Annotated in this window: 103 protein-coding genes and 1 tRNA gene (1 of these 104 only partly in view); 58 read left to right on the top strand and 46 right to left on the bottom strand. The window is 63.0% G+C overall.

Translation table 11 applies throughout. The features are described from left to right. The 4 genes from AC1D1N_RS03925 to AC1D1N_RS03910 all read right to left on the bottom strand — a co-directional run. A protein-coding gene (locus AC1D1N_RS03925) for a pyridoxal-phosphate dependent enzyme (protein WP_436262191.1) crosses the window boundary here: on the bottom strand, nucleotides 1-247 show its 5' end (the start). The gene continues 1187 nt to the left of window position 1, outside the view; the window shows 247 of its 1434 coding nt (coding positions 1-247); its start codon is at nucleotides 245-247; its stop codon lies off the left edge, out of view. A 639-nt stretch (nucleotides 248-886) separates the two neighbouring features. Next, a complete protein-coding gene (locus AC1D1N_RS03920; protein WP_436262190.1) occupies nucleotides 887-2239 on the bottom strand; it encodes an FAD/NAD(P)-binding protein in 1353 nt (450 codons plus the stop codon). Between the two features lie 16 nt (nucleotides 2240-2255). Further along, the gene (locus tag AC1D1N_RS03915) at nucleotides 2256-2732 is read right to left on the bottom strand and encodes an RrF2 family transcriptional regulator (protein ID WP_352557898.1); all 477 of its coding nucleotides are present in this window, start codon (nucleotides 2730-2732) and stop codon (nucleotides 2256-2258) included. Nucleotides 2733-3169: 437 nt separating this feature from the next. Continuing rightward, complete coding sequence (locus tag AC1D1N_RS03910; RefSeq protein WP_477346722.1) at nucleotides 3170-3778, bottom strand: histidine phosphatase family protein; 609 nt, start codon at nucleotides 3776-3778, stop codon at nucleotides 3170-3172. A 219-nt stretch (nucleotides 3779-3997) separates the two neighbouring features. On the opposite strand from AC1D1N_RS03910, the gene AC1D1N_RS03905 reads away from it, so the two are divergent. Beyond that, nucleotides 3998-4171 carry a hypothetical protein gene (locus AC1D1N_RS03905; protein WP_477346720.1) on the top strand — a complete coding sequence of 58 codons (174 nt, stop codon included), beginning with the start codon at nucleotides 3998-4000 and terminating at the stop codon, nucleotides 4169-4171. Between the two features lie 160 nt (nucleotides 4172-4331). On the opposite strand, the gene AC1D1N_RS03900 is transcribed toward AC1D1N_RS03905, so the two are convergent. Then, nucleotides 4332-4517 (bottom strand): hypothetical protein, encoded by a 186-nt coding sequence (locus AC1D1N_RS03900; RefSeq protein WP_162711955.1) that lies wholly within the window; start codon nucleotides 4515-4517, stop codon nucleotides 4332-4334. A gap of 354 nt (nucleotides 4518-4871) precedes the next feature. Here AC1D1N_RS03900 and AC1D1N_RS03895 point away from each other — a divergent pair, with 354 nt between their 5' ends. From AC1D1N_RS03895 to AC1D1N_RS03880, 4 genes are all read left to right on the top strand, one after another. After that, complete coding sequence (locus tag AC1D1N_RS03895; protein WP_477347369.1) at nucleotides 4872-5177, top strand: septal ring lytic transglycosylase RlpA family protein; 306 nt, start codon at nucleotides 4872-4874, stop codon at nucleotides 5175-5177. 251 nt (nucleotides 5178-5428) lie between these two features. After that, nucleotides 5429-6706, top strand: coding sequence for a polyhydroxyalkanoate depolymerase (locus AC1D1N_RS03890; protein ID WP_477346718.1), 1278 nt, complete (start codon nucleotides 5429-5431; stop codon nucleotides 6704-6706). A 192-nt stretch (nucleotides 6707-6898) separates the two neighbouring features. Continuing rightward, nucleotides 6899-7516, top strand: a complete 618-nt coding sequence (locus tag AC1D1N_RS03885) for a transglutaminase-like cysteine peptidase (protein WP_477346716.1) — start codon at nucleotides 6899-6901, stop codon at nucleotides 7514-7516. Between the two features lie 368 nt (nucleotides 7517-7884). Continuing rightward, nucleotides 7885-8109 (top strand): hypothetical protein, encoded by a 225-nt coding sequence (locus tag AC1D1N_RS03880; RefSeq protein WP_477346715.1) that lies wholly within the window; start codon nucleotides 7885-7887, stop codon nucleotides 8107-8109. A 65-nt stretch (nucleotides 8110-8174) separates the two neighbouring features. On the opposite strand, the gene AC1D1N_RS03875 is transcribed toward AC1D1N_RS03880, so the two are convergent. The 4 genes from AC1D1N_RS03875 to AC1D1N_RS03860 are packed head-to-tail and all read right to left on the bottom strand — an operon-like array spanning nucleotide 8175 to nucleotide 10901. Further along, entirely contained in the window at nucleotides 8175-8543 is a 369-nt protein-coding gene (locus AC1D1N_RS03875; protein ID WP_352583126.1) for a helix-turn-helix domain-containing protein, read from the bottom strand. 13 nt (nucleotides 8544-8556) lie between these two features. After that, entirely contained in the window at nucleotides 8557-9075 is a 519-nt protein-coding gene (locus AC1D1N_RS03870) for a Smr/MutS family protein (RefSeq protein WP_477346712.1), read from the bottom strand. After that, nucleotides 9072-10172 carry a murein transglycosylase A gene (gene mltA / locus AC1D1N_RS03865; RefSeq protein WP_477346710.1) on the bottom strand — a complete coding sequence of 367 codons (1101 nt, stop codon included), beginning with the start codon at nucleotides 10170-10172 and terminating at the stop codon, nucleotides 9072-9074. Before mltA ends, AC1D1N_RS03870 begins: the two co-directional genes overlap by 4 nt. Before the next feature lie 24 nt (nucleotides 10173-10196). Then, nucleotides 10197-10901 (bottom strand): Tim44/TimA family putative adaptor protein, encoded by a 705-nt coding sequence (locus tag AC1D1N_RS03860; RefSeq protein WP_436262182.1) that lies wholly within the window; start codon nucleotides 10899-10901, stop codon nucleotides 10197-10199. A 198-nt stretch (nucleotides 10902-11099) separates the two neighbouring features. Between AC1D1N_RS03860 and AC1D1N_RS03855 the strand changes: the two genes are divergently transcribed. Both AC1D1N_RS03855 and secB read left to right on the top strand, forming a co-directional pair. Continuing rightward, nucleotides 11100-11600: an FxsA family protein gene (locus AC1D1N_RS03855; protein WP_112560247.1), complete on the top strand. Its 501-nt coding sequence runs from the start codon at nucleotides 11100-11102 to the stop codon at nucleotides 11598-11600. 325 nt (nucleotides 11601-11925) lie between these two features. Continuing rightward, on the top strand, nucleotides 11926-12429 hold the full coding sequence (gene secB, locus AC1D1N_RS03850; RefSeq protein WP_112393905.1) for a protein-export chaperone SecB: 504 nt from the start codon (nucleotides 11926-11928) through the stop codon (nucleotides 12427-12429). 211 nt (nucleotides 12430-12640) lie between these two features. On the opposite strand, the gene AC1D1N_RS03845 is transcribed toward secB, so the two are convergent. From AC1D1N_RS03845 to AC1D1N_RS03820, 6 genes are all read right to left on the bottom strand, one after another. Further along, nucleotides 12641-12928, bottom strand: a complete 288-nt coding sequence (locus AC1D1N_RS03845; protein ID WP_477347367.1) for a GIY-YIG nuclease family protein — start codon at nucleotides 12926-12928, stop codon at nucleotides 12641-12643. A 186-nt stretch (nucleotides 12929-13114) separates the two neighbouring features. Next, nucleotides 13115-13819 (bottom strand): DNA polymerase III subunit epsilon, encoded by a 705-nt coding sequence (gene dnaQ, locus AC1D1N_RS03840; protein ID WP_203277373.1) that lies wholly within the window; start codon nucleotides 13817-13819, stop codon nucleotides 13115-13117. 128 nt (nucleotides 13820-13947) lie between these two features. Beyond that, nucleotides 13948-14532 (bottom strand): dephospho-CoA kinase, encoded by a 585-nt coding sequence (gene coaE, locus AC1D1N_RS03835; protein ID WP_477346707.1) that lies wholly within the window; start codon nucleotides 14530-14532, stop codon nucleotides 13948-13950. Nucleotides 14533-14545: 13 nt separating this feature from the next. Next, nucleotides 14546-15373, bottom strand: coding sequence for a shikimate dehydrogenase (locus AC1D1N_RS03830; RefSeq protein WP_477346705.1), 828 nt, complete (start codon nucleotides 15371-15373; stop codon nucleotides 14546-14548). After that, complete coding sequence (locus AC1D1N_RS03825; RefSeq protein WP_477346703.1) at nucleotides 15366-15965, bottom strand: Maf-like protein; 600 nt, start codon at nucleotides 15963-15965, stop codon at nucleotides 15366-15368. Before AC1D1N_RS03825 ends, AC1D1N_RS03830 begins: the two co-directional genes overlap by 8 nt. 282 nt (nucleotides 15966-16247) lie before the next feature. Then, nucleotides 16248-17069: a pyruvate, water dikinase regulatory protein gene (locus AC1D1N_RS03820; protein WP_477346701.1), complete on the bottom strand. Its 822-nt coding sequence runs from the start codon at nucleotides 17067-17069 to the stop codon at nucleotides 16248-16250. Nucleotides 17070-17470: 401 nt separating this feature from the next. Here AC1D1N_RS03820 and hemE point away from each other — a divergent pair, with 401 nt between their 5' ends. The 3 genes from hemE (at nucleotide 17471) to rho (ending at nucleotide 20534) form a co-directional block, all read left to right on the top strand. Next, nucleotides 17471-18502: a uroporphyrinogen decarboxylase gene (gene hemE / locus AC1D1N_RS03815; RefSeq protein WP_477346699.1), complete on the top strand. Its 1032-nt coding sequence runs from the start codon at nucleotides 17471-17473 to the stop codon at nucleotides 18500-18502. Continuing rightward, a complete protein-coding gene (gene hemJ / locus AC1D1N_RS03810; protein ID WP_436262176.1) occupies nucleotides 18502-19050 on the top strand; it encodes a protoporphyrinogen oxidase HemJ in 549 nt (182 codons plus the stop codon). Before hemE ends, hemJ begins: the two co-directional genes overlap by 1 nt. Before the next feature lie 218 nt (nucleotides 19051-19268). Next, a complete protein-coding gene (gene rho, locus AC1D1N_RS03805; protein WP_112560220.1) occupies nucleotides 19269-20534 on the top strand; it encodes a transcription termination factor Rho in 1266 nt (421 codons plus the stop codon). A 149-nt stretch (nucleotides 20535-20683) separates the two neighbouring features. On the opposite strand, the gene AC1D1N_RS03800 is transcribed toward rho, so the two are convergent. Beyond that, nucleotides 20684-22702: a thioredoxin domain-containing protein gene (locus AC1D1N_RS03800; protein WP_477346697.1), complete on the bottom strand. Its 2019-nt coding sequence runs from the start codon at nucleotides 22700-22702 to the stop codon at nucleotides 20684-20686. Between the two features lie 70 nt (nucleotides 22703-22772). On the opposite strand from AC1D1N_RS03800, the gene mnmE reads away from it, so the two are divergent. From mnmE to AC1D1N_RS03760, 8 genes are all read left to right on the top strand, one after another. Then, nucleotides 22773-24095 (top strand): tRNA uridine-5-carboxymethylaminomethyl(34) synthesis GTPase MnmE, encoded by a 1323-nt coding sequence (mnmE, locus tag AC1D1N_RS03795; RefSeq protein ID WP_477346695.1) that lies wholly within the window; start codon nucleotides 22773-22775, stop codon nucleotides 24093-24095. Between the two features lie 426 nt (nucleotides 24096-24521). Beyond that, nucleotides 24522-26396 carry a tRNA uridine-5-carboxymethylaminomethyl(34) synthesis enzyme MnmG gene (mnmG, locus tag AC1D1N_RS03790; RefSeq protein ID WP_477346693.1) on the top strand — a complete coding sequence of 625 codons (1875 nt, stop codon included), beginning with the start codon at nucleotides 24522-24524 and terminating at the stop codon, nucleotides 26394-26396. Beyond that, a complete protein-coding gene (rsmG, locus tag AC1D1N_RS03785; RefSeq protein WP_112560216.1) occupies nucleotides 26393-27025 on the top strand; it encodes a 16S rRNA (guanine(527)-N(7))-methyltransferase RsmG in 633 nt (210 codons plus the stop codon). Before mnmG ends, rsmG begins: the two co-directional genes overlap by 4 nt. 68 nt (nucleotides 27026-27093) lie before the next feature. Continuing rightward, a complete protein-coding gene (locus AC1D1N_RS03780) occupies nucleotides 27094-27891 on the top strand; it encodes a ParA family protein (protein ID WP_112560215.1) in 798 nt (265 codons plus the stop codon). Nucleotides 27892-27954: 63 nt separating this feature from the next. Continuing rightward, nucleotides 27955-28842 carry a ParB/RepB/Spo0J family partition protein gene (locus AC1D1N_RS03775; RefSeq protein ID WP_477346691.1) on the top strand — a complete coding sequence of 296 codons (888 nt, stop codon included), beginning with the start codon at nucleotides 27955-27957 and terminating at the stop codon, nucleotides 28840-28842. Between the two features lie 500 nt (nucleotides 28843-29342). Then, nucleotides 29343-30002 (top strand): DUF1326 domain-containing protein, encoded by a 660-nt coding sequence (locus AC1D1N_RS03770; RefSeq protein WP_477346689.1) that lies wholly within the window; start codon nucleotides 29343-29345, stop codon nucleotides 30000-30002. Beyond that, nucleotides 29993-30403: a copper chaperone gene (locus AC1D1N_RS03765; RefSeq protein WP_477346687.1), complete on the top strand. Its 411-nt coding sequence runs from the start codon at nucleotides 29993-29995 to the stop codon at nucleotides 30401-30403. Before AC1D1N_RS03770 ends, AC1D1N_RS03765 begins: the two co-directional genes overlap by 10 nt. After that, nucleotides 30358-30771 (top strand): DUF2182 domain-containing protein, encoded by a 414-nt coding sequence (locus AC1D1N_RS03760; RefSeq protein ID WP_477346685.1) that lies wholly within the window; start codon nucleotides 30358-30360, stop codon nucleotides 30769-30771. The genes AC1D1N_RS03765 and AC1D1N_RS03760 overlap by 46 nt, the downstream gene beginning before the upstream one ends. Before the next feature lie 176 nt (nucleotides 30772-30947). On the opposite strand, the gene holA is transcribed toward AC1D1N_RS03760, so the two are convergent. Then, a complete protein-coding gene (holA, locus tag AC1D1N_RS03755; RefSeq protein WP_477346683.1) occupies nucleotides 30948-31994 on the bottom strand; it encodes a DNA polymerase III subunit delta in 1047 nt (348 codons plus the stop codon). 532 nt (nucleotides 31995-32526) lie between these two features. On the opposite strand from holA, the gene AC1D1N_RS03750 reads away from it, so the two are divergent. The 5 genes from AC1D1N_RS03750 to AC1D1N_RS03730 all read left to right on the top strand — a co-directional run bounded on the left by AC1D1N_RS03750 (nucleotide 32527) and on the right by AC1D1N_RS03730 (nucleotide 38656). Beyond that, on the top strand, nucleotides 32527-33759 hold the full coding sequence (locus AC1D1N_RS03750; RefSeq protein WP_477346682.1) for a thiamine pyrophosphate-dependent enzyme: 1233 nt from the start codon (nucleotides 32527-32529) through the stop codon (nucleotides 33757-33759). 2 nt (nucleotides 33760-33761) lie between these two features. Then, nucleotides 33762-34775: an alpha-ketoacid dehydrogenase subunit beta gene (locus AC1D1N_RS03745; RefSeq protein ID WP_352583160.1), complete on the top strand. Its 1014-nt coding sequence runs from the start codon at nucleotides 33762-33764 to the stop codon at nucleotides 34773-34775. Between the two features lies 1 nt (nucleotide 34776). Further along, complete coding sequence (locus tag AC1D1N_RS03740; RefSeq protein WP_477346680.1) at nucleotides 34777-36072, top strand: dihydrolipoamide acetyltransferase family protein; 1296 nt, start codon at nucleotides 34777-34779, stop codon at nucleotides 36070-36072. Between the two features lie 231 nt (nucleotides 36073-36303). Further along, nucleotides 36304-37692 carry a dihydrolipoyl dehydrogenase gene (gene lpdA / locus AC1D1N_RS03735; protein ID WP_477346678.1) on the top strand — a complete coding sequence of 463 codons (1389 nt, stop codon included), beginning with the start codon at nucleotides 36304-36306 and terminating at the stop codon, nucleotides 37690-37692. Nucleotides 37693-37792: 100 nt separating this feature from the next. Then, nucleotides 37793-38656, top strand: coding sequence for a glycosyltransferase (locus AC1D1N_RS03730; protein ID WP_436262167.1), 864 nt, complete (start codon nucleotides 37793-37795; stop codon nucleotides 38654-38656). A gap of 211 nt (nucleotides 38657-38867) precedes the next feature. Here AC1D1N_RS03730 and AC1D1N_RS03725 read toward each other — a convergent pair whose 3' ends face one another. Further along, nucleotides 38868-39971, bottom strand: a complete 1104-nt coding sequence (locus AC1D1N_RS03725; protein WP_477346675.1) for a saccharopine dehydrogenase family protein — start codon at nucleotides 39969-39971, stop codon at nucleotides 38868-38870. 149 nt (nucleotides 39972-40120) lie between these two features. On the opposite strand from AC1D1N_RS03725, the gene AC1D1N_RS03720 reads away from it, so the two are divergent. Next, nucleotides 40121-40549, top strand: coding sequence for an Lrp/AsnC family transcriptional regulator (locus tag AC1D1N_RS03720; protein WP_112560245.1), 429 nt, complete (start codon nucleotides 40121-40123; stop codon nucleotides 40547-40549). Nucleotides 40550-40765: 216 nt separating this feature from the next. On the opposite strand, the gene AC1D1N_RS03715 is transcribed toward AC1D1N_RS03720, so the two are convergent. The 5 genes from AC1D1N_RS03715 to AC1D1N_RS03695 all read right to left on the bottom strand — a co-directional run bounded on the left by AC1D1N_RS03715 (nucleotide 40766) and on the right by AC1D1N_RS03695 (nucleotide 47205). Next, nucleotides 40766-42796, bottom strand: a complete 2031-nt coding sequence (locus tag AC1D1N_RS03715) for an aldo/keto reductase (RefSeq protein WP_477346673.1) — start codon at nucleotides 42794-42796, stop codon at nucleotides 40766-40768. Between the two features lie 30 nt (nucleotides 42797-42826). Next, nucleotides 42827-43906, bottom strand: coding sequence for an ABC transporter ATP-binding protein (locus tag AC1D1N_RS03710; RefSeq protein ID WP_477346671.1), 1080 nt, complete (start codon nucleotides 43904-43906; stop codon nucleotides 42827-42829). A gap of 13 nt (nucleotides 43907-43919) precedes the next feature. After that, nucleotides 43920-44756, bottom strand: a complete 837-nt coding sequence (locus AC1D1N_RS03705; protein WP_112560204.1) for a carbohydrate ABC transporter permease — start codon at nucleotides 44754-44756, stop codon at nucleotides 43920-43922. Between the two features lie 13 nt (nucleotides 44757-44769). Next, entirely contained in the window at nucleotides 44770-45630 is an 861-nt protein-coding gene (locus tag AC1D1N_RS03700) for a carbohydrate ABC transporter permease (RefSeq protein ID WP_112560203.1), read from the bottom strand. Between the two features lie 306 nt (nucleotides 45631-45936). Continuing rightward, nucleotides 45937-47205, bottom strand: coding sequence for an ABC transporter substrate-binding protein (locus AC1D1N_RS03695; RefSeq protein ID WP_436262162.1), 1269 nt, complete (start codon nucleotides 47203-47205; stop codon nucleotides 45937-45939). Nucleotides 47206-47311: 106 nt separating this feature from the next. On the opposite strand from AC1D1N_RS03695, the gene AC1D1N_RS03690 reads away from it, so the two are divergent. After that, nucleotides 47312-48175: a helix-turn-helix domain-containing protein gene (locus tag AC1D1N_RS03690; protein ID WP_436262161.1), complete on the top strand. Its 864-nt coding sequence runs from the start codon at nucleotides 47312-47314 to the stop codon at nucleotides 48173-48175. Nucleotides 48176-48191: 16 nt separating this feature from the next. Here the strand turns inward: AC1D1N_RS03690 and AC1D1N_RS03685 are convergent, their stop codons facing one another. Beyond that, entirely contained in the window at nucleotides 48192-49094 is a 903-nt protein-coding gene (locus tag AC1D1N_RS03685) for a LysR family transcriptional regulator (RefSeq protein ID WP_436262160.1), read from the bottom strand. Nucleotides 49095-49279: 185 nt separating this feature from the next. On the opposite strand from AC1D1N_RS03685, the gene AC1D1N_RS03680 reads away from it, so the two are divergent. Beyond that, nucleotides 49280-50560, top strand: a complete 1281-nt coding sequence (locus AC1D1N_RS03680; protein ID WP_477346668.1) for a serine hydrolase domain-containing protein — start codon at nucleotides 49280-49282, stop codon at nucleotides 50558-50560. Nucleotides 50561-50596: 36 nt separating this feature from the next. Continuing rightward, nucleotides 50597-51478 (top strand): NmrA family NAD(P)-binding protein, encoded by an 882-nt coding sequence (locus AC1D1N_RS03675; protein WP_436262158.1) that lies wholly within the window; start codon nucleotides 50597-50599, stop codon nucleotides 51476-51478. A gap of 120 nt (nucleotides 51479-51598) precedes the next feature. Here the strand turns inward: AC1D1N_RS03675 and AC1D1N_RS03670 are convergent, their stop codons facing one another. The 3 genes from AC1D1N_RS03670 to AC1D1N_RS03660 are packed head-to-tail and all read right to left on the bottom strand — an operon-like array spanning nucleotide 51599 to nucleotide 54107. Continuing rightward, on the bottom strand, nucleotides 51599-52990 hold the full coding sequence (locus tag AC1D1N_RS03670) for a sensor histidine kinase (protein WP_477346666.1): 1392 nt from the start codon (nucleotides 52988-52990) through the stop codon (nucleotides 51599-51601). A gap of 4 nt (nucleotides 52991-52994) precedes the next feature. Next, on the bottom strand, nucleotides 52995-53372 hold the full coding sequence (locus AC1D1N_RS03665; RefSeq protein WP_477346664.1) for a YkvA family protein: 378 nt from the start codon (nucleotides 53370-53372) through the stop codon (nucleotides 52995-52997). Nucleotides 53373-53429: 57 nt separating this feature from the next. Then, nucleotides 53430-54107, bottom strand: coding sequence for a winged helix-turn-helix domain-containing protein (locus AC1D1N_RS03660; RefSeq protein WP_112560199.1), 678 nt, complete (start codon nucleotides 54105-54107; stop codon nucleotides 53430-53432). Between the two features lie 2 nt (nucleotides 54108-54109). Here AC1D1N_RS03660 and AC1D1N_RS03655 point away from each other — a divergent pair, with 2 nt between their 5' ends. Next, nucleotides 54110-54367, top strand: a complete 258-nt coding sequence (locus AC1D1N_RS03655) for a hypothetical protein (RefSeq protein ID WP_477346661.1) — start codon at nucleotides 54110-54112, stop codon at nucleotides 54365-54367. 51 nt (nucleotides 54368-54418) lie between these two features. Then, nucleotides 54419-55051, top strand: coding sequence for a methyltransferase family protein (locus tag AC1D1N_RS03650; protein ID WP_112560198.1), 633 nt, complete (start codon nucleotides 54419-54421; stop codon nucleotides 55049-55051). Here AC1D1N_RS03650 and AC1D1N_RS03645 read toward each other — a convergent pair. Both AC1D1N_RS03645 and AC1D1N_RS03640 read right to left on the bottom strand, forming a co-directional pair. Beyond that, on the bottom strand, nucleotides 55045-55260 hold the full coding sequence (locus AC1D1N_RS03645; RefSeq protein WP_112560197.1) for a hypothetical protein: 216 nt from the start codon (nucleotides 55258-55260) through the stop codon (nucleotides 55045-55047). The genes AC1D1N_RS03650 and AC1D1N_RS03645 overlap by 7 nt on opposite strands. Continuing rightward, complete coding sequence (locus AC1D1N_RS03640) at nucleotides 55257-56006, bottom strand: COG4280 domain-containing protein (RefSeq protein WP_436262156.1); 750 nt, start codon at nucleotides 56004-56006, stop codon at nucleotides 55257-55259. Before AC1D1N_RS03640 ends, AC1D1N_RS03645 begins: the two co-directional genes overlap by 4 nt. 329 nt (nucleotides 56007-56335) lie before the next feature. Between AC1D1N_RS03640 and AC1D1N_RS03635 the strand changes: the two genes are divergently transcribed. The 4 genes from AC1D1N_RS03635 (at nucleotide 56336) to AC1D1N_RS03620 (ending at nucleotide 60906) form a co-directional block, all read left to right on the top strand. Then, on the top strand, nucleotides 56336-57244 hold the full coding sequence (locus AC1D1N_RS03635; RefSeq protein ID WP_477347365.1) for a substrate-binding domain-containing protein: 909 nt from the start codon (nucleotides 56336-56338) through the stop codon (nucleotides 57242-57244). Nucleotides 57245-57380: 136 nt separating this feature from the next. After that, nucleotides 57381-58880 carry a sugar ABC transporter ATP-binding protein gene (locus AC1D1N_RS03630; protein WP_112560194.1) on the top strand — a complete coding sequence of 500 codons (1500 nt, stop codon included), beginning with the start codon at nucleotides 57381-57383 and terminating at the stop codon, nucleotides 58878-58880. Next, nucleotides 58877-59893 (top strand): ABC transporter permease, encoded by a 1017-nt coding sequence (locus tag AC1D1N_RS03625; protein WP_112560193.1) that lies wholly within the window; start codon nucleotides 58877-58879, stop codon nucleotides 59891-59893. Before AC1D1N_RS03630 ends, AC1D1N_RS03625 begins: the two co-directional genes overlap by 4 nt. Before the next feature lie 11 nt (nucleotides 59894-59904). Further along, the gene (locus tag AC1D1N_RS03620) at nucleotides 59905-60906 is read left to right on the top strand and encodes a LacI family DNA-binding transcriptional regulator (protein ID WP_112560192.1); all 1002 of its coding nucleotides are present in this window, start codon (nucleotides 59905-59907) and stop codon (nucleotides 60904-60906) included. Here the strand turns inward: AC1D1N_RS03620 and AC1D1N_RS03615 are convergent, their stop codons facing one another. The 3 genes from AC1D1N_RS03615 to rocF form a co-directional block, all read right to left on the bottom strand. Next, a complete protein-coding gene (locus AC1D1N_RS03615) occupies nucleotides 60907-61257 on the bottom strand; it encodes a hypothetical protein (RefSeq protein WP_477346658.1) in 351 nt (116 codons plus the stop codon). Nucleotides 61258-61424: 167 nt separating this feature from the next. Further along, complete coding sequence (locus AC1D1N_RS03610) at nucleotides 61425-62483, bottom strand: ornithine cyclodeaminase (RefSeq protein WP_112560190.1); 1059 nt, start codon at nucleotides 62481-62483, stop codon at nucleotides 61425-61427. Next, entirely contained in the window at nucleotides 62480-63415 is a 936-nt protein-coding gene (gene rocF, locus AC1D1N_RS03605; RefSeq protein WP_112560189.1) for an arginase, read from the bottom strand. The genes AC1D1N_RS03610 and rocF overlap by 4 nt, the downstream gene beginning before the upstream one ends. A 146-nt stretch (nucleotides 63416-63561) precedes the next feature. On the opposite strand from rocF, the gene AC1D1N_RS03600 reads away from it, so the two are divergent. Then, nucleotides 63562-64002 carry an Lrp/AsnC family transcriptional regulator gene (locus AC1D1N_RS03600; protein ID WP_112560188.1) on the top strand — a complete coding sequence of 147 codons (441 nt, stop codon included), beginning with the start codon at nucleotides 63562-63564 and terminating at the stop codon, nucleotides 64000-64002. Between the two features lie 326 nt (nucleotides 64003-64328). Here AC1D1N_RS03600 and AC1D1N_RS03595 read toward each other — a convergent pair whose 3' ends face one another. Together AC1D1N_RS03595 and AC1D1N_RS03590 are read right to left on the bottom strand one after the other, a co-directional pair. Then, complete coding sequence (locus AC1D1N_RS03595) at nucleotides 64329-65615, bottom strand: M15 family metallopeptidase (RefSeq protein WP_477346655.1); 1287 nt, start codon at nucleotides 65613-65615, stop codon at nucleotides 64329-64331. A 275-nt stretch (nucleotides 65616-65890) separates the two neighbouring features. Further along, nucleotides 65891-66691 (bottom strand): NYN domain-containing protein, encoded by an 801-nt coding sequence (locus AC1D1N_RS03590; protein ID WP_477346653.1) that lies wholly within the window; start codon nucleotides 66689-66691, stop codon nucleotides 65891-65893. Nucleotides 66692-67222: 531 nt separating this feature from the next. On the opposite strand from AC1D1N_RS03590, the gene AC1D1N_RS03585 reads away from it, so the two are divergent. The 3 genes from AC1D1N_RS03585 to AC1D1N_RS03575 are packed head-to-tail and all read left to right on the top strand — an operon-like array spanning nucleotide 67223 to nucleotide 70831. After that, the gene (locus AC1D1N_RS03585) at nucleotides 67223-68437 is read left to right on the top strand and encodes a glycosyltransferase family protein (RefSeq protein WP_477346652.1); all 1215 of its coding nucleotides are present in this window, start codon (nucleotides 67223-67225) and stop codon (nucleotides 68435-68437) included. Between the two features lies 1 nt (nucleotide 68438). After that, the gene (locus AC1D1N_RS03580) at nucleotides 68439-69683 is read left to right on the top strand and encodes a glycosyltransferase family 4 protein (protein ID WP_477346650.1); all 1245 of its coding nucleotides are present in this window, start codon (nucleotides 68439-68441) and stop codon (nucleotides 69681-69683) included. Beyond that, nucleotides 69680-70831: a glycosyltransferase family protein gene (locus AC1D1N_RS03575; protein ID WP_477346648.1), complete on the top strand. Its 1152-nt coding sequence runs from the start codon at nucleotides 69680-69682 to the stop codon at nucleotides 70829-70831. Before AC1D1N_RS03580 ends, AC1D1N_RS03575 begins: the two co-directional genes overlap by 4 nt. Before the next feature lie 37 nt (nucleotides 70832-70868). On the opposite strand, the gene AC1D1N_RS03570 is transcribed toward AC1D1N_RS03575, so the two are convergent. After that, complete coding sequence (locus AC1D1N_RS03570) at nucleotides 70869-71543, bottom strand: class I SAM-dependent methyltransferase (protein ID WP_477346646.1); 675 nt, start codon at nucleotides 71541-71543, stop codon at nucleotides 70869-70871. 274 nt (nucleotides 71544-71817) lie between these two features. Between AC1D1N_RS03570 and AC1D1N_RS03565 the strand changes: the two genes are divergently transcribed. From AC1D1N_RS03565 to AC1D1N_RS03555, 3 genes are read left to right on the top strand one after another with little or no spacing between them, the layout of a single operon-like run. Beyond that, a complete protein-coding gene (locus tag AC1D1N_RS03565; RefSeq protein WP_112560183.1) occupies nucleotides 71818-74532 on the top strand; it encodes an ABC transporter transmembrane domain-containing protein in 2715 nt (904 codons plus the stop codon). Between the two features lie 34 nt (nucleotides 74533-74566). Continuing rightward, nucleotides 74567-75013 carry a cyclic nucleotide-binding domain-containing protein gene (locus AC1D1N_RS03560; protein WP_112560182.1) on the top strand — a complete coding sequence of 149 codons (447 nt, stop codon included), beginning with the start codon at nucleotides 74567-74569 and terminating at the stop codon, nucleotides 75011-75013. Between the two features lie 23 nt (nucleotides 75014-75036). Continuing rightward, a complete protein-coding gene (locus tag AC1D1N_RS03555) occupies nucleotides 75037-75891 on the top strand; it encodes an MBL fold metallo-hydrolase (protein WP_477346644.1) in 855 nt (284 codons plus the stop codon). 84 nt (nucleotides 75892-75975) lie between these two features. Here AC1D1N_RS03555 and AC1D1N_RS03550 read toward each other — a convergent pair whose 3' ends face one another. Both AC1D1N_RS03550 and AC1D1N_RS03545 read right to left on the bottom strand, forming a co-directional pair. Next, nucleotides 75976-76737 (bottom strand): polysaccharide deacetylase family protein, encoded by a 762-nt coding sequence (locus AC1D1N_RS03550; RefSeq protein ID WP_436262146.1) that lies wholly within the window; start codon nucleotides 76735-76737, stop codon nucleotides 75976-75978. Next, entirely contained in the window at nucleotides 76734-77822 is a 1089-nt protein-coding gene (locus AC1D1N_RS03545) for a glycosyltransferase family 4 protein (protein ID WP_436262145.1), read from the bottom strand. The genes AC1D1N_RS03550 and AC1D1N_RS03545 overlap by 4 nt, the downstream gene beginning before the upstream one ends. A 74-nt stretch (nucleotides 77823-77896) precedes the next feature. Here AC1D1N_RS03545 and AC1D1N_RS03540 point away from each other — a divergent pair, with 74 nt between their 5' ends. The 8 genes from AC1D1N_RS03540 to AC1D1N_RS03505 all read left to right on the top strand — a co-directional run bounded on the left by AC1D1N_RS03540 (nucleotide 77897) and on the right by AC1D1N_RS03505 (nucleotide 88853). After that, on the top strand, nucleotides 77897-79075 hold the full coding sequence (locus AC1D1N_RS03540; RefSeq protein WP_477346641.1) for a DUF3095 domain-containing protein: 1179 nt from the start codon (nucleotides 77897-77899) through the stop codon (nucleotides 79073-79075). 113 nt (nucleotides 79076-79188) lie between these two features. Next, nucleotides 79189-80532, top strand: a complete 1344-nt coding sequence (locus tag AC1D1N_RS03535) for a nucleotide sugar dehydrogenase (protein WP_477346639.1) — start codon at nucleotides 79189-79191, stop codon at nucleotides 80530-80532. Between the two features lie 234 nt (nucleotides 80533-80766). After that, entirely contained in the window at nucleotides 80767-82107 is a 1341-nt protein-coding gene (locus AC1D1N_RS03530) for an adenylate/guanylate cyclase domain-containing protein (protein WP_352556883.1), read from the top strand. 152 nt (nucleotides 82108-82259) lie between these two features. Beyond that, on the top strand, nucleotides 82260-84155 hold the full coding sequence (locus AC1D1N_RS03525) for an ABC transporter ATP-binding protein (protein WP_477346637.1): 1896 nt from the start codon (nucleotides 82260-82262) through the stop codon (nucleotides 84153-84155). Next, nucleotides 84152-86050 (top strand): ABC transporter substrate-binding protein, encoded by a 1899-nt coding sequence (locus AC1D1N_RS03520; RefSeq protein WP_477346635.1) that lies wholly within the window; start codon nucleotides 84152-84154, stop codon nucleotides 86048-86050. The genes AC1D1N_RS03525 and AC1D1N_RS03520 overlap by 4 nt, the downstream gene beginning before the upstream one ends. Nucleotides 86051-86052: 2 nt before the next feature. Beyond that, nucleotides 86053-87051, top strand: a complete 999-nt coding sequence (locus AC1D1N_RS03515) for an ABC transporter permease (RefSeq protein WP_112560173.1) — start codon at nucleotides 86053-86055, stop codon at nucleotides 87049-87051. After that, the gene (locus tag AC1D1N_RS03510) at nucleotides 87048-88229 is read left to right on the top strand and encodes an ABC transporter permease (RefSeq protein ID WP_192258787.1); all 1182 of its coding nucleotides are present in this window, start codon (nucleotides 87048-87050) and stop codon (nucleotides 88227-88229) included. The genes AC1D1N_RS03515 and AC1D1N_RS03510 overlap by 4 nt, the downstream gene beginning before the upstream one ends. A 144-nt stretch (nucleotides 88230-88373) precedes the next feature. Further along, the gene (locus AC1D1N_RS03505) at nucleotides 88374-88853 is read left to right on the top strand and encodes a class I SAM-dependent methyltransferase (protein WP_192258786.1); all 480 of its coding nucleotides are present in this window, start codon (nucleotides 88374-88376) and stop codon (nucleotides 88851-88853) included. Nucleotides 88854-88987: 134 nt separating this feature from the next. Here the strand turns inward: AC1D1N_RS03505 and AC1D1N_RS03500 are convergent, their stop codons facing one another. Further along, nucleotides 88988-90403: a DUF5939 domain-containing protein gene (locus tag AC1D1N_RS03500; RefSeq protein WP_477346632.1), complete on the bottom strand. Its 1416-nt coding sequence runs from the start codon at nucleotides 90401-90403 to the stop codon at nucleotides 88988-88990. Nucleotide 90404: 1 nt separating this feature from the next. On the opposite strand from AC1D1N_RS03500, the gene AC1D1N_RS03495 reads away from it, so the two are divergent. From AC1D1N_RS03495 to AC1D1N_RS03485, 3 genes are all read left to right on the top strand, one after another. After that, entirely contained in the window at nucleotides 90405-91430 is a 1026-nt protein-coding gene (locus AC1D1N_RS03495) for a hypothetical protein (protein WP_477346630.1), read from the top strand. A 74-nt stretch (nucleotides 91431-91504) separates the two neighbouring features. Continuing rightward, nucleotides 91505-92020, top strand: a complete 516-nt coding sequence (locus AC1D1N_RS03490; RefSeq protein WP_477346628.1) for a GNAT family N-acetyltransferase — start codon at nucleotides 91505-91507, stop codon at nucleotides 92018-92020. Beyond that, a complete protein-coding gene (locus AC1D1N_RS03485) occupies nucleotides 92020-93399 on the top strand; it encodes a hypothetical protein (RefSeq protein ID WP_477346627.1) in 1380 nt (459 codons plus the stop codon). The genes AC1D1N_RS03490 and AC1D1N_RS03485 overlap by 1 nt, the downstream gene beginning before the upstream one ends. Nucleotides 93400-93415: 16 nt before the next feature. On the opposite strand, the gene AC1D1N_RS03480 is transcribed toward AC1D1N_RS03485, so the two are convergent. Beyond that, nucleotides 93416-95179, bottom strand: coding sequence for an adenylate/guanylate cyclase domain-containing protein (locus tag AC1D1N_RS03480; protein ID WP_477346625.1), 1764 nt, complete (start codon nucleotides 95177-95179; stop codon nucleotides 93416-93418). A gap of 281 nt (nucleotides 95180-95460) precedes the next feature. On the opposite strand from AC1D1N_RS03480, the gene AC1D1N_RS03475 reads away from it, so the two are divergent. Beyond that, a complete protein-coding gene (locus AC1D1N_RS03475; protein WP_477346623.1) occupies nucleotides 95461-98709 on the top strand; it encodes an adenylate/guanylate cyclase domain-containing protein in 3249 nt (1082 codons plus the stop codon). 19 nt (nucleotides 98710-98728) lie between these two features. Next, nucleotides 98729-99409 carry a redoxin domain-containing protein gene (locus AC1D1N_RS03470; RefSeq protein ID WP_477346621.1) on the top strand — a complete coding sequence of 227 codons (681 nt, stop codon included), beginning with the start codon at nucleotides 98729-98731 and terminating at the stop codon, nucleotides 99407-99409. Nucleotides 99410-99429: 20 nt separating this feature from the next. Here AC1D1N_RS03470 and AC1D1N_RS03465 read toward each other — a convergent pair whose 3' ends face one another. Both AC1D1N_RS03465 and AC1D1N_RS03460 read right to left on the bottom strand, forming a co-directional pair. Beyond that, complete coding sequence (locus AC1D1N_RS03465; RefSeq protein ID WP_477346619.1) at nucleotides 99430-101598, bottom strand: SAM-dependent methyltransferase; 2169 nt, start codon at nucleotides 101596-101598, stop codon at nucleotides 99430-99432. A gap of 146 nt (nucleotides 101599-101744) precedes the next feature. Beyond that, nucleotides 101745-101819, bottom strand: a tRNA-Gly gene (locus AC1D1N_RS03460). A gap of 226 nt (nucleotides 101820-102045) precedes the next feature. On the opposite strand from AC1D1N_RS03460, the gene AC1D1N_RS03455 reads away from it, so the two are divergent. The 4 genes from AC1D1N_RS03455 to AC1D1N_RS03440 all read left to right on the top strand — a co-directional run bounded on the left by AC1D1N_RS03455 (nucleotide 102046) and on the right by AC1D1N_RS03440 (nucleotide 104709). Continuing rightward, on the top strand, nucleotides 102046-102543 hold the full coding sequence (locus AC1D1N_RS03455) for a prolyl-tRNA synthetase associated domain-containing protein (protein ID WP_477346617.1): 498 nt from the start codon (nucleotides 102046-102048) through the stop codon (nucleotides 102541-102543). 86 nt (nucleotides 102544-102629) lie between these two features. After that, the gene (gene trxA, locus AC1D1N_RS03450; RefSeq protein ID WP_477346615.1) at nucleotides 102630-103625 is read left to right on the top strand and encodes a thioredoxin; all 996 of its coding nucleotides are present in this window, start codon (nucleotides 102630-102632) and stop codon (nucleotides 103623-103625) included. Between the two features lie 110 nt (nucleotides 103626-103735). After that, on the top strand, nucleotides 103736-104407 hold the full coding sequence (locus AC1D1N_RS03445) for an LON peptidase substrate-binding domain-containing protein (RefSeq protein ID WP_477346613.1): 672 nt from the start codon (nucleotides 103736-103738) through the stop codon (nucleotides 104405-104407). Between the two features lie 47 nt (nucleotides 104408-104454). Further along, nucleotides 104455-104709, top strand: coding sequence for a Trm112 family protein (locus AC1D1N_RS03440; RefSeq protein ID WP_436262130.1), 255 nt, complete (start codon nucleotides 104455-104457; stop codon nucleotides 104707-104709). Between the two features lie 282 nt (nucleotides 104710-104991). Here AC1D1N_RS03440 and AC1D1N_RS03435 read toward each other — a convergent pair whose 3' ends face one another. From AC1D1N_RS03435 to AC1D1N_RS03425, 3 genes are read right to left on the bottom strand one after another with little or no spacing between them, the layout of a single operon-like run. After that, nucleotides 104992-108270, bottom strand: coding sequence for an error-prone DNA polymerase (locus AC1D1N_RS03435; RefSeq protein ID WP_477346611.1), 3279 nt, complete (start codon nucleotides 108268-108270; stop codon nucleotides 104992-104994). Next, nucleotides 108267-109739, bottom strand: coding sequence for a DUF6504 family protein (locus AC1D1N_RS03430; RefSeq protein ID WP_436262128.1), 1473 nt, complete (start codon nucleotides 109737-109739; stop codon nucleotides 108267-108269). The genes AC1D1N_RS03435 and AC1D1N_RS03430 overlap by 4 nt, the downstream gene beginning before the upstream one ends. After that, nucleotides 109681-110715: an ImuA family protein gene (locus AC1D1N_RS03425; RefSeq protein WP_477346609.1), complete on the bottom strand. Its 1035-nt coding sequence runs from the start codon at nucleotides 110713-110715 to the stop codon at nucleotides 109681-109683. The genes AC1D1N_RS03430 and AC1D1N_RS03425 overlap by 59 nt, the downstream gene beginning before the upstream one ends. A 178-nt stretch (nucleotides 110716-110893) precedes the next feature. Here AC1D1N_RS03425 and AC1D1N_RS03420 point away from each other — a divergent pair, with 178 nt between their 5' ends. Beyond that, nucleotides 110894-111316 (top strand): metallopeptidase family protein, encoded by a 423-nt coding sequence (locus AC1D1N_RS03420; RefSeq protein WP_112560156.1) that lies wholly within the window; start codon nucleotides 110894-110896, stop codon nucleotides 111314-111316. A 281-nt stretch (nucleotides 111317-111597) separates the two neighbouring features. Here the strand turns inward: AC1D1N_RS03420 and AC1D1N_RS03415 are convergent, their stop codons facing one another. Both AC1D1N_RS03415 and AC1D1N_RS03410 read right to left on the bottom strand, forming a co-directional pair. Next, nucleotides 111598-111804, bottom strand: coding sequence for a DUF1737 domain-containing protein (locus AC1D1N_RS03415; protein WP_023699283.1), 207 nt, complete (start codon nucleotides 111802-111804; stop codon nucleotides 111598-111600). Nucleotides 111805-111866: 62 nt separating this feature from the next. Next, nucleotides 111867-112742: an HpcH/HpaI aldolase/citrate lyase family protein gene (locus AC1D1N_RS03410; RefSeq protein WP_477346607.1), complete on the bottom strand. Its 876-nt coding sequence runs from the start codon at nucleotides 112740-112742 to the stop codon at nucleotides 111867-111869. Nucleotides 112743-112883: the final 141 nt, after the last annotated feature.

Here is a 112883-nt window from a genome sequence, read left to right as displayed (position 1 = left end):
CTCCGCGCTTTAGCTTGCCCTGTTTCTCAGCCGCCGCGATCATCGACAGCGCGATGCGGTCCTTGATCGAGCCGCCGGGATTCTGACTTTCGAGCTTGATGAACAGCCGGCATTTTCCGGTGTCGAACTTGGTCAGCTCGACCACCGGCGTCTGGCCGATGAGGTCGAGCACCGATGCGTAGGGCGGACGCAGGCGGGATAACGCGCCGTCCGAACTGCCTGGCGCAGCTTTCCTGTGCTCGCTCATCTCTTAGCTCCCTGATCCAAGCGACCGCCTCGAGCGGTTTTCGGACGACATCATGCTCTATATTTGATTTAGAGCCGGATTCAGATTTAGGTCGATCCGACCTGAAATCATCCGGCTCTGGGCGGCAGCGTAGCTTCTTTTCCAGCCGTTTGCAGGCAGAAAGAAGGTAGATCGTGCCAATCAACTGGCGAGAGGGGGAATGGAATTCCACGAGCGGTCGCCCGGCGTCGCGGTCGACTTGCAGTCACCGCGCGCCTGGTGTGCGAGGCATTGGGCGGCTGAACCTGCGCTCTCTCTTTGATTTTTGACGCACTTCCCTGGGTAAGCGCTAACGCGCTTTGGCCGGGGAAAGCGCTCACACTTTTCCCAGAAATGGTGTCCAGACGTCCCATTACGGCAGGGACTTCAGTCTTAATTGAGATACAGCTAATATATATGTAGCTTTGCCAGTGCGGGGCGACGATCCCAAAATCCAAGCCTAATCCCGCAATGGCCGGTGCGGCACGCTTTCAACCCAAGCATCCTCCGCACCGGCCATTCTTTTGCCTGCCGCCGGGTAACCATGGCGCGATCGCGGAAGGCGCTCTCGGGTCGAGCCGAATACGGATCTGTCAGATTTATAGTCTTTCCGGAATCACCCTAGCCCAGCAATTGCTTGCTCAGCCGCGCGCACTGGACGCGAATATCCGGGATGGCATCGATCTCGAAGAAGGTTCCCCGGGTCAGCGGTCCGACGGCGAGGATCTTGGCTGAAACCGAACCGTCGCCGGCGATGATTTCGCATTTGGCTGAGACATCGAGGCCGAGCCGCAGCGGGTCCGGCCGCGCCAGGCCGCGGTCGACCAGCGAGCGCACGACGCTGTTCGAGGTGGTCGAGATGTCCCTCGCGATGCCAGTGCAGTCATAGATGCGGGCGACCTGGAGCGTCTCCAGCGCCTGCGTGTGGCGCGACTGGATGTCGATGGTGAAGCCATCGCCCGCCTCGATGCCGACGACACGGCCGGCGACGGGCCGGATGCGGCCAGTGCGCACCGCCTCGGTGACGCGGGCATGGACCTCGGGCGCCAGGCGATGGCGGTGGATATCCCACCAGGCCTTGGTGTGCTCGACGAAACGGCGCTTGGCCGAGGATGGCCAGTTCTGCCAGATCTTCTGGTTGAAGGGCCGCAGACCATCGACGACGTCGCGCCAGTCGATGCCGGCTTTCTGGTTTTCGCGGATCAGGTCGCGGAACCAGCTAACGAAATAGGACAATTGGGTGCCGAGCGGAATGTCGGCGACGTCCAGCTTGATCGGGTTGCCCTTGCGGTGCGGCGACGGCAGCAGGCCGCGCCGCGACACGGCGACGATCTCGCCGCGATGGCCGCGCTGCTCGAGCGACAGGAAGGCGTCGACCATACTCAGCCCGGTGCCCAGCACCAGCACTTTGGCGTCGGGATCGAGCGCGGTATCGGCCTCGGTGCCCATGCGGATGGCATGGCCCTGGCCGGCGCCCGGCTGTTCGTCATGGCCGGTGGCGAGCACCGCCAGATGCGCGACAACGCTGGTGCCGTTGGCCAGCGTCACTTCGACGCCAGACGATGTCGGCGAGATCGACAGGCTTTCCTCGCGGATCAGCCTGAGACGGCCGCTTTCCTTTTCCCGGGCTTCGAGTTCGTCGAGCAGTTCCTTGAGATAGCGGGCATAGACGCTGCGCGGCGCGTAGAATGGTGTCTGCGGCGTCTGCTCCTGGCTCACCAGGCCGCGCGCCTGCAGCCAGCGCCAGAAATTGCCGGGATCGTCGGCATAGGCGCTCATCCCGGCGGCGCTGACATTGAGCACATGCGCCGACAAGAGCGTCGAATAGGCGATGCCCTGGCCGAAATGCGGACGTTTTTCGATCAGGGTGACGCGCAGATCGGGGTGGGGCGATTTGAGGAGATGCGCGGCAAGCACGACGCCGCTGGCGCCGCCGCCGACAACAATGATCGAATTGGTGCGCCCGACACTCATGCGCGCACGCTCAGGATCAGGCGAGGACCTTCTGCGTCAGCGGCAGGCCGTCTATGCCCCTCGCGACCGCAAGGTCGTCGAGGACGATGTCGCGCATCTCGGCCAGCGAGCGCTGGTCGAGCACCTCGGCGATGGCCTGCCGGACCTCGAGCATCAGATGTCGGACTTGGCATGTCGCCTCATTGCAGTCTTCACAGCGCTGATACTGGGTGCGGCTGGCGCACGGGATGGGTGCCAGTGGTCCGTCGAGCACGCGCACCACATGGCCGACCTTGATCTCGTCGGCCGGGCGCGCCAGACGGTAGCCGCCTTCCTTGCCCTTGCGGCTCTGGACGAAGCCGGCATTGCGCAATTCGCCGAGAATGGCGTCGAGGAATTTCTTCGGGATGTTGTTGCCGCTGGCGATGTCGCCGACGAAGGCGAGCTGCCCGACCGGCAATTGCGCCAGGTGGACCAGCGCCTTGAGGCCGTACTTGCCTTTTTTGGTGAGCATAGAGCGAACGTTTCCCTGTCGGGCGATGGCTCGAAACCATCGGTTGCGAAACGCCTGACGTGCCTCCCCGCCGCGTGCAAGCTGCTTCGACAGATAAATTCTAGTGACATGATGTACAAGCGGAGAAACCTTGATTTTGCTTCGTTTTCACGCCGCAGGGGCGACTTTAGCGGGGCTTTGTGCCGTTAAGGTCACAGGCTGTGCCGCAAAGGCAGGCGGATGCCGCGAGCGATCGTGGTGGCAGGGTGGCCGCGCATCGTCTCCTCCATTCCTCAATGTCGATAAGATTACTATACTTACCCTCGAACCGGCTGAACGTGTTTTCAAATTGGCGGCTATTTACAGCATGGATTTGCTCAGCCAAGGCGCTGCGCGCAATCTCGTTCGCTGTCGGCTACCAAGATCGGTATGGGCGGGACGAATGCCCAATCCTCCGCTCAGGACTGGGCGCCGTCGCCTTGCAACTGGTCAGACTTGGCGGGTTTGGCCACCGGCACCCCGCTCGAGCGCAACATCCAGCGATGGCCGTCGCTGCGGAAATCGGTGACGCTCAGCGGCTCGACATCGATCCTGCGGCAGGCCGAAAGCGGCGCGCCGAGGACATGGACGATTGCTGCGCGGATGACGCTGGCATGGGTGACGGCGATGGTGTGGCCGCTCGTCCGAATCAGGTCGTCTAAGAAGCTCGCGGTGCGGCGCGCCACATCGGCCAGCGACTCGCCGCCATGCGGAGCGGCCTCGGCATCGCCGAGCCAGGCGGCGACGCCGTTGGGATCAAGCGCCTGCACCTCCGCGAAACCCTTGCCGGCCCAGCGGCCAAAATCCTGCTCGGCCAGCAGCGGCTCGACGGAGGCCTGCAGCCCCATCGCCTCGGCGGTCTGCCGGGCGCGCGGCGCCGGGCTGGTCCAGACCCGGTCGGCACGGCGCAGGGTCATCGTTGCCGCCAGCGCCAGGGATCGCGGCTCCAGCGCCTCGTCGACGGGGAACGACCCCTTGCGCGTGGCGGGCGTTGCGCCGCTGCAGATCAGGGTCAGGCGTACCAGCATGAAAAGCTGCCTCTTTCCGGCCAGCCGGGCCGGCGGATCGATGGTTTGCGCCGGCTCTACACGGTCGCGTGTAGAGTATCACGGTTCATCGACGGGTACCTGCCGGTGGCTTTTTTCTAACAAGCCCGTCTTGCTTGGAAGGATTCAACTCTACAGAACGATAGAATTAGCTGACTACGAACAGGCATTCGGTTTTTCTCATTTCATGGAGCTTCATCTATGTCTCGCAAGCGCTGGCCGGCGAGCCCGGTCGCAGCCGCGCAGACCGAGGATGGCGAATGGACACTCTCCTTCCATGCCCATCCGCTCGGCATCATCGACACCAGGCGTATGAAGCTTGTCCGCCGCAGCGCCGCGCCAACCAAACCGCTTGGCGCTGCGCCGGACGCATAGGGGAGAAGTGTTACCTATGTATCCGGTCCATTCTGTTACCCATCTATCGGCTGGACACGCCAAGGTCGGCGAACTCGCACCCTTCCTCTCCCCCCCGTCGAGCGGGGGAGAGGTGTCGAGCGAAGCTCGACGGAGTGGGGGTCGACCCTTTCGTCGCAGCTCAGCCGCGCGAGCGGCTCGCCCAGCCGAGGCCGAGCAGGCCGACCAGCATGGTGACGATGCCGATATAAAGCCATTGCGACTGGCCGGTCATGAAGCTGCCGCCGACCACGCCGAGGCCTTGCAGCGACCACAGCGCGCCGATGGCCAATACAATCAGGGCCAGCAGATATCTGAACAGTCTCATCGCCGAGATTCCTTTCCCAAGTCGATTGTCAACTGCGCCATGGCCGTGATGAAAGAGCGAAAGGAAGAGGTCCAGTCGCGCGTGTTTTTACTTGTATAATAACGCCTTATCTTGCTGAAGGTATCTGCAAATCGCCCCGAAAGCCGCCTGAAATACCCCGGCGCATCGCGAAAAACCCCTGACAAACTGTTTCCCAGTGACTCCAAACGTGTGCCAGCGCCACGGAACCGCCAGATGCTTGCCGCATTTCCTGCCTTATTCAGCACTTACCGGCTGAGGTCTGTAAAAGGAGCCTCCCAAGTGAACAAGAAGAACCAGACCGCGCTTGTCGCGGTAACGATAGCGGCTGGCCTGATGGTCGGCGCAACCGCCTCCTCCGCCGCCGGCCAATGCGGCCGTGCTTCCTGGTACGCGCTGCACTCCAGGACCGCCAATGGCGAGCGCATGAACCCGTCGGCAATGACCGCCGCGCATCGCAGCCTGCCCTTCGGCACCAGGCTGAAGGTGACCAACCAGAACAATGGCCGCAGCGTCATCGTGCGCATCAACGACCGCGGCCCGTTCATCAAGGGCCGCATGCTCGACCTGTCGAAGGGCGCCGCCGGCCAGCTCGGCTTCATCGGCTCCGGCCATACCTCCGTCTGCGTGGCGCGCGTCTGATCTGTCCAAGTCCGGCCCATTCGGGCCGGACGCATCTGCTCTCTAAATCCGACGGCCGCGCTTTCGCAGCTGCACATTGAGCCGGCTGGTTCCGTTCGAAGCGGATTCTCAAGGCCTTGGACCAAAGAATGGGATATGTCACGCCACGTGACGTATTGCATCGCAGCAATATCTTGTTAACCTCCGCGCGAAACATTCAAGGCTCGGCGCTGCTCGTCGTCCCTTCGATCACGGCAGCTGCGGAGTACCTGATGTTCTACCAGCTCTACGAAATGAACCATGCCGCCATTCAGCCCGCGCGGCTTTATGCCGATGCGGTGCGGCTGTTCTACACCAACCCGCTCAACCCGTTTTCGCACACGCACTGGGGCCGCTCGGTGGCTGCAACCGCCGAACTCTTCGAGCGCACGACGCGCCGCTACAGCAAGCCGCATTTCGACCTGACCAAGACCGTGGTCGACTGGAAAAGCGTCGAGGTCAGCGAAAAGACGGTGTGGTCGCGGCCGTTCTGCAACCTCACCCGCTTCGAACGATCGGTGCCTGCCGGGCGCAAGGCCGACCCCAAGCTTCTGATCGTGGCGCCGATGTCGGGCCATTATGCGACGCTGCTGCGCGGCACGGTCGAGGCGATGCTGCCCTATGCCGACGTTCACATCACCGACTGGGTCGATGCCCGCATGGTGCCGCTGACCGACGGACATTTCGACCTCGACGATTACATCGACTACATCATCGACATGCTGCATGCGCTGGGGCCCGACACCCATGTCATGGCGGTTTGCCAGCCTTCGGTGCCGGTGCTGGCGGCGGTGGCGCTGATGGAAAAGCGCGGCGATCCCTTCGTGCCCTCGACCATGACACTGATGGGCGGGCCGATCGATACCCGCCGCAACCCGACCGCGGTCAACCTCCTGGCCAAGGAAAAGGGCATCGACTGGTTCCGCGACAATGTCATCATGAACGCGCCCTGGCCGGTGCCGGGCTTCGGCCGCGAGGTCTATCCGGGCTTCCTGCAGCTGTCGGGCTTCATGAGCATGAACCTCGACCGCCACATCATCGCCCACAAGGACTTCTTCATGCACCTGGTCAAGCATGACGGCGACAATGCCGAGAAGCACCGCGACTTCTACGACGAATATCTGGCGGTGATGGACCTGACGGCGGAGTTTTATCTGCAGACCGTCGACACGGTGTTCGTGCGCCATGCTCTGCCCAAGGGCGAGATGATGCATCGCGGCGAGGTTATCGACACCAAGGCGATCAGCAACGTCGCGCTGTTCACGGTCGAGGGCGAGAACGACGACATTTCCGGGCTCGGCCAGACGCAGGCCGCGCACGACCTCTGCCCCAACATCCCGGCCGACCGGCATGCCCATTACATGCAGCCGGCCGTTGGCCATTACGGCGTCTTCAACGGCTCGCGTTTCCGCTCCGAAATCGTGCCGCGCATCGTCGATTTCATCACCAGCTACGGCCGCCAGAACCGCGTTGCGGTCAAACCGAGGCTGGTCCGCTCCGCAAGAGGTTGAGGCTCGATACAGCTGTGGCGTGCATTGCCTGCAGAAGCGGGGCGACTTTGCACGCCAGAGGCGTTCTGTTGCACAATAGACGCTGTCGGGCGGGCGCGGGTAACCATGCCGGAGAATCTAGCTCCCCCCATAATTGACACGGACTGTAAATCCCCTTTAACCTTTCGTTAACAACAAGGGCGAACGGGGACAATGACTTCCTCAGCGATGGCACGGACGCTGCGCTTGTGTGCGGCAACAGGGCTGGCGGTTTTGGGATGCTGGGTGGCGCCGGCTTCGGCGGGCGGCGCCATGGCGACCGGCGGCATGACCTCGCAGCCGATCGGCCATTATGATTTCTGCAAGTCCAATCCGGGCGAATGCTCGATCCGGCCAAGCAATCTCAACCCGGCTGCGATGACCGACGCCTTCATGCGCAAGCTGATCAGCGTGACATCCAGGGTCAACGCCACCGTCAAGCCGATGAGCGATTACGACATTTACGGCAAGGACGAAGTCTGGGCCTATCCGGACAAGGGCGTCGGCGATTGCGAGGACTATGTGCTGGAAAAGCGCCGCCAGCTCTCCCGCTCGGGCGTGTCGCTGGCCGATCTCCTGATCACCGTCGTGCGCAAGCCGGACGGCGAAGGCCATGCGGTGCTGACGGTGCGCACCGACAAGGGCGACTACGTCCTCGACAATCTCACCGACAAGGTGAAGATCTGGGACGCCACCGGCTACCGCTTCCTCAAGCGGCAGGCGATCGACAACACCGGCCGCTGGGTCTCGATCCGCGGTGGCCAGCAGGTGTTGGTCGGCGCGGTCCAGTAAGTAGGGACACGGCGGTTTTTCGAACGGTCCGCTGCGGGCCGATCCATATCGGCGCCCTGGTCATTTTCACAAGATAGGTCGGCGCCGCCCCTCATTGCCGGGCATTTCTCCCCGTATAGTGACGGGGAGAAAGAACGCTGTCGCCTACGATTTCGCCAACCGTCGAGCGCGCCGAGACTACCGCCAGTCCTCCCGTCACCATACGGGGAGAAGGTGCCGGCAGGCGGATGAGGGGCGGCGCCGCCTCGACGAGATTTGCTGCTGCACTCCGAACCGCCTCCCAAAAAATAATTCGCAGTCTCCGTGAACCAAACGGTCTGTGCCGGCGACACATAGCCGTAACCAGAACCCAATCACGGAGACTTCCAATGACTTCTTTCCTGCGTACTGCTTTCCTTGCCGCCGTCGCGGTGTCGTCCCTGGCCGGGTCGGCCTTGGCCGATCAGACCATCACCTGCTCGGACACCAAGAGCAACGACTGGTGGGCTGGCCGTTGCTGCAGCGCCGGCACTGCAGATTGCCTTGGCCACGAGGGCCATGGCCGCGACCATCACGACAATGGCGGCCGGGGTAGCACCGCCGGCAAGAAGTGATGCAATGCCTCGCCGGCGATCGCCTCTGCAATTGAGGCGAACGCCGGCAAGCGCCTCATGCCATCCTATCCGGCACGTCCAAGTGCCCCCCGGATCGACGCAGTGATGCGGCGAAGCTCGGCTTCGTCCAGCTTCTCGATGTTTTCGGCCAGCAGATTGGCAAGTTCGGTCGCGGCGGGACTTAGCCCGGACGTGTCGAGCTTTACGCGCGGATGCGAGGCTTCGGCCAGCCGCGCCAGCTCTTCGGCATCGTCCCAGATGACGTTGAAATAGCCGATGATCTTCTGGATCAGCGTCCAAGTCGGCGCGCCGCGGCGGCCATGTTCCAGTGCCGACAGATAGGCGGCGCTGACGCCGATCGCCTGCGCCATGTCTTTCTGGCGGACGCCGCGCTCGGCTCGAAGCGCCCGCAGTTTTTCGCCGAATGGCGTCATCGGACCGCCCCCATCAGCGCAGCCGCCTGAGCCGAGCATAGAGCGCGCCCGAACCGCCATGGTTGCGGGCGGCATGGTCGTGGCTGGAAACCAGCGGCCGGAAGGCGGGCGTCGACAGCCAGGCCGGCACGGCACGTCGCAAGACGCCGTCGCCGCCCGATGACGAACCTTTTCCCGTAATGATCAGGACATAGCGGATGCCGCCGGCATGCGCCCGGTGCAGGAACGAGAACAACAGCGAATAGGCCTCGTCCTGGGTCATGCCATGCAGGTCGACGCGGCCTTCGATCGGCAGCCGGCCCTTCTTCAGCTTGTCCAGCGTCGGCTCGTCCAGCGCATGCGAAACCTGTTGCGCTTTCGGTTTGGAGGCAACGATCGGGCCGACAGCGACCGGAGTCTGTGACGGCTTGGGGTCGACGACGATGTCTGGAATGTCGACCGCCATCCTTCCCTTCAATGGTCGCGCCGTGCGCGCCACCAGGTTCCACAACACCCGGTCGTCCTCGCTGAGCCTATCGGGGCGCTTGCTCATCGATTCGTCTCCGAAACGAGAGCTCTTGGAACCAGCGCATAGAAATCCGCCTCGTTGCGCACGACCCCAGCGATCTCGCCGGCGGCATCGCCTGAACCAGCAAAGAGATCGCCGCGCGCCGGTCCGGTGATGGCCGAGCCGGTGTCCTGCGCGATCATCAACCGCCGGAAAGGCATTTTGTCGAACGCTGTCAGCCTCGGTGCATCGATATAAAAGGGCGTGCCGAATGTGTGCAGCAGCCGGTCGACGGCGAGCGAGCGGCCCGGCGTCAGCGGCACCTTGGCGGCGGCGATCGGACCGAGTGCTGCATCGTCGACATCCGCTTCTCGAAAGAAGATGTAGGAGCGGTTCTGCCAGAGGATATCGTCGAGGCGATCGGGATGCGCCCTGAACCAGGCGCGGATCGACTGCATGGTCACTTTTTCGAGCGGGATCTCGCCGAGTTCGGCGAGGATCTTGCCTGGTCCCGTAAAACGCTGGCCGGATTTGGCGGCATAGGTGACGCGGCAAAGCCGGCCGTCGGTCATCTTCAGTCTGGCGGCGCCCTGCACATGGATGAAGAACGCATCGACTTTTTCTGCAAGCCAGGCGATTTCCAGGCCTTTGCCGGCCAGCGCGCCGCGCTCGATCTGGCCACGGTCGAAATACTCTACCGGCCCCTGCGGCGTCTCACGGGCGAAGACCAGATACTCGTCCATGCCCTCGGGACGGTTGGCACCGTCGATGTCGATGAGATCGCGCGGCCGCGCCAAAAGCGGTACCGGGAATTCTTCCGTGCGCGCCGGCGAGGCCTCGACCTCCGGTTCGTAGAAGCCGGTGACCAGACCCGCATTTTCGGCCTGAACCTTGGCTGGAACGAAATGACGCTCGAAGAAATCCTTGGCGGCCGACCGATTCGCCGGCGAAACGGAACGCGCCTCGTCATAGGCGCCGGCAAAGGCGTCGAACCGGACACCGAGCGAACCGGTGCGATAAGGCTTGTTCAGGACATGACAGGCCGAACGGCGGAAGGCTTCGAAGGCGGCAAGGTGATCGTCCGCAGCCCAGCCGGGAAGATCACCAAAGGATTTCTCGACGAAAAGGGACGATAGCGACACCGTGGCCCCGCCAATGTCCGGGATTCAGTCTTCTTCCTCGGTGGCGACCAGCTTCCAGTTCGGATCGCGCGAACGTGTGTCGCGGGCAAAGGTCCAGACATCCTTGACCTCGGCCACCGTCTCGGGATCGCCATCGATGACAGCACCCGCCTTGTCGCGGGTCGCCGAAATCAGCTCGCTGACGATGCGCAGCGTGATGTGGGCCTCGCCACCCTTCATCTCGGCCGAGACGATGTCGGCCTTGTCGATCCCGACGAAGGAGGACTGGATCTTTTCAGCTTTCGCCTCGCGGTCGCCTATTGCGGCGACGAAACCATCAAAAACCTCACGCGACAAAAGGTTCTTCAGCGTTTTGCGGTCGCCATCGGCATAGGCCATGACGATCATCTCATAGGCCATCTTGGCGCCGTCGACGAAACCCTTCGGGTCGAAGGACGGATCATTGTCCTTGATCGTGCGCAGGCCTCTGTTCAGATCGGTGTCGGGCTTGGCGAAAGCGTCGATGGCCGCATAGGTCTCGGCAGCCGTCTCGCCCGGCAGGCGCTTGCGCGGCAGTGAAACCACATTTTCGGGCTTTTGGGTCGCGTCCTTGTCGTTGCGGCTGGCCGTGTAAGGATCGAAGGGCGGGCGTTCGCTGCCCGTGCGGCGGCCGAGCACGTTGCGCAGCTGGAAAAAGATCACCACTGCGGCAATCAGAAAGAAAATGGTGCCGAAGTCGAAGAATCCCATATCTTTCGCCAATCAATCCCTGACCTGGCCGGGACCGCCGGCCAATCCGGGCCGCGGTCGCATAGCGTTCAACATGCAAAGCATATAGAACGCATGGCGCAATCATTCAAATCAAAGGCAGGCATACCTATCTAACGGCCTCAGTGCCAGCGGCGATTGTACGCCGCCCGGCAAAACATGGAAACGATCGGTCAAGACTTGCGCATTTCCTTCCTCCCCTTGTTCCTGCTTGCTCTGCCGCTGCTGGAAATCGCCGGTTTCGTCATTGTCGGCCGCGAGGTCGGGGCGCTGGCGACGGTCGGCTTAGTGCTGGCTTCCAGCCTTGCCGGCGTGCTTCTGCTCAGGCACCAGGGTTTTGGCGTCATGGCGCGGGTGCGCGCCGAGATGGCCGGCGGCGGCGACCCCAGCCGCCAGCTCGCGCACGGGGCCATGATCGTGGTCGCCGCGATCCTTTTGATCATTCCCGGCTTCATCACCGACATTATCGGCCTGCTTCTGTTCCTGCCGCCGGTGCGTGACCTTGCCTGGAGCAGGCTCAAGGGCCGCATCGTCGTCGCCACCGATTTCACTACCGGTGGTTTCCGCGGCAGGTCGCGCGACAAGGTCATCGATCTCGACGACGGCGACTATTCGCGCGAGGACGATTTCAAGCGCGGCCCCGACCATAACTCGCCCTGGCGGCGGCTGAAGGACGACTGAGGCTGCGCTTCGTCATCCTGGGGCGGAGCAAGGAGCGAAGCGACGCGCGCAGACCCCAGGATCCATGCCGCGACCTTCGAGCGCTGCAACGGCACAGAACTTGGGGCGTCAACGAGACGATGGCCATTCTGAACCGCCGCGCCCTTCGACCAACGTCACGGCATGGATCCCAGGGTCTCCGCGACGCCGCTGCGCGGCTGCTTCGCCCTGGGATGACGAACTGAGAAGCAAGGCGGCAAACCTTGTCTTGTCATGCCGACCATGCTAGCCAACGCCCGATTTCAATTCGGTCAGCGCTGCTGCCCAGGCAAAAGGATCAAGGCTCATGGCCAGCAAAGATGACGCGCCGGTCGGCGCCGCCAACGGCAACAACGGCGAAACGGCGCAGCCGTCGCTCAACGTGCTCGCCCAGTATGTGAAGGACCTGTCCTTCGAAAGCCCCGGCGCGCCGAACTCGCTGCGCGGCCGCGACAAGGCCCCCGGTATCGCCATCAACGTCAATGTCAACGCCAACCCGCTCTCCGACAAGCAGTTCGACGTCAATCTGACGTTGAACGCCAAGGCGTCCTTCGACCAGGAAGTGCTGTTCAACGTCGAGCTGGTCTATGGCGGCGTCTTCGCTATCTCAGGCTTCCCGCAGGAACACATGCTGCCGATCCTGTTCATCGAATGCCCGCGGCTCCTGTTCCCCTTCGCCCGCCAGATCATCGCCGAAGCCACCCGCAATGGCGGCTTCCCGCCGCTGATGCTCGACCCGATCGATTTCGCGCAGATGTTCCAGCAGAAGCTGGCCGAGGACCAGGCGGCCTCGAAGGTCAAGGTGAGCTGAGAAGGCTCTACGCTAGTGTTTGAAAAGCCCGGCCTTGTGCCGGGCTTTTTGTTGGAGACGTTGGTGGGACAGCGCTCCTTCGAGGTTGGCCGCAAATCCTCGCGTCTTCGTCATCCTAGGGCGGAGCAAGGAGCGAAGCGACGCGGCGCAGACCCTAGGATCCATGCCGTGACGGTGGTGCAGTGCTTCGACGGTGCAAGAAATCGGGTGCCTACCACCCGGTTCCGCGAAAGAGCTCGAACCACTCCGGATTGGCCTTCTCGATCAATTCGATTTTCCATTGTCGCGGCCATCGCTTCAGCGACTTCTCGCGCTGGATCGCATCTGTAATGTCGAAATATTCCTCGTACCAGACCAGCCGTTGCACGCCGTAGCGGCTGGTGAAGCCCGCGCCTTGTCCGGATTTGTGTTCCGGCATTCGGCGGCCGAGGTCATTGGTGACGCCGATGTAGATCGTGCCACGCTTCTGGCTTGCAGTCATGTAGACATAGCCGGTCATGGTTTCAGGGTAGCGGGCGCCGGTTCGCGAACAAGCGTCATTCCGATGCGCCGGCATCCTACGATCAACGTCACGGCATGGATCCTAGGGTCTGCGCTGCGTCGCTTCGCTCCTTGCTTCGCCCTAGGATGACGAAGACGCGAGGAGTCTCAGCTAACCCTCAAGGTTCGAGCAGGTTCGTCAAAATCACCCCGCCGCCACCTTCAGCCACAGCGCCTTTTCACCCAACGTCGCCACCAACCCGGCATGCGCTGCGCGCTCGCCCTCGGTCAGTCGTGGCGGCAGGGCGATCGGCCGGGCGGCGATCGAGATGTCGATGTCGGCGACGTCACCGTTGCTATTGACCTGCACCGCCACCGTTTCGAGGATGAGCGCCGCCTGCTTGCCGCCGATGAGTTCGATGTAGACTTCGGCCAGCAGTTCGGAATCGAGCAGTGCGCCGTGCTTGGTGCGGTGGCCGTTGTCGATGCCGTAGCGGCGGCAGAGCGCATCGAGCGAATTGGGACCCATCGGGTGCTTGCGTCGCGCCAGCGCCAGCGTGTCGACGACGCGCCCCGTATCGATGACCGGCTGGCCGAGCCGGCCGAACTCGGTGTTGAGGAAGCCGATATCGAAATTGGCGTTGTGGGCGACAAGCTTGGCGCCGTCGGTAAAGGACAGCCATTCCTCAGCGATTTCGGCAAAGGTCGGCTTGCCGACCAGGTCGGCGGCGCTGATGCCGTGCACGGCCTGCGCCTCGTGATGAACGGCGCGCCCTTGCGGGTTGATGAATTTGTGGAAGGTGCGCCCGGTCGGGAAGCGGTTGACCAGTTCGACCCCGCCAAGCTCGATGATGCGGTCGTCGCGCATGTCGAGGCCGGTGGTTTCGGTATCGAAGATGATCTCACGCATCGAATCAGCTCACTCCTAAGCAAGCAGAATCATACACCGGAACAAAATGGCAATGGGCTATGCCTGACAGCCTGCCGTCAGGAGGCTGGCCCGATCGACTTATCCCCCGGGAGTTCTGCCCGAGGAGTTCATCGCGCGGAGAGTTCGGCAATGATGGCGTCGACAGCGGCGCGGGCCGCGTCCATCCCTTCGCCGGTGTCGATGACGAAATCGGCCAGCCGGCGTTTTTCGGCGTCGGGCACCTGCTTGGCCAGGATCGCCGCCAGCTTTTCCTCGCTCATGCCGGGCCGCGCCAGCACACGAGCGCGCTGAACCTCCGCCGGCGCGGTGACGACGACGACCTTGTCGACGCCGTTGCGGCCACCGGTTTCGAACAATAGCGGAATGTCGAGCACGACAAGCGGCACGCCGGCGGCGCGGTGTCTTGCCAGAAAGGCATCGGCGTCGGCGCGGACCAGCGGGTGTATGATTGTCTCCAATGTCTTCAGCGCGGCGGCGTCACCCAGCACCCTCGCGCCTAATTTCGCACGGTCTACGACGCCGGACACTGTGGTGCCGGGAAAGGCTGCTTCGACCAAGGGCGCGGCCTTGCCGGAATAAAGCCGGTGCACGGTCTCGTCGGAATCATGCACTGGCACGCCGGCGTCGGCGAACATCTTCGCCGTCGTCGACTTGCCCATGCCGATCGATCCGGTAAGGCCGAGCACGATCATGTCTTGGCGTCCATCATTTGCCGACGATGTCGGCGACGATCATCTGCCGCAATTCGGCAGTGACCTCCGGCTTCTGGCCGAACCAGCGCTCGAAGCCGGGCACGGCCTGGTGCAGCAGCATGCCGAGCCCGTCGACCGTCTTCAGATTTCTCGCGCGGGCGGCGGCGAGAAGCGGCGTCTCCAGCGGCACATAGACAATGTCGGCGACAATGGCGTGGTCAGGCAGGCCTGCCGGATCGGCGGCGAGCGTGGCATCGCCATGCATGCCGAGCGCCGTGGTGTTGACGAGCAGACCGGCATCGGCAAGCAGGTCTCCGACCGCGCCATGCGCCGAAACGCCGGCGCCGAAGCGGTCTGCCAGTTCCTGCGCCCGCGCTAAAGTGCGATTGACGATGCGAATATCCCTGACGCCACGCACCTTCAGCGCGTGGATGACCGCGCGCGAGGCGCCGCCGGCGCCGAGCACCACGGCCGGGCCATTCTTGTCCCAGCCCGGCGCGTGCTCGTCGAGATTGCCGGCAAAGCCGATCCAGTCCGAATTGCCGCCCCACAACACGCCGTCTTCCAGCCACAGCATGTTGACGGCGCCGATCATGTCAGCCGCTTCGTCGCGGCGCTCGACCCGGGCGAAGGCGACTTCCTTGTGCGGGATGGTGACGTTGCCGCCCTGGTAGCCGTTGGCCTGCAGCGATGTGAGGAATGCGGGAAAATCGGCCGGCGCGACATCGATGGCGCGGTAGCTGCCGTCGATGCCGTATGTCTTCAGCCAGTAGCCGTGAATCTTCGGCGAACGCGAATGCGCGATTGGGTGGCCGGTGACGAAAGCTTTTCTCTCAACCATCGATGGCTCCGAGCGCGCGCAATTCCTTGAGCACCGGCAAGAGCGGTAGGCCGACAATGGTGAAATAGTCGCCTTCGATCTTTTCGAACAGCTGGATGCCTTCGCCCTCGATCTGGTAGGCGCCGACGCTAGAGAGCGCCTTGGCGCCGACGCGGGCCAAATGCCGGCCGATGAAAGCAGGATCGAGCTTGCGCATGGTCAGGCTGGCTATGCCGACATGGCGCCACAGCACCCTGCCGTCGCGGCACAGCACCACGGCGCTGTTCAGTTGATGGGTCTTGCCGGACAGCGCCAAAAGATGGCGGCGGGCGCCTTCCATGTCGGCCGGCTTGTGGAACACTTCATCTCCCAGTGACAAAGTCTGGTCGCAGCCGAGCACCAGCGCCCCCGGTCTGCGCTCGCTGACTTCGGTGGCCTTGGCCTCGGCGAGGATCAGGGCGACATCCTCCGGCGACACGCCGCTGTCCTGCAACGGCGCCTCGAGCGCGCGTTCATCGACATCGGCCGGGACGGCTTCGATGTCGAGCCCGGCATTGACGAGCATTGCTTTGCGGAACGGACTGCCGGAAGCGAGGATGATTTTTTCGGTCATTTTAGCACTCGGCGCAGATACAGGGACGGTTGGAGTATCGGGCGTTAATCCGCAACGTTGACGCCGCCCCTCATTGTCCTGCCGGACATTTCTCCCCGTATAGTGACGGGGAGAAAGGGCAGCTTCGGTCCACGCGCCACCTCTTGCCACGCTGGTGATTGGCGAAACCATCGAAGGCGGCGCCCCTCTCCCCGTCACTATACGGGGAGAGGATGCCGGCAGGCAGGTGAGGGGCAGCGCCGAACCTCCATCAGGAAGAGCGGCAAAGTCATCTCCGCTCAATTACCTATTCTTCCCCCGCAGGGCAACGATCGCTGCCGCGGTCTCTTCGATCGAGCGGCGGCTGACGTCGATCATCGGCCAGTTGTGGCGGGTGCAGATCTGGCGAGCATAGGCGAGTTCCTCGGTGATAGCTGCACGGTCGACATAGTCAGTCGCTTCGTAAGTACTGCTGTTGCCGAGCACGCGGTTCTGGCGGACATGCGAGATGCGTTCGGCGGTGGCGATCAGGCCGACGATCAGCGGCTTGCTGGCGGCGACCAGGCTTTCCGGCACCGGCACGCCGAGCACGATCGGGATGTTGGCGGTCTTGATGCCGCGGTTGGCGAGATAGATGCTGGTCGGCGTCTTCGATGTCCTGGAAATGCCGATCAGCACGATGTCGGCATCGTCCATATTGGCCGGCAGTTGGCCGTCATCATGCTCCATGGTGAAGTTGAGCGCATCGATGCGGCGGAAATAGTCGGCGTCGAGCACATGCTGGGCGCCGACGCGGCGGCCAGCCGGGGTGCCGAGATAGGACTGGAAGACGGTCAGCACCGGCTCCAGCACCGAGACGCAGGGCAGGCCCATCGCGGCGCAACGCTCGTCAATGCCGCGCGCCAGCTTCTGGTCGACGACCGTATAAAGGATGATGCCCGGTTCCTCCTCAATGTCCTCGAACACTTTCGCCACCTGCTTTTCGGTGCGGATGAGCGGGTAGATGTGCTCAATGGCGCGCGCATCCTTGTATTGCGCCGAGGCTGCCCGGCCGGCCGCCAGCAGCGTTTCGCCGGTGGCGTCGGAAATCAGGTGCAGGTGGAAGAAGCTCTGGGGTTTGTTCACAGGGGGCACCTGGGGCTGTGGGCTGGTGTGGATAAACAGGGACCGGAAAGGCGACCGGCTGGAGGCGACTGTATCAGAAGGCAGGTTGTCCACAATTCGATGCGCTGTCGGCTTCGTCGGGCGGTTGGGGACAAATCTGGGGACGGGGATTCTTGCCAGCGCTTCGTCCACAGAGCCCGTTTTGCACGGCTGGCGTCAAGCCCTTGACTCCAGTGATGGAATCCCGGTCATCCACACTCTCCGCCAATCCCTGGGAAGAAGCACGCGACAATATGCTGGCTGGCCTTTTCCAGGGCGAAGCGGGACAGGTGACAACCACCACAACCAACAGACTCTTAGAATCAGAAGATTCTAGAAATAGACTATTTAATTATAGAGAAGGCAGGGGAAGAGAGCGCTCAATGCCCGAGAACCGCATCATGCTGGACGTGCTGAGAGGCAAGGCAGCGTTTCCGCCGCCGCTCTGGATGATGCGTCAGGCCGGGCGTTATCTGCCGGAATATCGCGAGACCAGAAAGCGTGCCGGATCCTTCCTCGATCTCTGCTACAATCCAGACCTTGCCGTTGAAGTGACGCTACAGCCGATCGAACGCTTTGGCTTCGATGGCTCGATCCTGTTCTCGGATATCTTGGTGGTGCCGCATGCGCTGGGCCGCGATGTGCGCTTCGAAGAAGGCCGCGGACCGCTACTGACGCCGATCAATGCGGCCGAGATTTCTCAGCTCAACAGCGAAACGTTTCACGTGAATCTCGAACCGGTCTACGAGACGGTTCGCCGATTGCGGGCAAAACTGCCTGACGAGACGACATTGATCGGCTTCTGCGGCGCACCGTGGACAGTGGCGACCTATATGATCGCCGGCCATGGCACGCCTGACCAGGCGCCGGCCAGGCTGTTTGCCTATCGCGAGCCGGTCGCGTTCCAACAGCTCCTGAAAGTTTTGGCTGATCATTCGGCGGCCTATCTGATCCGCCAGATCGAGGCCGGTGCCGACGTGGTGCAGATTTTCGATTCCTGGTCCGGCGTGCTCGACGATGCGTCATTCGACCTCTTTTGCGTTGCGCCGGTGGCTGAGATCGTCCGCCAGGTAAAGGCAGTCCATCCGGACGTCCCGATCATCGGTTTTCCCAAAGGCGCCGGTGCTCGCTACCAGAGCTATCGACAGAAGACTGGCGTAACGGGGCTGGGGATCGACTGGACCGTACCCCTGGCAGCAGCGAAGGCATTGCAGGCCGGTGGCGCCGTGCAAGGCAATCTCGATCCCTTGCGGCTCGTGGCTGGCGGCAAAGCCCTGTCCGACGGCGTCGATGCGATCCTGAAGACGCTGGGCGACGGACCGTTGATCTTCAATCTCGGCCACGGCATCACGCCGGAGACGCCGGTGGCGCATGTCGAGGTAATGGTGAAGCAGGTGCGGAGCGCGACACGCTGATGGCTCAGTCGAACGATAAGGGCAACGCAGCCAGCAGCACGGGTCAGGCAATGGTGCGCATGACCGTTGGCATCGGAGTGCTGGTAGCTCTCACCGCACTTTTGTTTTTCTTCGCGCCCGAGGGTTTTTATCCCTGGGCGAAGGCGATCCATATCCTCGCCGTCATCTCCTGGATGGCGGGCATGCTCTATCTGCCGCGGCTGCTGGTCTATCACGCCGATGCCGAGAAAGGTTCGGTTCAGTCTGAAACCTTCAAGGTGATGGAGCGGCGCCTGCTGCGCGGCATCATCAATCCGGCCATGGTCATCACCTGGGTGTTCGGCCTGTGGATGGCCTGGAAGATATTTGGTTTCCATGGCGGTTGGCTGCACGCCAAGATCGGTTTGGTGCTTCTGTTGTCCGGCGTGCATGGGTATCTGGCTGGCGCTGTCCGCAAATTTGCTGAGGATCGCAACGAAAAACCGGCAAGGCACTGGCGGATCGTCAACGAGATCCCCACATTGCTGATGATCGCCATTGTGATCCTGGTTGTCGTCAAGCCGTTTTAGGCGTTTGTTTGACGCAATTCCGGACGGGAAGCCGCCAACACTTTTCCCGGAATTGCTTTTATCGGCGCCACAAAACGCAGCTTGCTCTTTCAAACGACCGACGATACAAGACGGGTCTTCCTTCCCGTCATGCGCCGCCCATTTCGATTTCCGGCCGCGCCCGGCATTTGTCGCATCCAGCCGATATTTCCCTCAAAAAGCCTACTCAGAGTCCGTCTATGCAAGAAATGAAACTCGCAGAGTTCAAGAACAAGAAACCGCCAGAGCTGATCGCTTATGCCGAATCGCTCGAGGTGGAAAACGCCAGCGTCATGCGCAAGCAGGAGCTGATGTTCGCCATCCTGAAGAAACTGGCCGCCCAGGAAATCGAGATCATCGGTGACGGTGTGGTCGAGGTGCTGCAGGACGGTTTCGGTTTCCTGCGCTCCGCCAACGCCAACTACCTGCCCGGTCCCGACGATATCTACATCTCGCCCTCGCAGATCCGCCGCTTCTCGCTGAAGACCGGCGACACCGTCGAAGGGCCGATCCGCAGCCCGAAAGAGGGCGAGCGCTATTTCGCCCTGCTCAAGGTCAACACCATCAATTTCGACGATCCCGAAAAGATCCGCCACAAGATCCATTTCGACAATCTGACGCCGCTCTACCCGACCAAGCGGCTGAAGATGGAGATCGACAATCCGACCAGCAAAGACATCTCGCCACGCGTCATCGACCTGGTGGCGCCGATCGGCAAGGGACAGCGCGCTCTGATCAACGCGCAGCCGCGCACCGGTAAAACCGTGCTGATGCAGAACATCGCGCATTCGATCACCGCCAACCATCCGGAATGCTATCTGATCGTGCTTCTGATCGACGAGCGGCCCGAGGAAGTGACCGACATGCAGCGCTCGGTGAAGGGCGAGGTGATCTCCTCGACCTTCGACGAGCCGGCGGTGCGTCACGTCCAGGTCGCCGAAATGGTCATCGAGAAGGCCAAGCGCCTGGTCGAGCATGGCCGCGACGTCGTCATCCTACTCGATTCGATCACCCGCCTCGGCCGCGCCTACAACACCGTGGTGCCGTCATCCGGCAAGGTGCTGACGGGCGGTGTCGACGCCAATGCGCTGCAGCGGCCGAAGCGCTTCTTCGGCGCCGCCCGCAACATCGAGGAAGGCGGCTCGCTGACCATCATCGCCACCGCCCTGATCGACACCGGCAGCCGTATGGACGAAGTCATCTTCGAAGAGTTCAAGGGCACCGGCAACTGCGAAATCCAGCTCGACCGCAAGGTCGCCGACAAGCGCATCTACCCGGCCATGGACATCTTGAAGTCCGGCACCCGCAAGGAGGACCTGCTGGTCTCCAAGCAGGATCTGCAGAAGATCTTCGTTCTGCGCCGCATCCTGGCGCCGATGGGCACCACCGACGCGATCGAGTTCCTCATCGACAAGCTGAAGCAGACCAAGACGAATGCGGATTTCTTCGATTCGATGAATACGTAAGCTTACCCTCCCCCTTGTGGGGAGGGTCGCGAACGAAGTGAGCGGGTCCGCGCGACGAAAGCGCTTTACGAGTGCCCCACCCCGTCTCACGATCTACGCTTCGCTACGATCATGAGCCAACCCTCCCACCAGGGGGAGGGCAAGACGCGCTACTTCCGCCGCAACAGCCGCTCCAACTCCCCAGCATCCGTAACCACCGGTAGGCACACCTGCCCTGTGCAGAACCATGCGCCCGGTCTATCCGTCGGCGGCAGGATGCCGCCCGGCAAGGACGGTCGATTCGCTTCCGTTCCGATCGCCACGACAATATCGACGCGGCGCGGATCGGGATTCCGATTCGTAACCGGAACGAAGCTTGGACTCTCTGGTGAGTCGACCAGAATTAGCTTCAGCGGCTCAAGCGCCAGTGCACAGGCGTTAACGATGCCTGCCTGACCATAGGACTGATGCCCTGCCCGCCCCATGGCATGCTCAGCGACCCGCCAGGATTTGTCCTGCAGATCGACATCGCCGGTGACTGAAGCCAGTTGCACCAACGCCTCGATAATCTGGCTGGTGGCAGAAGAAATGGCCTCGTCGACATCGCCGCGGATGCGGATCGGCACATCGGTGCTGTCGGACGCCGTCAGGTAGTAACCGGTCCCGTCGCTGTCCCGGTGCCAGCGATCCAGCTGGTCGATGAACAGCCTTGCCCGATCGACATAGGTCGAATCGCCTGTCGCTTCGAACAGAGCGATCGCCGCATTGGTCATCGCGGCATAGTCGCTGGACAGTGCGGGGAACAGTTTCTTGGCGCCGAGCATGGAGTGAGGCAGGCGGCCGTTCTGGCTGGCTTGGGCAATGTGATCGAATGCCTTTAGGGCCGCGTCGATCCAGTCGCGCCGGTCCAGCGAGCGGCCGGCTTCGGCGAGCGCGGTAATCATCAGGCCATTCCAGTCGGTCAGCGCCTTGCCGTCCCTGCCCGGCCGGATGCGCTGCTCCCGCGCAGCCAACAACCTTGCCTTCAACGGGATGAGCAGCTCCCGGTCAGGCACACTCTGGCTTTGTTGAGCGCCCGTCTGATGGACAATCGGTTTGCCCTCCCAGCCATGCGGTGCGGAGAGCGTGAAGTATTTGAAAAACAAGGCTGAATCGTCGCCGAGCACGGTTTCGAGCTCATCCTTGCTCCAGGTATAGAAAAGCCCCTCCTCGCCGTCGCTGTCGGCATCGAGGCTGGCGGCGAAGGCGCCGCCGTCGACGCGCATTTCGCGCAGCAGCCAGGCGACCGTGTCTTCGATTCGTATCCGGAACAAATCGTTGCCGGTCGCGGCATAGGCCCAGTTGCACAGGCGGATCAACTGCGCGTTGTCGTAGAGCATCTTCTCGAAATGCGGCACCAGCCACTCGGCATCGGTGGAATAGCGGCTCAGCCCGCCGCCGACATGATCGTAAATGCCGCCGGCCAGCATCTTTTCCAGGCTGATGAGAACGGCGTCGCGATGCGATGCGACGCCGTCGCGCAGCCAGGACAGCCACAGCGTGTGCATGAACGGCGCGTTGGGAAACTTTGGCGCGCCGCTTAAGCCGCCGAGATCGCGGTCGATCATGCCGTCGATGCGGCCGGCGAGATCGCTGAGCGTCGCTTTGTCGAGCAGGGCCTTGGCGTGAACGCCGGCCAGGCGCGCCTCGACGTGGCCGGTCAGGCCGTCGGCGCTCTGGTCCAGGCTTTGCCGCTTCTCGCGCCAGGCCTTGTCGACTGCTTCCATCACCTGGATGAAGCCCGGGCGGCCATAACGCGACTCGCGCGGGAAATAAGTGCCGCCCCAGAACGGCTTGCCGTCGGGGTTGAGGAACATTGTCAGCGGCCAGCCGCCCGGCTCGCCCATCGACGACAGAGCGGCCATATAGATCTGGTCGATGTCCGGCCGCTCCTCGCGATCGACCTTGATATTGACGAACAGCCGGTTCATGACGGCGGCGACTTGCTCGTTTTCGAAACTTTCATGCGCCATGACATGGCACCAGTGGCAGGCGGCGTAGCCGATCGAGAGCAGGATTGGCCGCTGCAAAGCCTTGGCTTCGGCCAGTGCCGCCGGCGACCAGGCCCGCCAATGCACGGGATTGCCGCTGTGCTGCTGCAGATAGGGGCTGGCTTCTTCGGCAAGCAGGTTTTGCGCAGGCAAGGTCACGGGGCGGGCAAGCTCGGTTTGGCGGTGTCGGGATGGGTTTCAAGCTAGGGCGATTGGCTAGAGCGGGCAAATGATTTCAGACGATTCGATAGTTGCGCTGTCCAGCGGCCGCCTCCCCGCCGGCATCGCTGTCATTCGCATTTCCGGGCCGAAGACTCGATTCGTTGTCGAAACGATTGCCGGCGGCATGGTTAGGGACCGTGTTGCTACCCTGCGCAAGCTCCGGGCGGACGACGGATCGCTTATCGACAACGGCCTGGTACTGTTCTTTCCTGGGCCGGCCAGTTTTACCGGCGAAGATGTCGCCGAATTCCACGTCCATGGCGGCCGCGCCGTCGCCGGCAGGATACTGGAGACGATCGCCGGCTTTGACGGTGTGCGTCATGCCGAACCGGGCGAATTCACGCGCCGTGCCTTTCTCAACGGCAAACTCGATCTGGTCGAGACCGAGGCGCTCGCCGATCTGGTCAACGCCGAAACCGAAGCGCAGCGCCGCTTGGCGGTGCAGAATGCCGAGGGCGCGCAAAGCGCGCTCTATCTCGGGTGGCGCCGGCGGCTAATTCATGCACGGGCAATGATTGAGGCCGAGATCGACTTCTCTGACGAGGAGGACGTCCCCGGGTCCGTTTCGGATACGGTCTGGTCGAATGTCCGGGCTATGATTGATGAGATCAGCCGCCATATCGACGGTTTCCATGCCGCGGAAATCATTCGCGACGGGTTCGAGGTCGTCATCCTCGGCGCGCCGAATGCCGGTAAGTCCAGTCTGTTCAACGCGCTGGCCCGGCGTGAGGCCGCGATCGTCACCGATGAACCGGGCACGACGCGGGATTTGCTTGAGGTGGTGCTGGACCTCAACGGCGTGCGGGTAAGGGTGACCGACACGGCGGGCCTGCGCGAAGCGCCTGGCAAGGTCGAAGCCATCGGCATTGAGAAGGCACGGGCCAAGGCGCACACAGCTGATCTCGTGTTGCTGCTGGAGGATCTGACTAACCCTGTGGCTGTTGGAGCGACGCCGGTCAACGTCCCAGTTCTGAAGATTGGCTCTAAGGTTGATCTGCTGAAAGGTGACCCTACGGCTGGTGCCTATGACGCGACGATCTCGACCGTGGAAGGCACTGGGTTAGCCGAACTGCTGGCGGAGATCGGAGCGCGCGCCGCCGCCGCGATCGGCGATGCCGGTGACATCCTGCCGTCACGGTTGCGGCATGTGGAGTTGCTCAGCGAGACCAGGCGCTTTCTGACCTCGGCTTTGTCGGGGCAAGAGCGCGGCCAGGAACTGCGGGCGGAAGAGTTACGCCTTGCCGCGGACCGACTAGGTCGCATCGTCGGTGCGGTCGATGTCGAGGATTTGCTCGACGTAATCTTCTCGCAGTTCTGCATTGGAAAGTGACTCACGTGAAACAAGTGCGGCGCTGCGCATGGGGTGATTCAGGTGAAACGTGGCTGCCGGGTCGTTTCACGTGAAACAAGCACTCTCCCTCTTCGGAAGTAAGCGCCGCCCCTCATTGTCCTGCCAGACATTTCTCCCCGTATAGGGACGGGGAGAAAGATGATGTCATCGACGGTTTCGCTATCTGCCAACGTGGAGGTTTGGCGCCGACGCGGAAGCCATCCTTCTCCCGTTATTATACGGGGGGAGGTGCCGGCAGGCGGCAGCGCTGTCCAAAAGTGATTATCCACCAAGGCTTTGACTCACGTGAAACACCGCGAGCGTAGGACTTTCGTGCGATCTCACGTCAAACGGTAGCCCTGCCATCCTTGACAGCGCCGCCTCGCAGGGACATGTGTCGGGCAATCTCTGAATCTGGAACGGAAAATGATCGATCACTATGATGTGGTTGTGGTGGGCGGCGGCCATGCCGGGTGCGAGGCGGCCAGTGCTTCGGCGCGCGCCGGCGCCAGGACGGCGCTGGTCACGCTGCGCTTCGATACGATCGGCGTCATGTCCTGCAATCCGGCCATCGGTGGGCTCGGCAAGGGCCATCTGGTGCGCGAGATTGACGCCATGGACGGGCTGATGGGGCGGGTCGCCGACGCGGCCGGCATCCAGTTTCGGCTGCTCAACCGGCGCAAAGGCCCTGCCGTCCGCGGGCCGCGCACCCAGGCCGATCGCAAGCTTTATCGGCTGGCCATGCAGGAAGCGATTCGGCAGCAGAACGATCTCGACGTCGTCGAGGGCGAGGTTCTGGATTTTGAGATCGAAGAAGGACGTATCGCCGCCGTGCTGCTGGCCGACGGGCGGCGACTGGTCTGTGGCGCCGTCGTGCTGACCACCGGGACCTTCCTGCGCGGCCTTATCCATATTGGTGAGAAGAAAATCGTCGCCGGTCGCATGAACGAGCAGGCGAGCCTTGGCCTGTCGGCAACGATGAGCCGCGCGGGATTTGCGCTCGGCCGACTGAAGACCGGCACACCGCCGCGGCTCGATGGCCGCACCATTGACTGGGAGTCGCTGGAAAGCCAGGCGGCGGATGAGCATCCCTCGCCGTTCTCGCTGCTGACCGATACGATCAAGAATCCGCAGATCCATTGCGGCATCACCCGCACGACGCCGGCCACCCACGACCTCATCCGCGCCAATCTCGGCCGCTCGGCCATGTATTCTGGCTCGATCGAAGGGGTCGGTCCGCGTTATTGCCCGTCGATCGAGGACAAGATCGTCAAGTTCGGCGATCGCGAAGGCCATCAGATTTTTCTCGAGCCGGAAGGGCTCGACGACGACACCGTCTACCCCAATGGCATTTCGACTTCCTTGCCCGAGGATGTGCAGCTCGACATTCTGAAGACCATCCCCGGCCTGGAGCGGGCGACCATGTTGCAGCCGGGCTATGCCATCGAATATGATCATGTCGATCCGCGCGAGCTCGAGCCAACGCTGGAGACCAAACGCATTGCCGGCCTGTTCCTCGCCGGGCAGATCAACGGCACCACTGGTTATGAAGAAGCCGGCGCGCAAGGCTTGCTCGCCGGGCTGAATGCCGCGCGCAAGGCGTCGGCCGGTGACCAGATCGTGCTCAGCAGGACCGAGGCCTATATCGGCGTGATGGTCGACGATTTGACCAGCCGCGGCATTGCCGAACCCTACCGCATGTTTACGTCGCGGGCTGAGTTCCGGCTGTCGCTGCGCGCCGATAATGCTGACGAGCGCCTGACGCCGCTGGCGACGAAGCTTGGAATTGTATCGCAGGAGCGAACGCAGCGGTTCAACCAGGTCACCGTTGACCTTGAGAAGGCGCGCGAACTGGCGGTTGCTACGACGATGACGCCCAATGAAGCGGCGCGTCACGGGCTGGAGGTCAACAGAGACGGTGTGCGCCGCTCCGCCTATGAGTTGCTGGCCTATCCAGGTGTGGATGTTGCCTGGTTGACCCGCGTCGCGCCGGCATTCGGCGCCGTCGACGCCAAGACCGCAGAGCGGCTCGAAACGGAAGCGAAATATTCGGTTTATCTCGATCGTCAGCAGGCTGATGTCGCGCAGATCCGGCACGAGGAAAGCCGGCTGATCCCTACCTCTGTCGATTTTGCAGATGTTCCAGGACTTTCCAATGAGCTGAAGCAGAAGATGCGGACGCGGCAGCCGCGCTCGATTGCGGATGCGCAGCGCATGGAGGGCATGACGCCGGCGGCGCTGGCGATCATCGTCGCGCATGTCCGCAATGCCGAATCGGCTGCGCAAAGGGCCGTTGCGTGAGCGCTGCCTCATGGACGAGCCTGCAGGAAGCAGCGGGACCGGTTTCACGTGAAACATTCGAACGTCTGGCGGCGTTCCAACAGCTGTTCCTGAAATGGAACCGCAGCATCAACCTTGCCGCGCCATCGACGCTGGACGATGTCTGGGGCCGCCATATCCTGGACAGCGCGCAGCTGGCGCGAATCGCACCTGAGGCAAAACGCTGGGCCGATCTCGGTTCGGGCGGCGGTTTTCCGGGCCTGGTGCTGGCTTTCCTGTTGGTCGAGCGGGACGGGGCGTCGATCGATCTGGTCGAGAGCAACCGCAAGAAGGCATCGTTCCTGCAGGCGGTGATCGGCCAGTTCGGTTTGCCGGCTCGGGTCGTCGCCCGGCGCATCGACGACAGCTATGCTCTTGTTTCCACGCCGGAAATTGTGACAGCACGGGCGCTTGCCGCCCTACCCGCGCTGCTCGATCTGTCGGCGCCATGGCTGACCAAGGGGTCGAAGGCGCTGTTCCACAAAGGCCGGGATTACCGCGCCGAAGTGGAAGAAAGCACTCACCGCTGGGCCTTCGATCTGGTAGAACATCCGAGCATGACCGACGCCCATGGCGTCATCCTCGAAGTGACCGATCTGCGGGCTGCGTAGGCTTCCCTTCGCAACCGCTTTGACGACCCTTTTGGTGACCCCGCGAAATGAATATTTGGCATAGACCCATGAAAACTGGCCCCCGCATCATCACCGTCGCCAACCAGAAGGGCGGCGTCGGCAAGACCACCACCGCCATCAATCTGGCCACGGCGCTGGCCGCCATCGGCGAAAAGGTGCTGATTGTCGATCTTGACCCGCAAGGCAATGCCTCGACGGGTCTCGGTATCGACCGCAAGGACCGCACGGTGTCGTCCTATGACGTACTGACCGGCGAGCTTGACCTGGAAGCCGCAGCGATCCCGACGGCGGTGCCTGGCCTGTCGATCGTGCCGTCGACGCTCGACCTGCTCGGCATCGAGATGGAAATCGCCTCGGCGCCCGACCGGGTGCTGAAGCTGCGCAATGCGCTGCGTGCCGCGTCCGAGCGTGGCGCGCCATTCGGCTATGTGCTGATCGACTGCCCGCCATCGCTCAACCTTTTGACTTTGAATTCAATGGCGGCAGCCGATTCTGTTCTTGTGCCGCTGCAATGCGAATTCTTCGCGCTGGAGGGTCTCAGCCAACTGCTCGAAACGGTCGAGCAGGTGCGCCGCACGATCAATCCGGATCTGATCATTCAGGGCATCGTGCTGACCATGTATGACGGCCGTAACAACCTCGCCAACCAGGTGGTGCAGGATGTCCGCGCGCATATGGGCGACAAGGTTTACGAGACCATCATTCCGCGCAATGTGCGGGTGTCGGAGGCGCCGTCCTACGGCAAGCCGGCGATTCTCTATGATTTGAAGTGCTCGGGCAGCCAGGCCTATCTGCAGCTGGCCTCCGAAGTGATCCGCCGCGAGCGTAAATTGCGCGCCGCTTAATTAGGGTTGGTTCATAAACCAAGCCGATTCGATACCGAAACGATTTGAAGACCTGGAACAGAGATGAGCGAAGACCTTTCGAGAAAAAGACTGGGGCGCGGACTGGCGGCTCTGATCGGCGAGATCGATCGTCCGGCCGTGGCTGAAAAGCCGGCTGCGAGCGCCGACGGCAAGGTGCCGATCGAATTCCTGAGCCCGAATCCGAGAAACCCGCGCCGGCATTTTGGCGACGCCGATCTGACCGACCTGGCGCAATCGATCCGCGAGCATGGCGTGGTGCAGCCGGTGGTGGCCCGGCCGTCGCCGACGCAGGCCGGCCGCTACGAGATCATCGCCGGCGAACGGCGCTGGCGTGCCGCTCAGCGCGCCGGGCTGACAGAGATCCCGATCATCGTGCGCGACGTCAACGACCGCACGGCGCTTGAGCTGGCGATCATCGAAAATGTCCAGCGCACCGACCTCAACCCGGTCGAGGAAGCGATGGGCTACCAGCAACTGATCGACGACCACGGCTACACCCAGGCCGATCTCGGCAATGTCATCGGCAAAAGTCGCAGCCATGTCGCCAACACGCTGCGTCTGTTGAAGCTGCCCGACGTTATCAGAGACATGCTGGTCGACGGCGCGCTGTCGGCAGGCCATGCCCGCACGCTGGTGACGGCGCAGGATCCGGCTGGGCTCGCCAAGCAGATTGTCGAGGAAGGGCTTTCGGTGCGCCAGGCCGAGGCGCTGGCGCAGATGCCGGCAGGCGGCACGCCGCCCAAGGCCAAGCCGGCGCAGGGTGCATCGGACAAGGACGCCGATACGCTGGCGCTGGAAAAGCTGATGACCGACACGATCGGCATGATCGTGACCATCGAGCACAAGGGCAAGGGCGGCGCGATCCGCGTGAATTACCGCAGCCTGGAGCAGCTCGACGAGTTGTGCCGGCGGTTGAAGGACGAGCGCTAGGCGATTGAGGCGCCACGGTATTTAGCCGGCGAACGAAGTTTTGGCTTAAGCTTAGGTTTTAGCGCTGATATATTGGTGATATTCACCAAAAAGCACGCCCGCTATGGGGGCCGAAGGAAACGCAAGCGTCCGTACCTGCGAGGCTACAGTCCGCCAAGGATTTATCCTGCGATGGGCTGTCGGCGGGACAGCGCGCCCCCTCTGGCTTGCCAGCCGGTCGTCGCTCGAAAAGCCAAGCAATTGGCTTTCCGTCCGCTGCGCGGACCACTCCTCAACGGGGAGATCGAAACGTTGCCGCTGCTTTCGCCAATCGCCAGTATTGGCGTTGCGTCTGGACAGTGCCGGGCAACGGCGTAGCCTAAATTAGATATGGCTTAAATTATCTGCCCTAGCGTGCCGATCAGTCGCGGCGAGGCCAATTGCCGTTACTGCACCATTTGTGAACGGCACCACCTCGCCCATGCGATGCCGACGTGCCCGAAGCAAGTGGGGAGGTGCAAATGGCGGTCAGTTGGCAACTGTCTGGAAGTTACTTCGAAAATTGCAACTGCGATGTCGTGTGTCCTTGCCTGCTGTCGACCAACGCGCAGCTGACATCGAAGCCGACGCAAGGCGTTTGCGACGTTGGCCTGGTCTTTCGTATCGATACCGGCAAATACGGTGACGTTCGGCTGGATGGCCTCAATGTTGCGATGGTTGCTCACGCGCCGGGTCCGATGGCGGACGGAAATTGGACGGCTGCCGCGTATATCGACGAACAGGCCGACGATAAGCAAACAGAAGCGCTGGGCGCGATCTTCACCGGCGCTGCAGGCGGTCCGATGGCGGTGCTGGCACCCATGATCGGCACGAACCTCGGAGCCAAGAAGGTACCGATAAGCTACCGGATCGACGGCAAGAAGCGGTCGGCGCAGATTGCGGGCATCATGCAGATGGCGGTCGAACAGTTGCCGACAATGCGCGAGGACGGGCAGATGTGGGCGGCCACCGGCCATCTGGTCAACCCCGACTGGCTCGCTCTGGCGATGGGGGCGGAAGGCACATTCAGCGACCACGACATGAGCTGGGATAATTCCCGCCGAAACGGGCACCTATGCCCCGATCAATTGGTCCGGCCAGCAGTAGTTCCCGGCCGCAACGGACTTAGCCCATGGCGCTGATCTTGCAGCGAAACGTCATTCTCGCGCTGCTGATTGTTGTCGCCGCGGCAGCGTGGACCGTGCTTGTCTGGCAGTGGATCGGCATGGACGCGGACATGCGCATGTACTCACCCACCATGGGGATGAAGGCGCCGCTGTTTCTTGCCGTCTGGATGATCATGATGATTGCCATGATGTTCCCTACCGCCGCGGCCATGGTGCTGACGTTTCATCGCGTTCAGGCCGGCAAACGGGGGCGCGGCGAGACTTTTGTCTCGACCTGGTTTTTCGTGGCTGCATGCTGCTTTGGGGCGCGATGGGTGCGCTCGCCTTTGCCGGTGCGGCGGGCGGAGAGCTCATTGCAGCGCATGCGGGAATGTCCGCCGCCACGGCCGCGCGCATCGGCGGCGCGCTGCTGTTGATGGCAGGCGCCTATCAACTTTCTCCGCTGAAGGATCTGTGCCTGGCCAAATGCCGCACGCCCATTGGTTTCATCCTGACCTCATGGCGCGATGGTCAGTGGGGCGCGGTACGCATGGGCCTGGAGCATGGGCTTTTTTGCCTGGGCTGCTGCTGGCTTTTGTTCCTCGCTCTTTTTCCTCTCGGGATCGTGAACATCGCCGCGATGGCTGTGGTCACCTTGCTGATCTTTGCAGAAAAGACCCTGCCGTCAGGGGAGAGGATCGCAAAGCTGTCGGGTGTCGCTCTGCTCCTTTATGGCGCAGCGGTGTTGGTCTTTCCGCAGGCGCTGCCAACCTTCCAGCCCATGGAAGCCATGATCATGGATTGACGGATGGCGGCAGCGGTGGAGCTGCTTATCTCCCCCCTCGAGGGGGAGATGGCCGGCAGGCCAGAAAGGGTCGCATCGCGTGAAGCGCGACCCCTTTTTCATCAAGGATGAGGTCGAGGCAGCTGAGACGACCCCCTCTGTCGCCTTCGGCGACATCTCCCCCTCGAGGGGGAAGATCAGCCGCGCTGCCCCAATCTCGCACTCTCCACCGCAATGCCGAGCAGCGCCTGGCGCGCCAACGCTTCGGACAGGTCCGGCCTGCGCCTGGTCTGTAGCACGGCCGATTGCAGCCGGTTCAGCGCACGGCTGAGCGCATCGACGCTCCAGCGCTCCAGCGCCTTTTCCACCAGCTTGCGCCTGGAGAAAAAGACCGGAGGCCTTGCGCCCGCAACCGCGGAGCCAGCGTTGCGGCCGGCGGAGTCCATCTGTCCACGCATGACCTGAAGCTGCTGGAACTGCCGCATCGCCGAGGACAGCACAAGAAAAGGCTGGCCGCCGGACAGGCAGTGGCGGGTGAAGGCGGTGTCGAAGTCACTGACTTTGCCTTCCAGCACCGCATCGACGGCATCGTCGAAGGAGGCGCCGGAGACGTCGCCGGACATCGCCCTAACGTCGTCGAGGCCTATTTCCCTCTGGCCGTGCGCGTAAAGCACCAGCTTTTCGATCTCGCCGCGTGAGGCCAGCCGGTCGCCGCCGAGATTGCGGCGCAGCGCCTGGCGGGCGTCGAGCGCCATCGACATGCCAGCTTTGCGCAGCTCGTCGTCGATGACGGCGTCGATGTCGCGGGCCTCGTCGGCATAGCAAGGCAGCGCCATGGCGGTGTCGGCCGCCTCGACGATGGCGCGCAGGCCGACACCCTTCTTGAGATCGCCAGCCTCGATCAGAATGATGGCGTCGCGCGCGGGCTCTACCGTCAGCGCCTTGACGTCCTCGGCCAGCGGCCTCTGGCCACTGGCGTTGCGCACCCATAAAAGCCGTCGGTCGGAAAACATCGGCACCGTACGGGCCTCGTCGAGCAGCCGGCCCTGGTCGCGATCGACCTCCGCGCCGTCGAGCCGAACCACCGAGAAAGGGTCGTCGAGCGGCAGGCCGGTCTTTTCGGCAAAGGCTTTGGCGCGTTCGGCAACGAGGCCGCGGTCGGGACCGTAAAGCAGGACGATCGAGATGCGCGCGTCCGGCTTCGCCAGCCACGAATCGACCTCGTATCCTTTCTTCTGCGCCATGGTGGGTGGTTAGCATGATGCGGGCGCGGAGTGAACGGGAGCCAGTGAAGTGTGACTGTTTCTATGCGGCTGCAGTGACGGGTGCCTCATATCCAGGCGACAGCGCTGCCCCTCACCTGCCTGCCGGCATCCTCTCCCCGTATAGTGACGGGGAGAGGGGTCGCTCTCGTCGCTGGCTTCGCTAATCGCCACCGCTGCAAGAATGGCGCCCGGCTGCGGCAAGCCCCTTTCTCCCCGTCACTATACGGGGAGAAATGCCCGGCAGGGCAATGAGGGGCAGCGCTGACATGGCAGAATTGTCTGCTGTTGCGCCGGACCCATCATGTCCATTCGCCTAATTGCGCGCAGCCTGAAAACATCGACAAGAAATTTCGCCGCTATATCTGCATCTTGTCGCCGCGTGCCGCATCGGCCCTGAACAGGCCGATGACCGGGAGGATGGGTGCGCGTTCTGGCCCTCACGAAATCGCACTGGTCTGGCGGCGCAGATGTGTTGATATACGTGACCAGGCAACATTGGAGGATGAAGGTCATGGCCGATGCTGGGATGTTGCGGTTTCATGTGCCGGAGCCGGAGGTGCGGCCGGGCGGGACGCCTGACTTTTCCAACGTGCCTATCCCCAAGGCCGGCTCGGCGCCGCGGCCGGAGATCGATGTCGATCCGCGCACCATCCGCGACATGGCGTTTTCGATCATCCGGGTGCTGAACCGCGACGGCGAGGCGGTCGGGCCATGGGCCGGGCTGCTTACCGACGAGGAACTGCTCGAGGGCCTGCGCAATATGATGACACTGCGCAGCTTCGACGCCCGCATGCAGATGGCGCAGCGCCAGGGCAAGACCTCGTTCTACATGCAGCATCTCGGCGAAGAGGCGGTGAGCTGCGCCTTCCGCAAGGCGCTGGCGCCCGGCGACATGAATTTCCCGACCTATCGGCAAGCCGGCCTGCTCATCGCCGACGGCTATCCGATGGTCACGATGATGAACCAGATCTACTCCAACGAGGCCGATCCGCTCAAAGGGCGGCAGCTGCCGATCATGTATTCGTCGAAGGAGCACGGCTTCTTCTCGATCTCCGGCAATCTGGCGACGCAGTACATCCAGGCGGTCGGCTGGGCGATGGCCTCGGCGATTTCCAACGATTCGAAAATCGCGGCGGCCTGGATCGGCGACGGCTCGACCGCCGAATCGGATTTCCATTCCGCGCTGGTGTTCGCTTCGACCTACAAGGCGCCGGTCATCCTCAACGTCGTCAACAATCAGTGGGCGATCTCGACATTCCAAGGCATTGCCCGCGGAGGCTCCGGTACGTTTGCCGCGCGCGGCCTTGGCTTCGGCATTCCGTCGCTGCGCGTCGACGGCAATGACTATCTCGCCGTGCACGCGGTGGCCAAATGGGCGGCGGAGCGGGCGCGGCAGAACCTTGGGCCGACGCTGATCGAATATGTCACCTACCGCGCCGGCGCGCATTCGAGTTCGGACGATCCGTCGGCCTACCGGCCGAAGACCGAATCCGACGCCTGGCCGCTCGGCGATCCGGTCGTGCGGCTGAAAAACCATCTCATCCACAAGGGCGTCTGGTCGGACGAGCGTCATGCGCAGGCCGAAGCGGAAATCCTCGAAACGGTGATCGCGGCGCAGAAGGAAGCCGAGAGCCACGGCACGCTGCATGCCGGCGGCAAGCCGTCGACCCGCGACATGTTCGAAGGGCTCTATGCCGAGATGCCGCCGCATCTGAGGCGGCAGCGCCAGCAGGCGGGGGTCTGACCATGCCAAGACGCACCATGATCGAGGCCATTCGTGATGCCATGGACGTGTCGATGGCGCGCGACGAACGCGTCATCGTCTATGGCGAGGATGTCGGCTTTTTCGGCGGTGTCTTCCGCTGCACGCAAGGCCTGCAGGCCAAATACGGCAAGAGCCGCTGCTTCGACGCGCCGATCAACGAATCCGGCATTGTCGGCTCGGCCATCGGCATGGCCGCCTATGGGTTGAAGCCCTGCGTCGAGATTCAGTTTGCCGACTACATGTACCCGGCCTACGACCAGCTGACACAGGAAGCAGCCCGCCTGCGCTACCGCTCGAACGGCGATTTCACCTGTCCGATCGTGGTGCGCATGCCGACCGGCGGCGGCATCTTTGGCGGCCAGACGCACAGCCAGAGTCCCGAAGCCTTGTTCACTCATGTGTCGGGTCTGAAGACGGTGGTGCCGTCCAACCCGCATGACGCCAAGGGGCTGCTGATTGCGGCCATCGAGGATCCCGATCCGGTGATCTTCCTTGAGCCGAAGCGGCTCTATAACGGCCCGTTTGACGGCCATCACGACCGGCCGGTAACGCCATGGTCGAAGCATGAGCTGGGCGAAGTCGCCGATGGGCACTACACGGTACCGCTCGGCAAGGCGGCAATCCGCCGAGCAGGCTCGGCTGTCACCGTTCTGGCCTACGGCACCATGGTCTATGTCGCGCAGGCTGCTGTCGAGGAGACCGGCATCGATGCCGAGATCATCGATCTAAGAACGCTGCTGCCGCTCGACCTCGACACGATCGTCGCCTCGGTGAAGAAGACCGGGCGCTGCGTCGTCGTGCACGAAGCGACGCTGACCTCGGGCTTCGGCGCCGAGCTTTCGGCGCTGGTGCAGGAGAATTGTTTCTATCACCTCGAAGCGCCGGTGGCCCGCGTCACCGGTTGGGACACGCCCTATCCGCATGCACAGGAATGGGAGTATTTCCCGGGCCCCGCCCGTGTCGGACGCGCACTCATTGAAACCATGGGAGCTTAAGATGGGCGAACACATCATCAAGCTGCCCGATGTCGGCGAAGGCGTCGCCGAGGCGGAACTTGTGGAATGGCACGTCAAGGTCGGCGATCTCGTGCGCGAGGATTCCGTGCTTGCCGCCGTGATGACCGACAAGGCGACGGTGGAAATCCCCTCGCCGGTCGATGGCGAGATCCTGTGGCTGGGTGCCGAGATCGGCGACACGGTGGCGATAGGCTCGCCGATCGTGCGGCTGAAAGTGGCGGGTGAGGGCAATGTGAAGCCGGATGCGGCCGGGCAGACGGCGAAGGCCGAAGAGCCGGCGAAGGCCAAGCCCGAAGCTGCTCCGGCACCAAAACCGAAGCCAGCTGAGCCGGCAGCGCAAGCCGCGCCGGCGCCCGCGCCAAAAGCCGCAGAGCGGGTTTCCGGCGCGCCGCGCCCGGAGGGCGAAAAGCCCTTGGCATCGCCAGCCATTCGGCTGCGGGCCAAAGAGGCAGGTATCGATCTGCGCCAGGTATCGGGAACCGGCCCGGCCGGCCGCATCAGCCATGAAGACATCGAGGCTTTTCTGGCGCGCGGGCCGCAGGTGGCGAAAGCATCGGGCCTCGCCCGCAATGACAGCGTCGAGGACATCAAGGTCATCGGGCTCCGACGCAAGATCGCCGAGAAAATGTCGCTGGCGAAGTCACGCATTCCGCACATCACCTATGTCGAGGAGATCGACGTCACCGCGCTCGAGGAATTGCGCGCCGCGCTCAACAAGGAAAAGCGCAAGGGTTTCGAAAGGCCGAAGCTGACGCTGCTGCCGTTCCTGATGCGGGCGATGGTCAAGGCGATCGCCGACCAGCCCAACATCAACGCGCTGTTCGACGACGAGGCCGGCATCATCCATCAGCATGGCGGCGTCCACATCGGCATCGCCGCACAGACGCCGTCGGGCCTGGTGGTGCCGGTGGTCAAGCATGCCGAGGCGCGCGACCTCTGGGATTGCGCAGCCGAACTCAACCGCCTGGCCGAGGCGGCGAAGTCGGGCACGGCCAGCCGCGACGAACTGTCGGGATCGACCATCACCATCACCTCGCTCGGCGCCATGGGCGGCGTGGCGACGACGCCGGTGATCAACCACCCGGAAGTGGCGATCGTCGGCGTCAACAAGATGATGGTGCGGCCGGTCTGGGACGGCACCCAGTTCATCCCGCGCAAGATGATGAACCTGTCGTCGAGCTTCGACCATCGGGTGGTCGACGGCTGGGACGCGGCGGTGTTCATCCAGCGGATCAAGGCGCTGCTGGAAACGCCGGCGCTGATATTTGTGGATTGAGGGGATGGAGTTGATCGCAAGGCGCGAGCCGCAGGGTTCTAGGCTCCCCCTTCTCCCCTTGTGGGAGAAGGTGTCACCGAAGGCGACGGATGAGGGGTGTTCCAGCGGAGTGAGGCGTTGGCTTTCCATGGAACACCCCTCATCCGTCTCGGCGCTATCGCGCCGATCCACCTTCTCCCACAAGGGGAGAAGGCAAGGCGCGCGGCGGCCGTCGCCGAAAGGACAGCCATCATGAAAGAAATCTCCTGCAAGCTGCTCGTCATCGGCGCCGGGCCCGGCGGTTATGTATGCGCCATCCGCGCCGGCCAGCTCGGCGTCGATACGGTGATCGTCGAAGCCGGCAAACCGGGCGGCACCTGCCTCAATGTCGGCTGCATCCCGTCCAAGGCACTGATCCATGCGGCGGAAGAGTTCGAGGCGGTCTCGCATATGGCCGGCGGCAGCAGCCCGCTCGGCATTTCGGTTGCGGCGCCCGTGCTCGATCTGTCGAAGACCGTCGCCTGGAAAGACGGCATTGTGAGCCGGCTGACCAGTGGTGTCGCCGGGCTGCTGAAGAAGGCCAAGGTGAAAACCGTCTATGGCTGGGCGACGTTCCGCGACGGCAAGACCGTCGCGGTCGAGACGGAGACCGGCACCCAGATCATCCGCGCCGAGACCGTGGTGATCGCCACCGGTTCGGCGTCGATCGAGCTGCCGTTCCTGCCATTTGGCGGGCCGGTGATTTCATCGACGGAAGCGCTCGCTCTCAGCGAAGTGCCGAAGAAGCTCGCGGTGGTCGGCGGCGGCTATATCGGGCTCGAGCTCGGCATGGCCTTTGCCAAGATGGGGGCGGAAGTGACCGTGGTTGAGGCCTTGCCGCGCGTGCTGGCGCAGTATGATGCCGAACTGACCCGGCCCGTGGTGAAGCGGCTGACCCAGCTCGGCGTCGAGGTCATGACTGGCGCCAAGGCGAAGGGGATCAAGGGCGACGCGTTGCTCGTCGAGACCTCGGATGGGAAGAGCGCCAAATTCGCCGCCGACAAGATCCTGGTCACCGTCGGCCGCAAGCCGGTGACCGAAGGCTGGGGCCTCGACCAGATCGATCTCGACATGGCGGGCAAGTTCATCAAGATCGACGACCAGTGCCGCACCTCGATGCGCGGCATCTATGCGATTGGCGACGTCACCGGCGAGCCGATGCTGGCGCACCGGGCGATGGCGCAAGGCGAAATGGTGGCCGAGATCGTCGCCGGCCACAAGCGCAGCTGGGACAAGCGCTCGATCCCGGCCGTCTGCTTCACCGATCCGGAACTGGTCACGGCCGGGCTGACGCCTGAAGAGGCGAAGGCGCTAGGCGAGATCAAGATCGGCCAGTTCCCCTTCGCCGCCAATGGCCGGGCGATGACCAAACTCGGCGAGGACGGGTTCGTGCGCGTCGTGGCGCGTGCGGACAATCATCTGGTGCTCGGCATCCAGGCGGTCGGGCAAGGCGTGTCGGAATTGGCGGCGGCTTTTGGCCTGGCGCTGGAGATGGGCGCGCGGCTGGAGGATATCGCCGGCACGATCCATGCACATCCGACGCAAGGCGAAGGATTCCAGGAAGCGGCGCTGAAGGCGCTGGGGCATGCGCTGCATATTTGAGGGGTTGCTTACCCTCCCCCTTGTGGGGAGGGTGAAGAAGCTCACCCCGCCAAACGAGCCGTCGATGTCGCAAATTGCCGAAATATATTAGTGCTTGTCCATGGGCACTGCACTGAAGAAATATACCGCGATTCGCTACAACACGGCCACTGGCTTCAACCCGAGCCAATGGGACGGACAAGGGCGGGCAAATCTCGACCCGGTCTGGCTTGTCGAGCGACTGGCGTTGTTCGACACCTATTGCGCGCCTTCGCTTGAAAGCCAGACCCTAAAAGATTTTTGCGTGCTCATCGCCTTCGATGCCGACACGCACGAGAACTACATCCGGACCGTCTGCGATTGCGTGAAGGGAGTTGAAACCAAGCCGGTCCTCATTGACGCCGGTGCCAACTACAATGATCGCTTCAATGCGTTCGTCCAGGACGATACGGACGCCGAATTCGTCGCGCTCACCCGGCTCGACAGCGACGATGCGCTGGCGCCAGACTTCATGGAGCGCGTCGACCACTATGCGCGCCGGGAGATCGAAAAGGGACTGGAGGAGCCACTCTACATCGCCTTTCCCCATGGCCAGAATTTCGACACCGCGACCAGACGCTACACCCGGCATGAATATGCGGCGTCGGCTTTCGGCACCCTGGTCGAAAGAAGAGCGCCTGCCATGAAGGGCGTCTACAGCGAAGGCCATACCAAGATCGCGACCCGCTACAACACCGTGGTGGCAGCATCAAAGAGCGCGCAATGGTGCATCGTCATCCACGACAACAATGCCGCCAATGTCCTGAGGGGCAAACCGGTCGTGGAGCCGTCCTTCACGGTGGGCCGGCCGGGTGTGGACATCCAAAGGCCCAATCGAAAAGAGAGCAAGCCAAAACAGGTCGCGCAGGGTTTGACCATAGCCCCGCGCACGGCCGGAAATGCCATCCGGTTTTTGCTCGGACGACCGATGCAGCTGCGGAAGTAGAGGCGACACTGAAGGCGCTGAGCCAGGCGCTGCATATTTGAGGGTGCGTGATCTCCCCCCTTGAGGGGGAGATGGCCGGCAGGCCAGAGGGGGTCGGTTCGACTGGATGCGACCTTCCCTTGCGACAGATGGAAGTTAGCGCTTCACGCGCGGCGACCCCCTCTTTCTCCTTCGGCGACATCTCCCCCCTCAAGGGGGGAGATTAGGCTCCTCAGCTTGCGAGCCGGCTTACCATCTCGTGCTGGGCGTAGGCGCGGCCGAAGCGGTTGGCCAGAAATGCGTCCAGCGCGATGTCTTCCTGCTTGACGAAACCGGTGGCCGGCAGGCTGCCGTCGGCCAGCATGTCGAGCACGGCGCAGATGCCGGAGGCGGTGGTGATCTGGATGGCGCTGCGGACCTGGTCGCCGACGCGCTGCGAATAGATCTTGTTGGCGTAGGTCTCCTGCAGCAGGCGGCCGTTGCGACGGCCCGACACGGTGACGAAGACGATGACCACGTCCTGCAGCGTTGCCGGCAAAGCGCTCTCGAAAATGTCCTTCAGCACATCGCGGCGGTGGCGCAGGCCAAGGTCGTTGAGCAGCGCCTTCATGATCGCGGCATGGCCGGGATAGCGGATGGTGCGGTAGTTCAGCGTGCGCACCTTGCCCTTCAGCGTCTCGGCCAAGGTGCCGAGCCCGCCCGAGGTGTTGAAGGCCTCATAGGTGACGCCGTCGAGCGAGAACTCCTCGCGCTCTTCCAGCGGCGGCACTTCGATCAGCTCGGCCTCGACGATCGCCTCACAGGGCTCGCAATATTCATTGATGACGCCGTCGGTGCTCCAGGTCAGATTGTAGTTCAGCGCGTTGGACGGGTATTGCGGCAGCGCGCCGACGCGCATGCGCACGCTTTCCAGCGTATCGAAGCGGCTGGCGAGATCATTAGCGACGATGGAGATGAAGCCCGGCGCCAGGCCGCATTGCGGAATGAAGGCGCTCTTGCCCGACTTGGCCAGTTCCTTGACGCGGCGGGTCGAGACGACATCCTCGGTCAAATCGAGATAGTGGACGCCGGTTGCGGCGGCCGCCTCGGCGATGCGGGTGGTGAGATGGAAAGGCGCGGCGCTCAGCACGGCGAAGGCGCCGGCAAGGGCTGCTTCCAATGCACCGGGAACGGTGATGTCGAGCTCCAGCCCCTCGACACCGGCGGGGAGTTCGGCCGCGGCAAGCTGTGTGGCCGCGCGGTCGACAACGGTGACGTTGTAGTCGCCGGTGTCGGCGAGCATGCCTGCAATGGTGGAGCCGATCTTGCCGGCGCCGACGACGATGATTTTCTTCATGATTCGATCCCTCACAAAAGCCTTTGGCCCGAACCGCTGCGGGGTGGGCGACATGACCTTGAGAATCGCAGCTTGCCTGGCGAAAGTAAGCGTGGAATTGTTCGAAACGAACCCACTCTTTGGACGATAAGACGACAAGGATCGTCGAAATGCTCAGCGACGCCGAACAAAAGCTGCTTTCCCTGCTGCGCGCCAATGCGCGAGCCTCGACCGCCGAGCTGGCACGCCAGCTCGGGGTGTCGCGCACCACAGTGCAAAGCCGGATCGAGCGGCTGGAACAGCGCGGCATCATCACCGGCTATGGTGTGCGGCTGGCGCCCGACTATGAGCAGGGTCTGGTGCGGGCGCATGTGCTGCTCACCGTCACGCCGAAACTCGCCGACAAGGTGGTGCGCGCGCTGCAGGCGTTGCCGCCGGTGAGGACGCTGCATTCGGTGAGTGGCAATTTCGACATGATCGTCATCGTCGACGCGCCGTCGATAAGGGATCTCGACGCGCTGCTGGACGAGATCGGGGCGATGGACGGGGTGGAGCGGACGTCGTCGTCGATTATTCTGTCGACAAGGATTGATCGGTGAGTGGGACGCATGACCTGCTGATCTCCCCCCTTGCGGGGGAGATGGCCTTCAGGCCAGAGAGTGGTGTGAACGATCGCCATCCTAGCCTTCTTGTTTGGCGCGAACCAATTCAATAGGTTGGCGGGACAGCGCCCCCCTCTGCCTTGCCAGGCATCTCCCCCGCAAGGGGGGAGATCAGCTGTCGCCTCAGCTTCCGCCAATCTCCAAACTGGCTCCCTAGGCCCTCCGCCTTTCCGGCCCATTATCCAGCCACGCCACATCCTCCGCCGACAGTCTGATATCCAGCGCCTTCAAACTGTCCTCCAGCTCGTCCAGCGTGCGTGGGCCAATCAGCGGCACGGACGGGAAGGGCTGCGCCAGCACATAAGCCAGCGCGACATGGATCGGGCTTTTGCCCAGCCGTTGCGCCAGCTCGATCGCGCGGTCGCGGCGGGCGAAGTTTTTCTCGGAATACCAGACCCGCACCAGTTCCTCATTGTCCTGCTTGTCGCGGCCGGCGCGGTCGGTAAAGAAGCCGCGGCCCTGGCTAGACCAGGCGAAGTTCGGCATCTGCCTTTTCGTCAGCCAGGCCTTCCAGTCGTCGGTGGATGAGGTGATGCAGCCGGCCCAGATCGGCTCCAGCATCTCGGCCAGCGAGAAATTGTTGGAAAGGGCGCCAGGCTTCTGTTTGCCGGTCCTCTCAGCATAAGCGATCGCCTCGTCCATGCGCGCCATCGTCCAGTTGGAGCCGCCGAACGGACCGCGGATGCGGCCGGCTTTCGCCTCGGCATCCATGGCATCGACGAACTCGCCGACCGGCACATCGGGATTGTCGCGGTGCATGAAATAGATGTCGACATGGTCGGTCTGCAGCCGGTCCAGCGACTGGGCGAGCTGCTTGCCGATGACATCGGGATAGCAGAGCGGCGAGTGTGCGCCCTTGGCGATGATCACCGACTGTTCGCGCACGCCACGGTTTTTCAGCCACTGGCCAAGCAGCGTCTCGGTGTAGCCGGCGCCGTAGACATAGCCGGTGTCGAACAGATTGCCGCCGACCTCGAAGAAGGCGTCGAGCAGGATCGAGCCGGAGGAGAAGGTGCGGAAATCCTCGAAGCCGAGCGCCACCACGGAGGCCGGTTTCGAGAGGCCTGGTATCTTGCGCTTGCCGATGGCGGTGCCGTCGGTGCGCAGCGGCCGACCGGCAATGGTGTTGATGCGCTTAGCCGGCTTTTCGATCTCGTATTCCAGGCCGACAGCAGTGCGCCATCTGTCCAGCACGCGCAGCGTTCCCAAGCTGTCGGCCCAATCCATGCCTGGCCAGGCAAATTCCCGCTTACCGGCGAGGATGGCGTCACCGGCGGCGTCGACCTCGAAGGAATAGAGATGGTGGGTCTCGTTGACGCTGATGGTTTCGCGCCTGCCGTCGGCGTGGATCACGTCGATCTTGCCCCGACCGACATCACGGTTGCCACCGGCGAACCAGAAATCCGGCACCTCGATGCGGCCTTTCGTGCCGAGGATGCGCAACACATTCTCCTGGTTGAGCGAGATGCTGCAGGACAGCTCGGCGACGATGCCGCCGGGAAAATGCAGCAGCGCCGAAGCCCATTCGTCGACGCCGGACTGGCCGAGATGGGCGACGCCTGTGACCTTGTCGGGTTCGGCGAAGGGTTTGCCCGTGGCGGCACCGGCGATCAGCCGAGCCATCGAGACGGGATAGCCGCCGACGTCGAGAATGCCGCCGCCGGCGAGGTCGTTGGCGTAAAGCCGATGCTCCGGCATGAAGCCCGGCATGGCGAAGCCGAAGCTCGACTTGATCATCCTGACCTCGCCGATGACGCCGGACTTGATCAGCTCGACCAGCTTCAGCGTCTGCGGGTGCAGCCGGTACATGAAGGCCTCGCCAAGAAAGGTGCCGGCCTTGCGCGCGGCATGGATCATGGCCTCGGCCTCGAAGGCGGTCAGCGCCAGCGGCTTTTCGCACAGAACGTGTTTGCCAGCTTCCGCCGCCTTGATCGCCCATTCGGCGTGGCCGGGATGCGGGATGGCGATGTAGACGGCGTCGATATCGGGGTCGTCGAGCAGCGCCTGATAGCCGTCGAGGATGCGGGCGCCGGGAAATGTCTGGGCTAAGCCCTCCTTGCCGGGGTTGCGGGCGCCGAGCGCTGCCAGCGTGCCGGTGCGTGATCCGGCCACGCCGCCGGCAAAGGCTTTGGCGATGTCGCCCGGCCCAAGGATTCCCCAACGGATGGGCGCGGTTGAAGTCATGGTCATTCTCCTTGGAAAGGCTTGAAGGGCTCAGCGCAGACGCTGGCCGTTTTCATCGAACAGATAGGATTTGCGGATGGACACGGTGATCTCGGAGGTTTCGGGGACCTTCGCCGCGTCGCGCTGGATCACCAGGTCCTCGCCATGGGCGGTCCTGGCGTAGATGAAGCTGGTGCCGCCGAGATGCTCGACCACGTCGATGCCGACGGTGAGGTCGGCGTCGCCTTCGCCGGCATTGCCGAAATGTTCGGGCCGCACGCCGACGATGACCTTGGCTCCGGTTTCCGGCACGCCGCCGGCCAGCGGCTGCATGATACGGGCCTTTTCCTCACCCACCAGCTCGACGGTGACGCTTCCCGTGTTGCGGCCGACGACGCGACCCTTGATGAAATTCATCTTCGGCGAACCGACAAAGCCGGCGACAAACTGGTTGTCGGGATTGTCGTAGAGATCGAGCGGCCGGCCGATCTGCTCGACATGGCCGCCGCGCAGCACCACGATCCGGTCGGCCAGCGTCATCGCTTCGGTCTGATCGTGGGTGACGTAGATCATCGTCGTGCCAAGCTCCTTGTGCAGGCGCGAGATCTCGACCCGCATCTGGACCCTGAGCTCGGCGTCGAGATTGCTCAGCGGCTCGTCGAACAGGAACACTTGCGGTTCGCGCACAATGGCGCGGCCGATGGCGACACGCTGGCGCTGGCCGCCGGAGAGTTGCTTGGGCCGCCGCGCCATCAGCTCGCTGATGCGCAGGATCTCGGAGGCCCGTTTCACCCGCCGATCGGTGTCCTCCTTCGGGTTGCCGGTCATTCTGAGGCCAAAGCTCAGATTCTGCCCCACCGTCATGTGCGGGTAGAGCGCGTAGGACTGGAACACCATGGCGATGCCGCGGTCGGCCGGCTCGACATCGTTCATCACCTTGCCGCCAATGGCGATCTCGCCGCCGCTGATGTCCTCCAGCCCGGCGATCATCCTGAGCAAGGTCGACTTGCCGCAGCCGGACGGGCCGACAAAGACGACGAACTCGCCGTCGGCGATATCGATGTTGGCGCCATGGATGATCTCATAGACGCCGAAGCGCTTGATGACGTTGGTGAGGGTGACTGCCGCCATATCGCTGTTGTCCCTATTTCACGGCGCCGGCGGCAATGCCGGCGATGAAGTGGCGCTGCAGCAGCACGAAGACGACGAGCATCGGCACGGTCAGCATGACGGCGCCGACCATCAGGCCGCCCCAGGAGACCTTGGTCAGGCCGATCAGCGTGCCGAGCGCCACCGGTGCTGTCATCGCGCCGGGCTGGCTGTTGATCAGCAGCGGCCAAAGGTAATTGTTCCAAGAGGCGAGGAACAGAATGATGGCCAGTGCCGCCAGCATCGGCCGCGCCAAAGGCAGTGCGACGAACAGGAAGATGCGCCATTCCTTGACGCCTTCCACGCGGGCGGCGTCGAACAGATCGTGCGGCATCATCGAGAAGGCCTGGCGCATGAACAGAACGCCGAGCGAATTGAACAAAGGCGGCACGATCAGCGCCACCCAGGTGTTGGCGAGCTGGAAGTCGCGCGCCACCATGATGAATTGCGGGATCAGCACCACCGCGTAAGGCAGCGTGATGGTGCCGAGAATGATGGCGACGACAAAACCTTTGCCGACGAAATGGTAGCGCGCCAGCGCCCAGCCAGCCATCGAGGTCAGCAGCACCGACAGCACGGTGTAGGTCACCGCCACCGAGACCGAAATGCCGATGGCGCCGACAAAGTCGGTGTCGCGCTGCAGATTGTGGAAGTTTGCGAGGAAATTGTCGTGCGGCAAGAGCTCGATGCCGGGACTGAAGATGCCGTTGTCGGGCATGGTTGAGAAGACAATCATCATCCACAGCGGAAACAGCCAGATCACCGCCAGCGGCGTCAGGAACAGATGCAGCAGCAGGCTGCGGCCGAGCCGGCGTTGCGAGAGCGAGCTCATTTCGGCTCCCCTCTCATTTCGGCTCTCTCGTCAGCCACAGCTGCACCAGCGTGATGGCGATGGCCAAGCCCGCCATGGTGTAGGCGACGGCCGAGGCATAGCCGAAATTGAGCGAGCGGAACCCCTGGCGGTAGAGCAGCAGGCCGAGCGTCTCGGTGCCGCCGCCCGGGCCGCCGCGCTCGGTGATCAGGAACGGCTCGGTGAAGAGCTGCATGGTGCCGATGATCGACAGCACGGCGCAAAAGACGATGACCGGCTTGAGCAGCGGCAGTGTGATGTAGAAGAATTGTTTGACCTTGCTGACGCGGTCGAGCGTCGCCGCCTCATAGACATCCTCGGGGATCGATTGCAGGCCGGCGAGCAGGATGATGGCGTTGTAGCCGGCCCAGCGCCAGGTCACCGCGATCATGATCAGCGCCATGGCCGGCGTCACATTGGAGAACCAGTCGATCTTGGCCAGGCCGACGCTGGCGAGCAGCTTGTTGATGATGCCGAAATCGAGATTGAACATCAGCCGGAACACCGCGGAGTAGGCGACCTCGCCGACCACGACCGGTGCGAAGAAGGCGAAGCGGTAGAGGCCGCGCGCTTTCAACAGCGGCGAGTTCAGCAGCACCGCCATGACGATGGCCAGCGAGATCATCACCGGTACCTGGATGACGAGGATGAGCAGTGTGTTCTTCAGCGCGTTGAAGAAAGCGGGGTCGCCGATCAGCCGGCCCCAGTTGAAGGTCGGCGCAAAACGCCACGGCACGGTGCGCGTCGCCTGGAACGAGATCATGAACGAGGAGATGATCGGCCACACCCAGAAGATGGCGAAGATCAGCAGGTAGGGTGTGAGGAAGCGATACGCGGTGGCGTTCTGATAGCGCATGTTCCTCCTCCTTCCGCTTTCCCGGTTGATATCCGGCTTGTTGTTAGCCGGCGTTCAATTATTAAGGCTTGGCGCCGCCCCTCATCCCCCTGCCGGGACCTTCTCCCCGTATTAGTGACGGGGAGAAGGGGCTGGCCGCAGCCTTGGTGCTCTTCCTGCAACGCTAGCGATTGGCGAAATGTTCGGCGAGAGCGTCCCTCTCCCCGTCACTATACGGGGAGAGGATGCCGGCAGGCAGGTGAGGGGCAGCGCCAACAGTCCGGCAAGTTGCCCTATATATCTGACCCGCCAACATCTCCGCCTTCGTCACTTTATCGGCAATCCAGTCGCTGCCGCGATCTGGCTGGCGGCGTCGTCCAGCGCTGCCTTGGCGTCGGGATAACCGCCGCCCAGATATTTGGTCTGCACCGCGCGCATGATGATTTCGGCGTCGCTCTGGAACGGGGTGCCGCGGCTCGGCACCACTTTGGGCAGCGTCGCCAGAATGTCCTTCCACACCGCCTGGCCGCCCCAATAGGGCAGGCCTTCAGAGACATAGGGGTCGTCGAGCGCCGAGATCAGCGACGGCACCAGGCCGAACTCCTTCAGCATGGTGATCTGGCCCTCATTCGTCTCCAGCGTGTATTTCAGATAGGCGTAGGCGGCTTCCTTGTTCTTCGAGGCCGAGGTGATGGCGAGCGACGAGCCGCCGAGATTGGCGGCGCGCGGGCCGTCGGCCGTCAGGCTCGGCATCGGGTATACGCCCCATTTGCCGTTTTCGCCGGCCGATTCGGTGCGGATGGTGCCCTCATACCAGCCGCCATAGATCTGGGTGGCGACGGTGCCGGCGGTGTTGTTGGTGATCTTGGTGCCCCAGTCGGCCGACGACATGATGCCGGCGTCCTTCATGTCCTTGATTTTGGCCAGCGTATCGACGCATTTCGGCTGGTTGACGGTGATCGACTGCCCGTCCTCGGCGAAATAACCGCAACCCTGCTCGTTGGAGATCATGCGGAAGAATTCGGTGTCGCCGTTGAAATCGGCATTGGTCATGGTGACGCCGGGATTGGCGGCCTGGATCTTCTTGCCGGCGGCAATGAAATCGTCCCAGGTCTTGATCGAGGCCGGATCGACGCCGGCCTTCTCGTAGAAATCACGACGGTAGAAGGCGGCGACCGGGCCGGAATCCCACGGCATGGCATAGGCCTTGTCGCCCACTTCCAGTTCGGTGCGCTTGAAATCGGGGAATTTCTTCTGGTCGTCTGCGCTGTAGCCCAGCGTGTGCAAATCGACGAAACAGTCGGGGAACTGGCTCCAGTAGTTCTCGGCCTCGCCATTTTCGATCGAGACGATATCCGGCAGGCCGACGCCGCCGGCGGCACAGCCGGCGATCGACTTGTCATAGGTCGGCTGGTTGCCGAGGTCCTGAACGGTGACCTTGACGTCGGGATATTGCTTGTTGAAGCCGGCGATCGTCGACTTCAGCGACGAAGCGGCGATGTTCCAGCTCCAGATCGTGATTTCGCCAGACTGCGCCAGGGCCGGGCCTGAGCCCAAGCCAAGCGCCAGCGCGGCACAGATCAGTGTCGTGCGCATTGAAATCCTCCCATTTCATTTGCTCTCTCTTCGCGAGCATGGCTAAACTAAGCAGCGCGGAAGGCTTGTCCCCGACAACGGGAATAAAGAATGGGCGGAAAGTAAGATGCCGGAACGGCCGTTTTACCAGCCTGGCGCCAGCAGCGTCGAAGGCCTGCCGATGGCCTTGCAGATGTTCCACAATCACCCGCTGGTGATGCTCAAGCCGCATTGGCATGCCCAGGTCGAGGTCAATTTCATCGTTCGTGGCAGCGTGCATTACCGCATGGCCGAGCACGAGATTTCGCTGTCGGCCGGTGACATGTGCCTGTTCTGGGGCGGGCTGCCGCACCAGATGGACGATCTCTCCGACGACGCCATCTATGCCGGCGCGCATCTGCCGCTGGTGCATTTCTTCCGCCTGCATCTGCCGACGGACATCCGCCACCGGCTGATGACGGGCGCCACGCTGGTGACATCGGCCACCGACCCGGCGGACCATCACAATTTCGAGCGTTGGAACCGCTATTTCCGCTCGGGCGATCCGGCGATTACCGAGCACGCGGTGAATGAGCTGCTGCTGCGGCTGGAGCGGGTGCGGTTCGAGCCCTACCGGCTGGTGCCGGAAACCGCCAGCCAGGAAACCGGCGGCCCGTTCGACCAGCAATCGCTGCGCAATGTCGGGCGAATGTGCGACTTCATCGCCGAGAATTTCCTCTACGACATAGACTGCGTCGACATAGCGGCGGCGGCCGACATCCATCCGAAATACGCCATGAGCATCTTCAAGAAGTCGACCGGCATGACGCTCAACGAATATATGAATCTCTTGCGGCTGAGCTACGCGCAGGCGCTTTTGATGCATGAAGACGCCAATGTGCTGCGCGTCGCCATGGATTCAGGCTTCGGCTCGCTCAGCGCCTTCAACAAATCGTTCCGAAAGCTGGCCGGCATGTCGCCCTCGGATTTTCGCCGGGGCGGCGTCAAATAGCCGAACGATCCCGGAATCACGCCTGGGCTGCAATCTCCTGGATAAAGTCCAGAAGCGCACGGACCTTGGCCGGCGGCAGGTGGCGCGAGGGATGATAGGCATAAAGCGGAAAGCGTTCCTCCGACCATTCCGGCAGGATTTGAACAAGCTCGCCTCGTGACAGGAAGGGCGCCAGGCCGATCGCGAGGCTCTGGAAAATGCCTTGACCGGCCAGGCAGGCAGCCATGGCGGCCGACGGGTCATCCATGACCAGGCGGCTGGAGACCTTGACTTCGTTGACCTCTGCGCCCCGCTGGAACTCCCAGGCAAACGGCAGGCCGGTCTGCGGATCCCGGAAGAGGATCGTTTCGTGGTGAACGAGGTCGTATGGCGAACGCGGTTCGCCGTGCTTTTCGAGATAGACCGGCGCGGCGACCGTCAGGACACGGGTCTCCAGCAGCTTGCGCACGATGAGGGATGACGCATCGGGCGGGCCGAAGCGCACCGCCACATCCACGCCAGCCATCATCTCCTCACGGTAGTTGCTGGTGGAGAAATCGACCGACAGCAAGGGGTAGCGGGCCAGGAACTGCTGCAGCTTTGGTGCCAGCACCATGCGCGCGAACCACGGATCCACCGAGACGCGCAGCCGGCCGCGCACGACCGCCGCAGCGCCCGCGGCCTCGGCGGCCGCCTCATCCAGGCCGGCAAGAAGCGGCACCACTTGCGCGTGGAAGCGGCGTCCTTCCTCGGTGAGGCTGACCCCGCGCGGATTGCGGTCGAACAGCCGCACGCCAACCCGCGCCTCCAAACGCGCGACGGCCCGGCTGACCGCGGACGGCGTCAGGCCGAGCATCTCCGCGGCTCGGGCGAAATTCCCGGCCTCGGTCACCGCTGCGAGGACGCCGACGCCGGTTAGCAGCCGCGTGTCGAAAGCCATTCGATCTCCTTTTGCGCTCCAGCGGTTGCCCCAGCACCTCATCCGGCGATCGAGAGCGGTGAGTTTGAGTCACTATAGCACTGACTTTAATGCGCGAGAATCACGCCTGGGTGCGGTTTACAACGACGAGGTCACCGCGAGCGGCCGAGCAAGCCGTGTTTGTTTCGATCCGGAAGGAGACAGCCATGAACGACCTCACACGCAGAACCATGCTTCAGCGCGGCGGAATGCTGGGAGCCATCCTGGCTCTGGATGCGGTCAGCCCTGCCTTGGCCAAGACAACGCCCGCCGGCCCGCCGGCGCGATTCAAGGCCATTGACGCCGCCTTGCGCGAAGGCGTTGCGCGAAACGACGTGGCTGGTGTCATTGCCGTCGCGGCGACGCCGAAGGGCGTGGTCTACGAAGGCGCATTCGGCAAGGCCAACGTCGCGGCGGGCACGCCGATGACGTTCGACACGGTGTTCTGGCTGCTGTCGATGACCAAGGCCTTCACGGCGACGGCGTGCATGCAGCTGATCGAGCAGGGCCGCCTGCACCTGGACAACGACGCGGCGAAATACCTGCCTGAACTGGCCAACCCACAGGTCCTCGAGGGCTTCGCCGAGGATGGAACGCCGCGTTTGCGACCGGCAAAGGGCGCGATCAAGGTTCGTCATCTCATGACGCATACCTCCGGCTTTACCTACTCGATCTGGAGCGAGGCCCTGACCCGCTGCGAGAAGGTGACGGGAATGCCCGACATCGCGACCTGCAAGAACGCCGCCTTTACGGCACCGCTCGAGTTCGAGCCCGGCGAGCGGTGGGAATACGGCATCAGCATGGACTGGGTCGGCAAGCTGGTCGAGGCGGTGTCGGACCAGTCGCTCGAGGTGTATTTCCGCGAGAACATCTTCGTCCCGCTCGGAATGAAGGATTCAGGCTTCCTGATCGGCAGCGGGCAGAAGCGGCGTGTCGCCACCTTCCACAGCCGCCGCGCCGATGGCGGGCTCGAGCCGGCACCCTTCGAGATGCCGCAACGGCCGGAGTTCTTCATGGGTGGTGGTGGCGCCTTCTCGACCCCGCGCGACTACATGGCCTTCCTGCAGGCGCTGCTCAACGGCGGCGCGCTGCATGGCGTCCGCATCCTGCGGCCGGAGACGGTCGCCATGATGATGCAGAACCAGATCGGCGATCTGAACGTCCAGGAGATGCGCTCGGCACAGCCCGCCTATTCCCGCAGCTTCGACCAGTTTCCGGGACAGCAGCACAAATGGGGTCTGTCCTTCGACATCAATATGCAGCCCGGACTGAACGGACGCTCCGCCGGCAGCATCTCTTGGGCCGGCCTGCTCAATTGCTACTTCTGGCTCGACCCGGTGAGCCAAGTCGCCGGCGCGCTCTTCACCCAGGTCCTGCCCTTCCACGACGAGCGTGTCGTCGCGCTCTACGGCGAATTCGAGCGCGGCCTCTATGCCGGGCTCGCCTGAGCCAAAGCGAAAACATCAACTTTCGGGAGACCCATCATGTATGCAATCACCGGCATTACCGGCAAGGTCGGCGGTGCGCTGGCGCGCAGCCTTCCGGCCGAAGGACAGCCCGTCCGCGCCGTTCTGCGCGACGCGGCCAAGGCGAATGAGTGGCGAGACCTGGGCTGCGACATCGCCCTCGCCGAGATGGAGGACGCGGCAAGCCTGACGTCAGCCTTTACGGGTGCCGCGGGCGTCTTCATCCTGCCGCCCTCCGAGTTCGACCCGGAGCCTGGCTTTCCCGAGGCCAGGCGTGTCATCGCGGCCGTGACGGCGGCCCTGGCCAAGGCCCGCCCCGGCAAGGTCGTCTGCCTGTCGACCATCGGCGCGGATGCGCCGCACGAAAACCTGCTGACCCAGCGCACGCTGATGGAACAGTCGCTGGAAGAGATCGGCCTTCCGGTCACCTTCCTGAGGCCTGCCTGGTTCCTGGAGAATGCGCTCTGGGACATTCCCTCGGCGCGCGACGAAGGCGTGCTGCGCAGCTTCCTGCAGCCGGCCGACAGGCCGTTGCCGATGGTTGCGACGCAAGATGTCGGGCGGTTGGCGGCCGCGCTGCTCCAGGAGGAGTGGAGCGGGACGCGGGTCGTCGAGCTGGAGGGGCCCGCGCGCGTGTCGCCAAACGACATCGCCCGCGCCTTTACCACCGCACTGGAGCGCACGGTCCGGGTCGAGACGGTGGCCCGCGAGAGCTGGGAGCACATTTTTCGCACCCAGGGAATGCGGAATCCATTGCCCCGGATGCGCATGCTCGACGGCTTCAACGAGGGATGGATCGAGTTCAGCGAGTACGGTCGATCGGCGGTCAAAGGGGTGACGACGCTCGACAGCGTTATCGCGGAACTCATCATGGCGAGCAGGGGCAAAGCAGCCGCCTGACACGATCACGGCTCGCCACTTCCGGAGCAGCGTGGCGGCACCATCCGCGAAAGGACACCGTCATGGACTCCATCATCACACAGGGCGCCGGAGTGGGACGCCCTGGTGTGACGTGAGGATCTAGGCAGTCGACGAGGCCGATGATGCCTTTGCTGCCGGGAAACCGACAATCACCCCCAGGCCGGGATGGCGATCCTCGAGTGAGATCGATGCCCCATGCAGGTCGGCGATGGCCCGCACGAGGCTTAAGCCCAGCCCGCTGCCGGGCGTGGTGCGGCTGGTGTCCAGCCGGTAGAGCCGCTGGAACACTTTTTCGCGCTCTTCGGCAGGTATGCCAGGGCCATTGTCCGCGACCTCAGCCACGATGCGGTCGGCCCGCCGCGTCACGGATAGCCGGATAGTCGTGGCCTTCGGGCAATGCCGCAGCGCGTTTTCCACCAGATTGGCGAACAATTGCGTCAGCAGGTCGCGATCGCCGTGGACCAGGTATCGGCTGTCTTGCGAAATCTCCGCCGACAGCGACTTGCCGTCATCCTCGGCGACTTCGGCATAGATCTCGCCGATGCTCTCGACGACGCCGTTGAGGTCGAGATCGACAAAGCGCGCCTTGCGGGCGCCGGCCTCGATCTGGGCAATGCGCAACAGCGCATCGAAGGTCTCGTTGATCTGCAGGCTTTCTTCGCGTGCCTCCGCCATCTCGTCTGCAACGGCTTCGCCCCGCGCGGTCTTGTCGGCGGCGGCCTCGAGAATCATTTGCAACCGGTTGAGCGGCGTCTTCAGATCGTGCGCGATGTCGGCGCTGACTTGGCGCATGCCGTCGACAAGGGATGACAGCCGTTCCAGCGCGGTGTTCACCTGCGAGGAGACGCCGTCAATGTCGTCGCCATTGCCAAGCAGCGGAATGCGGGCGTCGAGCCGGCCGTTGGAGACATCGTCCATGGTGGCGGCAATGCCGTCGAGGCGGCGTTGCACCCGCGACGCCAGCAAGGCGCCGCCGGCCACCCCAAGGCCGGAAATGATCAAGGTTGCCCAGCCGAAGCTCATCAGCACGATTCTCTCCAGCTCCTCGGTTTCGGAGAGCGAGAAGGCAACGGTCAGGCTGTTTGGGCCGACCGAACCGGACCAGGCGCGGTATAGGGTGCCGGGCGCCACGCCCGGCAGGGAAGCGGCAAAATCCGAAAAGCCGTCGGGAAGGTCGGTCGCGGTGAAATTCCCGGCCAGGCGATTGCCATTGCCGTCGGTCAGCGAAAACAGCTGCTCCTTTTCGGGACTGAGGGCGGCATGGCTGTCGACCGCCAGGACCAGATCCTCCTGGTCGCTTTGCGAATAGGTGACCGCGACGACGGAATAGGTCTCCTTGATCCCCTCGTCCAACCGCTCGGCAAGATCGGCGCTCATCAGCTGGTAGACGATGGCGCCGGACAGAATGAAGGCGAGCACGAACAGCAAGGCAAAGGTGAGCGCCAGCCGGAACGGCGTGCTGCGCAGCAGGTTGGCGCTTGTTTCCTTCATCGCTTCAGGCGGACTTCGGCCAGAACAGCCATAGCGCCAGCGCCGCCAATATCCAGACAGCAATCATGAAGACCAGTCCGGCCTTGCCAACCGGCCTGGCGCGGCGCGTGGCCGCATCACGGAATTCCTGCATGAGACCGGCTGGCACCAGCTTGACCGCAAGCATGATGCCGAGCGGGACGATCAGCAGATCATCCAGATAGCCGATGACAGGGATAAAATCAGGAATGAGGTCGATAGGGCTGAGAGCATAGGCTGCAACCGCTCCGGCAGCGGCCTTTGCATACCAAGGCACACGAGAATCGCGAGCGGCAAGCCACAATGCCACCGTGTCGCGCTTAATGCCGCGCGCCCATCGCTTTGCAGAGTCCAGCATCGACATTTTGCTTATATACGGACAGCCGGTCGGACGTGCGAGATGCGATCGAGCTTGGCCCATTCAACTCGGCGCATGCAGGCTGTAGCCGGTGTTGCGCACGGTGTGGATGAGCGACACGTCGAAAGGCTTGTCGACCTTGGCCCGTAGCCGACTGATATGGGTCTCGACGACGCTGGTCTTGGGATCGAAATGGAAATCCCAGACACGTTCGAGCAGCATGGTGCGGGTGATCACACGGCCTTCGCCGCGCATCAGCACTTCGAGCAGGCTGAATTCCCGGGGCTGCAGGTCTATGGTCTGGCCCTGCCGGGTCACGCGGCGCATGATCAGGTCCATTTCGAGATCGGCGATGCGCAGCGTGGTCTTCTGCTCCTGCGCCGCCGGGCGGCGGCCGAGCGCGTTGATACGGGCAAGCAGTTCGGAAAAGGCGAAAGGCTTGACCAGATAATCGTCGCCGCCGGCCTCGAGCCCCTCGACGCGGTCGTCGACACCGCCGACCGAGGTCAGAAAGATAGCCGGCGTGCGCACGCCAGCCGCGCGCACCGCCTTGATCATCGACAGGCCGTCGAGGCCAGGCAGCATGCGGTCGGCGACGATCACGTCATAGGCATCGCGCGTCGCGGCAAACAGCCCGTCGCGGCCATCGCGCAGCAGGTCACAGACATGGCCGGCCTCGCTCAGGCCCTTGACGACATAGTCGGCGGTCCGGGGGTCATCCTCGACAAGCAGAAGTCGCATCGTTGTTCCGATCGCTGGTTGACCGCCCCGGCGATCCTCTAACGCCCTGTTTTGGCGCAATTCCGGCCGAAAAGCGGCTTCAAACTTTTTCCTGGAATAGTCGGTTCCGCGCAGCCATGCCGGACCATCAGGTTTTACGAGCCGAAAAAGCCCAGCAGCGGTTCCATGACCTCGCCGCCATCTGTCCGCCCGCTTACAAATTCGTAAGAATGGCCAAAATCCCTGTCGGTCGCCTCGCCATCGCCGCACTGAAGCGCTAGTGGGTGGCGAGACACCGGCGCGATAGGCCCTGCCGGAGAGCAGGAACTACGATGAGCTACGCTCCCCCCAAGCCGGCGGCGAAGGCGTTCGACCAGCACAAGCGCCTCATCGTTGTACAAGTCGCCGCAGTCCTCGCCATTGCGCCGCTGCTGTTCGCCAAGCCCTTTTTCGTCGAAGGCTCGGAGGGGCACGAATACATCGAAACGCTGGGTATCGGCTTCGTGCTGGTCTGCTTCCTCGGCCGGCTGTGGAGCATTCTCTATGTCGGCGGCAGGAAGAACGACGAGCTGGTCACCATCGGCCCGTTCTCGATGAGCCGGAATCCGCTCTATTTCTTTTCCACGGTCGGCGCCGCGGGCATCGGGTTGATGTATGGCTCGGTGCTGGTGGCGGCGGCGCTCGCTCTGGCGAGCTACCTGGTGTTCCGGGTGACGGCGCGCAAGGAGGCCGAGTTCCTGTTTGGAAAGTTCGGTCCCGCCTACAGCGCCTATGCCGAGCGCACGCCGCCATTCTGGCCGAACCCGCTGCTGTTTCACGACCAGGCCGAACGCCAATTCTCGACCAAGGCGTTGCGGCGGACTTTCGTCGACGGGCTCTATTTCCTGGCGCTGTTCCCGGCCATCGAGATGATCGAGCTGTTGCGGAACAGCGGCGTGCTGCCGGTGTTTTTCACCCTCTACTGACCGGAACGCCGCGTCGCGCGGCGCACGCTGTAGAGCAGAATGACAAGGCAGCCCGCCAGAAGCAGGATGCCGCCGGCGAGCGGCGGCAGCGTCAGCAGCTTCACCGCCGCGGTGATCGCCACGATCAGCAGCAACGCCAGCGTCGCCAGACTGCCGTCGTCGATGAACATGCCAACGAGCTCCTTCAGGATGAGGCGGATGATGGTCATCGGGCAGCTCCTTGTGCAGCCTTGGTGTCGCGCAACCAGCGCACGATGGCGAAGGACGCGACGGCGATGACGGCGAAGATGGCCAGCAGCGCCAGATCGGCGCCCGGCCAGTCGGCGCCAAGCCCTTCGCCGGTCCAGAAAATGCCGAAGCTGGTCAACATCAGGCCGACGGCGAATTTGAGCGCATTCTCCGGCACCCGCGCCAGCGGACGGTGCACCGCGAGGCCGATGATCGTTACCAGGATAAACGCTGCCAGCGCGCCAAGAGCGGCATAGAAGGTCTGCGCATGCGCGGCACCCACGGCAATGACGATGAACACCACCTCGACACCTTCGAGTAGCACCGCCTTGAAAGCCGCGAGCCCGGCCAGGTAATCGGCGCGGCGGTCATTGGACTGCTGCTGCAAGGCGGCGGTTTCCTTGGAGAAGGCCGCGTCCTCGTCATGCAGGGCGATGACGCCGACACTGCGCAAAATGGCTTTTCTCAGCCAACGCATGCCAAACAGGATCAGGAGCACGCCGACGACGAACTGCAGCACCATAATGGGAACCAGCGCCAGCAACGGTCCGAAGGCCAGCACCAAAGCCGCCAGCAGCGCCAGCGCCAGGGCGGCGCCCGTCATCGCCGGCCGCCAGCTGCGGGTGACGCCGACCGCCAGCACGATGGTGAAGGCCTCGACCACTTCGACGAAGGAGGCGAGGAACGAGGCGGCCACAGTGGAAAGTATGGGCGTCAGGCCATGCATGAAGGCTTCCTGTCTGCTCGGGAATCACTAGACCGGGAATCACCAGGTATTGAGAACGATATAGCGCTGCGGCGGCGGCGAGAATGCGATCGATGCGTCGGCCGGTGGCGTTTTGGCCTATCGAGACGGACGCGTTGCGGCCCGAGCCAAGGTGCGCCAGCGACGGCGCTGGAAGTTGCCGCCGCCGATATTGACACCTGGCAAAGCCAAGCACTAACCTGCGGCGTAATCGGTTACGTAACCGATTACTAGAGATCACAGAGGAGGAAACCATGAGCAAGAAAACAATTACGGACGGGCTCGGCTCGTTCTCGCGCCGCCAGTTCCTGATGACCAGCGCCATGGCCGCGGGCGCACTCGCGCTGCCGCTTGGGCCGGTCTTTGCCGCCGACAAGCCGAAGGTCGGACTGGTCATGAAGTCGCTCGCCAATGAGTTCTTCAAGCAGATGCAGGCCGGCGCCGAGGAGTATGCCGCCAAGAACAAGGACAAGTTCGACTTCGCCGCCGTCGGCATGAAGGACGAGCGCGACTTCGCCGCCCAGGTCGACGCCATCGAGAACTTCATCACCCAGAACTACAACATCATCGTCGTCGCGCCGGCCGATTCGAAGGCCATGGTGACGCCGATCGCCAAGGCGCTGCAGGCCGGCATCAAGGTCATCAACATCGACGTCGCGCTCGACACCGAAGCCAAGAAGAAGGCCGGCATCGACCTCGCCTTCTTCGGTCCGGACAATCGCGGCGGCGCCAAGCTTGCCGGCGATGCGCTGGGCAAGGCGCTGGGCAAGGGCGGCAAGGTGGTCATCCTCGAAGGCAATCCGGAAGCCGACAATGCCAAGGAGCGCAAGCTCGGCTTCGACGACGCGGTCAAGGAGAACGGCCTCGAGCTGCTCGACTCCAAGACGGCGCATTGGGAGACCGAGGAAGCCAACACGTTGATGACCAACTTCCTCACCCAGTACCAGGACATACAGGGTGTGATGGCGGCCAACGATTCGATGGCGCTCGGTGTCGTCAAGGCGCTCGACGCGGCCGGCAAGTCGGGCCAGATCAAGGTTGTCGGCTTCGACAACATCCCGGCCGTCGGCCCGCTGCTCAAGGCGGGCAAGATGCTCGCAACGGTGGAGCAGTATGGCGCGCAGATGGCCGCCATGGGCATCGACTACGGCCTGCGCGAAATGGCCGGCGAGAAATTTTCCGGCTGGGTCAAGACCGACATCAAGCTGATCACCGGCTGAGGCGAACGAAGGCGCCGGTACTCCCTCCGGCGTTTCCGCTTGTCTCATCATCGCCGCCGGCAAACTGTCGGCGGCGATGGCGACGCGCCCGCGCCGCTTTCGCCGCGGACGAGCGCAGTTTAGGATTCCGCTGCCCATGGATGCGATTCTCTCCCTTGAAGGGGTCGGAAAGATCTTTCCCGGCGCCGTCGCGCTGAGCGAGGTGTCGCTGTCGATCGCGCGCGGCGAAACCCACATCATTCTGGGCGAGAATGGCGCCGGCAAGTCGACGCTGATCAAGCTCTTGGCCGGAATCTATCAGCCGGACTCCGGCTCGATCGCCTTCAATGGCCAGCCCTATCGGCCGAAAACGCCGCATGATGCGCAGCTCAGCGGCATCCGCATCGTGCATCAGGAACTCAACCTTTTGCCCTATCTCAGCATCGCCGAGAACCTGATGCTGGAAAACCTGCCGCGGCGCGCTTTCGGCATCGTCGACGGCAAGGCGCTCAACAGCCGCGCCGTGGCGCTGTTGAACGAGGTCGGCCTCGACATCGACCCGCGCACCCGCGTCGAGGCGCTCGGCGTGGCGCAGATGCAGCTGGTCGAGATCGCCAAGGCGCTGAGCAATGACTCAAAGCTGCTTGTCCTCGATGAGCCGACGGCGACGCTGACGCCGCCGGAGATCGAGCGGCTGTTTGCCATCATCAAGCGGCTGAAAGCCAAGGGCGTCACCATCATCTACATCTCGCACCGCCTGCACGAGGTGTTCGAGATCGGCGACCGGGTGACGGTGCTGCGCAACGGAAAACTGGTCGCGACCCGCGCCCTGCAGGGCCTCACCGTGCCGGACCTGGTGCGCATGATGATCGGCCGCGACATTGCCGACGAGTACGGCTTCGATGCTTCGATCGTGCCGGGCACGGTCGCGCTCAGCGTCGCCAATCTCAAACGCAGCACCGAGACCCCTGCCATCTCCTTCGCCGTCCGCCATGGTGAGATCCTCGGCGTTGCCGGGCTGGTCGGCAGCGGCCGCACCGAGGCCATGCGGGCGCTGTTCGGGGCCGATCCGAAACTAGACGGCGTGGTCGAGATCGACGGCAAGCCGGTGGCGATCACCGCGCCCAAGGATGCAGTGCGGCACGGCTTGAGCCTGCTCACCGAAGACCGCAAGGGGCAGGGCCTGCTGCTCGACATGGCGGTCGACAAGAACATCACCATCACCGATCTGGGCAAAGTCTCGCGCAACGGGTTGCTCAACCGCCGGGCGGAGGCTGCCGCCGCCAACGATCTGGTCGGCCAGCTCAGGGTCAAGGCGAGCTCGATCGAGCAGGCGGTGCGCAATCTCTCGGGCGGCAACCAGCAAAAGGTGGTGCTGGCGAAGTGGCTGTTCAGGGGCACCTCGACGCTGATCCTCGACGAGCCGACGCGTGGCGTCGACATCGGCGCGCGGCGCGAGATCTACCAGCTGCTGTGGATGCTTGCGGCGACGAAAAAGGGCATCATCATGGTGTCGTCCGACCTGCCCGAGCTGATGGGCATGTGCCACCGCATCATCGTCTTTTCCAAAAACAAGATTGTCGGCGACGTGCCGCGCGCCGCGTTCGACCAGGAGCACATCCTGTCGCTCGCCTATCAGGAGTATGTGCGACCATGAGCGAGACGTCGCAAGTGACTGTGTCGGCGCCTGTTTCCCCGGGCCGCGCGAAATTCCTGCGCTTTCTGGTGCGCGATGCCGGCGTGCTTCTGGCGCTGGTGCTGATCACCGTGTTCTTCTCGGCGACGGCGCCCTACTTCGCCACGTCGGGCAATGCGCTGAAGATCTTCGTGCAGATCGCCATCAACACGGTGCTGGCCGCCGGCATGACCTTCGTCATCCTCACCGGCGGCATCGACCTTTCGGTCGGCTCGGTGCTGGCGCTGTGCACGGTGGTCGGCGCCACCGTCATGATCGACGAGAGCCTGTCGCCGGGGGTGGCGATCCTGCTGGCGCTGCTGGCCTGCATGGCCACGGGAGCGGTCTGCGGCTTCCTCAATGGCTGGATCTCGACGCGCTGGAAGATCCCGTCCTTCATCGTCACGCTCGGCATGCTCAACATGGCGGCGGGCGCGGCCCGCGTGGTCAGTGACAATTCGACCATCACCGGCCTGCCGCAGAGTTTCGTCGATTTCGGCAATCTCATCATCGGCGGCTTCCTGCCGTCGATCTTCCTGATCGCGGTGCTGGTGATCGCGGCCGGCTGGTTCGTGCTGCGCTTCACCGTGTTCGGCCGCATGATCTTCGCCGTCGGCACCAATGACGAGGCGGTGCGGCTGTCCGGCCACAATCCGGATTTCTACAAGATCGCTGCCTTCACCATCAGCGGCCTGACCGCCGGCATCGCGGCGATGGTCTATCTGTTGCGCCTCAACATCGGCAGCCCGATCGCCGGCGTCGGCTACGAGCTCAACGCGATTGCGGCCGTCATCATCGGCGGCACCAGCCTCAGCGGCGGCAAGGGCTCGATCATCGGCACGCTGGTCGGCGCCTGCATCCTGCAGGTGCTGTCGACCGGACTGCAGCTGCTCGGCGTCGGCGACAATTTCAAGCCGATTGTGATAGGCCTTGTCATTGTGCTTGCCGTCATCCTAGACGCCTATCGGGAGCGGCTTCTAAGGGTGATCCGCTAGAGGAATAATCGATGACGACGATTGCCGATGTCGCGCGCCATGCCGGAGTATCGGTCGCAACCGTCTCGCATGTGATGAACCGCACGCGCCATGTCGAGCCGGAGACGGCCGAGCGCGTGCATTCGGCCATCGCCGCTCTGCGCTACAGGCCCAACACGCTCGCCCGCAGCCTGAGGCGCGGCGAGACCAAGACCATCGGCCTGCTGCTGCCGGACAATTCCAACCCGTTCTTCGCCAGCGTGGCGCGCCAGATCGAGGATGCCGGCTTCCTCGCCGGCTATACGGTGATCCTGTGCAACTCCGACGGCAGCGCTGAGAAGGAGGAGCGCTACCTCCAGGTGCTGATGGCCAAGCAGATCGACGGGCTGATCTTTGCCGGCTCGTCCGACCATGCGCGGGTGTTCTCCAGCGTGCTGCCTGGCGTGCCGGCGGTGCTGCTCGACCGCGAGATCCATTCGGTCAATGTCGATTCCGTGCTGGTCGATCACGATCATGGCGGCTATCTCGCCGGCCGCTATCTGGTCGGGCTCGGCCACGAGAAGATCGGCGTCATCGGCGGCCCGCGCGATTCCAGTTCCAGCCCGGCCCGCCTGCGCGGCTTCGCCAGGGCGCTGCAGGAAGCCGGGCTCGACCTGCCGGCGAATGCCGTGGTCGATTCCGATTATCACTTCGCCGGCGGCCGCACGGCGATGGAACGGCTGATGGCGCAGGCGCCCGGCATCACGGCGCTGTTTGCCTGCAACGATCTGATGGCCATGGGCGCGCTGACGGTGCTGCGGGCGCGCGGATTGCGGGTTCCCGACGACATGTCGATGATCGGCTTCGACGACATACCCTATGCCGTCACCACCTGGCCGCCGCTGACGACGATCGCACAACCGGTCGAGAAGATCGGCACAAGGGCCGTGAGCCTGCTACTCGCGCGGGTTGCCGAGCCGGCGGCGCATTCGCGCCGCGAAGTGCTCACGCCGGTGCTCGTCGAACGGGAGAGCTGCGCACCGTTGCGTGGGTAGTCAGACGGTCCAGGTCCGGTCGATCGGGTGGTTGAGAATCGGGGTGAATGTCACGCCGGCTGCTTCCATATCCCGGCGGCCGTCGACGACCATCTCCTTCAGATGGTCCAACTGTGCCGCATGCTCGTCAGTGTCCCAGACACTCACTTGCACGATCGAGCCCTTTGGCGAGGCGCCGGCATAAAAGTGAAGCAGCCCCGGCAGCTGTCTGATGGCCGGGATGATGTACTGCGCGGTCTTCTTGCTTGCGGCCTCGACCTCGGCGAACCGGCTCGGGTCGAAGCTGGCGCGCGAGACGCGGACGACGGCGGTTGCCGGCAATGACGCGGCTATGGTGGTTCGTTCTGTCATGGGGATGCTGACTCCTGGCAATGACAGTGAAATCTACCATCCGGACATAACAAACAAAACGCCGTCGGACCGCCCGCGATGCGTAGAGCGGTATACCGCTCTACTGTCTGTTTTGACGCAATTCCGGACGGAAAACCGCTTCACAATTTTCCTGGAATTGCTTGTCCTCAGGCGGCCGGCTGCAGCGCTGCCCGGAGCAGCATGCCGAACAGGTCGCGCGGCTCGTCGGGGTCGGCAAGCAGGTCGAGCTCTTCATAGAGGCCGGTGGCCTGGAGCTGGTCGCGGACGTAGCGGAGTGCCGAGAAATCTTCGGTGGCAAAGCCGACGGAATCGAACAGCGTGATCTGTTCCGCCGTCCTGCGGCCTTCTGCCTGGCCGGTCATCACCTGCCACAGCTCGGTCACAGGATGGTCGGCGTCGAGCTGCTGGATCTCGCCCTCGATGCGCGTCTGCGGTGGAAATTCGACGAAGATGTCGGAGCGCAACAGGATGTCGCGGTGGAGTTCGGTCTTGCCGGGGCAGTCGCCGCCGACCGCGTTGATGTGCACGCCGGAGCCGACCATGTTGTCGGTGAGAATGGTGGCGTACTGCTTGTCGGCGGTCACCGTGGTGATGATGTCGACACCTTCCACCGCATCCTGTCCGGTCGTGCAGATGGTGATGTCAAAGCCCTGGCCGGCGAGGTTGCGGGCGCATTTTTCCGAAGCGGAGCGGTCGATGTCGTAGAGCCGCAGCCGGTCGATGCCGAGCAGCGCCTTGAAGGCGACGGCCTGGAATTCCGACTGGGCGCCATTGCCGATGATGGCCATCGAGCGTGCGCCCTTGGGCGCCAGATATTTGGCCGCCACAGCCGAGGTCGCCGCGGTGCGCAGCGCCGTCAGGATGGTCATTTCGGTGAGCAGCATCGGATAGCCGGAGCCGACATCGGCGAGCACGCCGAAGGCGGTGACGGTCTGGCGGCCCTCGCGCATGTTTTTCGGATGGCCGTTGACATATTTGAAGCCGTACATCTTGCCGTCGCTGGTCGGCATCAGCTCGATGACGCCGTCATGGCTGTGCGAGGCGATGCGCGGCGTCTTGTCGAACAGCTCCCAGCGGCGGAAATCCTCCTCGATATAGGCGGCGAGCTCGGTCAGGAACCGCTCGACGCCGATGGTCAGCACCAGCTTCATCATGCGGTCGACGCTGACGAAGGGAACGATGGCAAGGCGGGAAGGCTGGGTCATGCAATGCTTCCGGAATGGCTGCGGGTCGGGCGGTCCATGATGCGGCGGCCCATCAGGCTGGCGGTGAGGTCGACCATCAGCGTGGCGGTGCGGCCGCGCTCGTCGAGGAACGGGTTGAGCTCGACCAGATCGAGGCTGGAGACCAGGCCGCTGTCGGACAGCATCTCCATCACCAGATGCGCCTCGCGGAAAGTGGCGCCGCCGGGCACAGTAGTGCCGACGGCCGGCGCGATCGAAGGGTCGAGGAAGTCGACGTCGAGGCTGACATGCAGCAGGCCATTGGCCTTTTCGACGAGGGCGAGGAAGGCGCGCAGCAAAGGCGCGACGCCGTGCTCGTCGATGGTGCGCATGTCGTGCACGGTCACGCCCGCTTCGTTCAGCGCCCGGCGCTCGGCCGGATCGACGCTGCGCAGGCCCATGACGCAGATGCGGGCGGGATCGACGGCGACGGGCAGGTCCGGGAAATAGCCGTTGAAGCCTGGCCGGCCACTGGCATAGGCAAGCGGCACGCCGTGCAGGTTGCCGCTGACGGTGGTGTCGAGCGTGTGGAAATCCGGATGCGCGTCGAGCCACAGCACGAAGAGCGGCCGGCCGCGCTCGGCCGCCCGGCGCGCTATGCCTGATACCGTGCCGGCTGATATCGCGTGGTCGCCGCCAAGAAAGATCGGCATGGCGTCCTGCGAGGCCGCATAGGCGCTCTCGGCGATCGCCGCTGTCCAGGCGGAAATCTCCGGCAGCGCCTTCAGCGCAAGATTGCCGTGGACGATGGCGCGCGCCGCAGCCGGCTGCACCGCGCCCCAGTCCTCGACCTCATGGCCGAGTTCAGAGAGAACCGAGACAAGCCCTGCGGTGCGCAGCGCGCTCGGCCCCATCTCGCATCCCATCCTGCCCGCGCCGTCCTGCACCGGCGCGCCAACGATCCTGCAGCGCATGATTCTTTTTGTCCTTGCAATTGATTGGGGCGATTGATGCGTGGAATGAACCATTCCCGCCCGGCAGTTTGAACAGGCGAAATTGGCATTTCGAAAAGAATGATTTATCATTTCGAGAAGTCATCTTGATCAAAATGGATAAATTCATGGACGCGCTCGACGAAAGGCTGGTCACGCTGCTCAGGCACGACGCGCGGCGCAGCATCTCCGATCTCGCGGTCGATCTCGGGGTGTCGCGCGCCACGGTCCGGGCGCGCATGGAGCGGCTGGAAAAGTCGGGTGAGATCATCGGCTACACCGTGGTGCTGCGCGCCGACGCCGTCGACCAGAGGATACGCGGCGTGATGATGATCGAGATCGAAGGCCATGCCGCCGACCGCGTGGTGCGGGCGCTCGGCGGCCTCGCCGAGGTTTCGACCATTCACACCACCAATGGCCGCTGGGACCTGGTGGTCGAACTCGGCACGGCCTCGCTCACCGATTTCGACGCGGTGCTGAGGCGTATCCGGCTGATTCCTGGAATAACGGGCAGCGAGACCAGCCTTTTGCTGGCGACGCCGCGTACGACAAGGGCAAGGCTGGCGTAGTCAGGCAGGCATCCCTACGCGAAGCTGGGGTGCGGAACTGGCAACGGCTCGCCTGCCTGACGAAGCTCGCATTGGCCTGCGCGGCAAGCTGCTCGGCTTCGCGCCGCGTCAGCCCCATCAGCAATCGTCCTTCTACCTCCGCCGGCAGGGATGACATCAAATCGTAGACAAGCCAGTGGTCACATGGATCTTGCATGGCTGCGAATCTCATTGGCGCTCCTCTTATCAGCGCACTTAAATCTTTGAGGCGGTCGGACCGTACCGCCCACAATCGATAAAACTCGATTAATGAGTGAATATCGAGAAACTGCAGACGCTACGTACTGTCAGAACAGCTTCGGCTGATCGGCCTCCGCAAGCTCGAAATGCATGTAGTCCTTGGTTTTGGTGGCAGCGCCCAGCCAGCGCAGGCCGCCGCCGTCACTGGCGGCCAACCCGGCTGCGGCTTGCGGAGCAAGATTGAAGAAGCCGAAGCGGGCAACCGAAGCGTCGGTGCCGATGATCTTGGGTGAGCTGACCCTGGCCGCCCTGCGGGAGAGGTCGGCGGCATCGGCCAGCAGCTTCGCGATCGACTTGGCCTTGGCCGGTGTGGCGCCGGCGCCCTGAAGCAGCGTGGCGAGATCGGTCTGCTTGGCCGGCACGGCGGTTGCCAGGGCATGGGCCGTGGCGAGCTTCGCCGCCGGCAGTGTCACGCCGGCCAGCCGTGTTATGGCGTTGCCCATGGCGGCCTTGAGGCCATCGCCATTGGCGAAAGCGGCAACGACAGCGGCGTTGGCCTTCGACAGTACAATAGCCGCCGGCAGCAACGTGTCATAAGGGCCGCCGGCGCGCAGCGTGGCGCTCTCGGCGCCGTAGAGGTCGACACCGGTGAAGGCGGCGATGATGGCCAATGGCAGATTATCCTTGTCGACATTGGGGTTGATCGCCGGATCGATGTCCACCGCCCAGCCGAAGGAATGATTGCTGAGCCGCGCGGGCGAATTGACATTGGGCCTGATGTTGAACCCGCCGACGCTCTTGATCTTGGTCAGCGCGGCTGTGGCGCCCTTGGCCGTCAGCAGCGCCACCGTGTTCGCCAGCCGGGCCTTGAGCACGGGATGCACCGGCGACTTGAAGCTCGCCTTGGGGAAGCCGGCACCCGAGAGCTGGCTGTAATAGGCGTTGACGCGGTCGATCGCCTTGGCCGGATTGCTGGGCGCGCCGAACTGGGTATAGAGCCGGCTGCGAATATTCTGAAATCCGGAAAAGCCATCGCTGATGTTGTTTCTGACGAAGGCCGAAAGCTTGTTCCATTCCGCCAGTATGTCGGCAGCACTTGCGGACGCGGCGGCCTCGAGAGGGCTGATCCTGTCCAGCGCCGTCAGCAGCGCCAGCCTTAGCGTGGCGGCCAGTTCGCGCCGGCTGAGCGCCCGCGGCAACGCCGTCACGGCCGGCGCCTCGAAACCGGGAAACAATGTCGTCTGCAGATGGCCATCATAGGCCATCAGTTGCTTTTCGAGCTGCGGCCACAGCCAGATCAGCGCCTCGCGGTCTCTCACCCGCGCCGTGACCGCATTGACGATCGCCTCGGCCCCGTACTTGGCAATCTGGTCGACATTGGCATCAGCTGTCATGGCAAATCCCCCAAGATAGGGCACGATTCAGTCAGAAAGACCGCAGAATCGCGCACCCTCGGTTTTGCCGGCCAGCGTTTGAAAGAAGACGTATCCACTGCACCCCCCGGTCAAGCAGTCGCAAACATCTGATGCGATACTACCGCACCCATTCTCTGGCGTCGACTTGGAGGAATTCCAGGAAAAGTGAGTCCTATGTGGCTTGCCATGGCTCCGGAATCGGTCGGAACAATGTGCAATCAGACGCGAAACATCCGATCCTCGTCCCCGCCGGGTCAGCTTGCCTTCAGTCGGACCATGACGACCTTCTGGTCACCGACGCGCTCCACGTCGAGAATACCGGAAGCGACCGCTAGATCGCTTAATCGCGCAAAGCCGTAGTTTCTAGCGTCGAAGTCTGGAGACTGTTTTGACAGATGGGCGCCCACACGGCCGAGGTTTGCACGGCCGTCCTCATCCGCCGACGCCTCCACTGCCTTTTGAAGCATGCCGAGAGCGACTTCGTTCAGCCTGCCATTCGCCGCTCCACCGCGCGCCGACCGACCTTGTTCCGGTTCGATTTTGATGGGTACGGTGGCAGCCTTGGCTGGCTTTGCTACGGCCTTCTCTGGGGTGATTAGGGCTGCCTGCGGCTTTGTTGCCGCGCCGCCGAGCACATCGACATATATGAACTTGTCGCAGGCAGTGATGAATGGTCGAGGCGTCTTACGTTCACCGAACCCGTAAACGGTTATGCCTTGCTCGCGGATGCGTGACGCGAGCCTTGCGAAATCGCTGTCGCTGGAGACGATGCAGAAGCCGGAAAATCGCCCTGTGTAGAGCAGGTCCATCGCGTCGATGATCATCGCACCGTCGGTCGCATTCTTGCCCGTCGTGTAGGCGAACTGCTGTACAGGTTGAATGGAATGCTCAAGCAGGCACTCCTTCCAGCCGTTGAGGTTTGGCTTCGTCCAGTCACCGTAGATTCGCTTGACGCTTGCTGTGCCATAATTGGCGATCTCCGCGAGAAGCCCCGAGATGATCTTCGGAGAGGCGTTGTCGCCGTCGATTAAAAGCGCAAGTGGATCGCTCGTCATTCCACAAACTATCGTATCCACCGGCTGGCGTCGACCTGGCGGAATTCCGAGAAAGGCTCGCAGCGCTTCCCAAACGCAGCCCCATACAGGTTCAGGGACTGGAGGCTTGCTACCGGCCGAGGGTGATGGCAGGATAAAAGGCCGCAACGAGCGGCCTCTGGCGGTCGTTGCGTTTCAATGGATTATGAAGCATTTTCCCAAGGTGCGGGGTTCTCCTCACAATGTGCGGCAACCTCGTTTCCCCTGGTCGCCCTCAACTTTTCGCAATATGCGCTCTGCCTGCCTCAGGCCGCAGGCCTGAAATTCCACGGGGTCAAGCCTCATGACAGAGATTTGTGCTCGAGCCATATGTCGTCGACGAAGACAAGGCATGGCGTCACATCAGCGCCCCTTGGCATTCGTTTCCAGGTGAAGAATGCCGTTGCGTACCTCACGCCCCTCATGTCTCAAAACAGGCCGGCAGACCGGCGGATGATTTTGAAGCTTGCGGGGTTGCCCACGGTCCGGCGAGAATTCTAAAAGACGTTCAACATGACACAGCACGCAAAAGACGCTCGAATTCTCATGTACAGCCACGACACGTTCGGGCTCGGCCATTTGCAGCGGTGCCGAACGATCGCGCATTCGCTGGTCGGGGATTTCCGCGGACTTCAGGTTCTTATCATCTCGGGTGCGACCATCGCCGGCGCCTTCGACTACCGCGCCCGTGTCGACTTCGTGAAGATTCCCAGCGTCATCAAGCTGCGCAACGGCGAATACACCTCACTGGAAAAGGATATCGATCTGCATGAGACGCTGAGGATGCGGCAGTCGATCATCCGCCACACGGCCGAGAGCTTCCGGCCGGATATCTTCATCGTCGACAAGGAGCCGCTCGGCCTGCGCGGTGAGATCGAGGATACGCTGTCCTACCTTAAGACGCGGGGTACCACGCTGGTGCTTGGCCTGCGCGAGGTGATGGATGCGCCGCATCTGCTCGAAGCGGAGTGGGCGCGCAGGGATGTGATGCGCAAGATCGGCCTGTTCTACGACAAGGTCTGGGTCTATGGCCCGCCGGATTTCTACGACCCGTTGACCGGCCTGGATGTGCCGCCGGCTGTCAGGGCAAAGATGAAGTTCGTCGGTTTCCTGCAACGGAGCCTGCAGCAGAACGAGTTGCCCGGCCACCGGCCCGAGGGCGACTATATCCTGGTTACCACCGGCGGCGGCGGCGACGGCGCCGAACTGATCCACGACGTCATCGATGCCTATCAGCAGGATCCGCAATTGCAGCACAGGGCGCTGATCGTGCTAGGGCCTTACATGCCGGCGCGCAAGCGCAACAAGCTGGTCAGGAAGGGTGCCAAGATCCCCTATGTCAAGATCATCGAGTTCGACAACCGCATGGAAGAGCTGATTGCCGGCGCCAAGGCGGTGGTGGCGATGGGCGGCTACAACACCTATTGCGAGATATTGTCTTTCGACAAGCCGGCGTTGATCGTGCCACGCGTCACGCCCCGCGAGGAACAACTGATCCGCGCCCGGCGCGCAGCCGAACTCGGCCTCATCGAGATGCTTTTGCCGGAAGAAGCCGAGGATTCCCAGCGGTTCGCCGATGCATTGAAGGTGTTGCCGGATCGGCCCCGCCCATCGCAAAGCAATCCGCATCTGACGCTGGAAGGGCTGCCTCATATTTCCGAAATCGTCGCAGAACTGCTCGACCGCCGGGCCGGCCATCACCTTTCGGTCATTGAAGGTGTGAACTGAGTTGCAAAGCCGCAAGATCGTCGTGGTTCTGAAGGGCTATCCGCGGCTGTCGGAAACCTTCATCGCGCAAGAACTGCTCGGTCTTGAGCGTGCGGGGTTCGACCTCATCCTCTTCGCGCTCAGGCGGCCGACCGACACAAAACGCCACCCCGTGCATGACGAGATCAAAGCGCCCGTCCATTATCTGCCGGAATATTTGCATGACGAGCCGCTGCGCGTGGCTCGCTCGCTGTTTGCCTGTCTGCCGCGGCCGGGCTTCTGGCGCGCGCTCAAATCGCTGGCTGCAGATATCCCTCGCGACTTTACGCGCAATCGCGTGCGCCGCTTCGGCCAAGCGCTCGTGCTGGCGGCCGAATGGCCGCAAGATGCAGGCTGGCTGCATGCCCATTTCGTGCACACGCCGGCATCGGTGACGCGCTATGCCAGCCAGCTTCGTGGCCAGCCCTGGAGCTGCTCGGCCCATGCCAAGGACATCTGGACTTCGGCGGACTGGGATCTGGCCGCCAAGCTTTCCTCGGCGCGCTGGACGGTCACCTGCACGCAAACCGGCTTCGACCGCCTGAAAAAACTCGCCAACGGCAGCTCGTCCGTGCATCTGAGCTATCATGGGCTCGACCTCGATCGCTTCGGCAGTTTCGACGCGGCGCGAAAACAACATGACGGCTCGGCGCCGGACGAACCGGTCCTCATCTTGAGTGTCGGGCGCGCCGTTGCAAAGAAAGGTTACGACACGTTGCTGGAGGCTCTCGCCCTCTTGCCTGGTGATCTGGCGTGGCGGTTCGAGCATATCGGCGGCGGTGAGGAACTGGAACGGCTCAAGCCGCTGGCGCGAAAGCTCGGACTGGAGGGTCGCGTCTCCTGGAAAGGCGCGCTGGCGCAGAAGGAGGTGCTCGAGCACTATCGCAGCGCCGACATCTTTGCGCTCGCTTGCAGGATCACCGCGGATGGCGACCGGGACGGTCTGCCCAATGTTCTGGTGGAGGCGGCCAGCCAGCGGCTTGCCTGCGTGTCGACCGATATTTCCGGCGTGCCGGAGCTTTTATCGTCGGATGAAACCGGGCTGCTGGTTCCGACAGAAAACCCGGCTGCCCTGGCACAGGCGCTGGAGCGCCTGATCCGTGATCCCGTGCTGCGCGCCCGCCTCGGCGACGCCGCGGAGCGGCGCGTGCGCGGCAATTTCGATCATATGGCAAGCATTGGACAGCTCAAGGACCTGTTCGAGCGGGAGTGGCGGGCCGCCGAATGAAGCGGCTGCGCGCTTTCTTCTATGTCCAGCACCTGCTCGGCATCGGCCATCTCGCCCGCGCCAGCCGCATTGCGGCGGCCTTGGCCGATGACGGGTTTGACGTCACCGTCGTGACCGGCGGAACGCCGGTCGCGGGGTTTCCGGGACCTGGTGTGAAATCTGTAACGCTGCCGCCTGTCACCTCCGGCGATGAAGGATTTTCCGGGCTTGTCGACCTGCAAGGCAAGCCCGTCGACGATGATTTCAAGACGCGGCGTTGCGGGATGCTGCTGCAGGCATTCCGCGATTGCAGGCCTGACATCGTCATTGTCGAGGCGTTTCCCTTTGGGCGCCGGCAGATGCGTTTCGAACTCTTGCCGCTGATCGAGGCCATCGACGCGATGTCGCCCAGGCCACTTTTGGCGACGTCGGTGCGCGACATCCTTCAGGAGCGCGTCAAGCCGGGCCGAAACGAGGAAACGGTCGATCTCGTCAACAGGCATTTCGACCTTGTCATGGTCCATGGCGATCCGGCTTTCGCAACCATCGACAAGACATTTCCACTGGCGGGAGCAATCAGGGCCGAGGTTGCCTACACAGGGCTCGTTGCCGCGCCCCCGGCGCCCGCGGCTTCCGAGCGCTTCGACGTCGTGGTGTCGGTTGGCGGCGGGGCTGCCGGAAAGAGCCTTGTCCGATCCACCATCGCGGCGGCGCACAATGCCGACAACGCCCGGAAGTGGTGTTTGATCACCGGCCCAAACCTGCCGAAGGACGAGTTTGACGCGATTTCACGCGATGCCACGCCGGGCCTGTCCATCTTCCGGTTCCGCGAGGATTTCGCCAGCCTGCTGACCGGTGCCCGGCTGTCGGTCTCGCAGGCGGGTTACAACACGGTCTGCGATGTCCTGCGCGCGGGGTGCCGCTCCCTGCTTGTACCGTTCGCGGCCGGCGGGGAAACCGAACAGACGGTCCGCGCCCTGATGCTCGAAGAACTCGGTCTGGCGACGGTGCTGGCGGAAAAGGACCTGACGTCTGAGGGGCTGGCGAAAGCGATCGAGCAGGCGCTTGCGGGACCGAAGCCGGTCGCGCATCGTCTCGATCTGGAAGGCGCGCGCCGCTCAGCGCAAATCCTGCGCGAGCGGTATCGGACCTGGTCCCCGAAAACCTAACGCGGGTCGCGTCCGGGTTCGATTCGCCCAACGCGCTTCAAACAGTTCCAATCAGCATGAAGCGCGTATAATTTTTTGTCGGCAGTTCGCCGGAAAACCTGATCTCCCGCAGCGCCGCCATGGCTTCGAAGGCTGCCAGTGAGGCCACGCAGTTGATGTGCGTCGGCTCGCTGAAATAATCGTTCGATTGGAGCAGCACAGTCGTGCCCCGCGGAAGCAGGGCAAGCCAGGCGCTGAGGTCGGCTATGTGTTCGCAGCTTGTATTGACCACCAGGTCAGGCTGCCCGGCCGCATAGTCGAGTGCGTACATATCTTCCGTCAGCGCCCGGAAGCGGTCGCCGGCTTCCCGGTTGAGGGTCCGGGCGACCTGCCCGACTTCGGGATCGATGTCGATGCTGTCGACCGCCGCGATATCGAAACGGGCGTCGTTGAAAAGCATTGCCGGCAACACGCCGTACCATCCACCCAGAACCCATATGCGCCCGAACCGGCCGCCGCAGCTTTCGAACAGCCTGTCGAGCGCCCACATCTTGCAGGCGACCTGCTTGTGGTTGAAGGCGTTGGCGATATCGGCCTGCGGGTGCTTGGCGATGACGCGCGCCAGCGCGGCCACAAGAGGGTGGTTGACGTAGGCGGCAATTCCCCGCGTGAGGTCCAGGGCTTGCTCGTGCCCGTCCATGCCGGCATTGCGTGGTTGCGTGACATCCATCATATTCGTCTTCTATGTTGGGATTTCGGGCGACACAACGCAATCTTGCCTCCCGCGAGGCTGTTCGACTTGCGGACGTGACTATGCCGCAAGTCGTTTTGCCATTGCCCGCTGCCGGAGGGAACCTATTGCATCTGTTCGGACCATTGGCGTCCATCCGCCGCCACGAGTCGCGCAGCGGCGGCCCCCTGCTGTTAGGCTATTCGCCAAAATCCCACGCAAGCCGCCAGCCGTTTGGCCGCCTGCATCGTTCCAACTGAGGGGTCCGCAGTCGCATATGGAACCCAGCCTAGCCCGCTATATCTGGAGGCACACCAGGAAGCAGCAGATCTGGATATTGGCGATCGTCTTGCTTTCGATGATCCCTTATTTCATGTCCTTCAACCTGCCGAAGCTGATCGTCAACGGCCCGATCCAGGGCAAGGGCTTCGAGCAACCCGGCGCGACCCTTCCCTTCATGAGGCTGCACTATGACCTGCCGTTCATTGGCGAGGTCCAGTTCTTCTCCGGTTTTCAACTCGACCGCACGGCGACGCTGCTTGCCCTCAGCGTCGTGTTCCTCTTGCTGGTCGTCATCAACGGCCTGTTCAAACTCTACATCAATACCTACAAAGGCCGCCTCGGCGAACGCATGCTGCGGCGTATCCGCTTCGATCTGATCGATCGTGTGCTGCGTTTTCCGCCGATTTACTTCAAGCGGGTGAAATCCGCCGAAGTGGCGACCATGGTGAAGGACGAGGTGGAGCCGCTGGGCGGCTTCATCGGCGATGCCTTCCTGCAGCCGGTGCTGCTCGGCGGCCAGGCGCTGACAGCCATGCTGTTCATCATGGTCCAGAACGTCTGGCTCGGCATGATTGCGGTGGTGATCGTGGTGATCCAGATCGTGCTCATCCCGCGCATGCGGCGGCGGCTGCTCGTGCTCGGGCGCCAGCGGCAATTGACGGCGCGCGCGCTTTCGGGCCGGGTTGGCGAAATCGTCGACGGCATCGGCGCGGTTCACGTCCACGACACCTCGAACTACGAGCGCGCCGACATAGCGGCCCGGCTCGGGCTCATCTTCAAGATCCGCTTCGATCTTTACCAATGGAAATTCATGGTAAAGTTCCTCAACAATTTTCTCGCGCAGCTCACGCCCTTTCTGTTCTACATGATCGGCGGCTATCTGGTCATCGCGGGGCGACTGGACGTCGGCCAGCTCGTGGCCGTGATCGGTGCCTACAAGGACCTGCCCGGCCCGATGAAGGAACTGATCGACTGGGATCAGGATCGGCAGGATGTCCAGGTCAAATATCAGCAGGTCGTTGAACAGTTCACCGTTGAGAATATCATTGCGCCGGGAATCGGAGCACTGACGATCGACGATCCCGGTCCGATGACAAAACCGCTGTCGGCGGTCGGTCTGTCCATAGCAGACGATGGCGGCGCAATGCTCCTCAACCGTATCTCCATGCAGGTCAAGCCGGGCGAGACGGTGGCGCTGGTCAGCACCTCAACAGGTGGAGCGGAGGCGCTGGCAGAAGCCTTCGCACGGCTGAACTGGCCGGAAAGCGGAAAGGTCGCTTCGGGCGCCGACGACCTGCTTGAACTCCCCGAAGCAGTGACTGGCCGGCGCATGTCCTACGCCTCGTCGGATGTTTTCCTGTTCCAGGCAAGCCTGCGCGATAACCTGCTCTACGGGTTGAAGCATGCGCCGCTGACATCGGTGACTTATGAAGGCGCCGCGGCAGACAAGCAGCGCTGGAACATCGACGAGGCGCGCCGGTCGGGCAATCCGGATTTCGATATCCACAGCGACTGGATCGACTATGTCTCCGCCGGTGCTACCGGCCCGCATGACCTCTTTGAAGCCGTGCGCCGGGTGCTCGACGCGGTTCTTCTGTCGCGCGACATTCTGGATCTTGGCTTGCGCTCTTCGGCTGACCTCACGCGTCACACGAAGCTTGCCGGGCGGATCGTCGAACTGCGTGCAGCGCTGCGAACCCGGCTGGAACAGGAAGGGCTGCGCGAACTGGTGGTTCCTTTCGAGCCGGGCGCTTACAACACGGAAGCGACGATCGGTCAGAACCTGCTTTTCGGCGCTGCTGCCGGCCCCGAGCTGGCCGACAAGGCTCTGGCGGCCAATCCCTATTTTGCTTCCGTGCTGAAGCAAGCCGGCCTCGACCGCACGCTCTACGAAATGGGCATGGAGATTGCCGAACAGGCGATCGAGCTGTTTGCCGACCTGCCGCCCGATCACCAGTTCTTCCAGCAGCTCGCCTTCATGAGCGCCGAGGAGATACCCGCCTACGAGACCTTGCTGCAGCGGCTCAAGAACCGTCCCTACGAGGCGGTTTCGGAGGCCGACCGCGCCATGATCATCACCTTGAGCTTTGCTTATATCGAGCCCCGGCACCGCTTCGGCCTGCTGACCGACGAACTGATGGGCAAGATCGTCGCCGCGCGCAACCAGTTCTATGAAAATCTTCCGCCCCAGCTGCAAAACGCGATCGAACGGTATGATCCTGACAAATACATTGCCGCGGCCACCGTCATGGACAATGTCCTGTTCGGGCGCGTGGGCACCAACCATCCCGACGCGCCGGACCGCATACGCTCAATCGTCTATGACATTCTTGACGAACTGGGGCTTTATGCCGAGCTGCTGGATGTTGGCCTGGACTTCAATGTCGGCGCCGGCGGCAGGCGGCTGACCGGTGGACAGCGCCAGAAGCTCGATGTTGCCCGGGCCCTGCTCAAGCGTCCCGATTTTCTCATTCTCAACCGGCCGCTATCGGCGCTCGACCAGCGCATTCAGGACAAGGTGCTGCGAAACGTGCTCGAGGAAGCCAGACGCGACGGCCATTCGCCGGCAATCGTGTGGGTCGTGACGAGTCCGGCAATGGCGATGATGTTCGACCGCGTTATCGTCTTTGACTCTGGCCAATTGGTGGAAGACGGTACGCACGAGACACTTTTGGCAGGGAACGGTATCTTCAAGGAACTTCTGTCATAGTCTGGCAGACGCGAATTTAGGAAGGTTTGCGACAATGCTGCTCAAGGATGAAGTTGGAATGCTGCAACGCGTTCCCTTGTTCTCTGGCATTGAGCCGGCAAAGCTCAAGCTGCTTGCGTTCACATCCGACCGCGTGAACTACAGCGCCGGCGAGATTCTTTTCCGGCAGGGCGACGAGGGAGACGCCGCCTATGTCATCCTTTCAGGCACGGCGGATATTCTGGTCGATTCCGACAGCGGGCCGATAAAAGTTGCCGAACTGCTGCCAAATTCGATCGTTGGCGAGATCGCCATATTGTGCAACAGCTCCCGCACCGCCACCGTCAGGGCGGCAACTTCGCTGGAAGTCCTGAGAATCCGCAAGGATCATTTCCTGAGGCTTATGAAGGAGTTTCCGGAAATGACCATCGAGATGGTGCGGGTTCTTGCCGATCGGCTAAGCCATACGACCGCGGATCTGATCGATGCACGAAACGCCTGAAGCTACGGTAGGCAAAAGGTAGCATGGACGACGATTTTTTCCTGGTCAGGTTTTGGGGCGTGCGCGGCAGCATTGCGGTATCCGGGCCAGAATTCGCTCGCTATGGCGGCAACACAATCTGCATTGAAATGCGATGCGGCAAGCATACGATTCTGTTCGATGCGGGCTCCGGCCTGCGGCCTGCCGGCAGGGCGCTTCAGGCGTCGGATGTGACCGATTTCGACCTGTTTTTCACCCATTGCCATTACGATCACATCATCGGACTGCCGGCTTTTGCGCCGATCTTTGACCCGAGCGTCAAGCTTACGCTTTGGTCCGGGCATCTCGCTGGACACATGACGACCCGGCAGATGATCGACGAGTTCATGCGGCCGCCATGGTTTCCGGTGAAAATGGACGTCTGCAAGGCAAAGCTCGACTGCCGTGACTTTGTGTCCGGAGACGTGCTTCGGCCGCGCGAAGGGGTGGTGGTTCGGACCGGCAGCCTTACCCATCCGGGCGGCTGCATAGGCTACCGGGTCGAATGGGGCGGCCGCGTCGTGGCGGTGATCACGGACACCGAGCACGAGCCGGGCAAACTCGATCAGTCGGTGCTCGGCCTGATCGACGATGCCGACCTCGTCATTTACGATTGCACCTACACCGAGAAGGAAATGGAACGCCGCCGCGGTAACGGGCACTCGACATGGCAACAGGGAGTCAAGCTCTGTGAGGCGGCCGGTGCGCGGGGGCTTGCGCTGTTTCACCACGATCCGACACGCACCGACGGGCAGCTGGACGAGATGGAGAAACTGGCCAAGGACAGGTTTGCCGGCGCTTTTGCCGCGCGGGATGGCCAGACGCTCCAATTCCCGGTCTCACGGCACAAAAAGCGTTGAGCTATTTTTCTCTCCTTGTTTGAGCATGATCTCTGGACAAACGGAAACCGTTTGTCCGAGAAAACCGGATTCCACTTTTCGGGATCATGCTCTAGCGGCGCTGCGCCCGATCAATGTCCGGATCGGAAGCCATGTGCAGGCTTCAGTCCGAGCGGTGACTGCGAACAGCCGTTCAAGGAAAAGCCAGGCCGATTCATCATGGACGAGGTGGTGGGTGAGCAGGCCGACCGGTTCGCCGCCATCGAATGCATGCTGCAATTGCGCGATGATGGCCTGAACCAACAGGCCATGGTCGCGGCAGCCGCGCGTGCCATGCCAATCCATGATGTCGACATTGCTGTTGATGACGGCCAGGGGAGCCGGCTTCGGCGGCCCGAAGACCGACAATGCTGCAAATCCTATGGATCCAAGGTCGGATACCAGACCGGCGTCGATCCTGTTCCAGGGTGGCACCAGCATCGGAACGGCATGTGCGCCGTGCAGGCCGGTTAGGTGCGACAGCCCGCGAGCCAGATCGTCGAGCACCGCCTCGCGTGGCCGATGCGAGCCGAGCTCCTGCTTTTTCTGGTCCGCAGGCGCATGATTTCGGTGCGCCCAGCCATGGATGGCGACCGTGGCATGCGGCGCCTCGTCAAGCCGGACGACAAGCTTGCCGTCGGTCTCGGCCGGAATGACAGCCAGAGTGACCGGAACCGCGAATTCACCAGTGAGGTCGAGCAGCCGATCAAGCGCAGGCGTCGGATCCACGGCGTCATCGTCGCGCAGCCAGAACTCCGCCTTGCGGCCCGCCCGTTGCCGGCGCGCCAGTTCGTCCACCAAGGGCTGCCAGATCGGATCGGGTGTCATGAGACCGGGATCTTCTTGAGAAGTTCGGCCAGACGCGCCGCCGCACCACCCAGCGAGCGCTCTTCGAGGACGAAACGCCTGGCTTCTGCGGCCATCATGGTCCTTTCGTCGTTATGGGCCAGAAGCCTTGCAATGGCGGAAGCGAACGCCGCAACATCGCCCGGTGGGGTGAGAAACCCTGTCTGGCCATCCCGCACGACCTCCGGCACGCCGGCAATGTCCTGAGCCACCACCGGAAGGCCGGCGGCCTGGGCTTCAAGATAGGCAACGCCATAGGCCTCGCCGTAACCCGGCCAGACGTAAATTCCCTTGGTATAAAGGACATCCGGTACGGCGGCCGGCTCGATCGCGCCAAGCCATTCGATACGGTCGGCGGGCAAGCCGGCGAATTGCGCTTTGACCTCGTCACGGGCAGGTCCATCGCCGATGACCGACATGGTCCAGGGCAGGTGGCCGATCGAGCCGAGCGCTTGCGCCAGCATGCGATAGCTTTCGACTTTGTCGCCCGGGCGCATCATGGCAACGGTAACGAGGCGCGTCGGACAACCCCGGGCCGGCGTTTCCCGGAATGCCGATGTGTCGATGAAAGGCGAAAGCATGCCGAGAGCGGCGTCAGGAATCACATCTGCCAGTCCCTGCCGATCCCTTTGTGTGAAGCAGATGTTCAGCGCCGCCTGTTCGATGGCTCGCGCCACCAACGCCTGGCTATCGGCCCACAAGCCGGCGTTGCGCCGCCTGGAATAGGAGGCTTCCGCTGTCACATAGGGGACAGCAAAGGTCGACGCCAGCTCTGGCCCGATCAGGTCGGGCGCCTTGTAGTAGGGATGATAGCAGAACCAGAGATCGGGCTTGCCGTCACGCTCCCAAAGCCTTGTCAGCCGCGCGGCTTCGTCCCGGGCCTCGATCTTGAGCGCATCGAAACTTTTCGGCTCCGGCTGGCGTAGATAGAAGCGCAACTCCGATGCCAGTTCGACGCTATGCCCGCCGTGCTGCAGTGCCTTGACCAGCATCCGTGCCATCTGGCGGTCGCCAGAGACAACGGGATCATTGGGCGACTTCAGCGGCGCGTAAAAGGCAATTCGCATTGCGCGATCCTATCATCGCAAAGCCTGCGCAAGTCAATTTCGACGCATGATCGACTTCACCTTCAAGCGCTGGAATGTGCTATCTGATGCTCATGGAAACAGCTGTCGCGTCCGACCCGTTTGTCGCTTCTTTGCCGGTCTTCGCAAAGTTCGAAAGCGTTGCCGATATCGATAACTATCGGCCGCTCCCCGATGGCTGGGCGCTGGCCACCGCCGACATCGTCGGCTCGACCAAGGCGATCGGGGCCGGGCGCTATAAAACCGTCAATATGGCCGGCGCCAGCGTCATTTCGGCGCTGCTCAATGCGCTGGGTCGGCAAGATCTTCCCTATGTCTTCGGCGGCGACGGCGCACTCGTGGCGTTTCCCGGCTCGGCGCTGGAGATCGCCCGCAACGCGCTGGCTTCTGTCCAGAGATGGGTGGCGGACGAACTGGACCTGACCTTGCGTGCGGCAATCGTGCCGATAAAGGACATAAGAGCGCAAGGCCTCGACGTTCGCGTGGCGCGGTTCCAGGCCTCCGAAGCGGCCTTCTATGCGATGTTCGCCGGCGGTGGCGGCAGTTGGGCGGAAGCCGAGATGAAAGCGGGGCGCTACCGCATCGACCCTGCGCCGGCCGGCGCGCGGCCGGATCTGACCGGCCTCTCCTGCCGCTGGAACCCGATTGAAGCCCGGCACGGCGAAATTGTCTCGATCATAGCCATACCAGGGGCTTCGCGAGATTTGCGCGGTTTTCAGTTTCTGGCGTCCGACATCATCGCCCTTGCCGGCAGGCAGGAACGCGATGGCCACCCGGTGCCGGTGGACGGACCGGCCTACAGTCTGCTGCCCGCCGGCCTCGATGTCGAGGCTCGGGCCACGGCGCCGCCAGGGCTGCGGTGGCTGGCGAAGCTGTGGGTGATATTCCTGATGACGCTTACGGCCGTCACCGACAGATTTGGCTGGACGATCGGCCGTTTCGATCCGAAGGTTTACAAACGCGAAGTGGCCAGCAATTCGGATTTCCGCAAGTTCGACGACGGCTTGAAGATGACCATCGACGTTGACGCGGATGTGTTGCAACGGATCGAGAGCCGGCTGAAACAGGCGGAGGAAGCGGGCATTTGCAGCTATGGCCTGCACCGCCAGAAATCGGCCTTGATGACATGCCTCGTCATCTCGCCGCTGCAGCCCGATCACGTTCATTTCATCGATGGCGCCGACGGCGGCTATGCGATGGCTGCCGCGAGCCTGAAGGCTAAGGCGCTGGCCTGATGACGGCTTGCGGAAATCGGTTTTCCGCAATATGCCTCGGCCACGGCTCTCGAGGCCAGGTGAGCCTCGCCATGGAGCGGATAGTCTGTCCGAATTGACGGGAAAGCAGATTTTTGGACGCCTCACGATCGACATATGACCGTCTTCTGAACCGGATTTCGACGCGCGCCGCGCAAGTCGGCGTGATCGGACTGGGCTATGTCGGGTTGCCGCTGTCGGTTGCAATCGCACGCGCCGGCTTCCCGGTTTCCGGCTTCGACATCGAAGCCCGGAAGGTCGAGTGCCTGAACAGCGGCCAATCCTACATCGAGGCCGTGACGTCGACGGCCCTTGCCGGCCATGTGGCGAGCGGACGGTTCCGCGCCACTGCGGATTTTGCCGAACTGGCCGTCTGCGATGTCATCATCATCTGCGTTCCGACGCCGCTGACGAAACACCGTGAGCCGGACCTCTCCTTTGTCAGGAACACGGCAGCCACCATCGCCAAGCATCTGCGCCTCGGCCAGCTGATCGTGCTGGAGTCGACCACCTATCCCGGCACCACCGACGACGTGATCAAGCCCATACTGGAAAAAACCGGCTTGCATTCGAAGACGGACTTCTTCCTTGGCTTCTCGCCCGAACGCGAGGATCCCGGCAACCGCAGCTTTGAAGTCGCGACGATCCCCAAGGTCGTGGCAGGCGACGGCGTTGAGGCAGCGACGCTTGTGCAGGCTTTCTATCAAAGCGTGGTCAAGACCGTCGTTCCGGTTTCCAGCACGGCGACCGCCGAGGCGGTCAAGCTGACGGAAAACATCTTCCGCTCGGTCAACATAGCCCTCGTCAACGAGTTGAAGGTCGTGCTCGGTGCAATGGGTATCGACATCTGGGAGGTGATCGAGGCGGCAAAGAGCAAGCCCTTCGGCTACATGCCTTTCTATCCTGGCCCAGGCCTTGGCGGGCACTGCGTTCCGATCGATCCCTTCTACCTGACGTGGAAGGCGCGCGAATACGAACTGCCGACCCGCTTCATCGAGCTGGCGGCGGAAATCAACACGGCCATGCCGCGTCATGTGGTCGATGAACTGGCAAAGGCGCTGGACCGGCGCTGCGGCAAGGCGCTCAGCCGCTCGCGTATTCTCATCATCGGGCTCGCCTACAAGAAAAATGTGCCCGACATCCGCGAAAGCCCCTCACTGCGGCTCATTGAACTCATCGAGGAATGGGGCGGCAAGGCGGAATTCCACGATCCGCATGTTACCGAGATTCCGACCACACGCGAGCATATGGCGATCAAGGGGCGTCGCTCGGTCGAGCTGACCGAGGCGGCCTTGAAGGAGTTCGATGCGGTCGTCGTCGCAACCGACCACGACACGATCGACTATCAAGCGATCGCTGATCACGCACTTCTGATCGTCGACACACGCAATGTTTTTGGCCGCCTCGGGCTCGCCCGAGAGACGGTGGTGAAGGCCTGACGGCGGCTGAGCCGGCGAATTCTTTGCCCGATATCAGGATTGGGATTGCACTCCGGGGGCAGCCTCGCCACATAATGTTTCGCAAAGCAAACGCAGTTACGCCTGTTTCCTTCCTGCAAGGACAGTCATTCGGGAAATTCTTCGCCGGCTTTTGCCCCCGAAGCCGGTTTCATTGACTTCGAGGATTTGGCAGATCAAAAGAGATGGCTCGTCTTCGACGGGTTTCGGGATAGCATGAGCACAACGCAAGCAGAAATTTCCAGCATTCTCATGGATAAGGTTGCCGATTGGCTGACCCAATCGGCGCTGGCCGGCGACGACCTGGAAACCTTGGTAAAGGGCTTTTGTGAACGGCTGGCTGCTGCCGGCGTGCCACTGAAGCGGGTGCATTTGAGCTTTTCGATGCTTCATCCGCTTTATGACGCGCTTGGCTTCACCTGGCTTCGCGGCCAGGGCCTGGAAGTGGAAGGCTTCCGCAGTGAGAACGGCGTTCATTCCGACAGATTCCTGACCAGCCCATACTACCATCTGCTCAGCAACAAGCTCGACCATCTGCGCCGCCGGCTCGACCCGTCGGTGCGGTCGGAGTTTCCTGTTTTCGATGACCTCAGGCTTATGGGCGTCACCGATTACATGGCTTTCGTCCATCCCTTCAACGGCGATACCAGTCAGGGCATGATGGGGTCCTGGTCCACGGACAGCGCTTCAGGCTTCAGCGACAGCATGATTTCGGCGCTGCTGCGCATCCAGAACCATCTCGCTATCGCAGCCAAGATGGCGGTGCTCACCAAGCTTGCCGACAACATGATGACCACTTATCTCGGTGGCGACGCCGGCAGGCGCGTGCTGGACGGCCAGATCAAGCGCGGCGAGGGCGACACAATCCGGGCCGCACTGGTCATGGGCGATATGCGCGGGTCGACGAGGCTTGCCGAAACCTCCGGCCGCGAGCTCTATATCGACACGTTGAACCAGTTTTTCGATGCCATCGCTGCACCTTTCAATCGCAAAGGCGGGCAGATCATGAGTTTCCTGGGGGATGGCTTCATTGCCGTCTATCCCTGCGAAAGGCACCGCGCGCAGTCCGAGATCGCGTGCCAGGCTGCTCTTGCGGCAGCGCACAAGGCCAGCACGCGTATGATGGAGCTCAATCTGCGCAGAAAAGAGCAGGGGTTGGGCGACATAAAATTTGGTATCGGCCTGCATGTCGGCAATGTGATGTTCGGCAATGTCGGGCTTACCGACCGGCTCACATTCTCGGTCTTCGGCTCGGCTGTAAACGAGGTCCAGCGCCTCCAGACCCTGACCAAGAAATATCCGCACAGCGTTCTCGCCAGCAAAGAGTTCGCCGGCTATTGCGGCGCCACCAGCTGGCTGACGCTCGGCAAGGAGGAGCTGGCGGGTATCAAGCAGAAGCTGACGGTGCTTTCACCTGACCTGTCGGGTGCTTTGGCACTCGATGAAGACGCTGCGCTGGAGCCGTTTCACGACCGGATATCGGACGCCGAGCAGGTCATGCTGCTTCATCGCGATGCCGCGCGGCTGTCGGCGGGCGACCGGAGGAAGCTCCAGTAACCGCCACGATGATCCGACCGCCTTTGTAAGTCCGGTCGGCGGTTCCGCCGGGGAATTCGTTTAGAATCCAAGTTGCTCTAAGCTGGCAATGCGCTAGTCTCGCTCAGGGCCTGCCGGCCGGCAGGGTCGCCAGGAGTGGGGCTGGTGTGAGAATGAATTCGAGCGTTGATCTGCTGCGAATCGAGGATGTTGGCATCTCGTTTGCCATTGTCGGGGGACCGTTGCATGCCGTCAGGCGCGCAAATCTTCGCGTCCTGCCGGGCAAGGTTACCGCGCTTGTTGGCGAGTCCGGTTCCGGAAAATCGGTTCTCAGCCAGGCAGTGATGGGCATTTTGCCGAACACAGCCAATGCTCGCGGCCGTATCCTGTTTTCCGATCCTGAGAAGCCCGGCACGACGCAGGATATCCTGAAGATGCCGCGCGATGGACCCGAAATCCGGGCGTTGAGAGGCAGCCGCATAGGCAAGATCTTTCAGGAGCCGATGACGTCCCTGTCGCCGCTGCACACGATCGGCAATCAGGTCAGCGAATCCCTGCAGATTCATACGCCCATGGCTCGAGCGGAGCGCAAGGCGCGGACCGAGGAAATGCTCAGCCTTGTAGGTTTTCCCAATCCCAAGCGCGCCTATGACATGTATCCGTTTGAACTTTCGGGAGGATTGCGGCAACGCGCCATGATCGCCATGGCGCTTATCTGCCGGCCCGCGCTGTTGATCGCCGATGAGCCGACGACGGCGTTGGACGTCACCATCCAGGCGCAAATCCTGCAATTGCTGCGCGGGCTTCAGACCAAGCTGAACATGGCGATGCTGCTGATCACACACGACCTCGGCGTTGTCGCCAATGTCGCCGACGAGGTGGTGGTCATGTACCATGGCGAGATCATGGAAGCGGGACCTGTGGAGGCGATATTCCGCCGGCCAGGTCACCCTTACCTGAAGGGCCTGATGGCAGCCGTTCCGCATTTCGACCTGAAGCCTGGCGAAAGGCTAAAGGCGCTCCGCGAGGTGCCGGTGAATGTCGAGAACCTGCTGGGCAAGCAGACGGCGCCGGACTCGAAGGGGCCGGACGACATCCTGCTGTCGGTCAGGGATCTGAAAAAGGTCTACACCACCCGCAAGTCCGGATGGTTCGGCGGGAGCCATCAAACGTCTGTTCGCGCCGTGGACGGCGTGAGCTTCGACATCAGGCGGGGTGAGTGCCTGGGTCTGGTCGGCGAAAGCGGCTGCGGCAAAACCACCGTCAGCAAGATCCTGATGCGGGCTGTCACCCCCAGCGGCGGCTCCGTGGTCTTCAACGGCCGCGAAGGACCGATCGACGTCCTGGACGCCGAGGGAGACGCCTTGCGCTTGCTGCGCGCGAAAATCCAGATGGTCTTCCAGGATCCGGTTTCGTCGCTCTCACCTCGGATGACGGTGGAGAACATCTTGAGCGAGCCGCTGGAAATCCATCAACGTGGCAATGCCGCGTCCCGACTGGCCACGGTCAAGAGCCTGATGCAGGCAATCGGGCTCGATCCGCGCTTCATCAAGCGCTATCCCCACAGTTTCTCCGGCGGGCAGCGTCAGCGTATCGGCATCGCGCGGGCGTTGGCGCTGGGGCCTGAGCTCCTGATCTGCGACGAGCCGGTTTCGGCGCTTGATGTCTCTGTCCAGGCGCAGATCCTGAACCTTCTGAAGGACCTGCAGAAAGAACTGGGTCTGACCTACCTGTTCATATCCCACAATCTGGCGGTGGTGGACTACATGGCGGACCGCATCGCGGTGATGTGCGGCGGGCGTATCGTCGAGCTTGCGCCGCGCGAAATTCTGCTCAGGAAACCGATCCACCCCTACACGCGCTCACTGCTCGCCGCAGTCCCTTTCCCCGATCTCGACCGGCCGATGGATTTCAAGACGCTGAAGCTCGGCGGTGCTTCCGACACCAGCGCATGGGGACCGCAATTCCGCGACGAGGGCGAAGAGGATATGCTGTCGCCGCTCGATCTTGGCGGCGGCCATCTCGTGCTGGCCCGACGTTCCGCCGATGTCAGCGAGTTGCGCCATTGATCAGCCGTCGCACCCTCCTTGGCCTCATGGCTTCGGCACTTCTGCCGGGCACGTCGCGCGCTGGCGATCTGGAGCCGGATTTTCTTCAGCCGCAGCTGACGGCCAAGGCGCTGCCGGCACTCGCTGAGCGCTTGCCCAAGAGCCCGCGCGCGTTGAATCTCGCCGCCATGGGCCGGCAACCCGGCGAGTATGGCGGCACGCTGCGGACGATCATCGGCAGCCAGAAAGATATCCGGATGATGACGATCTACGGGTATTCTCGGCTGGTCGGCTATGACGAAAAGCTTAACTTGCAAGCCGACATTCTCGAAAGTTTCGACGTAGCGGATGATCGCATCTTCACCTTCAAGATACGCGAAGGGCATAAATGGTCCGATGGCAGCTTGCTGACGCCGGAGGATTTTCGCTATTGCTGGGAAGATGTCTGGCTGAACGATGAGCTTTCGCAAGGCGGGCTCGCTCCGGCCCTGATGGCGGACGGCAAGCCGCCACGCTTCGAGATCGTCGATCCGTTGACGGTGCGTTACAGTTGGGATGCGCCCAATCCCGACTTCCTGCCCAAGCTCGCTGCCGCTGCGCCGCTATCGCTTGTTCTGCCGGCCGCCTATCTCAAGCAGTTCCACAAGAAATACCAGGATCCATTCCGGCTCGCCGGCCTGATGAAGGAGAACCGGGCCAAGAAATGGACGCTCCTGCATATCCGCATGTCGCGGCAGTATCGCCCGGAGAACCCTGATCTGCCGACGCTCGATCCCTGGCAGAACCGGACCAAGCCGCCGGCCGAGCAGTTCATCTTCGAACGCAACCCGTTCTTCCATCGAATAGACGAGAATGGCCGGCAACTGCCCTATGTCGACCGGATCATCCTGAATGTCAGCTCATCGGCGATCATCTCCGCCAAGACCGGTGCGGGCGAGAGCGACCTGCAAGGCCTGGGAATTGACTTCACGGATTACGCTTTCCTGAAGGACGCGGAGAAGCGCTACCCGGTGAAGATGCATCTGTGGAAACGCACTCAGGGTTCGCGGCTGGCGCTGCTACCCAATCTGAACTGTGCCGACCAGGTGTGGCGTGGCCTTTTGCGTGACGTGCGCGTGCGCCGCGCCCTTTCGCTCGCTGTGGACAGGCGCGAGATCAATTTGGCCGTGTTCTACGGATTGGCGCAGGAAAGTGCAGATACGGTCCTTCCGGAGAGCCCGCTCTACCGGCCGGAATTCGCGAAAGCATGGGTCGCCCATGATCCCGACCAGGCCAATGCCCTGCTCGACGAGGCCGGGCTTCAGGCACGTGACGATGATGGCCTGCGGATGCTTTCCGATGGACGTTCTGCGAAGATCATCGTGGAAACGGCCGGCGAAAGCACGCTGGAAACCGACGCGCTCGAACTCATCACCGATCACTGGCGCAAGATCGGCATCGCCTTGTTCATCCGGACTTCGCAGCGCGACATCTTCCGCAGCCGCGCGCTTGGCGGCCAGGTCATGATGTCGATGTGGTCGGGCATCGACAATGGCGTGGCGACCGCCGACATGAACCCGTATCAGCTGGCTCCCACCATCGACGACCAGCTGCAATGGCCGCTCTGGGGCGCGCACTACCTATCTCATGGCAAGATGGGCGAGGCGCCCGATCTTCCTGAAGTGGTCGAGCTGATGGCTTTGCTCGAACGCTGGAACGCATCGACCGCAACCACGGAGCGCGCCGAAATCTGGAATTCGATGCTGTCGATCTACACCGATCAGGTGTTTTCGATAGGCACCGTGAACGGAACGCATCAGCCGATCCTGGTGTCCTCGCGGCTGCGCAATCTGCCTGACAAGGCGCTCTACGGCTACGACCCGACGGCCTATTTCGGTGTCTACATGCCGGATACATTCTGGCTTGGAGGCTCCTGAGCGTGCTTCGATATCTTGTCTGGCGCATCGCCGTGATGGTTCCAACGCTGCTGGTCATATCGGCACTGGTGTTCACGATCATCGAACTTCCGCCGGGCGACTATTTCGACAGCTATGTCGCCGAGCTTCGGGCCCAGGGCGAAGCGGTGGATTCCGATCGCATCGAGATGATGCGCAAGGAATATGGTTTCGACCAGCCGCCGGTCATTCGCTACTTCTACTGGGTCGGCGGGATGCTACGCGGCGATTTCGGCTATTCCTTCGAATATGAGCTGCCGGTTCGTGACGTCGTCGGGGACCGAATGTGGCTGACCGTGCTGGTTTCCTTCGTCACGATCATCTTCACCTGGCTCATTGCCTTTCCGATCGGCATGTACTCCGCCACGCATCAATACAGCTGGGGCGACTACGGCCTGACTTTCTTCGGCCTTCTCGGCCTTGCCATTCCGAATTTCATGCTGGCGCTAATCCTGATGTACTTCGCCAACATCTGGTTCGGCACGTCCATCGGCCACCTCATGGACCAGCAATATCTCGGCGAGCCGATGAGCTGGGCCAAGGCGAAGTCGATCCTCGCCCATCTCTGGATCCCGGTCTTGATCATCGGCACCGGGGGCACGGCAAGCATGATCCGGCGGCTGCGCGCCAATCTGCTCGATGAGCTGCACAAGCAATATGTCGTGACCGCGCGCGCCAAAGGCCTTCATCCGTTCAGGGCACTGGTCAAATATCCGCTGCGCATGGCGCTCAATTTCTTCATTTCCGACATCGGCTCCATCCTGCCGGCCATCATCTCCGGCGCCGAAATTACGGCGATCGTGCTGTCATTGGAAACGACCGGGCCGATGCTGATCAAGGCGCTGCAAAGCCAGGATATGTATCTGGCAGGGTCGTTCCTGATGTTTCTCGCCTTCCTGACGGTCATCGGCGTGCTGATTTCCGACCTGGCGCTGGCGATGCTTGATCCACGAATTCGTTTGCAGGGCGGCAGCACCAAATGAACACGCAATCACCGCTGCCCGCCCCGGGCGCTCCACTGCAGCACTACATTTCCATCGAGCCCTTTGACCTGCAGTCGGTCGAGGCGATGACGCCGGAGCAGTCGAAGGTCTTCCAGGCGTCGCAGTTGCGGCTGATGTGGTGGAAATTCCGCAAGCACCGGCTTGCCCTTGTATCCGGCATCTTCCTGGCGGTGCTGTATTTCGGGATACTGATCTGCGAGTTCCTGGCGCCCTACAATCTGCACACGCGCAACATGGACTACATCTATTCGCCCCCGCAGCAGGTGCACCTGTTCCACAACGGCGAGTTCATCGGGCCGTTCGTCTATGGCCGCCAGATGATGCTGGACATGGACACGCTCAAGCGGAACTACATCGACAAACAGGATGATGTTCAGCGGCTCCGTTTCTTCTGCAAGGGCGACAGTTACCAGTTCTGGGGCCTGATCGAAGGTGACAGGCATTTTGTCTGCCCGGCCGAAAACGGCCAGCTCTTTCTGGCCGGCACTGACAGGCTCGGGCGCGATGTGCTCTCGCGCATGATCTATGGCGCACGCATTTCTCTGACAATCGGCCTCGTCGGTATCAGTTTCAGCTTCCTGCTCGGCATCGTCATCGGAGGGCTGGCCGGCTACCACGGCGGTATCTTCGACCTGATCGTTCAACGGATAATCGAAGTTCTGCAATCGATCCCCAGCATTCCGCTATGGCTGGCTCTGGCGGCGATCATGCCGATAACCTGGAGTCCGATCCTGATCTATTTCGGCATCACCGTCATCCTCGGGTTGCTCGACTGGACCGGACTGGCGCGTGCGGTGCGTTCAAAGCTTCTGGCCTTGCGCGAGGAGGATTACGTTCTGGCCGCGCAATTGATGGGCGCCGGGAGCAGCCGCATCATCCGGCGGCATCTCATTCCCGGCTTCATGTCGCATCTGATCGCGACGGCGACGCTGTCCATACCCGGCATGATCCTGGGCGAGACGGCGCTGAGCTTCCTCGGGCTCGGCCTGAGGGCGCCGATAACCAGCTGGGGCATCCTGCTCACCGAGGCGCGCAGCGTCAGCGTGATCGCGTTCTATCCATGGCTGCTCTTGCCGATGCTCCCCGTCATTCTCGTCATCATGGCGTTCAACTTCCTCGGCGACGGCTTGCGGGACGCCGCAGACCCCTACAAGTGACATCGCAGTTGCGCGGCGGCGGGCGCCTATTCCACCCGGTATGATCCTTGTCGGCAGTCTATGCGGTTGTTGCAGGGTCCGTCATTCGCCTCTATATGCGGCAAGCCTCGATCGAGGCTGCTGGTTCAGGACATACAATCGCATATGAGTCGCCTCGATAATTTCATCAGCAGGATGACCGCACAGCGCGACATTCTCAATCAAATCTGCCCCGAGGTGGCGAAGATGGAGGGGCTTGTGTTCGAGCTCGGCCTCGGCAATGGCCGGACGTTCCACCATCTGCGCGAGCGCCTGCCCGGACGCCGGATCGTGGTGTTCGACCGCGAAGTTGGCGCACACGCCAGCTCAATTCCCGACGCTGAAAATCTCGTGCTCGGCGATATACGCGAGACAGCGAGGAGATTCATTGGCATCGACGCCGCTCTTGTCCATGCCGACATCGGCACCGGCTATGAAGATCGCGATGCAGTGACCGCCACCTGGCTTCCCGATCTGATTGCGGGCATGCTTCGCGTCGGCGGCTTCGCGGTGAGCGGCACGCCGCTCGATCACCCGCAGCTGCAACGCCTGCCGGCGCCGACTTCGGAGCCCGCCGATCGTTATTTTCTCTGCAAGCGCGTGTGAGGCGGAGACGGGGTCTTTAGAGCGTTTCACCGTTTCACGGAAACGGCGAACCGCTCTATCTCTTTGCTTTTTCGCAATTCCCGGACGGAAAACCGCTCACACTTTTCCTGGGAATTGCTTTAGGGACCAAGTCTTCAGGGGATCGTATAGACTGCTATCTCCCGCTCAATGCCGCGCAGCGAGACCTCATGAGGCACGGGCGTCAGTGCGTTCCTTTGCAACAGATCGGCGGTGAGATTGTCGTCGATCACCGCACGCGTGGCGAAGATCGCCTGTGCCTTGGCAAGGTTCTGGACCCGTGAAGCTATGTTGACCGTCTGGCCGAAATAGTCCTGCCGCTCGTTCATGGACACGGCGATGCAGGGCCCGGCATGGACTCCGATCTTGAGCAGAAGGTCCTCGCGCCCGCTCTTGTCATTGAGCGCACGCATGGCATCGCGCATCCTGAGGGCCGCGGCAATCGCACGATCTGGCGTCGCGAAGGTCGCCATCACCGCATCACCGATCGTCTTCACAACCGCGCCTGCCTCCGCCGCGACGATCTCGTGCAGCACCTGGAAATGCTCGCGCACGAGATCGAAGGCTGAAAGATCGCCCACCCGCTCGTAAAGCTCGGTCGATCCGCGCAGGTCGGTGAACAGGAAGGTCAGGCTGGTGATCTTCAGCCGCTGGTTGATGTCCAGCGTGTCCGTTCGATAGAGATCGCGGAACGTCTGGTTGGTGAGCAGGCGTTTGGCGGTCAGGAAAGGCCGGCGCTTGCCCAGGAAATCATGCAATGCGTGGCCGGCGATGAAGACCGTCGGCAGCACGCGGGTGTCGGTCCTGTTTTCCAGCGAAATGCGCAGCGGACCTGGCCGCATCTCCAGCGTCTGGTTCTGGACATGGTCGCGGTCGAAAATCAGGGAAAGGCTTCGGCGCTCCTTTGTGGGTTCGCCCTTGGCGTCGATGAACTGCGCTGAATGCGTAACCGGCTCGAAGACGATGACGAATTCGGACGGAAGCTGTATGGGCAGAACCGCCTTTTCACCGGGCGCAAGTTCGATATCCTCGAGCCAGAACGCTTCCATCTTCTCCGCCAAATCCTCTTCCGGCAGATCGGCGCCGGACGCCCAGTAGATCTGGCGGAAGTATTCAATCAACGGCAGTTCGTGCGGATTGTGGGCGGCAATCCTGCGCATGCGGGGGCTGACGGTGAATGTCACCTCGACCATCTCGTCGAGGGTCGGCGAATAGCCCTGGGAGCACAGCGCGCAGGTGTATTCGTCCCTCTGCATCGTTTTCAGCGTGGCGTTGGTGTCGAGCACGCCGCCACAGCCGGGGCACAGAACATTCCAGGAAATGTCGAAGATGCCCACCCGCGCCGCATGGAGAAAGGCGCTGATGGCGCGTTCCTCGTCGAGGCCATGCTTGCTGGCGAAGGCCAGCGCGTTGATGCGGCAAAGTTCGCGGTCCTTGCCTTCCGCGATGGTTCGCCGGATCGCGTCGATTGCCTGCGGATCGACATCGGTCGATTGCCGCAGAAGCGAGAACAGATCCTGAGCTTCGTTCATCGTGCAGGCTCCGGAAAATGCGCCCCGAGGTTGGTTGGCCGGACCGCTCCTTGGTCCGAGTCCGCCATTTTACGCCGAAACGGGCCGTACGGCCATTCGAATAGACAAGCCTGGTGACAGTTCAATTTCCCTCCGCCGATTTTCACCGGCCGCAAGCGGCACTATGATGCTACATTGGGCATGCATTTTGGGGGCTTTCTCCATGCCGACATCCGACAACCCGCCATTTCCGGCGGCCCTGCGCATTTTCTCCTTAGGGGTCATCATCGTCCTGATCGTGGGCGCCGGCCTGTTTTTCGCGCCGGCACTGGTCAAGCCGCGTTGGCCCTGGCCTGTCACGCCATTCAGTGCCCGCTTCCTCGGCGGCTTCTACACCGCCGAAATGGCGGTGATGGCGGCGCTCTTGTTCTGGAATCGCTGGTCGCCCGGCAGGCTGGTGCTCGTCATGGCCTTCATCTTCACCGTCATCGTGTCGGCGGTTTCGTTGATCAATCTCGGCTATTTTAACTTCGGGCGAAAAGCGACCTGGCTATGGTTCCTGGTCTATCTTGCCTCGGCCGCGGTATCCGGGCTGTTCCTGTGGCGTTCCAGGGCCCGTCCTTCAGCAAAAGGCATGACCCTGAACCCCGCATGGCGCGGCTACATGTTGGCAGAAACGGCGATCCTTGGGCTCTATGGCGTCGGCATGTTGCTGTTTCCCCTGATGGTCAGCAGCACCTGGCCATGGCCTGTCGATCCCTTTCACGCCCAAATCTACAGCGCCATCTTCCTCGCCGGCGCTGGCGGCGCATATCTCGTCTCGAAAAGCGCACCGCGCGAGGAGCTGCTGGTGCTCGGCCTGGCGCAGTTTCTGGTTGGCCTGCTTGCCATTCTTGGCCTTATCATCACCGACGCTGCGGTGCACCGGATCGACTGGACGGCGACCAGGACATTGTGCTGGCTCGCCCTTTTCGGCTGGATCGGCGTCAGTGGGGGCGTCAAACTCACCACCGCTTCCCGGTATTTCAGCGCGCAATCGGCATCATAGGCTGCAGAGACGGCTGGATTTTCAGGTGATGTCCGGTGCATCGTGCGGGGCTGATAGCCTTCGCCAGGAAAACCATGACCTCGCCATCCCTAGAGAAGATCCAGCCGCAGCTCCGGGCCGTACGGCCAAGCGATGCGGAGGCGCTTTGCGCCATCTTCAACATGCCGGGCTTCCGCTGGGGCACGCTCAGGATGCCGTTCGAGATGGTGGAGCAGGTGGAGCGGCGCATCGCCAAGTCCGGTCCGGAAACCACCTGGATCGTTGCCGAGATGGGCGGCAAGGTGGTCGGCCATGGCAGCCTGGTCGTGCAAGGTTCGCCGCGCCGTTCGCACATAGGCGAGATCAATATCGGCCTTGACGACGGCTTTGTCGGCAAGGGCATAGGCTCTGCCATACTCGCCGCGCTGCTTGATGTGGCCGACAACTGGCGCGCCCTGAAGCGGGTCGAATTGACCGTTTATGCCGACAACGAACCGGCCATCCGCCTCTACACCAGCCACGGCTTCGAGGTCGAAGGCCGGCATGTGAAGGCCGGCTTTACCGACGGGCGGTACCACGACCTCCTGAGCATGGCGCGGCTGCGGTTCTGATGACCGCCATCCTTGCCCCAGCCCCTGCGCCTCCGGCGGAAATTCTGGCCGTGCTGTCGCTGCTCTGCCCGGAAGTGGTGCATGACATCGAGCAGAACTGGAATGCGCCGGTTTCCGACTACGCCCGCCATCTGTGGCGACCGGTGGCAAGGCCTGCATCAGGCCCGTCGATCGCTGCCCGCTCGATCCTGCGCGACGTTCTGCATCAGCGCCTTGCTGCCATCATGCAGCCCGAAGAGGTCGGCAAGGCGCTCGACGAATTCGAGCACAGACCAGTGATCCAGTCCGGCCTGCATTGCCTGCTTCTGATGGACCGGATCACCTTCGATGCCCTGCTGCTTGCCTGGCTCGGCGCGGTCGAAAACGGGCTGTCGGCCTTCTTCGGCTTCATGGGAACGACGATGACCATGGAGACCGTCGGCCAGGAGGGACCGGGATGGCTCGATGTCGGCGACGACAAGGTCAATTTGTTTGGCATGGGGCGCCACAAACTGTGCCGCAAAAGCGTCTGCGCGGCCGGTCCCGTCTCCCTCAACAAGCGCGCCCTCGAAGCGGTGGGCGATGAGACGGATGCCAGCCGCTGGCTGGGTACACTGCTCGCCAGCCAGGACAAGGTGTTTGCAACCGCTGCCGATGCGCTGACAGAACTCAACGGGGATCTGGTCGCCGATTGGGATCGTTCCGGCATGGCCCGGCCGGTTTTCATCGACGATCGGCTCGCCGCTTCCGCCATGGCGCGACATCTGGACGATGATGGCAGCCTTCTTTCCAGGCTGCTCTTTGAGCCCGCAAGGCGCCAGCGTCTCGACCATGCCTTGCAAGAGGCCGCATCGGGCCCATTCGGCAGATTCCTGCCCAATGCCACTGACTATTTCTGGGGCATTCGCGAAGAGCGCGTGCGCAAGCTTGTGCTGGAGAACGGGCGCCTGATCGAGCCCGACAGGCCGCATGGTGTTTCCATCCCGTTCGAGCGGCTGCATCTCAGACAGGCGCTGCTGGACGGCGTGCTTTTGCCGAACTTGTTCCTGATGTTCCTTGTGCTCGCCATTTTGCCTCGGGTGCGCGTTGTGGGTGGCCTGAGACAGATTGGCTATGTCGCGCTTTTCCACTCGATCCTGCTGGCTGCGCTGGATGAAAACGCTCCCCAGGAGCGCGATCTGGCTGCGGAACTGCAGGTTCGGGAAAATGCCTGGGGCATGCGGGTCATCGATGAACAGATCTCGGTCCGCGAGCAGCTTGCCGGCCTGCCGGAAGGAGCGCTCTTTCCGGATCTGCTCCGGCAATACCGTTTGCGGACATTTGCGGAGACGACCGACGACTTGAAACTGGTTCGCGAAAACGCCCGATGGCGCAAGATCGGCCGGGCCTTTGGCGTCTGAGCAGGCCGCTACCCGATCATTGCACCACGCCGGCCTTGCGGAGGCCGTCGACCATGAGTTCGAAATCGGCAGGGTTCTTGTAAGGCAAGACTTTGCGACGGTATTCCAGCGAAAAGTCGGGATTGACGCGAAGCACCTCCTGCCATGCCGCGCGAGCCTCCTCCAAACGGCCCAGATGGCCGTAGCTGGCGGCCAGAAGCGCGCGCGAGACATCGGTGGCAGCATTGCGAGCCAGCCGTTGCAGCAAGAGGTCAACGGCCTCGTCGTACCTTCCCACTTGAAACAACGCCAAAGCCTGGAAGTGCAGAACCACATCCGGAAAGTATGGGTTCAAGGTCTTTCCCCGGGCGAAACTCTCGAGGGCCTCCTCGGGTCTGCCTGAATAGTACAGCGTTTCGCCGCGGCAGACATGCGCTTCGGCGAAGTTCGGATTGAGGGCCAGTGCGCGCTCGACCTCGTCGACGGCCTCATCGTGCCGTCGTGTGTACAGCTTGGCTATCGCCAGCGCCCAGTGCGCCCAGGGATCGTTGTCATCCAGCGTCACCGCTCGCGTTGCGGCCTCTTCGGCTTGCGCCATCGATTCCGGCGGTGACGCACCCCACCTGTTCAGGTAATCAATGCCGTGCGTGAGGGCAAGGAAGGCATAGGCAGAGGCAAAGTTCGGATCCAGCTCGGTGGCACGTTGCAAGAGGTCGCGGGCCGCGGTGTTCGTCTCCTTCGTCAGCCGGTGCCACAGCTCCCGGCCGCGCAGGAAACAGTCATACGCCTCCGTGTTGCGCGGGGGCTCCGGAGCCAGCCGCGGACGGGCGCCATCAGTCAGGTTGAGCGCCAGCGCACCGACGATCTGCTGCGTCACGTCGTCCTGCACGGCGAATATGTCGGTCAGGTCGCGATCGAACCGCTCCGCCCACAGATGGCCGCCCGAGATTGCATCGATGAGCTGCGCGGTGATGCGCACCCTGTTGCCCGATTTGCGTACGCTGCCCTCAAGCACATGCCGTACGCCCAGCTTCGCGCCGACGTCCTGCACATGGACATTCTGGCCCTTGAAGGTGAACGACGAATTGCGTGCGATGACGAAGAGCTGCGACAGTTTGGACAGCGCCGTGATGATGTCTTCGGAGATGCCGTCGGCGAAGTAGTCCTGTTCGGCGTCACCGCTCATGTTGGCGAACGGCAGCACGGCGATCGATAGCTTCGGCGGCGCTGCAGTGGCCGGCCGGCTCGTCGCGGGTTCCGGGGTCGCGGCCGCCTTGGTCCCGACTTGCAGCGAATAGACCCGGATCGGCTCGGCGATGTTTTTGAGCTGTGTGCTGCCGAGATCGCTGACTGAAAGGTCGAGCCTCGCCTTGACCTGGCGATAGGCATCCTCGGATAGGCAGATCGCGCCGGGCGTCGCGACGCCCTCCAGACGCGAGGCGATGTTGACGCCGTCGCCCATCAGGTCGCCGTCGCTTTCTTCGACCACATCCCCCAGATGGATGCCGATCCTGAACTCGATGCGGCGGTCTTGCGGCACGCCGGCATTGCGTTCAGCCATGCCGTTCTGAACCTCAACGGCGCAGCGCACGGCATCCACCACACTGCGGAACTCGACCAGCACCCCATCCCCGGTGCGCTTGATCACCCGTCCGTTGTGCACTGCGATGGTCGGATCGATCAAGTCGCTGCGCAGCGTCCGCAACCTAGCCAAGGTACGATCTTCGTCCGCGCTCGCGAGTCGGCTGTATCCGACCACATCTGCGGCCATGATTGCGGCCAGCTTACGGTTCTCGCTCATGCGTCCGCCTCCTCATCTCCACGATAGCAGGAAGATGGGGGCTGGGAGGGAACTTTTGCAAACAACGGCTAGCCGCCCGTATCGGCAGCGCTCTGCCGCCGAACCCACACGGGTGCCCATTTGCGCTGCCGCTTGCCGGTTGACGGCTATCGGTTCATGCTTGTGCTGGCCGTGACGAGCGTGGCGAGATCACGCGTCATGCCCCCGGTCAAAGAGATAGAGCATGATGTCGTCCGAAAACCGCTTTACACTTTTCGGCATCATGCTCTGGTGAGGTGACTATGGACTGCTCGGGCTGCGGTTTCGAGATTGAGGGCGGCTACGCCTTCTGTCCGAAGTGTGGCCGGCGCCAGCCCGTGACTTGCGCCAGTTGCGGCTACGCCTGCGCACCTGATTTCGAGTTCTGTCCGAAATGTGGGGCAAGCGTCGGTGCGTCCGCAAAAGCCGTTGAACGGCCTGCTCCGACATCAGGCCGGACCGAAAGCGAGGAAGGGCAGCCTCCCGTCTCTGACGCCGATCGACGGACGGTAACGGTCCTGTTCGCCGACCTCTGCGGCTTCACGACACTCAGCGAGCAGCTCGACCCCGAAGTCATGCAAGCGCTGCAGAACGAACTGTTCAAGGAATTGACGGCGGCCGTGCGAAACTTTGGTGGCTTCGTCGACAAATTCATCGGCGATGCGCTGCTCGCCTTGTTCGGTGCGCCGGTCGCGCATGAGGACGATCCGGAACGCGCGCTTCGCGCCGCTCTCGACATGATCGCCCGGACGGCGCGGCTCGGTGAAAGCGCAGCCCACTCCGGTTCGCCTCTGTTGCTCCATATCGGCATAAACACGGGTCCGGTCGTTACCGGCGGATTGGGCATCGGCACCGCCAAATCTTATTCGGTGACCGGCGACACGGTGAACACGGCGCAACGCCTGCAATCGCTGGCAGCGCCGGGTGAGGTGCTGGTGGGTGAGCTCACGCACAGGCTGACCCGGCATGCCTTCTCTTACGAGTCGCTGGGCGATGTCGTCTTGCGCGGCAAGGCCGGCAGTGTGCTCGTCCATCGACTGGATGCACCGCTGGCCGCGCCGCGTGCAGCGCGTGGGCTCGAGGCGCTCGGCCTCAGTGCGCCGATAATAGGCCGTGATGCGGAGCTCAACAGAATGCTGGCGAGCCTTGACCAGGCGTGCGGCGGCTCGGCCCAACTTGTCCGCCTCGTCGGAGAAGCCGGTATCGGGAAATCGCGGCTGGTGAAGGAGTTCGTCGCCCGCGTCGGCGACGAGGATCGTTTTCGCAATGTCGCCGTGCGGCAGGCCACATGCTCACCGCTGGGCGAACAATCATTCGGCGCCCTGGGCGCAGTGGTGCGCAGCGCTGCCGGGATGATGCAAAACGACAATGGCGACGAAATGCGGGACAAGCTCGCAGCCTTGCTGACCGATCTCGGCCTGCAGGGTGAGGAGGCGAAGCGGCTGATGCCTTTGCTCTACCATGTGCTTGGCCTTGGCGACCCCGATGCCACTTTGCAGCATGTCGAGCCCGAGCAGCTGCGGCGGCAAATTCTCTACGCAGTCCGCACAATCATCGAACGGCGGCTTGCGTTGTCGCCGCTGTTGATTGTCGTGGAAGACCTGCACTGGGCCGACGCCGTCTCGCTCGAGGCACTGCGTTTCGTGATGGACAGGCTGGAACGCACGCGGTTGATGTTGTTGGTCACGCATCGTCCGGCGCCGGACAACGACCAGCTCGACTCAAGTCGGGTCAGTCACACAGCGCTCAGGCTTTCGCCGCTCAGCAGCCATGACGGACGCAGCCTGGTGGCGGCGCTTTTCGGCGAGAGCTGGGTAAACTCCGCGGGAGGACTTCTCGACCAGATCCTCGAGCGCGCGGGTGGCAACCCGCTTTTTATCGAGGAGATCGTTCGTGGCCTTATCGATCGCGGTGTGTTGACGCGCGAGGGCCAGCAATGGCGGACCGTGGCAGGCGAAGTCGCAACCGGCATCCCCGCCACGATCCAGGCAATGTTGCTTGCTCGCGTCGACCGGCTGCCTCATGACGTGCGCCGGTTGGCCCAGGAAGCCGCGGTAATCGGCCCACGCTTCGATGCCACGCTTCTGAAGGCCGTGACGGCCGACCCCGGCCGCCTGGAGGCCGGCTGCGAACTGCTTTGCGATGCGGAAATCATCGAGGAAGTTGCCGGATCTGGTTCTGTCTCGTCGCAAAGCTACCGCTTTACGCAAACATTGCTGCAGGACGTGATCTACCAGAATCTGCTCCTGCAACGCCGGACCGACATCCACGGGCGGGTCGGCGCCGCCTTGGAGCGATTGTGCGGCGACAAGCCGGAACGGCTCGAGGATTTGACCGTGCTCGGTCACCATTTCGCACTGAGCGCGGAGCGCGTGAGAGGGGCGCATTACCTGCAGGCGGCGGGCGATCGCGCTCGCATGATATACGCCAATGACGACGCCCTTCGTTTCTACGAGCGCGCGCTGACCGCGTTGGGCGAGAAGGCACAAACACCGCTCAAACTGGCAATTGCAGAGCGCATTGCCGATTTGAGCGGCCCGGCAGGCCGCCGCGAGATCGCGCACCAGCACTACGAGACGGTGCTGCAGGCATACCGCGCGTCAGCCGATCGCGTCGCTGCGGCGCGCGTTTTGCGCAAGATAGGTCGACTGCTCTGGGACGTCGGCAAGCGGGACAGCGCGGAATCCCGCTATGCTGAAGCGGCGGCGCTCCTCGATGGAGCGGATGCCCCGGTCGAGCAGGCGCATCTGTGGCAAGAGCGTGGCCGACAGGCATTCCGTAGCGGAGATCACGCGCTCGCGGCAAAATGGGCGGACGCGGCGCTGGATTGCCTACGCGCTCTGACAACTGAGCATGTCCCCGAGGATGCCACTCTCGTGACCGCCGAGGCACTCAATACAAAGGGTGTTGCGCTGGCTCGCCTTGGGCGAAACCATGAAGCCGTGCGGGAGGTCGAGCGCAGCATTGAATTGGCGGAAGCCGCCGGTCTGCTGGGCGCGGCCTGCCGCGGCTACACCAATCTCGGCGTGCTTTACACGACCATCGATCCGGCCAAGGCGATGGAGGTCTGTCGGCGCGGTCTTGAAGTGGCGCGCCGTATTGGTGATCTGGGCTTCCAGGCGCGCCTCCTCGTCAATCTGGCGGTGGCTTGTTGTACTTTCACGGATCGCTGCCCAACGGAGGGCGTGCCTGCTGCCGAGAAGGCCATCGAGATCGACCGGGCGCTAGACCAGCGCGAACACCTGGCGGTGCCGTTGATCGTGCTTGGACAGATCCACCAGTGCAACGGTCGTCCGGACCTGGCGGTTGGCTTGTTCCACGAAGCACTGGACGTAGCCCGCGAAACGGCCGAACCGCAACTGCTGTTTCCGTGCTATGATGGTCTTGCAACGCTTAATCTCGACCTCGACAATCTGCCCGAGGCCGAACGCTACTTTTCCCTGGCGCAGGGTATATGCGCCCAGCACGGGCTCGACCCGGAAGGGCTTGTGGTGCTGCCGTTTCTCGACTAGCCGGGGGTGGAGGTTGGAAATGTCCGCGCATAGTGACTTGTTGCCGCTTCAGCCGGGCGACCGTGCGCCGAACGTGGTCCTCGACGCCATTACCCAGGAAGGCAAGATCGCGCTTGACGACTTTCGCGGACAAAAGCCGGTGCTGGTCGGCCTGTTTCGAGGTCTGCATTGTGCGTTTTGCCGGCGCCACATCGCCGCCCAGGCGCGGCTTGATCCGGAGCTGCGCGAAAGGGGCGTGGGGAGCCTGACGGTGGTCAACACGCCGATTGAACGGGCGCGTCTCTATTTCCGCTACCACCCGATGCCGAACCTGCTTGCGGCCTCGGACCCGGAACGCGCTTCACATCGTGCTTTTGGACTGCCCAATCTCGAATTCACCGAGAACGAGACGAACTGGCCGTACAAGGTCGCGATGGCAGCGGCACAGGATATGCGGGTCGACATCCCTGGCGAATTGCCCGGTCCCATGGATCCCATGACGGCCGCCGCAATCCTCGACAAGAAGGACCACTACGAACTGACCGAAGCCGACGAGCAGATGATCGCAACGGGACACGGACAGTTGGTCGGCCAGTTCCTGCTGGACCGGCAGGGGATCGTCCGCTGGAGCTTCACCGAGGTGCCGGAGGGTGGGCGATACATGTTTGCCGCGCCAAATCCGCAGGAACTGATGTCAGCCGTGTCGCAGGTCGCCGAGTAATGAACTGACACGTTCGCTGCTTATTCGAGCACGGCCTCGACAGTGGCAACAAAGTCATCGAGCGAGCGGTCCCCGCGTATCTCGATGCGCGGAAGGTCGATGGGATTGCTATCGAGGTCCGCCGGCCCGTGTTTGCGGCCGAAGCCCACTCGATAGCCGCACTCCCTGGCCAGCCGGCCGAGGCGTCGGTCGGTGACAGAGAAGGGTGCCGCGAACGCAGTGGTTGGCCGGCCTGTCCACCGTTCGATGAACATGCGAGAGCGCAAGAGTTCGGCGGCCAGGTCAGCGCTCGACAGACCATCGATCGCGCGATGCGTCGCCATATGGCTGCCGAAGAACGCGCCTTCGGCGGCGAGGCGTCGCACCGTCCCGGCGCCCATAAGCTGCGCCGGCGGACCGCTGTCGGCGTCCCATCCTGCAGTTTCACCCACCAGGTCCGTCACCAGGAACACTTCCGCGGTCAGGTCGTTGGCGCGCAAGATCGGCCAGGCGTGGTCGGCGAAATTCTGGAAGCCGTCGTCGAAGGTGATGACCACAGGGCGGCCAGCGAAAGGCTGACAGTTCGCGATGAAGCCTTCCAGCTGCTCGGACCCGATCGCGTGAAAGCCATTGGCGCGCAGCCATGCCATCTGGCTGGCGAATGCGGCGGGCGCGAGCCGAAAACGGGCGAGCGCCGCCGGACCTTCATCGGCGACGCCGTGATACATGAGAACAGGGATGCGTTGGCGCCGCTCGCTGCGCGCGACGTCGCGGCGCAAGGCCCGGGCACCGCCCCAGACGATGTTTCGCGCGACCCCGATTTCGATGGGCGCGCGGATTGGCACATGATCGATCACCGGTTCCGTCGCCACATCGTCCGACGACAGGCGGCGGAAGCGGTCTATGCGGTAGAGCTCGGTCTGGATCGATTGCTCGAGCACGAGGCCTTCGGTCGTTGCCAGCGTCTCGGAGATCGCTTGGGCACCGAATGTGTTCCAGTCGAAGCCCGTCTTTTCGACATTGTCACGCAGCACGAATGCGTGTGCGCTGATGAAACTGCCGCCGGGCGCCAACGCCGCAGCGAATTTTTTGGCGATGCGCCGCAACTCGGCGAGATCGTCCAGATAATAGAGCACTTCCGAACAGAAGATCAGATCCATCTCACCCGGCAACGTGTCGGCAGCGAAATCGAGTATGCCGAACTCAACATTCGGCTGATCGCTGCATCGCGCACGAGCCCGCTCGATGGCTATGGCGGAGATGTCGGTCGCGGTCAGATGGCCCACGCGCGGCGCCAGTTGCCGCGTGAAGTGGCCCTCCGCGCAGGCCAGCTCAAGCGCCCGTCCGATGGGACCGGCAGGCAGGATTTCGAGCTGCCGCTGATATTTTTCCTGCTCATAGAGCGAGCCGTATTTCCACGGATCCTCGGTCGCGAAATAGCTGTTCCAGAACGCCGTGCGATCATTCCTGTCCGCGGTCCGTGCTCGGCGTGGCGTTGCAGGAGGCTGTGCAGGTTCGGCGCTCGACCGAACCAACGCCCGCGCTTGCGCGGCCAATTGGGCGAGTTTGCCGAAATGGCTGTCCGGATCGGGCCCGCGTTCTGCTGAGGTCGACAATGCCTCAGCTGCAAGGCCAAGCCGCTCAGCGGGCACGACATTCTGGATCAATTCAATCCAATGATCCCTTGTCACTGTCCCGAGTACGCCGAACTGTACGATAGCCTCGATCCGGCCATCCATCATCAGGTGGGTGTAGACCTGATCGATCCCTTTAGGCAGTTCGGTTGCGGTCGGGTTTCGAGCGTCGACGCGAATTCCAAGCGTCCGCGCCAGCCTGCGCGGCGCGGCAAGATCGTCGGCGTCGAGAAGCATTTGCTCAAGCTGATACTGGATGCGGCGAGCTGCCGCAGGATTGTCCCAGATCTTGCCGAGTCCGACAATCAGCTCGGTGATGGCGCCGCCGAACCTGTCCCATCCGGCAGCCAATTGCGCCGGCGCCGACAGGCTTCCCGCCATAAGGCCATCGACGATCACCCTGGCGATCTCACCCGCCCACTTGCGTCCTACCGGGAGCGCGCGCAGGGGCTGCGTGTCGATCGAGCGCAAACCTGAGCCGCAATCCGACGCGGCGTTCCGCAACGCGAGCCACGCGAGTGCTTCGGCAGCGGTGCCGCCGTTCGCCGAACTGGAAACCAAGGAATTATGCGCCACGCCGTCTTACCCGCGCTTGGTTCTAAGGTAGAACGAGAGTCCCGCAACGCGCCTACAATGAGCCTTCATTGCCGCTTTAGAAAGCCATGTAAGCAAAAGGCGCCCCGAAAGGCGCCTCTTCATCGCTTGATTCCCTTTGAGGAAATTGGAGCGGGTGAAGCGATTCGAACGCTCGACCCCAACCTTGGCAAGGTTGTGCTCTACCCCTGAGCTACACCCGCTCACACGGCCCTAGGGCCGCAAGCCGGGCCTATATGGCTGAAGAGCGCGGCGATTGCAACAGGGAAATGACGGGCTTTTTGGTCGCGCGAAATCGCCTGGCCGAACCTCGTTGGCAACGCTGGTCATTCATTGACTTCCCGCATGACGGTCTTGTCTCGGCGGCATCATTGGCCGTAAACGGCTTTGCGCGTGGACAGACTTGTACCAGATAGGGAAAGACCATCGATGCCGAAGACTGAAGCCGAGCTTTTCTCCTTTCTTGCCGATCTCCGCATATCGGTGTCGACCGTGCGTCATCCGCCGCTCTACACGGTCGCCGATTCGCAGTCGCTGCGCGGCGAGATACCGGGCGGTCACACGAAGAACCTGTTCCTCAAGGACAAGAAGGACAATTTCTTCCTGGTCAGCGTCGGCGAGGATGCGGTCGTCGACCTGAAGCAGATCCACACGATCATCGGCGCCGCCAGGCGTGTCTCCTTCGGCAAGCCGGAGATGCTGATGGAGCTGCTCGGCGTCATTCCGGGCGCCGTCACCGTGTTCGGGCTGATCAACGACACCCAAAGACGGGTCAAGGTGGTGCTCGACCAGGATTTGATGGCGCATGGCGTCATCAATGCGCATCCGCTGATCAATGAGGCGACGACGTCGATCACTTCCGCCGACCTCATCAGATTCGTCGAGGCAACCGGACATGATGCTGCTATCTTGAAAGTCTCGGCTTGATCGCCACATGGATGGCGAAAACTGACCTCTAGCATGGATGTCGCGCCTGCTCCGCTGGCGAGGGGCGCGACCGGAAGGGCGACGACATGAGCGACAACAACAATCCGTTTGGCGGCCAATTCGGCGGCAATTCCGGCCAGTACACCACCTCCGTGCAGTTTGGCGGCGCCGAGCCGGCCAAGGCCGTGCCCGGCGCGGCACCGGCCGGTGGAGACCTGATCAAGGACACCACGACCGCCGCCTTCGCCACCGACGTCATCCAGGAATCGCGGAAACAGCCGGTGCTGGTCGATTTCTGGGCGCCGTGGTGCGGGCCCTGCAAGCAGCTTACGCCGCAGCTGGAAAAGGCGGTCAAGGCCGCCGGCGGCAAGGTCAAGCTGGTCAAGATGAACATCGACGATCATCCCTCGATCGCCGGCCAGCTCGGCATCCAGTCGATCCCGGCGGTCATCGCCTTCAAGGACGGCCAGCCGGTTGACGGCTTCATGGGCGCCATTCCCGAGAGCCAGATCGGCGAATTCATCACCAAGGTCGGCGGTAAGGGTAACGGCGCGCCGCCGGTCGCAGAAGCTTTGGCCGCGGCAGCCGAAGCGCATGCGGCGGGCGATGCGCAGACCGCAGCCGACATCTATGACGCCATACTGGCGCAGGCGCCGGAGACGATCGAGGCGATCGCCGGGTTGGGCGAGCTTTTGTTCGAGGCCGGCGACAGCGAGGGCGCCGAGGCGCTGCTGGCAACGGCGCCGGAGGCCAAGAAGGATGCGCCCGCACTTGCCGCGCTGCGCGCCAAGATGACGCTGGCGGCTGAAGCGGCAGCGCTTGGCAATCCCGCCGAGTTCGAGCAGCGCCTCGCCGCCAATCCCGGCGACCACCAGGCGCGTTTCGATCTAGCCATGGTCCAGAATGCGCGAGGCGATCGCCATGCGGCGGCCGACAACCTGCTGGCCATCATCAAGGCCGACCGCACCTGGAACGAGGACGGCGCCAGGGCGCAGCTGTTGAAGCTGTTCGAGGCCTGGGGCATGACCGACGAGGCGACGCTGGCGGCGCGGCGCAAATTGTCGTCGCTGCTGTTTTCCTGAGCCGTTCGCCGGCGAAATTGCCGGCGGAATGGTTTTGGGACCTTGCGGCCGGCGTCGGCTGCGCCAGATTAGGCCGATACTGTCGCGCCCGAAGCGATCGGAGGACTTAAGTGCAGGTCGGAAACGCACATTACCGGGTCGGCAAGGATCTGCCGTCGACCATCCCGGTGTTTCCGCTTGCGGGCGCGCTGCTTCTGCCGGGCGGCCGTATGCCGCTCAACATTTTCGAGCTGCGCTATCTGCAGATGGTGGATGAGGCTATCGCCGGCCCGCGGCTGATCGGCATCATCCAGCCCAGCCTCGACGGCGCGCTGCGTGCCGATGGTGAGCCCGAACTGTGCAATGTCGGCTGCGCCGGGCGCATCATCTCGATGGCCGAGAGCGGCGACGGCCGCTATCTGATTTCGCTGCAGGGTGTGTGCCGGTTCCGCATCACGCATGAGCTGCTGGTGAAGACGCCGTTCCGGCAATGCAAGCTGGCGCCGTTCCTCACCGATCTTAGCGAAGACCAGGCGGCAAACGAGGTCGACCGGCCGGCGCTCTTGAAAGCGTTTCGCGCCTATCTGCAGGCCAATGAGCTCGAGGCCGACTGGGAAAGCGTCAGCCGCGCCGAAAACGCCATGCTGGTCAACGCGCTGTCGATGATGGCGCCCTACGGCCCGGCCGAGAAACAGGCGCTGTTGGAAGCGCCCGACTTGAGAGCCCGTGCCGAGACGCTGATCGCCATCACCGAAATGGCGCTGGCGCGCGAGAATGAGGACTTTGGTTCGAGTTTGCAGTAAGGTGTGTCAACGCATCTTGGGCCGGTGATTGGCCGGGAAGAGGAACCATGGCAGCGGACGGGCGTGACGGCAAGACGGCCAATGTCGATCCAAAACTGCTGGAGCTGCTGGCCTGCCCGCTGACCAAGGGGCCGCTGGCCTGGGACCCGGAACGCGGCGAGTTGATCTCGCGGATCGCCAAGCTCGCCTACCCCGTACGCGACGGCATCCCGATCATGCTGCCCTCGGAGGCGCGGAGCATTTCGGCGGAAGACGTGCTGTCGCCGCCGCGGCTGAGTGGGCCGGCGCAGGCTGGACGCTGATCGGCAGGTAGCCCTTGATCGTTCCTTTTAGGGGCAAATCGCAAACCTTGGAGATTGACCGAAACGCTCCTCCCTTCGTCATCCTAGGGCGGAGCAGCCGCGAAGCGGCGTCGCGGAGACCCTAGGATCCATGCCGCGACCTGATTGAAGGGTGCAGCGGAGCAGAATTCTGCACCGTTTCAACGCCTTAATGTCACGGCATGGATCCCGGGGTCTGCGCCGCGTCGCTTCGCTCCTTGCTTCGCCCCAGGATGACGACGCGATGGGCGTCTCCATAAAGCCCTACTGAAAATTCCTTCCCTTGGGCATGACCCTCTCGGCCTTGTCTGACAGCGTTGCGATATCCGGCCGGGCTGGCACGGCCGGTGTCATCTCCTCCAGCAGCACCGTCAGCCACGGCGTCAGATCCTCGATCTTTTCGGCGACGATATGGATGACATCCGATTCCGACTGCAGCTTGCCGGTGACCTTGACGAAGCGGGCGCCCATGACGATGGGGCGGAAGCGGGTAAACGTCCTTTCCCAGAAAATGACGTTGGCGACGGCCTTGTCGTCCTCCAGGGTCAGGAAGATCGCATTGCCCTTGCCGGGGCGCTGGCGCACCAGCACCAGTCCGGCGACGGAAACCCGCCTGCCGTCGCGAACCGCGCCAAGGTTGGCATTGGGGATGACGCCGGCGCGGTCGAGCCGCTCGCGCAGGAAGGCGACCGGATGCGCCTTCAACGACAGGCCGAGCGCGCGGTAGTCGTGGATGACATGTTCGCCGAGCGGCATTGTCGGCAGTTTTGTTTCGGGTTCGAGCTCGCGCAGGCGGATCGCCGGCTGGTCGAACAGCGGCAGTCTTTCGGCGGCACTCTTGCCGTCCAGCGCGCGCACCGCCCACAAGGCTTCACGACGGTCGAGGCCGAGCGAGCGGAAGGCGTCGGCCTGCGCCAGTCTTTCGATGTCGTCGACATCGAGGCCGGAGCGCAGCCAGACATCCCTGACGCTTGAATAGCCGGCGCCGCGCCGCTCGGCAAACTGCTCCATGCGCTCCTTGGACAGTCCCTTGATCTGCCTGAAGCCGAGCCGCACGGCGTGCTTTGTCTCGATGACACCGCGCATCTGGGCATGGCGCGGCAGGATGCGGGCCGGGTCGAATTCGTCTTCCTCCAGCGTGCAGTCCCAGCCGGAAAAATTGACGTCGACGTCGCGGATATCGACGCCATGGTCGCGCGCGTCGCGCACCAGCTGCGCCGGTTGATAAAACCCCATCGGCTGCGAATTGAGGATCGCGGCGCAGAACACGTCGGGATAGAAAGTCTTGAACCAGCACGAGGCATAGACGAGCAGCGCGAAGGAGGCGGCGTGGCTTTCGGGAAAGCCGTATTCGCCGAAACCTTCGATCTGCTTGAAGCAGCGCTCGGCGAAGTCCTTGGTGTATCCCTTGCCGACCATGCCGTCGATCATGCGCTGGCGGTAATTGCCGATGGTGCCGGTGCGCTTGAAGGTGGCCATGGCGCGGCGCAATTCGTCGGCCTCGCCCGGCTTGAAGCCGCCGGCGACGATGGCGATCTTCATCGCCTGCTCCTGGAACAGCGGCACGCCCAGCGTCTTCTTGAGGATCGCCTCCAGCTCCGGCTTTTGATACTCGGCCTTCTCCTTGCCTTGCCGACGGCGCAGATAGGGATGAACCATGTCGCCCTGGATCGGGCCCGGCCGCACGATCGCCACCTCGATGACAAGGTCGTAGAAATCCTTTGGCTTGAGCCTTGGCAGCATCGACATCTGGGCACGCGATTCGATCTGGAAGACGCCGAGCGTGTCGGCGCGGCCGATCATGTCGTAGACATGCCTGTCCTCAGGCGGGAGGCTTCCCAGCACATAGGGCCTGCCATACTCATCGCGCGCATCCGGGTAATGATCGGTGAGCAAGGTGAAGGCGCGTTTCAGGCAGGTCAGCATGCCGAGCGCCAGCACGTCGACCTTCAAAATCTTGACCGCGTCGAGATCGTCCTTGTCCCATTCGACCATCTTGCGCGCCTCCATCGCCGTCTTGACGATGGGGACGATCTCGTCGAGCCGGTCCCTGGTGATGACGAAGCCGCCGACATGCTGCGACAAATGCCGGGGAAAGCCCATGATCTCGTTGGCGTGGGCGATCACGTGACGGGTCGAGGTCTCGTTGCGGTCGAGGCCGCCGGCATGGGCCTCCTTCTCGCCGAGCTCCGAGGTCGACCAACCCCAGATCGAACTGGAGAGCGCGCTGCGGACATCGTCCGACAGGCCCATGGCCTTGGCCACCTCGCGCAATGCCGAGCGGCCGCGATAGCTGATGACGGCGGCCGCCAGCGCGGTGCGCTTGGCGCTGTATTTGGAGTAGATGTACTGGATCACCTCCTCCCGCCGCTCATGTTCGAAGTCGACGTCGATATCGGGCGGCTCGTTGCGCTCCTCGGAAATGAACCGCTCGAACAGCGTGTCGATGCGCTCGGGGCCGACCTCGGTGATGCCGATGCAGAAGCAGACGATCGAATTGGCGGCCGAGCCTCTGCCCTGGCACAGAATGCCCTCGTTGCGGGCGAACTGGACAATGTCGTAAACGGTGAGGAAATAGCGCGCATAGTTCAGGCGCTCGATCAGAGCGAGCTCTTCGCCGATGCGCTGCGAGACGGAAGCGGGGACGCCCGCCGGATAGCGCGTGGCGGCCCCCTCCCTGGCCAGACGCTCGAGCTCGGCCTGCGGCCCGAGGCCCGATTGCGTCGGCTCGTCGGGATAATTGTACTGGAGATCGCCAAGCGAGAAGGTCAGCTCGCCGGCAAAGCGCAGCGTCTCGGCCAGCGCCTGCGGATGGCGGCGAAAGAGGCGGGCCATTTCCAGCGGCGGCTTTAGATGGCGCTCGGCATTGGCCGTCAGTTCCAGCCCGACCTCGGCGACCGGCACATTGAGGCGGATGGCGGTAAGCACATCCTGCAGCGAGCGCCGCTCGGCGCTGTGGTAGAGCACATCGTTGGTCGCCATCAGCGGCACGCTGGCGGCTTCCGCCATGGCGGAAGCCTGCTCGATGCGGAAGCGGTCATTGCCGCGATAATCCGGCGCCACGCCTAGCCGCAGGTTGGCGCCAAAACGATCCTTCAGCTGGCGGATCAATGCCAGGGGATCGTCGGCATTCGTCGAGAGATCCGGCATCACCGCCAGCGACAGAAGATCGCCCCATTCGAGCAGGTCGCCGCGCTGGAGAAGGGTCGCGCCCTTCTCGTTCTCGTCGCGCAGATTGGCCTGCGTCAGCATGCGGCAGAGATGGCCCCAGCCCTTGCGGTTCTGCGGATAGGCGAGAATGTCCGGAGTGCCGTCGCCGAACACCAGCCGGCAGCCGGGGTGGTAGGCGAGCTTCTCGACCTTGGCCTGCTGCCAGGCGCGCACGACGCCGGCGACGGTGTTGCGATCTGCCAGCCCGATCGAGGAGAAGCCGAGGAATTTGGCCGCCACCACCAGTTCCTCCGGCTTGGAGGCGCCGCGCAGGAAGGAGAAATTCGACTGGATGCCGAATTCGGCATAGGGAATGACGGTCAGCGCGTTCATGCGAAGACCCCATGCATGAACCAGCGCGGCGAAGGCTGGCCGGCGCCGTAGAGCCCCTGGCGGTAGAGCCAGTAACGGCGGCCGTCGCTGTCCTCGATGCGGAAATAGTCGCGCGTCGGCGCGTCCTCCTCACTCTTCTGCCACCATTCCGGCGCGATGCGCTCCGGCCCTTCGGCGTGGGCGACCCGGTAGAGCGCGCGGCGCCAGCGGAAATTCATCGGCGGTCCCTCCGGCATTTCGGTCGCCGGCACCTCGATCGGCTCGGGCGAACGGAACAGCCGGATCGGCCGCTCCGGCGGGAAGATGGTTGTCGGCGGCGCGTCTTTCCGGTCCGATCTTTTCGGCGGCGTGGTCCGTTGCGGCGCCTCCGAGAAGGGGATGGTGGCGACGGCGCGCTCCGGCAGATGGCTCTCGACGGCGACCGCTTTGAGCACAGCATTGTCGCCGAGTCGGGCGCGGATGCGGTCGGCAAACAGCGCGATGTCGGCGCCGTCATCTTGCGCCTCTCCGGTCAAATCGGCCTGCTGCATGTCGAAGGCTGCGGCTGCCAACACGGAAAGCCGCACCAGGTCGAAGCCGTAGCCAGCATCGATGTCCTGCTCGAGCGCGGCCAGCCGCTCGTGGAACAGGCGCTGGATCAGCTTCGGCTCGCGCAGGGGCCGTGACGTGCCGACGGCGATGCGGCTGACGGCGCCGTCGACGCGAAACAAAAGCAGCGCCAGCATCCGGGCGCCTTCGCCGCGGCGCTCGAGGTCGACCTTCAGGGTCACCGCCAGCATTTCCACCAGCCGCTCGATCTCGGCGGTCAACACGACCGGCTCGGCGAGGTGGCGCTCGACCGAAAGCGGCGCTACCGGCAGGCGCGGCGACACCGCCTCGTCGAGGCGGCCGAGCGCCTGGTCTAGCCGCAACAGCAAGGTAGAGCCGAAGCGACGGGCAAGCGGTGCGCGCGGTGCGGCCATGACTGCGCCCGCGGTGCGCAGGCCCACACTTTCCAGGCTGGCGCGGATATCGGCTTCGATGCGTAGCGCGGCCAGCGGCAAAGGGGCAAGCAGCGCTTCCTCCTCGCCTGAGGGAACGATGCGGTCGCCGCAAAAGCGCGCTGCCGCCCAGGCAGCACCCGGCGTCGCGGCAAGCCCGGCGCGAACATCGAAACCCTGCTGGAAAAAGCGCGCAAGAATGTCATCCAGCATGGCGCGCTCGCCGCCGAACAGATGCGTGCAACCGGTGACGTCGAGATAAAGCCCATCGGCGCCGTCCAGCGCCACCAGCGGCGTGTAGCGGTCGCACCAGTCGGCAAGACCTTCGAGCAGCCTTCGGTCGGCTTCTGGGTCGGCCTCGACGATGTCGATCGAGGGATGCATGGCGCGCGCGTCGGCAATGCCCATGCCGCGCTTCAGGTGCAGCGCCTCAGCCCGCTCGTCGAGGGCCGATATGCGCTGGGCGCTGCGGTCGCGATGGCTGATCACCAGAGGCAAATGATCCGACGGCCGGGAACGCCACGACCGTCCCAGACGCTGGCGCAGGATCCGCTCCGCCCCGAGATGCGGAAACCACAGCGACAGAATTCTCTGGCCGTTCTTCCCGTCTTTCTTCGAAACTGTGTTCATCGGGGTTCCACTCCAGTGTGAATTGTCCGGGCAGAGCGCTACGGCTCTTGCCGATGCTGACGGTGAAGGCGGGGCGGCCGATCGAGCCGGCGAGCGGCCCTGCGATGGTCCGGCGGCTTGCAGCCGCTGCGGCCGACACGATGAGGCGTACGGGTGCCGCCGTCGGTTCGGCCTCGCCGGCCTGGCGCAGCAGAAACACCGGCCGGCCGGCGCTTTGCGCGCGGGCGTGCAGCCGGCGCGTTGCGGTGAGGTCGAGCCGCTGCGGGCTGCCGCGGATTTCGAGGATGATGGCGGCCAGCGCGGTCATCTTCGCGGCTTCCTCGGCCACCCACAGCGCATCGGTGAGTTTCGCCGCCTCGGAAAACAGCAATTGCTCCGGCGCGATGCCGAACATGCCCTGCAATCCCCTGGCATAGGGAAAGCCGGCCTCGCGAAAAATCTCCGACGTGCCAATCCACAGCACGGGCAATCTCTGCCCCCTGAGGATCAGGCTGACCAGCGACAGCACAAAGCCGGCGACCGCCCCGGCATTGCGGGTCTCGAGGCCATGGATCTCGGTGAGGGCGGCTTTCGGCAGGCCGCCGCTGAGTGTGGCATCGAGGCGTTCAACGCCGGTGGGCAGGAAGGCATCCGGTGACGCCACGGCAAGGCCGCGCCGGATGATGGTGATGTCCGGTGCGATATCGGATTCTGGCCCGCCGGCATCGCCGTCAGCACGCGCGCGAGGCCGCTCGCCAGCCGGCGCGGCCAGGCGCTCGGGCAGCGTTCCCTCGATCTTCGCGATCTGGCGGCGCAGGGCAAAAACAGTCTCCCGCGCCACGGCTGATGTCGCCATGACGGTCAGTTTCTCTCACAATTGTTCCTGTTATGTTCCTATAGATTCCAGAGGGTGCCCCAAGAGTCAAGCGGAGTCAGAAGGAATTTATTCCTCTATAGCCATTGACGTCATGAAATTGCCGCTTCATTGCCGAGTCCGGTGCGAAAGCCTATATGCCGGGATCAAAGGACAACGCATGGCCCGCATCTACAAGACCCGCACCTGGCACGACGAACTCTCGCCCTCGATCGAGGAAATGGAGTTTCTGGCGCTGGAGGCGTACGCGCATCTGCCGGACGATTTTCGCAAGCTGACCGGCGAGATCGTCATCGTGATCGCCGAGTTCCCGACCGACGAGATCATGGACGATCTGTCGCTGGAGACGCCGTTCGACCTGCTTGGCCTGTTCGAGGGCCGCGGCATTGCCGAGCGTTGGAATCCGCAGACCGGCGAAGGCCCGAACCGCATCACCCTCTACCGCCGCGCCATCCTCGACTACTGGGCCGAGAACGAAGAGACGCTGGGCGACATCGTCACCCACGTGCTGATCCACGAGATCGGCCACCATTTCGGCCTGTCGGACGATGATATGGAGAAGATTGAAGAGGCGGCGGAGTAGCCCCAACGTTTCGTCATCCCAGGGCGAAGCAGGAGCGAAGCTCCGTCGCGAAAACCCTGGGATCCATGCCGTGACTGTGGTGCAGTGCTCCGGCGACGCAAGAAATCGAGCGCATCGCCGGTCATGGTTTCAGCAGCGAGCGTCGGTGCGCGCACAAGCGGGATTCTCATCCGTCGCACTTTACGACCAGCGTCGCGGCATGGATCCCAGGGTCTGCGCCGCGTCGCTTCGCTCCTTGCTTCGCCCTAAGATGACGAAGACACGCGAGGGTTCGGTCTTCCCTACCAGTCGCTCAGCTTCGTATCCGGCCCGTATTCCTGGCCATCAATATCCTTCACCACCGACTGGCCGCAGCGCATCGATTTGGTTTTCTTGTCGTAGGCGTAGGTCGGCGAGCCGTAGAGGTGCCAGCCCTTGTTCAGCGCCGCGGTCACCTTGTGGCAAAAGGTGGAATCGTCGGGGGCAGATAAAAAGCGGTAGAGTCTCATGGTTCAAGTCCTGTCGTGAGTGTCTTGTCGAGGCGTGATCTTTTCAAAGCCGGCTTAGGCAATCATGCGCCGATGGCGGCGGCCTTCGCCAGCAGTTTTTCGGCCTGTGCCAGATGCAGCCGCTCGACCATCCTGCCGCTCAGCGCAATCACGCCCTTGCCGGCATTTTCCGGCAAGGCGAAGGCATCTTTCACCGCGCGCGCCTCGGCCAGGGCATCTGGCGCCGGTGCAAAGGCGCGGTTGGCGGCTTCGATCTGGGCCGGGTGGATCAGCGTCTTGCCGTCGAACCCCATGGCGGCGGCTTCCGTGCACTCGCGCGCAAAAGCATCGAGGTCGCGAAAATCGTTGGAGACGCCGTCCAGCATGTCGATGCCGCCGGCGCGGGCAGCCAGCACCATTTGCATCAGCCATGGTACGAGGTAGCGCCGGTCGGGCGTGGCCAGAATGCCGGTCTCCTTGACCAGATCGTTCGTTCCGGCAACGAAACAATTGAGGCGCGAGGCCGGGTCGCGGCCGAGTTCGGCAATGGCGCCGATGTTGAGCATGGCCTTGGGCGTCTCGATCATCGCCCAGAGTTTGACGCTATCGGGGGCAAAATTGTCGTCGAGCACGTCGCCGACTTCGAGGATGTCGCGCGGCGTGGCGACCTTGGACAGCAAGATGCCGTCGGGCTCGAATTGCGCCGCGGCCAGCAAATCGTCGTTGCCCCATTCGCTGGACAGCGCGTTGACGCGCACGATCATCTCGCAGCGCCGCTTCGGCCGGCTGGCGAAAATAGCCGTCAGTTTTTCACGCGCCGCGACCTTGTCGGCGGGAGCAACGGCGTCTTCGAGGTCGATAATCACGGCATCGCAGGTAAGCGTCGCGATCTTGGCCAGCGCCTTGTCGTTGGAGGCGGGGACGTAGAGTACAGAGCGGCGCGGGCGGTAGGGTTCCATGCTCGATCTATGCCGGCTACAGGCGGGTGAGGCAAGGGTGCGGCTGGTGATTGCCCGAAGTCGGCGCTGCCCCTCATCCCCCTGCCGGGACCTTCTCCCCGTGAACGGGGAGAAGGGGGCTGGTTCCTGCACGAAAACTGC

It is taken from the genome of Mesorhizobium sp. P2_B5, assembly GCF_056404775.1.
The sequence above is the reverse complement of the archived record's forward strand: the minus strand, read 5'-3'. Positions and strand labels throughout refer to the sequence as shown.

Coding starts and splice junctions, on each gene's coding strand:
- rocF (WP_112560189.1), bottom strand. CDS start 63,415: ATGCGCTGCAGGATCGTTGGCGCGCCGGTGCAGGACGGCGCGGGCAGG.
- AC1D1N_RS03635 (WP_477347365.1), top strand. CDS start 56,336: ATGACCAGCGCCATGGCCGCGGGCGCACTCGCGCTGCCGCTTGGGCCG.
- AC1D1N_RS03665 (WP_477346664.1), bottom strand. CDS start 53,372: ATGTCGATGCTGGACTCTGCAAAGCGATGGGCGCGCGGCATTAAGCGC.
- hemE (WP_477346699.1), top strand. CDS start 17,471: ATGCCCGAGAACCGCATCATGCTGGACGTGCTGAGAGGCAAGGCAGCG.
- AC1D1N_RS03695 (WP_436262162.1), bottom strand. CDS start 47,205: ATGCGCACGACACTGATCTGTGCCGCGCTGGCGCTTGGCTTGGGCTCA.
- holA (WP_477346683.1), bottom strand. CDS start 31,994: ATGGCGCAGAAGAAAGGATACGAGGTCGATTCGTGGCTGGCGAAGCCG.
- AC1D1N_RS03690 (WP_436262161.1), top strand. CDS start 47,312: ATGCCGGAACGGCCGTTTTACCAGCCTGGCGCCAGCAGCGTCGAAGGC.
- AC1D1N_RS03875 (WP_352583126.1), bottom strand. CDS start 8,543: ATGACGCCATTCGGCGAAAAACTGCGGGCGCTTCGAGCCGAGCGCGGC.
- AC1D1N_RS03490 (WP_477346628.1), top strand. CDS start 91,505: ATGACCTCGCCATCCCTAGAGAAGATCCAGCCGCAGCTCCGGGCCGTA.
- AC1D1N_RS03870 (WP_477346712.1), bottom strand. CDS start 9,075: ATGAGCAAGCGCCCCGATAGGCTCAGCGAGGACGACCGGGTGTTGTGG.
- AC1D1N_RS03915 (WP_352557898.1), bottom strand. CDS start 2,732: ATGCTCACCAAAAAAGGCAAGTACGGCCTCAAGGCGCTGGTCCACCTG.
- AC1D1N_RS03640 (WP_436262156.1), bottom strand. CDS start 56,006: ATGCATGGCCTGACGCCCATACTTTCCACTGTGGCCGCCTCGTTCCTC.
- AC1D1N_RS03900 (WP_162711955.1), bottom strand. CDS start 4,517: ATGAGACTGTTCAGATATCTGCTGGCCCTGATTGTATTGGCCATCGGC.
- AC1D1N_RS03730 (WP_436262167.1), top strand. CDS start 37,793: ATGGGCACTGCACTGAAGAAATATACCGCGATTCGCTACAACACGGCC.
- AC1D1N_RS03750 (WP_477346682.1), top strand. CDS start 32,527: ATGGCCGATGCTGGGATGTTGCGGTTTCATGTGCCGGAGCCGGAGGTG.
- rho (WP_112560220.1), top strand. CDS start 19,269: ATGCAAGAAATGAAACTCGCAGAGTTCAAGAACAAGAAACCGCCAGAG.
- AC1D1N_RS03645 (WP_112560197.1), bottom strand. CDS start 55,260: ATGACCATCATCCGCCTCATCCTGAAGGAGCTCGTTGGCATGTTCATC.
- AC1D1N_RS03555 (WP_477346644.1), top strand. CDS start 75,037: ATGGACGACGATTTTTTCCTGGTCAGGTTTTGGGGCGTGCGCGGCAGC.
- AC1D1N_RS03895 (WP_477347369.1), top strand. CDS start 4,872: ATGGTCGGCGCAACCGCCTCCTCCGCCGCCGGCCAATGCGGCCGTGCT.
- AC1D1N_RS03610 (WP_112560190.1), bottom strand. CDS start 62,483: ATGACCCAGCCTTCCCGCCTTGCCATCGTTCCCTTCGTCAGCGTCGAC.
- AC1D1N_RS03885 (WP_477346716.1), top strand. CDS start 6,899: ATGACTTCCTCAGCGATGGCACGGACGCTGCGCTTGTGTGCGGCAACA.
- AC1D1N_RS03600 (WP_112560188.1), top strand. CDS start 63,562: ATGGACGCGCTCGACGAAAGGCTGGTCACGCTGCTCAGGCACGACGCG.
- mnmE (WP_477346695.1), top strand. CDS start 22,773: ATGATTTCAGACGATTCGATAGTTGCGCTGTCCAGCGGCCGCCTCCCC.
- AC1D1N_RS03615 (WP_477346658.1), bottom strand. CDS start 61,257: ATGACAGAACGAACCACCATAGCCGCGTCATTGCCGGCAACCGCCGTC.
- AC1D1N_RS03510 (WP_192258787.1), top strand. CDS start 87,048: ATGAACACGCAATCACCGCTGCCCGCCCCGGGCGCTCCACTGCAGCAC.
- AC1D1N_RS03780 (WP_112560215.1), top strand. CDS start 27,094: ATGAAAACTGGCCCCCGCATCATCACCGTCGCCAACCAGAAGGGCGGC.
- AC1D1N_RS03415 (WP_023699283.1), bottom strand. CDS start 111,804: ATGAGACTCTACCGCTTTTTATCTGCCCCCGACGATTCCACCTTTTGC.
- AC1D1N_RS03710 (WP_477346671.1), bottom strand. CDS start 43,906: ATGGCGGCAGTCACCCTCACCAACGTCATCAAGCGCTTCGGCGTCTAT.
- AC1D1N_RS03765 (WP_477346687.1), top strand. CDS start 29,993: ATGGCGCTGATCTTGCAGCGAAACGTCATTCTCGCGCTGCTGATTGTT.
- secB (WP_112393905.1), top strand. CDS start 11,926: ATGGCCAGCAAAGATGACGCGCCGGTCGGCGCCGCCAACGGCAACAAC.
- AC1D1N_RS03630 (WP_112560194.1), top strand. CDS start 57,381: ATGGATGCGATTCTCTCCCTTGAAGGGGTCGGAAAGATCTTTCCCGGC.
- AC1D1N_RS03585 (WP_477346652.1), top strand. CDS start 67,223: ATGACACAGCACGCAAAAGACGCTCGAATTCTCATGTACAGCCACGAC.
- AC1D1N_RS03700 (WP_112560203.1), bottom strand. CDS start 45,630: ATGCGCTATCAGAACGCCACCGCGTATCGCTTCCTCACACCCTACCTG.
- mnmG (WP_477346693.1), top strand. CDS start 24,522: ATGATCGATCACTATGATGTGGTTGTGGTGGGCGGCGGCCATGCCGGG.
- AC1D1N_RS03685 (WP_436262160.1), bottom strand. CDS start 49,094: ATGGCTTTCGACACGCGGCTGCTAACCGGCGTCGGCGTCCTCGCAGCG.
- AC1D1N_RS03760 (WP_477346685.1), top strand. CDS start 30,358: ATGTCCGCCGCCACGGCCGCGCGCATCGGCGGCGCGCTGCTGTTGATG.
- AC1D1N_RS03440 (WP_436262130.1), top strand. CDS start 104,455: ATGGCAGCGGACGGGCGTGACGGCAAGACGGCCAATGTCGATCCAAAA.
- AC1D1N_RS03660 (WP_112560199.1), bottom strand. CDS start 54,107: ATGCGACTTCTGCTTGTCGAGGATGACCCCCGGACCGCCGACTATGTC.
- AC1D1N_RS03650 (WP_112560198.1), top strand. CDS start 54,419: ATGAGCTACGCTCCCCCCAAGCCGGCGGCGAAGGCGTTCGACCAGCAC.
- coaE (WP_477346707.1), bottom strand. CDS start 14,532: ATGATCGTGCTCGGCCTTACCGGATCGATCGGCATGGGCAAGTCGACG.
- AC1D1N_RS03620 (WP_112560192.1), top strand. CDS start 59,905: ATGACGACGATTGCCGATGTCGCGCGCCATGCCGGAGTATCGGTCGCA.
- AC1D1N_RS03410 (WP_477346607.1), bottom strand. CDS start 112,742: ATGGAACCCTACCGCCCGCGCCGCTCTGTACTCTACGTCCCCGCCTCC.
- AC1D1N_RS03550 (WP_436262146.1), bottom strand. CDS start 76,737: ATGACACCCGATCCGATCTGGCAGCCCTTGGTGGACGAACTGGCGCGC.
- AC1D1N_RS03860 (WP_436262182.1), bottom strand. CDS start 10,901: ATGGGATTCTTCGACTTCGGCACCATTTTCTTTCTGATTGCCGCAGTG.
- AC1D1N_RS03720 (WP_112560245.1), top strand. CDS start 40,121: ATGCTCAGCGACGCCGAACAAAAGCTGCTTTCCCTGCTGCGCGCCAAT.
- AC1D1N_RS03920 (WP_436262190.1), bottom strand. CDS start 2,239: ATGAGTGTCGGGCGCACCAATTCGATCATTGTTGTCGGCGGCGGCGCC.
- AC1D1N_RS03575 (WP_477346648.1), top strand. CDS start 69,680: ATGAAGCGGCTGCGCGCTTTCTTCTATGTCCAGCACCTGCTCGGCATC.
- AC1D1N_RS03775 (WP_477346691.1), top strand. CDS start 27,955: ATGAGCGAAGACCTTTCGAGAAAAAGACTGGGGCGCGGACTGGCGGCT.
- AC1D1N_RS03470 (WP_477346621.1), top strand. CDS start 98,729: ATGTCCGCGCATAGTGACTTGTTGCCGCTTCAGCCGGGCGACCGTGCG.
- AC1D1N_RS03530 (WP_352556883.1), top strand. CDS start 80,767: ATGAGCACAACGCAAGCAGAAATTTCCAGCATTCTCATGGATAAGGTT.
- AC1D1N_RS03770 (WP_477346689.1), top strand. CDS start 29,343: ATGGCGGTCAGTTGGCAACTGTCTGGAAGTTACTTCGAAAATTGCAAC.
- AC1D1N_RS03525 (WP_477346637.1), top strand. CDS start 82,260: ATGAATTCGAGCGTTGATCTGCTGCGAATCGAGGATGTTGGCATCTCG.
- AC1D1N_RS03595 (WP_477346655.1), bottom strand. CDS start 65,615: ATGACAGCTGATGCCAATGTCGACCAGATTGCCAAGTACGGGGCCGAG.
- AC1D1N_RS03670 (WP_477346666.1), bottom strand. CDS start 52,990: ATGAAGGAAACAAGCGCCAACCTGCTGCGCAGCACGCCGTTCCGGCTG.
- AC1D1N_RS03705 (WP_112560204.1), bottom strand. CDS start 44,756: ATGAGCTCGCTCTCGCAACGCCGGCTCGGCCGCAGCCTGCTGCTGCAT.
- AC1D1N_RS03825 (WP_477346703.1), bottom strand. CDS start 15,965: ATGACCGAAAAAATCATCCTCGCTTCCGGCAGTCCGTTCCGCAAAGCA.
- lpdA (WP_477346678.1), top strand. CDS start 36,304: ATGAAAGAAATCTCCTGCAAGCTGCTCGTCATCGGCGCCGGGCCCGGC.
- AC1D1N_RS03420 (WP_112560156.1), top strand. CDS start 110,894: ATGGCCCGCATCTACAAGACCCGCACCTGGCACGACGAACTCTCGCCC.
- hemJ (WP_436262176.1), top strand. CDS start 18,502: ATGGCTCAGTCGAACGATAAGGGCAACGCAGCCAGCAGCACGGGTCAG.
- AC1D1N_RS03570 (WP_477346646.1), bottom strand. CDS start 71,543: ATGATGGATGTCACGCAACCACGCAATGCCGGCATGGACGGGCACGAG.
- dnaQ (WP_203277373.1), bottom strand. CDS start 13,819: ATGCGTGAGATCATCTTCGATACCGAAACCACCGGCCTCGACATGCGC.
- AC1D1N_RS03455 (WP_477346617.1), top strand. CDS start 102,046: ATGCCGAAGACTGAAGCCGAGCTTTTCTCCTTTCTTGCCGATCTCCGC.
- AC1D1N_RS03485 (WP_477346627.1), top strand. CDS start 92,020: ATGACCGCCATCCTTGCCCCAGCCCCTGCGCCTCCGGCGGAAATTCTG.
- AC1D1N_RS03565 (WP_112560183.1), top strand. CDS start 71,818: ATGGAACCCAGCCTAGCCCGCTATATCTGGAGGCACACCAGGAAGCAG.
- AC1D1N_RS03480 (WP_477346625.1), bottom strand. CDS start 95,179: ATGAGCGAGAACCGTAAGCTGGCCGCAATCATGGCCGCAGATGTGGTC.
- AC1D1N_RS03910 (WP_477346722.1), bottom strand. CDS start 3,778: ATGCTGGTACGCCTGACCCTGATCTGCAGCGGCGCAACGCCCGCCACG.
- AC1D1N_RS03425 (WP_477346609.1), bottom strand. CDS start 110,715: ATGGCGACATCAGCCGTGGCGCGGGAGACTGTTTTTGCCCTGCGCCGC.
- AC1D1N_RS03830 (WP_477346705.1), bottom strand. CDS start 15,373: ATGGTTGAGAGAAAAGCTTTCGTCACCGGCCACCCAATCGCGCATTCG.
- AC1D1N_RS03590 (WP_477346653.1), bottom strand. CDS start 66,691: ATGACGAGCGATCCACTTGCGCTTTTAATCGACGGCGACAACGCCTCT.
- AC1D1N_RS03745 (WP_352583160.1), top strand. CDS start 33,762: ATGCCAAGACGCACCATGATCGAGGCCATTCGTGATGCCATGGACGTG.
- AC1D1N_RS03715 (WP_477346673.1), bottom strand. CDS start 42,796: ATGACTTCAACCGCGCCCATCCGTTGGGGAATCCTTGGGCCGGGCGAC.
- AC1D1N_RS03475 (WP_477346623.1), top strand. CDS start 95,461: ATGGACTGCTCGGGCTGCGGTTTCGAGATTGAGGGCGGCTACGCCTTC.
- AC1D1N_RS03880 (WP_477346715.1), top strand. CDS start 7,885: ATGACTTCTTTCCTGCGTACTGCTTTCCTTGCCGCCGTCGCGGTGTCG.
- AC1D1N_RS03725 (WP_477346675.1), bottom strand. CDS start 39,971: ATGAAGAAAATCATCGTCGTCGGCGCCGGCAAGATCGGCTCCACCATT.
- AC1D1N_RS03740 (WP_477346680.1), top strand. CDS start 34,777: ATGGGCGAACACATCATCAAGCTGCCCGATGTCGGCGAAGGCGTCGCC.
- AC1D1N_RS03890 (WP_477346718.1), top strand. CDS start 5,429: ATGTTCTACCAGCTCTACGAAATGAACCATGCCGCCATTCAGCCCGCG.
- AC1D1N_RS03505 (WP_192258786.1), top strand. CDS start 88,374: ATGAGTCGCCTCGATAATTTCATCAGCAGGATGACCGCACAGCGCGAC.
- AC1D1N_RS03675 (WP_436262158.1), top strand. CDS start 50,597: ATGTATGCAATCACCGGCATTACCGGCAAGGTCGGCGGTGCGCTGGCG.
- AC1D1N_RS03435 (WP_477346611.1), bottom strand. CDS start 108,270: ATGAACGCGCTGACCGTCATTCCCTATGCCGAATTCGGCATCCAGTCG.
- AC1D1N_RS03540 (WP_477346641.1), top strand. CDS start 77,897: ATGTGCTATCTGATGCTCATGGAAACAGCTGTCGCGTCCGACCCGTTT.
- AC1D1N_RS03625 (WP_112560193.1), top strand. CDS start 58,877: ATGAGCGAGACGTCGCAAGTGACTGTGTCGGCGCCTGTTTCCCCGGGC.
- AC1D1N_RS03845 (WP_477347367.1), bottom strand. CDS start 12,928: ATGACCGGCTATGTCTACATGACTGCAAGCCAGAAGCGTGGCACGATC.
- trxA (WP_477346615.1), top strand. CDS start 102,630: ATGAGCGACAACAACAATCCGTTTGGCGGCCAATTCGGCGGCAATTCC.
- AC1D1N_RS03680 (WP_477346668.1), top strand. CDS start 49,280: ATGAACGACCTCACACGCAGAACCATGCTTCAGCGCGGCGGAATGCTG.
- AC1D1N_RS03905 (WP_477346720.1), top strand. CDS start 3,998: ATGTCTCGCAAGCGCTGGCCGGCGAGCCCGGTCGCAGCCGCGCAGACC.
- AC1D1N_RS03545 (WP_436262145.1), bottom strand. CDS start 77,822: ATGCGAATTGCCTTTTACGCGCCGCTGAAGTCGCCCAATGATCCCGTT.
- AC1D1N_RS03500 (WP_477346632.1), bottom strand. CDS start 90,403: ATGAACGAAGCTCAGGATCTGTTCTCGCTTCTGCGGCAATCGACCGAT.
- AC1D1N_RS03560 (WP_112560182.1), top strand. CDS start 74,567: ATGCTGCTCAAGGATGAAGTTGGAATGCTGCAACGCGTTCCCTTGTTC.